Source organism: Janthinobacterium lividum, assembly GCF_011601275.1.
Lineage (GTDB): Bacteria > Pseudomonadota > Gammaproteobacteria > Burkholderiales > Burkholderiaceae_D > Janthinobacterium > Janthinobacterium lividum_E.
The window spans coordinates 57,672-152,599 of the sequence record NZ_JAAOLY010000017.1; the positions used below are offsets into that span (position 1 = coordinate 57,672).

Below are 94,928 nucleotides of genomic sequence, written 5' to 3' on the forward strand. Positions count from 1 at the left end.
CATCGCGCCTGGAACTGTTCAAGAGCGAGAAGTCGCCCAAGGATAACCTGATGCGCGATTTCCATACGCCGCTGAAAGGCCAGAACGGCGGCGTGTCCAAGGGCGACGAGGCATGAAGCGCTGGCGCGCTCTGGCTTGCGCCATGCTGGCCTGCGCCAGCATGGCGGCCGGCGCCCACAACTTCCACATGGGTATCGCCGACATCAGCTACAACGCGACCAGCGGCAGCACGGAAGTGGTGCACACCTACACGGGCCACGACGTCGAAGCGCTGCTGACGAACCTGTACCAGCGCCAGTTCGACCTGGGCCAGGAAGACAGCGAAGCGGCCCTGCGCCGCTATGTGGAAAAACAGTTTTACCTGGTGGGGCCGGATGGCAAGCGCCTGCGTTTGAGCTGGGTCGGCATGAAGGTCAATGCCGACAACGTGGTGGTCTTCCAGGAGATCGAACACACGCGCCTGGCCCCCGCCACGCGCATCCATAACCAGCTGCTGATCGACTTCCTGCCCAGCCAGAGAAATACCCTCAACGTGCAGGACAGCGGCAGCATCCAGACGCTGATTTTCGACCGCCAGAACACGGAACTGCCGATCCGCTAAGGCCCGGCACACCCCATTACATCCATGACGCCACGCTCTCTCCCCCTCCTCCTCGCCGCCCTGTTTTCCACCACCGCCGCCCACGCCGACGACATCTTCCAGCGCGTGCTGGTCGACGGTTCGCGCCTGAACCAGCTGGGCGTGGCCGATTCGGCCAACGCGGGCAGCGTCACGCAACAGCAGCTCGATGCGCGCACCAGCTACCGGCCCGGCGAATTGCTCGAAGCCGTGCCGGGGCTGATCGTCAGCCAGCATAGCGGCGAGGGCAAGGCCAACCAGTTCTACCTGCGGGGCTTCAACCTCGATCACGGCACGGACTTGCGCACCACCGTCGACGAGATGCCCGTCAACCAGCGCAGCCATGGCCACGGCCAAGGCTGGACGGACCTGAACTTTTTGATCCCCGAACTGGCCATGCGCCTCGATTACAAAAAGGGGCCGTATTCGGCGGCGCAAGGCGATTTTTCCTCGGCGGGCGCGGCGTCCGTCGTCTACGCGAACCGCCTGACGCAGGGCGTCGCCAGCGTGGGCATCGGGCAAAACGGCTTTCGCCGCGCCCTGCTGGCCGACTCCAACGATGCGGGCGACGGCAGCCTGCTGTATGCGCTCGAAGCGCAGCACAACGACGGCCCGTTCACGCAGCCGGACCGCTACCGCAAGCTCAATGGCGTGCTGCGCTACAGCGAAGGCTATGCCAACAACGGCTTCAACGTCACGGCCATGGCGTATGACGCCAGCTGGAACGCCACCGACCAGATTCCGCTGCGCGCCGTGCAGGGCGGCACCCTGGGCCGCTTCGACGCCATCGATGCCAGCGACGGCGGCAAGGCGCAGCGCTACAGCCTGTCGGGCGCCTGGCGCCAGACGACGGACGAGGTGTCGTCCAAAGTCAGCGCGTATGTGATCGCCAACCGCCTGGCCCTGTTCTCGAATTTTACGTATGCGATGGACGACCCCGATAACGGCGACCAGTTCGCCCAGCCCGACCGGCGCGTGACGGCCGGCCTCGACGCCAGCCACACCTGGCACCGCCATACGGACAGGGGCAGCAGCGACACCACCATCGGCCTGCAGCTACAGAACGACAATATCCACAATGGCCTGTACAACACGCGACAGCGGCAAATCCTGTCGACCACGCGGCAGGACCATATCGTCGAATCGAGCATCGGCGTGTACGGCGAAAACAGCATGCGCTGGTCGCGCTGGCTGCGCACCGTGGCCGGCCTGCGCGCGGACGCCTACCGCTTCGACGTACGCAGCGACCGGCCGGAAAATTCGGGCAAGGCCAGCGACCATTTGTTCAGTCCCAGCCTGAGCGTGATCGCGGGACCGTGGCGCGATACGGAAGCGTATATCAACATTGGCAATGGTTTTCACAGCAACGACGCGCGCGGCACGACGATCACGGTCGACCCGAAGACGGGCGAGGCGGCCGACAAGGTCACGCCTCTGGTGCGCTCGCGCGGGCTGGAACTGGGCTTGCGCAGCGCCGCCATCGCCGGCCTGCAAACGTCGCTGTCGCTGTACCGCCTGGACTTTGATTCCGAGCTGCTGTTCATCGGCGACGCCGGCGCCACCGAGGCGGGCCGCCCCAGCCGCCGCTACGGCATCGAGTTTTCCAGCTACTACAAGGCGGCCCGCTGGCTGTCGCTGGACCTGGACCTCGCGTATGCGCGGGCGCGCTCGCGCGGCAGCGACCCGGCGGGCGACTTCATCCCCGGCGCCATCGAAGGCGTGGCCCAGCTGGCCATGACGGTGACGCCGACAGGACCGTGGTCGGGCTCCTTGCGCCTGCGCTACTTCGGCCCGCGCCCGCTGGTCGAGGACAACAGCGTGCGCTCGTCGGCCAGCGTGGGCTTGAACGGGCGCATCGCCTACCAGATCGACAAGACCTTGCGCGTGGAACTGGAAGGCTACAACCTGGCCAACCGGCGCGACTCGGCCATCGATTACTACTATGCCTCGCGCCTGCCCGGCGAGGCGCAGCCGGTCGACGATATCCACTTCCATCCGGTGGAATCGCGCTCGCTGCGCCTGACCCTGGTAAAGAATTTTTAAGTAAACAAGAATAATTCTTATCGCACTGCACAGGAAACGCCGCGAAGTCGTAGAATGCCAGGCTGGATAAACTGACACAGGCCGCGCTGCGGCCGGCACCGCCATGAGCACTTCCGCACCGATCTTTACCGACCCGTCCCACGTCAAGGACGCCTTGCGCGATGACGGCTATGCCGTCCTGCGCCCGCAGGACGTGGCCGCGCTGGCCGGCTGCCCGCTGGACGCATTGCGCGTGCTGGAACCGAGCTGGAATACCCTGGCGCTGGACAATTACCTGAAAGATGGCGGCCGCTATCGCCGCCGGCGCCACTCGTGCTTCGTGCAGGATGGCGAGCGCCTGACGCAGACGGCGCACCGTCCGCACTGGCAACCGGTGGAATACAACGCCCTGCACGGCGGCATGCACCGCCTGTTTGAACCGGTCGAAGCGACTATCGTCGCGCAAGCGGCCTGGCAGCAGCTGATTCGCGCGCTGGGCGACGTCTGCTCGCAGGTCAAGGGCAGCCAGCCGTGGTTCATCGAGGCGCACCAGTTCCGCATCGATACGACCGACGGCATCGGCCGCCCCACGCCGGAAGGCGCGCACCGCGACGGCGTCGATTTCGTCGCCGTGCTGCTGGTCGGGCGCGAACAGATCAAGGGCGGCGAGACGCGCATCTTCGAAGCGGACGGACCCAACGGCAAGCGCTTTACCCTGACCGAACCGTGGTCGCTGCTGCTGCTCGACGACGCGTCTGTCATCCACGAATCGACGCCGATCCAGCCCATCGGCGGCCATGGCCACCGCGATACGCTCGTGCTGACCTATCGCGCAGGACAGTTCCAGGGCGAAAACTGACAAGCGGCACGGCATTCCCTGTGGCCAAAATAGTTACTTGGAAGTTACTTTTGCAGACCTAAATCCGATATAGTCATACGATGTCGATATTGCGCGCTCACCGCGCCCAGCATCACCACACTGAAATCCTAGGAGAGGTCTGTGGACTCCAACAACCAAATCAAGCCTGACGAAATCGAGATCCTGATCGTCGAGGATAGCCCGACCCAGGCGGAGCGCTTGCGCCGCCTGATCCAGTCGCTGCACTATAACGCGCGCGTGGCGGCGAATGGCCAGCTGGCCCTGGCTGCCATCCGCGAGCGCAAGCCGCACCTGGTGCTGTCCGATATCGTCATGCCTGAAATGAATGGCTACGACCTGTGCCGCGCCATCAAGTCCGATCCGACCCTGCGCGACATCCCCGTGATCCTCGTCACCTCGCTCAACGATCCGAAGGACATCATCCGCGGCATCGAGTGCGGCGCCGACAATTTCATCCGCAAGCCCTACGCGGAAGACTACCTGCTCAACCGCATCAGCCACATGCTGATGAACCAGAAGCTGCGCAAGAACCAGAACGTGGAAATCGGCATCGCCCTGTACCTGGGCGACCAGAAGCATTTCATCAATGCGGAACGCCAGCAGATCCTCGACCTGCTGATCTCCACGTATGAACAGGCGGTGCAGGTCAACGGCGAACTGCAGGCGCGCGAACGCCAGGTGATCGAACTGAACATGCGCCTGGCGCACCATGCGGCCGAGCTGGAAACCATCAACCGCGAAATCGCCCTGAAAAACCTGGAGCTGGCCGAGGCGAGTCGCATGAAGTCCGCCTTCATCGCCAACATGTCGCATGAACTGCGCACGCCGCTCAACGCCATCATCGGATTTACGGGCGCGCTGCTGATGAAACTGCCCGGCCCCCTGACGTCCGACCAGGACAAGCAACTCAATACCATCCGCGCCAGCGCGCGCCATTTGCTCTCGCTGATCAACGACATCCTCGACGTGGCCAAGATCGAAGCGGGCAAGCTGACCCTGTCGATCGAACCCGTGCACTGCCAAGAACTGATGGCGGACGTGGCCGACACCCTGCGCCCCCTGGCCCAGCAAAAAGGCCTGGCGCTGGAACTCGAACTGGGCGAGCCAGGCCAGCCGCCCGCCATCATTGACACGGACCGCCGCGCGCTGACGCAGATCCTCATCAACCTGCTCAACAACGCCATCAAGTTCACGGAACAGGGCACGGTGCGCATCAGCCTGGCCCAGCGCGACGAAGACGGCGTGCTGGTGACGGAAATGAGCATCGCCGACAGCGGCGCCGGCATCAAGGAAGAAGACCAGGCCAAGCTGTTCCAGGCCTTCTCGCAACTCGATTCCACCTCCACGCGCCACGTGGAAGGCGCGGGACTGGGCCTGTACCTGTGCCAGAACCTGGCCAACGCCATCGGCGGCGCCCTGTTCTTCAACAGCGACTACGGTTCCGGCAGCACCTTTACCTTGGCCCTGCGCAGCAAGGCCTGAGTTTCTGTGCGCCGCAGCATGAAATGCTGACTTTTTATTATCGAGGAGAGACCGATACAGTAGTTCTACGGTATTGCACTGCACCATTTTCAGCGCTATAGTAGACCTGTCTCCTCCAATTCGTTCTCCGAACATTGGATTCAGCCCGCGAATACAACCGCGGGCTTTTTTTTGCCTGCGTTTTACATTATCTTCATCATTCCTTAATTAAATCAAATGATTTAGTTATATCAATCGTTTGAGATATGTGATTAAATCTCCGGCATGATTGAAAAATACATTTCTCCTACATCACCTGCCGACGACGGACGCAAGCCCCGTTCCGATGGCGAGCAATCGCGCGAGCGGCTGCTGCAGAGCGCCATCCGCCTGTTTGCAGAACAGGGCTACGCCAAAACCTCCACGCGCGAACTGGCGCAGGCGGCCGGCACCAACGCGGCTGCCATCAGCTACTATTTTGGCGACAAGGCGGGCCTGTACCGCGCCGCCTTCTCCCATCAATTATCTAATCCACAAGACAATATCGCCCTGTACGAGCAACCGCATTTCACCCTGCGCCAAAGCCTGGAAGGCTTTTATGCGCAGTTGCTCGCCCCCTTGCAGCAGGGAGAAATCGCGCGCGACTGCATGCGCCTGTGGTGCCGCGAGATGCTCGAACCGACGGGCCTGTGGGCACGCGAGGTCGACGAGAACATCCGTGCCGAACACGAGGCGCTTGCGCGCGTGCTGGCACGCCACCTGGGCGCGCCAGCCAACAGCGACGACATGCACCGCCTGGCGTTTTCCATCGCTTCGCTGGCCCTGCAGCACATGGTGGGCGCCGAGGTGCTGCAAACCTTGCGTCCGCAACTGCTGGAATCGCCGCACGCCATCGACACCTGGCTGGCGCGCATGACCGACTACGCGCTGGCCATGGCCGACGTGGAGCGCCGGCGCCTGGCCCTTCCTCCCTCTCCCCCCACCACTCAACGACAAGCAGAAGGACCAGCATGACGACTATTCGATGCACCGTTCAACGCGCCCTGGCCGCCAGCATCGTGCTGGCGCTGGGCGGTTGCGCCCTGCAGGGACCACCTGCGGCGGTGGCCGCCAGAGCGCCCGCGCAGTGGCAGGCGCCGCTGCCGCACAACGGCAAGCTGACGGACCTGGCCAGCTGGTGGCAGGGCCAGGGCGACAGCCTGCTGGTGGAATTGATCACCGACGCGCAACAGGTCAGCCCGACCATCGCCGCCGCCGGCACGCGCATCGTGCAGGCGCGTGCGGACCGTATCGCAAGCGGCGCCGCGCTGGCGCCCACCTTGGATGCGACGGGCAGCGTGGTGCGCACCAGCCAGCAATCGGCGCAACCGAGCGGCACCACCTCGCAGGCCGCCTTGCAGGCGTCGTGGGAAATCGATGTGTTTGGGGCCAACCGCGCCACGCGCGATGCGGCGCAGGAGCGCTACGACAGCGCCCGCGCGGGATGGCATGAAGCCCGCGTCTCGGTGGCCGCCGAAGTGGCGAACCAGTACTACGCCTTGCGCACCTGCCAGCAATTGCAGGCCGTATCCGAACAGGACGCCGTCTCGCGACGCGACTCGGCGCGCCTGACGGAACTGAGCGCCGGCGCCGGCTTCCAGCCGCCCGCCAATGCAGCACTGGCACGCGCCAGCGCGGCCGAAGGCGCCAGCCGCGCCATCGAACAGCGCGCCGCCTGCGACGTGAATATCAAGGCGCTGGTGGCCCTGTCGGCCATGCCGGAAGAAACACTGCGCCAGAAGCTGGTCGCCAGCCCCGCCATCCTGCCCTCGCCCGTGGCGATCGCGGAATTGCCGGCGCAAACCCTGGGCCAGCGTCCCGACATCTACAGCGCCGAACGCGAAGTGGCGGCGGCCAGCTTCGAAGTACGCGGCGCGCAGGCGCAGCGCTATCCGCGACTGAGCCTGGCCGGCTCCATCGGCAAGGGCAATATCCGCGCCGGCGGCACCAGCATCACGGCCAGCACCTGGAGCATCGGCCCGCTGGCCGTCAGCCTGCCCATCTTCGACGGCGGCACGCGCCGCGCGCAGATCGATGCGGCCACGGCGCGCTACGACGAGGCCGTGGTGAAATACCGCGCCGGCGTGCGCCAGGCCGTGCGCGAAGTGGAAGAAGCATTGGTCAACCTGGCCAGCACGGACGAACGCAGCAGCCATGCGAAAACGGCGCTGGAAGGCTACCGCGTGTCGTTCGTCGCCACCGAGGACCGCTACAAGAATGGCCTGGCCAGCCTGATCGAACTGGAAGACGCGCGCCGCACGCGCCTGGCCGCCGAAAACACGGTGGTCAACCTCGAGCGCGAACGCAGCGCCGCCTGGGTAGCGCTGTACCGCGCCGCCGGCGGCGGCTGGACCAGCAGCGCCATCGCCAACAACGCCCCCTGACGGATACGACAACATGAAAAAAATGACCTTGAAACCGATGGCGCTCGCCCTTGCCTCCCTTTGCATGATGCTGGGTGCGGGTGTGGCCCTGTACTCCCCTTCCTCCACGGCGGCGGACGACGCCAAGGATAAAAACGCGGCGCAAAAACCGGCCCTCACCGTCACCACGGCCAAACCGCAAACGGCCAGCCTGCCCATCAAGCTGAAGGCCAACGGCAACGTAGCCGCCTGGCAGGAAGCCGTCATCGGCAGCGAATCGAACGGCTTGCGCCTGACCGACGTGCGCGTGAACGTGGGCGACGTCGTACGCGCCGGCCAGGTGCTGGCCGTGTTCTCGAACGACACGGTGAACGCCGACGTGGCGCAGGCCAAGGCCGCCGTGCTGGAAGCCCAAGCCAATGCCGCGGAAGCGGCCGCCAACGCGCAGCGCGCCCGCTCGCTGCAAAGCACGGGTGCCATCAGCGCGCAACAGATCAGCCAGTACCTGACTGCCGAACAGACCGCCAACGCGCGCATCGCGTCCGCCAAGGCGCAACTGGCGTCGCAGCAGCTGCGCCTGAAATACACGCAGGTGGTGGCGCCCGACAGCGGCATCATTTCGTCGCGCTCGGCCACCGTGGGTTCGGTGGTGGGCGCCGGCACGGAGCTGTTCCGCATGATCCGCCAGGGCCGCCTCGAATGGCGCGCCGAAGTGACGGCAACCGAGCTGCTGAATCTGAAACCAGGCACCCTGGCGCAAGTGAAGGCGGCCAACGGCAGCGTCTTGACGGGCAAGGTGCGCATGATCGCCCCCACCGTCGATCCGCAGACGCGTTCCGCCCTCGTATACGTGGACCTGCCCGCCAGCACGGGCGCGAACGCGCCGTTCAAGGCCGGCATGTACGCCAGCGGCGAATTTGAACTGGGCACGTCGGGCGCGCTGACCGTGCCGCAGCAGGCGATTGCCGTGCGCGACGGTTTCAGTTATGTCTTCCGCCTCAATCCCGACCAGCGGGTCAGCCAGATCAAGGTGCAGGCCGGACGGCGCCTGAGCGACCGCATTGAAATCCTTGGCGGCATCACGGCCGACACGACGATTGTCGTCAGCGGCGCCGGCTTCCTCAATGACGGCGATCTGGTAAGGAATGTGCAAAACCCGGTTGCAACTCCGGCAGCAACAGCAGCCAAGCCGGCTGCGGCGAAAAAGTAAGGAAAGGCCATGAATTTTTCCTCCCTCTCGATCAAGAATCCGATCCCGGCCATCATGCTGTTCGCGCTGCTGACCCTGGCCGGTCTGCTGGCCTACAAGGCCAATCCGGTGCAGGATTTCCCCGACATCGAACTGCCCATCGTCACCGTCAGCGCCGTGCTGCCTGGCGCCGCGCCGGCCCAGCTGGAAACGGAAGTGGCGCGCAAGATCGAAGACTCCGTCGCCACCTTGCAAGGCGTGAAAAACATCTACACCAAGGTGCTCGATGGCGTCGTCACGGTAACCGTCGAATTCATCCTGGAAAAGCAGATCGCCGAAGCCGTCAACGATGTGCGCGACGCCGTCGCCCGCGTCAAGGCGGACATGCCGGCCGAACTGCGCGACCCCACCGTCACCAAGGCCTCCACGGCAGGGCGCGTGGTGCTGACCTTTATCGCCACGGCAAAGCCGGGCGTGGACAACCCGCTCGACGCGCCCGACCTGTCGTGGTTCGTCGACAACACGGTGGCCAAGCGCCTCTTGACGGTGCCCGGCGTGGGCGCCGTCACCAGGGTCGGCGGCGTCTACCGCGAGATACAGGTGGAACTCGACGAGGCGCGCATGGCAGCGCTGAAGGTCTCCGCCCTCGACGTCTCGCGCCAGCTGCGCCTGGTGCAGCGCGAAGCGCCTGGCGGCAGGGGCGACATCAGCGGCGCCGAGCAGTCGGTGCGCACCATCGCCACAGTGAAAACGGCCGATGAACTGTCGCGCGTGGAAGTGCCGCTGCCGGACGGCCGCCATGTGCGCCTGGACCAGGTGGCCACCGTGCGCGACACCATCGCCGAACCGCGCGCGCTGGCCGAGCAGGATGGCAAGACGGTCGTCGCCTTTGAAGTATTCCGCACCAAGGGCGCCAGCGAAGTGGCTGTCGCCAAGGGCGCGCGCGACGCCATCGCCGACCTGCAGAAGGAAAACCCGAACGTGGTGCTGCAGCAGTCGATCGACAATGCCTTCCCCGTCGAGGAAAACTTCGACGGCTCGATGGAACTGCTGTACGAAGGCGCGCTGCTGGCCGTGCTGGTGGTGTGGTGGTTCCTGCGCGACTGGCGCGCCACCCTGGTGGCTGCCGCCGCCCTGCCCCTGTCCGTGATGCCCGCTTTCCTCGGCATCTACTGGTTCGGCTACACGCTCAATACCGTCACCCTGCTGTCGCTGGCCCTGGTCGTCGGCGTGCTGGTCGACGACGCCATCGTGGAAATCGAAAACATCGAGCGCCATCTGCGCATGGGCAAGTCGCCGATGGAAGCGGCCATGGAAGCGGCCGACGAAATCGGCATGGCGGTCATCGCCACCACGTTCGCGCTGGTGGCCGTGTTCCTGCCGACAGCCTTCATGAGCGGCATTCCCGGCCTGTTCTTCAAGCAGTTCGGCTGGACGGCCGTGCTGGCCGTGCTGGCCTCGCTGGTGGTGGCGCGGTTGCTCACGCCGATGATGGCGGCCTACATCCTGAAACCGCTGCCGCACAAGGAAGAGCAGGATGGCTGGCTGATGACGCGCTACCTGACGGTCATGCGCTGGTGCCTGAACCACCGCGGCATCACGGCCATCGCCGCGGCCCTGTTCTTTGTCGGCGCCATCGCGCTCGTGCCGCTGCTGCCGACGGGTTTCGTGCCGGCCGCCGACCGCGCGCAGACGCAGATCAACCTGGAACTGCCGCCCGGCTCCACCCTGGGCGAAACGCAGGCCGTGGCAGCCCTGGCGCGCGATGCGGCCATGCGCACGCCGGGCATACAAGGCGTCTTCAGTTCGATAGGCGGCGGCTCGAGCGGCGACGCCTTCGCCCCCGGCGCGGCAGCCGAGGCGCGCCGCGCCGTGCTGACCCTGACCACCGTGCACCGCACGGAGCGCAAGGAATCGATGGCGGACCTGGAAACGCAGCTGCGCCACAAGCTCGATACCATCCCCGGAGCCCGCTTCACGGTGGGACCGCCCGACACGGGCGTCAAGATGCAGCTGGTGCTGCGCTCGGAAGACCCGGTGGCGCTGATGGCAGCGGCGCAAAAGGTCGAGCGCGAACTGCGCGGTCTGAAAGGCATCGGCAACGTCAATTCCAGCGCCTCGCTGGTGCGTCCGGAAATCATCGTGCGTCCTGATTTCGCCAAGGCGGCGGACCTGGGCGTGACGGCGGCGGCCATCGGCGAAACCGTGCGCGTGGCCACGGCCGGCGACTACGACACCGACTTGACGAAAATGAACCTGCCCGAGCGGCAAGTACCGATCCGCGTCAAGCTGCCCAACAGCGTGCGCGCCGACCTGGCCGCCATCGAGCGCCTGACGGTGCCCGGCAAGAATGGTCCCGTACGCCTGGCGAACGTGGCCAGCGTGACGATGGAAAGCGGCCCGGCGCAGATCGACCGTTTGAACCGCAGCCGCAACGTGACGCTCGACGTGGAACTCGGTTCGCGCACCCTCGGTGAACTGAATGAAGAAGCGCGCGCGCTGCCGTCGATGAAGAACTTGCCGCCATCCGTGAAGATCGCCGAACTGGGCGACGCGCAGGAAATGGCCTCGCTGTTCGCCAGCTTCGGCCTGGCCATGTTGATCGGCGTGCTGTGCATCTATTGCGTGCTGGTGTTGCTGTTCAAGGACTTCATGCAGCCGGTGACCATCCTGGCGGCGCTGCCGCTGTCGATTGGCGGCGCCTTCGTGGCGCTCCTGATCACGGGCAGCGCCCTGTCGATGCCATCGATGATCGGCCTGATCATGCTGATGGGGATCGTCACCAAGAACTCGATCCTGCTGGTCGACTATGCGATCCTGGCGCGCCAGGCCGGCATGAACCGCTTCGACGCGCTGGTCGACGCCTGCCACAAGCGCAGCCGCCCCATCCTGATGACGACGATCGCCATGGGTGCCGGCATGATGCCGCTGGCGCTGGGCTGGGGCGCCGACCCCAGCTTCCGTTCGCCGATGGCCATTACCGTCATCGGCGGCCTGATCACGTCGACTTTACTGAGCCTGCTGGTGGTGCCGGCCGTGTTCACCTACATCGACGACCTCGAGCACCTGCTCAAGCGCGGCATGGCGAAACTGCGCCGCCAGAAGGCGCCGCTGCGGCGCGACGACAAGGTGGTGCTGGAAAAATAAATGCAGCGCTAAATTGCAAAATCGCCCCCTGCGGGCAAGGAAGCGAGGGACCGGCCGCCAGGCCGCGCTCCCTCGCTTTCATCTATCTGGCATACTGCGCCCATTCTCCATGAACGCAATCTGCCCTGCCTATGAATCACCGTACCCCGCTCGTCCTGCTACTGGTATCCGCACTGCTCGGCGCGTGCTCGGACAAGACCGCCCCCGCCAGCGCCGACCTGGCTGCTGACGTGGTCACCGAAGTCCCCGCTGCCGCTGCCGCGGCAGACACCGCGTCGGCCGAACACGTGCCGCCGCCTTCCGCCACCGCCCCAAGGACGGAAGCGATGAACACGCCGCAGGCGCGCGAGCGCGAGGTGGGCATGATGCGCGCCGTCTTCGGCAAGGACTACCGCAGCGACAGCGACGATGCGCTGGCCGACCTGTCCGATCCCGACAACCACGTCGACAAGCTCAGTTACGTGGTCAGCGCCGTCAGCCACAAGCTGCTGCCCGATGGCAGCGCCATTCTGGTGGCGAATGCGGAAACGGCCAACACGGAAGGCACGGCCGAATCGGCGCATGCCTCGCCGGGGTTGCTGAATGTCTTTTTCCTGGCGCCCAAGGGTCAGCCGGAAGACGGCCAGTGGCAAGTCGTGAAACGACTGGAAAACATCGCAGCCTTGGGCTCTTCGGGGCAACTCGGTGAAGTCCACTGGGTCATGCTGGGCGCGAACAAGCCGGGACTGGCGATCCGCCATGGCTATACGGGCCAGGGCTATACCATCACGCAACTGGCCCTGTTTGAAATCGGCGACGGCAAGGTCACCTCGCTCGATGGTGCCGTCGACCTGTATTCGGACAATATGGGCGCCTGCGGGCCTGAGACGGACGAGTGCTGGATGGTCAAGGGGAACTGGCGCTTCGCGCCGGCGCGCAATGGCGGCGCCTACGACGACTTGCTGATCGATTTCAAGGGCGCCTCCGAGAAGATCAAGCCCGGCGTCACGGTCAAGCCGGACGAGGACCCGCCGCGCATCGCCACGCCCCTGAACGGCCACGCGCGCTATGGCTTCGATGGCAAGGGATATAAACTGATTGAAGGGAAGAACACGGTGCCGGGCGTTTAAACACGGCACCGTCATGCCGCTACTTGCGGGCCGCTGCCAAGCGCACCAGCAGCGGTGCATACATGGAACGCGTATGGCTGCTCCAGCGGGCCATGGCGCTGTCGATATCGAGCAGCAGGCGTTCCGACAACACCTTGTCGCCCTGCTGCAGCGCCCAGATCGCGCACTCGGCGCGGCACTCGAAACTGTTGTAGCGCGTCAGCGCATCGTCGAATTCCGCCTTCGCCTCCGCCTGCCGCCCGCTTTGGGCCAGCGCGCGCGCCGTCAGCAGGGACACCATCCCGGGACGGAAATGGATATCCGTGCGGCGGATGAATTCCAGGTGCGTCAACGCTTCGGCGCCCCGTTCGCACTCCAGGTAGGCGCGCGCCGCGCCCACGCGAATTTCCAGGTCCGATGAAAACGCTCCCTGCAGGCAGGCTTCATACGTCGATGCCGCTTCGCGCGCATTGCCAGCTTCCAGCTGCGCGCTGGCCAGGCGCATCTGGTTTTGCGCCGTCGGCGTGTACTCGAAAGCGGCCTTCGCCTCGCGCAATTCGCGGTTCGGATCGAGCACCTGCACGGCTACCGACGCGACCTTGCGCGCGCCTTGCGGCAGGCGCGAATTGGGCAGGTAGATGGCGAAGAAATACACCACGCTGCCCAGCAGCGGGAACATGAATAAAATGAGCAGCCAGTACAGCTGCTGCCCGTTGCGCACCACGTGGATCGCAAAAAATACCGCGATCAGGATGTGGATGCCTATGCCAAAAATCGTCATGCTGCGACCTCGTTAGTTCGTGATGGAAGCGGCTGGCACCATGCCGCCGCTTTTCCAGGCCAGATAGTACACCGGCAGTGTGGCTATTGTCCGCCGCCAGCCGACCAGCCCCCCCCCATGGCGCGGTACAGGTCGACCGAAGCGACGAGGATACGCGTCTTCAGTTGCAGCAGTCCCACGTCGGCGCTGTACAGGGTGCGTTGGGCGTCGAGTTCTTCCAGGTACGAGGCGTAACCATTGCGGTAGCGGTTGTGCGCGATGCGCAAGGTGTCGGCGGCAGCGGCGCGGCGCGCGTCGTTTTCCACGGCCTGCTGCTGGAGACGGTAGATGGCGCCCAGGCTGTTTTCCGTTTCGGCGAAAGCATTGCGCACCACGTTTTCATACGCGTACACGAGCTGGTCTCGCTGCGCGCCTGCCGCATCCGTCTGCGCCTGCACGCGCGCGCCATCGAACAGGGGGCCGGCCGCCAGCGCCGTCAGGCGCCACAAAGCCGTCGGCGCATGCAGGAAATCGGTCAAGGTCGTCGCTTGCCCGCCGCCGACGGCCGTCAGCTTGAACGAGGGCAGCAGCTGGTCGCGCGTGGCTGCCAGGCTGGCGTTGGCGGCCGCCAGGTTGTGTTCCGCGCGCGCGATGTCGGGCCGCCGGCGCAGCAATTCGGAGGGCAAGCCTGCCGGCACGCCAGGCGCCGCCAGCTCGGCCAACGGCAAGCCGCGCGCGATGGGGCCCGGATTGCCGCCGACGAGAACGGCCAGCGCGTTTTCCTGTTCAAAGATCTGCCGCTGCAGCTGCGGCACCTGTTCGGCCGCCGCATGGTATTCCGATTGCGCCTGCAGCCATTCCAGGCGCGAGCTGTAGCCCACCTCGAACTGCTTGCGCGCCAGCTCGCGCGACTGTTCGCGCAGCTGCAAGGTCGATTGCGTCAGCGCCAGCTGCGCGTCGAGTCCCCGCAAATTCAGGTAGCTCGTCGCCACGCTGGCGGCGATCGACAGGGCCGCCGCATCGAGGTTGGCCTGCTCGGCGCGGTAGCTCTCGCCCGCCGCATCGCTCAGGCTGGCCAGCCGGCCCCACACATCGATTTCATAGCTGGCCTGCAGTTCCGCCTGGAAGACATTCGTCACATACGGCTTGCCGCTGGACGCCAGGGTGCGCGTGCGCGTGGGCGAACCATCGATGGCCAGGTTGGGCGCGCGGTTCGCGTCGGCCTGCGCCAGGCGCGCGCGGTATTCCTGCACGCGGGCGCGCGCCACGCGCAAGTCGCCATTGCGCGCCAGCGCCTCGCCCACCAGGTCGCTCAGCACGGGATCACCGAAGGCTTGCCACCACAGCTGCTCGACGTGGGCGTCAGTAGCCGCGGGGGCACCGATGGCTTGCGCGCGCCAGCCGGACGGCAGTTGCAGTGCCGACGCAGGCTGCGGTGGCGCGTTGGCGGCACAGCCTGCCAGCGCCAGCGCGCCGGCCATCAGCAGGAAACGGCGCTTCATGGCTTGGCCTTCTTCGGCGCTGGCGGCGGCGCCGGATTGTCCGCCGAGTCGTTCAGCACGGCCGACGTATCGACGCTGACCACCACCGACATGCCCGGCACGAGCCGGCGCGCATTCGCCTGCCCCGCATCGATGCGGATGCGCACAGGGATGCGCTGGGCGATCTTGAGGTAGTTGCCCGTCGCGTTATCGGCCGGCAGCACGGAAAATTCGGAACCCGTGGCTGGAGAAATGCGTTCCACCTGCCCCGTCAGCACGGCGCCGTCGAGCGCGTCGACGTGGAAGGTGGCGCTCTGCCCTTCCTGCACGCCGTTCATCTGCGTTTCCTTGAAATTGGCGATCACCCACATCTGGCGCGGCACCAGCGCCATCAGCTGCGCGCCCGAATTGACGTATGCGCCCTGGCGCACCGTCACCTGGCCCAGCTGACCATCGGATGGCGCCACGATGCGCGTATTATCGAGGTCGATTTTCGCCGCCTTGACGGCCGCCTGCGCGTTCGCCACGGCCGCTTCCAGTGCCTGCTTGTTGACCACCACGCTATGCACGCTTTGCTGGGCGATGTCGAGATTGGCGCGGGCTTGCGCCAGCGCCGCCGCCATCTGCGCCTGCGTGGCGCGCGACTGGTCGTGCTCGCGCTGCGACAGCGAACCGTCGGCCACCAGCTGTTCCACGCGATTGAGGTCGGCGCTGGCCTTCTTCGACTGCGCCTCCGCATTCGCCAGCGCCGCTTCGCTGACGGAAATGCCCGCCTGCGCGCTGGCCTTTTGCTGCGCCCAGTTCGACAGCGCCGCCTGCTGCGCGGCCAGCTGCGCCTGCGCCTGTTCGTAGCGCTGCTGGTAGATGCGGTCGTCGATGCGCACCAGCAGCTGGCCTTCCTTCACATCCATGAAATCCTGCACCGTCACTTCCACGACATAGCCGGACAGCTGGGTGCCGATGATGGTCACCTGCCCCCGCACGGTGGCGTTTTCGGTCGTCACGATGGGACTGGTGAACGGCGGCAGACGCCACGCGTACAGCACGATCAGCACGCCCACCAGGGCCACGGCGGCAAAGGCCAGCGCGGACAGCCACTGGTGGCGGCGGTCGGGCTGCGCCGTGGAGGCGGCGGGTGCTGGCGTGGGCACGGCGGCAGGCGTTGTCGGTGCTGGTGGCGGCGTATTATTTTCTGTCATTGCTCGGTTCCGAATTGGTAATGGGGACGATGGCCATGGCCGTCTGCGCATCGCGCACGGGGCCGACCAGGCGGCGTGCGCCGGTGGTGATGCGGGTCCAGGACTGGCTGACCAGCATCCAGATCAGGGTGGCGATGGCGACGCCGGCGATCATCAAGAAAACGTCGTTGTAGGCCAGCACATTGGCTTCGCGCGTGGCGACGGCACCCAGGCGCGCCACGCCCTGGGCGCTGCGCAAGGCGGGGTCCATCAGCACGCTGCCATAGCTTGACGCGCCCGACTGCACACGGGCCACCACCTGCGGGTCGAGCATGGTCAGATGCTCGACCAGGTAGCTGGAATGGTATTTCTCGCGCGCCGTCTGGATGGTGCCGACGATGGCCGCGCCGAGCAAACCACCCAGGTTCTGCGTCATGGTAAACATCACGGAAAAACTCACCAGGTTGCGCGGTTCGGCGATCACGGCGCCCATGCCTGCCACCATGGTGGGGCCGAGGAAGTACGTGCCGCCAAAGGCCAGCAGGAACTGGCTCACATACATGTTGACGGGGCGCGTCTGGCTGGTGGCGTGCGCATCGATCAGGGCGCCGGCAGCGATCAGCAGCAGCGCGAACATCAGCGAACGGTTCAGGGTGGCCGGATTGATCGTCAGCGCGCTGACCACCAGGCCCGCCACGCTCCCCAGCAGCACCACGACGAACAGGTTCTGCATCTGGTCCGTGTTCAGGCCCAGCGCCTGCAAAAAGCCCACGGCGCCCGTCGATTCGGACAGCACGATGCGAAACAGCAGCACCGATAAAAACAGCTTGGCGATCTTGCCCGTGGTGAGCCAGCGCGTGTTGAGCAGAGGGCGCGCGCGGTTATGTTCGATGGCCAGCGCGGCGGCTATCAGCACGATGGAGCACGCCAGGCACACGCCCACCCATTCGGACTCCATCCACCACGCCGTGCGCCCCTGCGCCAGCACGGCGCACAGCAGGGCCACGCCGGGCGCAAACAGGATAAAAGTTAGGAAGTCGAGCGGCTCGAACGTCTGCACGCGGTCGCCCGGAGGCAGCTTCAGGGCCAGCACGCAGCCCAGCGCCAGCAGGGCCAGCCCCAGTTCGAACAGGTACAGGCCATGCCATTCGCCGATCTGCAGCAGTTCGGACGTGAAGATGCGCGCCAGCGGCAAGGCCAATTGGGCAAAGCCCAGGCCCAGCACCACGCCCTTCAGGCGGTGCCGCGCGGGGAACGCCTGCAAGGTGTAGTACAGGCCCAGCACCCCCAGCGCGCCGCCCACCATGCCATGCGCGGCGCGCACGGCGATCGCCGACGACAAGGTATTGGCATACAGGTGAGCGAACGTCACCAGCGCATACAGCACCAGGAACGCTTCCGTGAACAGGCGCAGGCCGAACTGCTGGCGGAACTTCACCAGCAGCAGATTCATGGAAACGATGGTCATCACGTAGGCGGCGGGCAGCCACTGCATCTGGTAGGCATAGGCGCCCAGCGAACCTTGCAGGTTCAAGATGTTGGCCGTCACCAGACCGTTGCCCAGTCCCCCCGTCAGTGCGACGATCAGGCCGACGATGAAATACGCGACACGCTTGGGCGTCGAATGTTCGGGCATCGATGGCGACCCGGGCAAGGTCGGGCGTTCGCCCGGCCCCCAGGTGCGAGGTGTGTACTTGTCCATGCGGTAATCGCGATCCGGTTTGCTGAAGCCGTTCCTTGCTGCTGTTACACAGATAGTGGCAAATGAACAGTTCTAGTCAGCAGCATATCACCGCGGGACGTTTTTATTGTTTACATTGTTGCGCGCAATTGCCGGCATTGACGGAGACAGGGCAGGCAAAGCCCACCCTGTCCTTTGCTCAGGCCCGCATCACACCTGCGGCGGATCCGTTTCGCGCGCAAACGCCCGGTGCGCGGCCAGCACCTTTTTAAAAGCCGCCACGCCTTTCACCACGTCGCCCGCCGGCGCGACGATGATGGCGGGATCGGGCTTGCCGTCGGGCAGAGTCACTGGTATGCCCGCCTTGTCCAGCAAGTCCTTGCCGGCGCCGATGGCCAGCATCGGCTTGCAGTGGCGGTATTGCAGGCGCAGGAAGTCGAGCGCGTTGGCGTCGCTGCCCAGCTGCTGCACGGCGCCCTGGCCGTCCGGCACCACGACGGCGTCGAACAGCACGCCCGGTCCCGCTTCGAGCGAGATTTCCACGGCCAGCGGCGCGCCGCCGCTCGTATCGACCGTCCCCAGGTGGCTGCCCACCAGGCGCGGCGCGGCGCCGTCAGCCAGCAGCGCGGCATAGATATTGCGCACCTGCGCGCCATCGCTGCCCGGCCCTGCCAGGATGGCCACGCGCAGGGTATGGATGCCCGTCTTGCCGGGGCGGAAAAAGAGCGACAGGGCCGGCGATGGCGGATACGCCGGCAGCGGCTGCAGCGAGGCGCGCGGCATGGCGGGCGGCAGGAGCAGGCCCAGGCCATCGGCCAGGCGCTGCGCCAGAGTCTCGTCGACATTGCGCAGCATGGCGACGATGCGCTGGCGGATCGCCACCGTCTGCACCTTGCTCAGTTCAAAGCGGAACGCATGCACGATATGGTTTTGCTCGACCGGCGTCTGGCTGATCCAGAACAGGCGCGCCTGGGCATAATGCTCGGCGAATTTCTCGGGCTTGCCGCGCACCTTGTCGCCTTCGGCGGAGGCAGGAAAACTGTTGAAACCTTTCGCGCCCGCCTGGAACGGACAGCCGCCAGCCAGCGAGTTCGGTTCATACGCGACCCGGCCCCGGTTGATGGCCTGGCGGTGCATGCCGTCGCGCTGGTTGTTGTGCACAGGCGCCAGCGGCGCATTGATGGGAATTTCGTGGAAATTCGGGCCGCCCAGGCGCGTCAGCTGGGTATCGACATAGGAATGGATGCGTCCCTGCAGCAGCGGATCGTTGCTGAAATCGATGCCGGGCACGATGTGCGCCGTGCAAAAGGCCACCTGCTCCGTCTCGGCGAAAAAATTGTCGGGATTGCGGTTCAAGACCATTTTTCCGACAGGGATGAGCGGGACGACTTCTTCGGGAATCAGCTTGGTGGGGTCGAGCACGTCGAAGGGAAACGCTTCCGCCTGCGCTTCCGTGAAGACCTGGAAGGACAGCTCGTATTCGGGATACTCGCCGCACTCGATGGCTTCCCACAGGTCGCGCCGGTGGAAGTCGGAATCGGCGCCGCTGATCTTGACGGCTTCGTCCCACACAAGCGAATGCGTGCCGGCCATCGGCGACCAGTGAAATTTGCAGAAGACGGACTGGCCCTTGGCATTGACGAGGCGGAAGGTATGCACGCCGAAGCCCTGCATCATCCGATAGCTGCGCGGGATGGCGCGGTCCGACATGACCCACATCAGCATGTGCGTGATTTCCGGCGACAGCGAGGCGAAATCCCAGAAGGTGTCGTGCGCGCTGGCCGCCTGCGGCATGCCATGGTGCGGCTCGGGCTTGACGGCGTGCACCACGTCGGGGAATTTCATCGCATCCTGGATGAAGAAGACGGGAATGTTATTGCCGACCAAATCCCAGTTGCCCTCGTCCGTATAAAACTTCACGGCAAAGCCGCGCACGTCGCGCGCCGTATCGGTGGAACCACGTTCGCCGGCCACCGTGGAAAAGCGCACGAAGACGGGCGTGCGCTTGCCCGCCCTGGCAAACGGCGCGGCGCGCGTCAGCTTGCTTTGTTCCTTGTAACATTCGAAGTAGCCATGGGCGGCCGAACCGCGCGCATGCACGACCCGTTCGGGGATGCGCTCATGGTCGAAATGCGTGAGCTTTTCACGCAGGATGAAATCTTCCATCAGGGTGGGCCCGCGCAAGCCCGCCTTCAAGGAATTCTGGTTGTCGCCCACGGGCACGCCCTGGTTGGTCGTCAGCACGCAGCCGCTGTCGTCGCTACGGGCGCCGTCGAGCGAGGCGTTACGCGCATTTTCGCCCAGCGCCGGCTGGCCATCGCCCGTCTTCGGCGACGCGGTCGTTTCGCCCGTGGTGCTGGCCGTGGCCAGCGGTTCGCCGGCTGCCACATGCACGCCTTCGACCGGCGTGCACGCGGCATCGCCATACTGGCCTTCTTCCTTGGGATTGACGGCCATGGCGGCGGCCAGTTGCTGGCCGGCGGCTGTCTTTTGCAGCAGCGCGCGGGTCACGTCATTGTCCGCGCCCAGGCTATGCGGCGCATTGCTGTCGGATGGGCCGGACATGCTGCTCAATACGGAACCCGCACCGTCCGTGGACGGCGTTTTCTTGTTGGTAGCCATTACGTCTCCTGTGAGTAGTTTGCCCCGGGAAGTAACGCTACAACTCCCTCATTCAGCGCACGAACAGGGCAATCAAAATAATGATGGGAATAGGTATGCCGATCAACCACAACAAAATGGAGCGCATCATCACTCTCCTTTACTGCTTGCTACTACTTTGTACCTTGTGCGCGTGGGCGCCGGCCCGCCCCGCCCCGCCATGACGGCGAAGGGAACAGCGCCCACGACAAATACTTCCCGGAACGCGTAAGACTTACTTACGCGAACCCAGCAATTTCGACAGGCCATAACCGGCCGCTGCCGCAATCAGCAGGGACACGGCCGGGCGTTCGCGCACATAGTCGCGGCCCGTTTCGCCGGCGCGCTGGCAGGCGGCGCCCAATTGCTTGCCGCGCGCCATCAGGGTTTCGGAAGCCTTGTTGACGGTATCGCTGACCTGGCCGATGCGGTCGCCCACCTGGTCCACGCCGTCATGGGCGCGCGTGGCCACCTTGTCGGCCAGGGGCTGGGCCTGGCTTGCCACCTTGTCGATGGTGCGGTGCAAATCCTGGCGGGTATCCTGGGCGGTGCCGTTCATATCGGAGCTGGTTTTTTCAATCGCGTTCATGATGGTTTCCTTTAACAGTGAATAATTTCAACCATGCTCGATGCCGTGACCGAATCATGATTCTCCTCGCTTCGGGGAAAAAGAAGCGGCTAAACGCTGCCGGGCTGAGCCATATCAAACAAGGATCAGCAGCAAGCTGTTGGCACTACCTTAACTGCGTCCGCCCCGCGCCACCGTGCGCTGCCACACCTTGAGGTGCAGACTTAAATTCCTGCCGGAAATAACAATCTCCGCCGGCCTGGTGGTGGTGTCGGATTAAACGGCGTTCCGCCGCTAATCCGACCTACGCTACTGTCAAATGGCGTAGGTCGGGTTAGCGGAGCGTAATCCGACACATCGTTGACATCACCGCTTATGCCCGCAACCGCGCATCGAGCGAATAGCGTCCCGCGCCGCTGATGGCGATCGTGCCGAAGACGATGATCAGCAGCCAGCCGAACTGGCCGTCGGCGATGCTCCAGTCCGGGTGCACGAGCAGCATCGACACGCCCAGCAGGAACAGCAAGGGCAAACAGGCCAGGCGCGTCAGCAAGCCGGCGGCGACCAGCAGCGGGCAGAGGATTTCCGCGAACAGGGCGCAGTACAGGGTGACGGCGCGGCCCAGGTGCAGCGGGTCGTCGATGTGCGCCAGTTCCTCGGAAAAGTGCAGCAGCTTGGGCAAGCCGTGCACCTGCAGTACCAGCAGCGCGCCCGTCACGCGCGCAAACAGCAAGCCGGCATCGGGTAAAAAAGGGCCGGCCAGCGCCGCCATCCAGTTTTTCTTCATGATCGCTCCAGTGGGAAAGCCAGTCGGCGCGGCGCGCCGCTGCCAGCCATCATAGGCAGGCGGGAGACTCGGCGCGACTGGTCTTTTGGCAGAGGCGCCGGCGCGCGTGAAGGCCTAGACTGGCCGATGCCATCACTGGTCCAGGCCGCAACCGGCCTCCCTCCCCCATCCCCGAAGGAAATGCATCATGTCCAAGAAAATCGAAGCCGAAGAAGTCACTTCCCGCCGCAAGCTGCTCGTCAGCGTCGCCGGTGTCGCCGCCGGTGCGGGCCTGCTGGCCGCCGGTGGCGCCAGCGCCGCCGCCAAGCCTGCCGCTGCTGCCGCCAACGCGCCGGGCAAGCTCACCGTCAACAGCGTTACCGTCAAGGACGGCACCGTCATCCACTTCAAGGACTGGGGCACGGGCACGCCCGTCGTCTTCAGCCACGGCTGGCCATTGCAGGGCGACGCCTGGGAAGACCAGATGATGTTCCTGGCCAGCCACGGCTACCGCGTGATCGCGCACGACCGCCGCGGCCACGGCCTGTCCAGCCAGCCATGGCAGGGAAATGACATGGATACCTATGCCGACGACCTGGCCACCCTGCTCGACGCGCTCGACATCAAGGGCGCGACCTTGGTCGGCCATTCGACGGGCGGCGGCGAAGTAGCGCGCTACATCGGCCGCCATGGCGAAAAGCGCGTGGCCAAGGCCGTGCTGGTGGGCGCCGTGCCGCCGCAGATGGTCAAGTCGGACACCAATCCGGGCGGCTTGCCGATGTCGGTGTTTGACGGCATCCGCGCCGGCGTGCTGGCCGACCGTTCGCAATTTTTCAAGGACCTGACCGTGCCGTTCTTCGGCGCCAACCGTCCCGGCAACAAGGTCTCGCAAGGGCAGCGCGACACGTTCTGGCTGCAGGGCATGCAGTGCGGCATCAAGAACGCCTACGATTGCATCAAGCAGTTTTCCGAGACGGACTTCACGGCCGACCTGAAGAAAATCTCCGTGCCGACTCTGGTCGTGCACGGCGGCGACGACCAGATCGTGCCGATCGACGCGTCCGGCAAGGCTGCGGCCAAGCTCATCAAGAACGCCAAGCTGGTCATCTATGAAGGCGCGCCGCACGGCTTGCCGGCTACCCACAAGGATCGCCTGAACGAAGACTTGCTGGCCTTTATCAAGTCCTGATCCGTTCTTCGCTTCCCGCACCGCCGGCACGCCCGGCGGTGTTTATCGCCCCAGCCGCGTAAAAAAACCGCCCGCCTCCCCCATTCGTATAACTGCCTTGCCTGACGGCGCGTGCATACTTGCTGCAATGCGGCATCCGCCGCGACAGCGACAGGAGCACGGCGATGGCCAGCATGCATTATTTCCCTCAGACGCAGGACGCCGGCCTGGCGCACGCGCAGCGCACGGGCAGCCTGGGCGGCATGGGCGAATTTGCCGCATCGGTCGCGCACGAGGTGCGCCAGCCGCTGGCGGCCATCGCGCTCAATGCCGATGCCGCCTTGCGCTGGCTCGATCACGATCCGCCCCGCCTCGACGAAGTACGCGCGGCACTGGCCCTGGTCGCCAGCGCCGGCAGCCATGCCAGCGCCGTGCTGCGCAGCGTGCATGGCCTGGCCTGCAAGGCGCCGGGCAGCCACGATCATTTTGTGGCCGACGACGCCGTACAGGACTTGCTGCCGCTGCTGCGCGCACCGCTGCAACGTCACGCCATCCACCTGGAAACGCAGCTGGCCCCGTGCCGCCCGCTGCTGCACGCCGATCCGGTGCAGTTCCGGCAAGTCCTCCTGAATCTGCTGATGAACGCCATCGAGGCCCTGCAGGGCACGAGCGACAGGCCGCGCACGGTGCTGCTGTCCTCGCGCCTCGATGGAGGCGTGCAGCATTTCAGCATCGCCGACAATGGCGCCGGCATCGCGCCGCAGGCAGCCGGCCGTCTATACGATGCCCTGTATTCCAGCAAGCCGGACGGCATGGGCATGGGCTTGCCCATCTGCCGCCGCATCCTCGACGCGCATGGCGGCCGTCTGTGGCATGCGCCCGGCGCGCCCCACGGCAGCGTCTTCCACTTCACCCTGCCAGCTCAATGAAGACAACCATGGACATGACCACGCCTCCGGCAGATGCACCGATTACCCTCTTGATCGCCGACGACCATCCGCTGATCCTGGCCGGCCTGGCCTCGCTGATCGCATCACTGCCTGGACTGCGCCTGCTGGGCCAGGCCGGCACGGGCCTCGCCGCCGTGGAGCTGTACCGGCAACTGCGGCCCGACGTGGTGCTGATGGATTTGAACATGCCGGAAATGCATGGCATCGAGGCGATCGAGCGCATCTGCGCGGACGACCCGCAAGCGAAGATCGTCATCCTCACCAGCTACCAGGGCGAGGACAGCGTGCACCGGGCCTTGCGCGCCGGCGCGCGCGGCTACCTGCTGAAGGATTCCGGCTTCCTGCAACTGACGCAGTGCATCCGCCAGGTGTCCGCCGGCAGGCAATACCTGCCGCCGGAACTGGCCGCGCAGCAGGCCGGCCGCATCGAGGCGAACCGCCTGTCGAAACGCGAGCACGACATTCTGCGGCACCTGTCCGCGGGCAAGAGCAACAAGATGATCGCGCGCAGCGCCGGCATCGAGGTGGGCACCGTCAAATTCCACGTGAATAATATTTTGACCAAGCTCAACGTATCAAGCCGCACCGAGGCGGCCACGGTGGCCGCCCGGCGCGGCTTGCTGGGCGCGTTTTAAGGCTACGGATATCAGGCGGCGCTGTCGTCCTTCTGCTGCGGCTCGGCCTTGGCCAGCGTCGGCTTCGCTTCCACGCCGCTGATCTTCGGCACGCATTCGCTGCGCAGCCACGATACCGTCACGGCTTCGCCTGCCATCAGGCGCTTGACGCTGGGGACGATCTGTTCGCCGATCAGCATGCCCAGCAGGCCGATCAGGGCTATCGCGGGCGGCGCCGGCGAGCGCACCTGCAAGACGGCGTAGATGATGCCAACGAGCAAGCCCACGGCCAGCGAAATCACATATAACTTCATGGCGCATTCCTTTCGATAAAAAAACGCCGCGCGCGGTCAGGCGCGCGGCGCATGGCATAGCCGCTTGGCGTTACTTGGCCGCTACCGGCGCCAGGGTAGTATGGTCGCCGTGGATGCGCTGCGGCGCCTTGTGCACCATCGTGTAGGCGTAGTCGACGCCCATGCCGTAGGCACCCGAATGTTCGCGCACGATGGCCATCACCGCGTCGTAGGTTGCCTTGTGCGCCCAGTCGCGCTGCCATTCCAGCAGCACCTGCTGCCAGGTCACGGGGATCACGCCGGCCTGGATCATGCGCTGCATGGCATAGTCGTGCGCTTCCTTCGAGGTGCCGCCCGAGGCGTCGGCCACCATGTAGATCTCGTAGTCGCCTTCGAGCATCGCGCACAGGGCGAAGCTGTTGTTGCACACTTCCGTCCACAGGCCCGACACGACGACTTTCTTCTTGCCGTTGGCGGCCAGCGCATCGCGCACTTTCTGGTCATCCCACGAGTTCATCGAGGTACGCTCGAGGATATCCTTGCCGGGGAAGACGTCCAGCAGTTCGGGGTAGGTATGGCCCGAGAAGCTTTCCGTTTCAACGGTGGTGATGATGGTCGGGATGTTGAACACCTTGGCGGCCTTGGCCAGGCCCACGGTGTTGTTCTTCAGGGCCTGGCGGTCCATCGATTGCACGCCGAAGGCCATCTGCGGCTGCTGGTCGATGAAAATGATCTGGCAGTTTTCCGGGGTGAGGACTTCAAGTTTGGTATTCGTCATGAGGGTATCCATATAGGCAAAGGGTTGAGTGGTACGGCCAGTTGCCATCGTAGGCGCGGCGGCGCGGCCGCACCACTATCAAAGGACTAGCCCGGCCCATTTCCCGCTGGCCCGCTGTCGGCGGGCGCCCTCCACAGGAGCGCCAGCGTTGAGGTAAAATACCTTTTGCTCACTTTGCGCCAACGACTCTTGATCGCTTCCCCCTCCTTGCACGACCTTCCCATGGACAGTGACACGCCGCCGATACGCATCCTGATCGCCGACGACCATCAATTATTGCTCGATGGCATATCCGCCCTGCTGCGCTCGTTTACCGGCGTGGAACTGGTGGGACAGGCCAGCGATGGTCAGCAGGCGCTGCAGCAGTTCATCGCGCTGCAGCCCGACATCACGCTGATGGACCTGCAGATGCCCGTGTTGAATGGCCTCGACGCCATCACGGCCATCCGCGCACTGCAGCCGCAGGCGCGCATCATTGTCCTGACCACCTACAAGGGCGACAGCCTGGCCTTGCGCGCCATCCATGCGGGCGCCTGCGGCTATCTGCTGAAAAGTTCGCTCCGCCATGAATTGCTGGCAGCGATACAGAACGTGCACGCGGGACGCCGCCATATCACGCCGGAAATCGAAGCGGAACTGGCGCTGTACGCGTGCACCGACGTGCTGTCGAAACGCGAACTGGACGTCCTGCGCCTTGTCGCGCAAGGCAATGCCAACCGTGAAACGGGAAGGCTGCTGAACATCAAGGAAGAAACCGTGAAGGCGCACATGAGCACCGTGCTGGCCAAGCTGGGCGCCAGGGACCGCACGCATGCGGTGACGATCGCCTTACAGCGCGGCATCCTCGGCACGCTCTGACCGGCGCCATGGCGGCAGCAGGCGGCGCAGCCAGCCGCCCTTGCGCGGCCAGGCCTGCCGTGCCGGCACGCGCAAGCGCCATTGCGTGCCGCCACCGTCGCGCGCGCGCACGCTCAGGCGCGCTCCCAGTTTGGCCGTGCGCTCGCGCATGCCGGGCATGCCCCAGTGTCCCGGTATGTGGCCACGCGCCATGACGGCTGGCGGCAGGCCCTGGCCGTCGTCGCTGACGTCGACCTGCATGCCGCCGCGCGCATAGTCCACGCGCACTTCCACCAGCTGCGCCCGCGCGTGCTGGAAAGCGTTGCGCATCGCCTCGCTGGCGATGCGGTAAATCTCGTGGGCGGCGGCGCCACGCAGCGCGCGCGCCTGGCCCGTTTCGCCGTAGCGGAAGGCGATGCCGTGCAGGAGCGCCAGGCGTTCGCCCTCGCGCCGCAGGATGGCGCTCCAGCGCGCACCCACATTCTCGCCCGCGCGCAGGTCGTGCACCTGCTCGCGCCCTTCGCCCAGCATGCGGTCGGCATCGTCGAGCGCGCGCAGCATGGCGGCACGCGCAGGATGGTCGGCGGCGACAGCCATGCTGGCATTGTGAAAGTGCAGAATCATGGCCTGCGTGCCCTGCAGCAGGGTGTCGTGCAGTTCACGCGCGATGCGCTCGCGTTCGGCCTGCTGCGCCTCAAGGCGCGCCCGCAGGCGCATGCCTTGCTGGCGCAGGCGCCAGCGGTAGAGGCCATACGCGGCCGCCAGCAGCGCCGCCGCGCACAGGCTGCGGAACCACCAGGTCTGGTAAAAGGCCGGCAGCACGCGAAACGGCAGTTGCGCCAGCGTGCTGTCCACGCCGTCGCCATTTTCCGCCATCACCTCGAAGCGATAGCTGCCCGGCCCCAGGCCCGTGTACTGCGCCAGGCGACGCTCGCCCGCCTGCTGCCACTGCGTATCGTAGCCATCGAGCCGGTAGCGAAAGCGCAGGCGCGCCGGCGTACCCAGGCTCGACGCGTTGTATTGGAATTGCACGTCGCGCGTGCCGGCCGCCAGCTGCAGGCCAGCGCTTGCGGGGATGTCGACGCGGCGGCCGTCGGCCATCAGCGCGCCGATTTCCACGCGTGGCGCCGGCAAGGCCGCCGGTGCCTGGCGCGGATCGATCCAGAATGTCGCGTTCTGGCGCGAAAACCAGATCTTGCCATCGTCCGCTTCGGCCACCGAGCGATTGTGCAGCATGCCGATGCTGCCGTTCAAGCCATCGACGGCATCGTACGAGGTGGCGCGCATGGCGTGGGAGGCGTCGCCCAGCGCCAGTTCCACTTCGGCGGCAGGGATATGCGCGGCGCCGCTGCCATGATTGAGCCACAGGCTGCCGTCGCGCGCGCGCAGCAGGCCCACCACGCCCTCGAAGACGCTGGCTGGCTCGCTGCGCAAGGCAAGGAAGCGCTCGCCGCGCCACAGCGCCACGCCGCGCTGCCCGCCCGCCCAGACTTGTCCACGGTACTCGCTGAGCATGGGAATCTTGCCCAGGTCCAGGCCCTGCGCGGGGCCGAAGGTGTGCAGCCGCCCCTTCGCGAGCATGGCGACGCTGCCATCGGCATACGACAGCCACAGGCGCCCGGCCGTGTCGGCCAGCAGCGCCAGCGGCACTTTTGCGCCGCCATCGGGCAGCAGAGGTTCGCGCCGCCAGGCCCCGTCGCGGTACTGGAATACGCCGGCGCCGCTGAACACGCCCCAGATGCTGCCATCGGGCGCAAGCACGCCGGCGCGCATGCGCTTGACGGCGGCCGCCCCGGACGGGTAGGCGACCGTGCGCAGCACGCGCCCATCCGTGGCGGACAGCTGCTGCAGGCTGGCGCGGGCCGCCACCCACAGGCCGTCCGACGCTTCCAGGATGGCGCTGACGGGGCCCACGCGCGGTGCGCGCAGCACCGTGCCGTCGGCCTGCGCCAGCATTAGCGGCCCCAGCACATCATCGCGCGACAGCCACATCGCGCCTGCCGGACCGGCCAGCATCTCCTGGGTGCGGAACACTTCGGCCACGTCCGGGGCGCCAGGCGTGCGCAGGACCACGGGCGCGGCCTGGCGGAAACGGTCCAGGCCACCGTACGTGGAGACCCACACATTGCCTTCATTGTCGTCGCACATGGAGCCGACGAGGACATTGCTCAAGCCATCGCGCGGCAGGAACGATTCGGTATCGCTGCTGATGCCCAGCTGCTGCGGCGCCAGCGCACCGGCACTGCGCGTGCGGTGCAAACCATACTGGCTGTCGAACCACAGTGTGCCCGCGCGGTCGACCAGCATGCTGCCGCTGGTGCCGCTGGTATCGCGGTAAATCCAGCGATGGTCAAGCTGGTCGTAGCGTTCCAGCGTGTCGATGATGCGAATGCCGCGCATCTCCAGCAGATAAATGCGGCCATCGGGTCCCTGCTGCGGCGGTGCGCGCAGGTCGAGCTGACCGATGGGCGGCGCAAACCGCGACTGCGCCGCCTGCCAGATGAACAGGCCACGTTCGCTGAAGACGGCAATGCGGCCATCGCGGTCGGCAAACACGGCCGACGCCTTTTGCGCCGTGTAGCCCTGCGCCGGCCCCATTGCTTGCCAGCGGCGGCCGTCGAAGCGCGAGATACCGGAGACGCCGGCCGCCCACACGGCGCCCGCGCCGTCGATGGCAAAGCCCCAGATGGCGCCCGCCTGCACCCCTTGTGGCTCGGCATAATTGCGCACCACGCCGTCCTTGACGTGGCTGATGCCGCCCACCTGCCAGCCTATCCACATGCCGCCATCGGCGGCGCGCTTGAGCGCCAGCGCCACGGTATCGGGGAAACTGCCCTGGCGCGCACGCACGGGTTCAAAGCGCAAGCCGTCGAAACGGCTCACGCCCGCATGCGTGCCCAGCCACAGGAAACCGTCATGGCCCTGTGTCATGACGATGATATCGTCCGGCGCACCCTCGTTGGGCGTCCAGCGCGTGTGCTGCAACTGGTGAAGGCCGCGCGCGCCATCGATGGCCAGCCCGCAAGGGCTGGCCATCATCAATATCAGCCAGAGCAGGCAGGCGCGCATCGCCGCGTTCAGGACGCGGGCACGGCGGCCCGTCCGCTACGCTGCTGCACCACGATCAGGCCGCCCAGCAGCACCAGCGGCACGGCCAGCGCCGCAAAGCCGAAGGCCAGGTAGCCAAAGCCGGCAGCGATGGCGCCCAGCGCAAAGGCCAGCAGCGGCCAGAAGAATTTCATGCAGCGCGCGCTGGTGGCGCCGTCGGCCGCACCGCGCAGCACATCGACCGTGTCGAGCACGATCTGCGTCACGTTACCGGTCATCATGGAGGTAGGTGCCAGGTGCGCCAGCAGCAGGCGGCTGGTGGCGCTGTGCACGCCCATGGCAGCCGTGCCCAGCAAGCCGGCCAGCATCGCCAGCGTGCCCGCTTCCTTGCCGACCGGCTCGGCCAGCACGCCAAACAGCATGAAACCTGCCAGCAGCACCCATTGCAGCAAAAAGGCCGGCGTCAGCGCCGCACCGCCGCGGCGCTCGATGGCCAGCACCATCAGGCGCGTAACGACGATGCCGGCAATAAAGGCGGGAAAGGCGAGAATTTTCAGCAGGATGGGGATGCGCGTCGGTTCGGCCAGCGCGGCACCGATCAGCACGAAGTTGCCCGTGACATGCGCGGTAAATAAGCCAAACAAGGCGATAAAGCCCAGCGTATCGACAAAGCCGGCCAGAAAACCCAGGCTGGTGCCGTATAAACGGCTGTGTGGTGGTTGCTCCATGACGACTCCCTGCAATGCGGTAAACCGCGATAAAAAAAATGCATCCGGGCGCAAGCCCGGTCGCTACTGACGGCATAGTAAGCCATGCCGCGCGCCGCCGCACCCGCCCTTAGACCAGTCGGCGCGCCGCCATGCCTGCGATACCCGTGATACCTGATCTTTTGACCCGTGTTTGCGCACTGGCCCTGGGTTAGACTGCACATTAACCTTCGCGCCGCACACGCCGGCCCTCCCCGCATTGCCACCATGGAGCTGCATCATGTCCGAACCGACCCTTTCCTCCGCCGCACCGCTGATACTGATCAACGGCTGCTTCCATACCGTCGACAAGTCGTGCCCACAGGCGAGCGCCGTGGCCATCGCCGACGGCAAATTCCTCGCCGTCGGCGATGCCGATGACGTGATGCGCCATCGCGGCCCGGACACGCAGGTGATCGACCTGAATGGCCGCACCGTCATTCCCGGCCTGAACGACTCGCACCTGCACCTGATCCGCGGCGGCTTGAACTACAACCTCGAGCTGCGCTGGGAAGGCGTGCCCTCGCTGGCCGATGCGCTGCGCATGCTGAAGGAACAGGCGCTGCGCACGCCGAACCCGCAATGGGTACGCGTGGTAGGCGGCTGGAACGAATTCCAGTTCGCCGAAAAGCGCATGCCCACGCTCGACGAGATCAACGCCGCCGCGCCCGACACCCCGGTCTTCATCCTGCACCTGTACGACCGCGCCCTGCTCAACCGCGCGGCCCTGCGCGTGGTCGGCTACGACAAGAACACGCCGAACCCGCCGGGCGGCGAGATCGTGCGCGACGCGTCCGGCAACCCGACCGGCATGCTGATCGCCCGCCCGAACGCCATGATTTTATACGCGACCCTGGCCAAGGGTCCAACCCTGCCGCGCGAACTGCAGGTGAACTCCACGCGCCAGTTCATGCGCGAACTCAATCGCCTGGGCCTGACCAGCGCCATCGACGCGGGCGGCGGCTTCCAGAATTATCCGGAAGATTACGCGGTGGTCGACCAACTGGCAAGCGACGGGCAGTTGACCATCCGCATCGCCTACAACCTGTTCACGCAAAACAAGGGCGCAGAACTGCAGGACTTCCAGAAATGGACCGAGATGGTGACGCCGGGCCAGGGCGATGATTACTACCGCCACAATGGCGCCGGCGAGATGCTGGTGTTTTCCGCCGCCGATTTCGAGGATTTCCTCGAACCGCGCCCTGACCTGGCGCCCGGCATGGATGACGAACTGGAAAAGGTCGTGCGCCACCTGGTATCGAAACGCTGGCCTTTCCGTCTGCACGCCACCTACGATGAATCAATCGACCGCATGCTGACGGTGTTTGAAAAGGTCAACCGCGATATCCCCTTCGATGGCCTGACGTGGATGTTCGACCACTGCGAAACCATCACCCCGCGCAACATCGACAGGGTCAAGGCGCTGGGCGGCGGTATCGCCATCCAGCACCGCATGGCCTTCCAGGGCGAGTACTTTGTCGACCGTTACGGCGCGGAAGCGGCCAAGCTGACGCCGCCGATTCAGCGCATGCTGCAGTCCGGCGTGCCGGTCGGCGCCGGCACCGACGCCACCCGGGTCGCCAGCTACAACCCGTGGACGGCGCTGTATTGGCTGGTGTCGGGCCGCACCGTCGGCGGCCTGCGCCTGTACGACGCGGGCAGCCGCTTGTCGCGCGACACGGCGCTGGAACTGTGGACCACCGGCAGCGCCTGGTTCTCGAGCGAGAAAGATAAAAAGGGGCGCATCCAGGAAGGCATGCTGGCCGACCTGGCCGTGCTGAGCGCGGACTTCTTCAGCATCGACGAAGAAGCGATCAAGTCGATCGAATCGGTGCTCACCATCGTCGGCGGCAAGATCGTCTACGGCCAGGCGGAATTTACCAAGCTGGCGCCGCCGCCCATCCCGGTACTGCCGGACTGGTCGCCCGTGAAAAACGTGGCCGGCCATTACCGCGCCGCGCCACCGCAAAAAACGGCCGTGATGCAGCAGCACCAGTGCCAGGGTGCCTGCGGCGTGCATGCACATGCGCACGATGTGGCGCGCAAGAGCGCCATCCCAGTTGCCAGCCATTCCGGCTTCTGGGGCGCCCTGGGGTGCAGCTGCTTTGCGTTCTGATGCCATGCTGAGGCGCGCGTTGTCATGCGCTGCCGGTGCCCTGGCACTGGCAGCGGGCCTGCCCGCCGCTGCACAGCAGAATGTGCAGCTGTATGGGCGCCTGAACGTCGGCATCGAGGCGCTGCACTCGTCCGGCAGCGGCGACAGCGTGCAGCGCCTGTCCAACAACCGCTCGGTGCTCGGCTTTCGCGGCAGCGAAAACCTGGGCGGCGGCTGGCAAGCGCTGTTCCAAGTCGAAGGCACACTGTCGCCGGACACCGGTGCGGGCAGCCTGGCCGCGCGCGACACGCGCGTCGGCGTCCAGGGTCCGTGGGGTACGCTGTTTGGCGGCAACTGGACCCTGCCCTACAACAGCGCCACCTCCGCGCTCGACCCGTTCTACCCCACCACGGCCGGCTACATGAGCCTGATGGGCAACGGTGCGGGCGCCACCGAAAACAATACCAGCAACGCGTACTCGTTCGACCGGCGCCAGCAGAACAGCGTGCATTACTGGACGCCCGAATGGGCCGGCTGGTCGCTGCGCGTGGCGCGCGGCATGGGGGAAGAACGGCCGCTCAATGGCGCGCGTCCCGCATTGACGTCGGCCGCGCTGATGTACGACAGCGGCGCGCTGTACGCTACCCTGGCGCATGAAGACCACCACGACTATCAGGGGCGGGGACTCAGCGACCGTGGCAGCAAGCTGGCACTGGCCTGGCGTGTCGATGCCGCCACGCAGCTGGCGGCGGCGGTGGAAAGCCTGCGCTATGAAACGGCCAGCGGCGAGCTGCGCCGACGCTCGGTGTATGTCTCGGCCACGCGCCAGTTCGGCCGCCATGGCCTGCGCATCGGCCTGGCCCACGCGCAAAGCGCCACCGGCAGCGCCGTGGAAACCATCGGCACCGTGCGCGCGGGACCAGGCACCGGCGCCACCCACGCCACCGTCGGTTACGACTACCAGCTGTCGAAGCGCAGCAGCCTGTATGCCTATTACACGCGCCTGAACAATGGCCGCAATGGCATTGCCGACTTTGCCATCAACAGCCTGGGACGCGAAGGGGGAACGGCAGGGGCCACGCTGTCCGGCGTGGTGCTGGGAATACGGCACAATTTCTGAGCCGGCAGTTTTCGTGGACAGCCCTGCGCACGGCGAGTACAGTCTGTGCTCAGCCAGCAGGGCATAATCCACGGACAAGCAGCATGACATTGCACCATGAAACGAACCTCATTGCCGGCGCGTAGCGATTGGGTCAGGTGCGCCGAACCGGTACAGGGCGTCGAACGCATCGAAGCCTGGTTCCAGGGCAAAGCCTATGCCATGCACCGGCACGACACCTACGCCATCGGTCGCACGCTGGCGGGCGTGCAGCGTTTCAGCTACCGCCGCGGGCAGCGCAACAGCCTGCCCGGCAATACCATGATCCTGCATCCCGACGAGGCGCACGATGGCCAGGCCGGTACCGACGCGGGCTTCCATTACCGCATGCTGTATATCGAACCGGCGCTGTTCCAGGACGTGCTGGGTGGACGCGCGCTGCCCTTCATTGAAGGCGGCGTGTCGGCCGATCCCCGGCTGGCGGCCGCCACCTCCGCCCTGCTGCCGCACGACGGCCACCCGCTCGAAGCGCTGGAACAGAGCGAGGCGCTGGCCGAACTGGCGCATGCGCTGGCGGCGGTGGCCGGCACACCGGTGCAGCGTCCCAAAGGCGACTTCCTGGCCGCGCGGCGCGCGCGCGAGTACTTGCAGGCGCATTGCACGCACGCCGTCACCCTGGCGGAACTTGAAGCGGCAACGGGACGCGACCGCTGGAGCCTGTCGCACGACTTTCGCGTCTTCTACGGCACCAGCCCATACCGCTATCTGACGATGCGGCGCCTGGAGATGGTGCGGCGCCTGCTGCTGGCAGGCAGCACGCTCGCAGCGGCCGCCATGGCCGCCGGCTTTGCCGACCAGAGCCACATGACGCGGCATTTCCTGAAAACCCATGGGATGACGCCTGGCCGCTGGCTGCGCTACGCTGGCGGCACCGGCAAGGGCTGAAAACACCCACGATCGTTCAATACGGCCGGCAAGCACCTGCGTATTCTGGCGGCATCGCCACTTGAACGGAGCACAGCATGTCCACCACTACCACCACTACCACCATTGCCGCCACCACCACGCGCGGCCAGGGCCAGTCCATCGACCTGGCGGGCAAGATCGCCCTGATCGAAGGGCACTGGCAGCCGCGCGTCATCGCCGAAATGAATGACTACCAATTCAAGGTCGTCAAGGTATTCGGGGAATTCGAGTGGCACCGGCACGCCGATACGGATGAAACCTTCATCGTGCTGGAAGGCGAATTGCGCATCGCCCTGCGCGGCCCTGGCTATGCGCAAGGACACGCCATCGTGCTGACTACCGGCCAGATGGCCGTGGTACCCGAGGGCGTGGAACACAAGCCGTGCGCCCTTGCCGAAACCAGGCTGCTGCTGATCGAGCCGCGCGGCGTGGTCAACACGGGCGACGGCGATGCGGGCGGGCGCACGGTGGAGAACGATCAGTGGATCTGACGCCGGAAGCGTGACAAAAACAAAAAACCCGCCGACTTTTGCAAGTCATGCGGGTTTTCTGATGAAACTTGGTGCCGTTGGCCGGAATCGAACTGGCGACCTTCACATTACGAATGTGCTGCTCTACCAACTGAGCTACAACGGCGAAGACCCACATTCTACAAACAATGCACAAAATTTGCTAGTGTCAACGCGAACTTTTTTGCATTTTTTTAGCGGCCCGGCTGCGGGCCGCTGAAAATCGTGGAAAAGTGCTGCTTTTACTCAGCGTGATACGCGGTGACGCGGGCCACTTCATCTTTCGAGCCGAGGAACACAGGCACGCGCTGGTGCAGCTTGTGCGGGGCGATATCCATGATGCGCTGCTGGCCATCGGTGGCGGCGCCGCCCGCTTGCTCGACGATGAAGGCCATCGGGTTCGCTTCGTACATCAGACGCAGCTTGCCCGGCATCGAGGTGTCGCGCAGGTCGGCCGGGTACATGAAGATGCCGCCGCGGTTCAGGATGCGGTGCACGTCGGCCACCATCGAGGCGATCCAGCGCATGTTGAAATTGGTGCCGCGCGGGCCCGTGTCGCCGGCCAGCAGTTCGTCGACATAGCGCTTCACGGGCGGATGCCAGTGGCGCGCGTTCGACATATTGATGGCGAATTCCTTCGTCGTCGGCGGAATCTGCATATTGCTTTGCGTGAGGACCCACGAACCCATCTCGCGGTCCAGGGTGAAGCAGTTCACGCCATTGCCGAAGGTCAGCACCAGCATGGTTTGCGGACCGTACACGGCATAGCCGGCCGCTACTTGCTTGCTGCCCGCCTGCATGAAATCCTGTTCCGTCGGCTGACCCATGCCGTCCGGTGCCTTCAGCACGGAGAAGATGGTGCCGATGGAGACGTTGACGTCGATGTTCGACGAGCCATCGAGTGGATCGAACAGCAGCATGTATTCGCCCTTCGGATAGCGGTTCGGGATCGGGTGGATCGATTCCATCTCTTCCGACGCCATGGCCGCCAGATGGCCGCCCCATTCGTTCGCTTCCAGCAGGATCTCGTTGGAGATGATGTCGAGTTTTTTCTGTACTTCGCCCTGCACGTTTTCCGTGTCGGCCGTGCCCAGCACTTCACCAAGGGCGCCCTTGCCGACGGCGTGGCTGATGGTCTTGCAGGCGCGCGCGACGACTTCGATCAGCAGGCGCAGTTCGGCCGGAATGCTGTTGTTCGAGCGCTGCTCTTCAACCAGGTATTGCGTAAGACTGATGCGTTTCATGAAACCCCTTAGTTAGTTTTAAATATGTCTCGTTCGGTGCCTGTCGGCTTACGCGCCTATGGCGCTAAGCCGACCTACAAATAATGAATCCCGTTGCATACGTAGGTCGGATTAGCCCGCAGGGCGTAATCCGACATGCAATCAATTGGCCAGCGCCTTGCTGACCACTTCCATCACGTCATTCGACAAGCTGGCCTGGCCGGCGACTTTTTCCAGCGCGTCGCGCATGGGGCTTTGCAGCGCGGGCACGTAACGGCGCCAGCGGTCCATCGAGCGCGCCAGGCGCGCCGCCACTTGCGGATTCAGGGCGTCGAGGGCGATGACCTGCTCGGCCCAAAAGGCGTAGCCGCTGCCGTCTTGCGCGTGGAATTGCGATGGATTGCCGTTGGTGAAATTGAAGATCAGGCTGCGCGCGCGGTTCGGATTTTTCAAGGTGAAGGCCGGATGCGTCATCAGCTGGCGCACGGCTTGCATGTCGGTCGTCGGCGCGGCCGCCTGCATGGCGAACCACTTGTCGATCACCAGCGCTTCGTTCTCGAAGTCGGTATAGAAACTGGTCAGGGCCGCCTGCGCATGCGGCTGCGAACCGGAATGAATCAGCGCCGCCAGCGCCGCGGCGCGGTCCGTCATGTTGCCGGCATTGTCGAACTGCAGCCGCGCCAGGTCCAGCTCTTGCGCGCCCGGGGCGATCAGCAGATAGGCCAGGGCCAGGTTTTTCAGCGCGCGCTTGCCGGCAGACAGGGCGTCCGGGCTGTATTCGCCCGGTGTCTGGTTGGCGTGGTATTGCGCCAGCAGTTCCGGCTTCAGGGCTGCGGCAATCGTGCGACGCATGAACTGGCGTGCCGCATGGATCGCTTGCGGGTCGACTTGCGCCATGCGCTCGGCGATGATGGTTTCCGACGGCAGGATCAGGGCCAGCTCGCGGAAGGCAGGATCGAGCGTTTCATCGGCCAGCAAGGCGCGCTGCGCTGCGATGAAGGTGTCGTCCAGCGCCAGGGTCTCGCCGGCGGCGACGGCGGCAGTCAGTTTCAGCAAACGTTCCATGGCCAGGCGCTGGCCCGCTTCCCAGCGGTTGACGGGATCGCTGTCGTGACGGAACAGGTGCAGCAACTCGGCGTCGGTATAGCCGTATTCCAGCACCACGGGCGCGGAAAAGTCGCGCAGCAGCGACGGCACGGGCAGTTCGGCCACCTCGGTGAAGCGGAAGGTTTGCGACGCCTGCGTCAATTCCAGCACGACGCTGGTGGCGCCATCAGCTGCCACGCCATCGACGTACAGCGGCAGGTCGCGGCCATCGCCCCCCAGCAAGCCGACGGTGACGGGAATGTGGAACGGCAGTTTTTTCGCCTGCCCTGGCGTGGCGGGGCAGCTTTGCGCCAGGGTCAGCTCGAACGTCCGGCTGGCCGCATCGTAGCGCGTGGAGGCTTTTACTATCGGCGTGCCGGCCTGGCTGTACCAGCGCTCGAATTGCGTGAAATCGCGGCCATTCGCGTCCGCCATGGCGGCGCGGAAGTCGTCGCACTGCACGGCCTGGCCATCGTGGCGTTCAAAATACAGGTCCATGCCCTTGCGGAAGCCGTCGCGGCCAACGAGGGTCTGGTACATGCGCACCACTTCGGCGCCCTTCTCGTAGATCGTGACCGTATAAAAGTTGTTGATCTCGACAAAGGAGTCGGGACGCACGGGATGCGCCATCGGGCCCGCATCTTCGGGGAATTGCGCCTGGCGCAGGGTGCGCACCTGGTCGATGCGCGTGACGGCGCGGCCCGTGTCCGTGCCGATCATGTCGGCCGAGAATTCCTGGTCGCGGAAGACCGTCAAGCCTTCTTTCAGCGACAGCTGGAACCAGTCGCGGCACGTCACGCGGTTGCCGGTCCAGTTATGGAAGTACTCATGGCCCACCACCGCTTCGATGCCCGCGTAATCGACGTCGGTCGCCACGCGCGAATTGGCCAGCACGTACTTGGTATTGAAGATGTTCAAGCCCTTGTTTTCCATGGCGCCCATGTTGAAGTCGCCCACGGCGACGATCATGAAGCGGTCCAGGTCCAGTTCCAGGCCGAAGCGCTCCTCGTCCCAGCGGATCGAGTTTTTCAGCGACTGCATGGCGTAGTCGGTTTTATCGAGGTTGCCGTCTTCCACCCACACCTGCAGCAGCACTTCGCGGCCAGACTTCAATGTGTAGCGCTCTTCCTGGCACACCAGGCGCGCGGCCACCAGCGCGAACAGGTAGGATGGCTTCTTGAACGGATCCTCCCACTTGGCGTAATGGCGGCCGTCACCCAAGTCGCCCTCTTCGATCAGGTTGCCGTTCGATAGCAGCACCGGATATTGTTCCTTGTCGGCGCGCAGCATGACCGTGTACTTGGCCATCACGTCCGGGCGGTCCGGGAAGAAGGTGATGCGGCGGAAGCCTTCCGCTTCGCACTGCGTGAAGAAATTATGGTTCGACACGTACAGACCCGACAGCGACGTATTGTCCTGCGGCGCCAGCACGGTCTCGATATCGAGCAGCACTTCGTCCGGCGCCTTGGGGATGGTCAGCATGCCAGCCGTCAGTTTGTACTGCGACGGCTTCAACACTTTGCCATTCAGGCGCACCATCACCAGTTCGATGTGTTCGCCGTGCAATTCGATGCTGCGGCTGGTGCTGGCCGGGTTGTGGCGCATCTGGATCCGGCTCGCCACCACTGTGCGGGCGGGATCAAGATCGAAACCAAGTTCGACGCTGTCGACCAGGAAGCTGGGCGGCGTGTAATCTTTGCGGTAAATCGTCTGAGGGCTGTCTGTGCGCATAGGGATTTGGGTGGGAGCGGAGGCAAAAGCCTATTTTACCAACACCAGCCCCCGATAGTCGCGATTCGGCTCAGGAATGTTGGATTCCCTTACACGCCGACATGCTCCGTAACATTCTGTAATAATGAATAGAAACAAATAGAACTATTCTTATAATACTAAGCGATGAATTGTGTCTACTATCAGGAGGTCATGCAATGAAACGTTATCTCACCATCATGATGGCCGCATTGACCGTGTTGCTGACCGGATGCGCCACCACCATACGCAGCGATGTGACCGTCTTCCACGAATGGCCTGCGCAATTGCAGGACAAATCGTATGCGTTTGAAACACCAGATGCCGAAAACGACACGCTGGAATACCGCAGCTACCAGAACCTGGTGCGCGCGGAACTGGCCAAGCACGGCTTCGGCGAAGCTTCCGGCCCTGCGGCAGCCAATTTGCGCGTGGCAATGAATTTTTCCACCGTCGACTATCCTGAGCGCGTGCTGCAGACCACGGACCCATTCTGGTATGGCCCAGGCTACTGGCCTGGCCGCTATGGCTACCGCTACGGCGCCTGGCCAGGCTATGGCCGCTTCGGCTACAACCCCTACTGGTATGGCCCGCTGGACGTGGAAGAAAGCGTGCGCCATAAATACGAACGCGAATTGCGTATCACGATCAATGACCGCAACGGCAAGAAACTGTACGACGTGACAGTGCAATCGACCAGCAACAAGCGCGCCACGTCGCAAGTGATGCCGGCCATGGTGGCCAGCGCCTTTGCCGACTTCCCCGGCCAGAGCGGCGTCCCGCGCAAGGTCGAAGTCAAGGTAGACTGAAAGCGCCAGCCAAAACCTACTGCGCGTCGCGATCTACGGTTTTGTCAGGCGTGGAAAGTCTGAAGTATGTTTTAAAAAAACCCGGCTTGTGCATTGCTGCATCAGCCGGGTTTTTCATGTCTGCATTTCATTCCTAAGAATAATACGCCTCGGCGGCAAAGGTCAGGGCGCCGATCAGGGCCACGGCCAACAACAGCACGATCAGCAGGCGACCGAATTTCGGTGTGCCGTCACTGCCGCCGCTCATGGCACGATAATGGTCGAGCCCGTCGTCTTGCGCGCTTCCAGGTCCGTGTGCGCCTGCGCGATATTGGCCAGGCTGTAGCGCTGGTTGATCTCGATCTGCACTTCGCCGCTGCTGACGACGCCGAACAGCGAGGTCGCCATCTCTTCCAGGTTGGCGCGGTTCGACGCATAGCTGAACAGAGCCGGACGCGTGAGGAACAGCGAGCCGCGCGAGGCCAGTTCGCTCAGCGTAAACGCGGGCACGGGACCGGAGGCGTTGCCAAAGCTGACCATCATGCCCAGCGGCGCCAGGCAGTCGAGCGAGCCCGTAAACGTATCCTTGCCGATGGAATCGTAGACAACGGAGACGCCCTTGCCGCCCGTGATCTCGCGCACGCGCTCGACGAAGTTTTCCGTGTTGTAGTTGATGACATGGGCCGCGCCATGCGCCTTGGCCAGCGCCACCTTTTCATCGGAACCGGCCGTGCCGATCAGGTTCACGCCCAGTACCTTCGCCCACTGGCAGGCGATCAGGCCCACGCCGCCCGCGGCCGCATGGAACAGGATGGTGTCGCCCGCCTTCAGGGCCACCGTGCGGTGGAACAGGTATTGCACCGTCAAGCCTTGCAGCATCATGGCGGCCGCCGTATCGAAACCGATACGTTCGGGCAGTACCAGCAGCAGGGCCGCCGGCAGGTTGCGCTGCTGCGCATACGCGCCATTGATGCGCGCCGCATACGCCACCCGGTCGCCGACCTTGACTTCCGTGACGCCCTCGCCCACCGCCTCGACGATGCCCGCGCCCTCGACGCCGAGGCCGTTTGGCAACGGCTGGGGGTACAAGCCCGTGCGGAAATACACGTCGATGAAATTGAGGCCGATGGCCTCATGCCTGACGCGCGCCTCGCCGGGACCGGGCGGCGGCAGTTCCATGTCCACGTATTCCATCACTTCCGGGCCGCCCGTGCGCTGCACGCGGATGGCTTTGGTGGTAATCGTTGCGCTCATGCTATCTCCTCGTGTAGGTGGATCAGGCGGCCGCGCTGGCACGCGCCTGCAGTTGCGACAGCACCAGGTGGGCCGACGACAGATTCGTTGCGCACGCCACGTTGTGTACGTCGCAGGCGCGCACCAGGGCGTTGATGTCCGGCTCGTGCGGCTGCGGCGTCATCGGGTCGCGCAGAAAGATCACGCAATCGATCAAGCCTTCCACCAGCAGCGAGCCGATCTGCAAGTCGCCGCCGAACGGGCCTGAATGCTTGCGCTCGACTGCCAGGCCCAGTTCATTGATCAGGCGCCCGCCCGTGGTGCCCGTGGCCGACAGTTCGCAGCCCTTCAAAAAATCCAGGTATTCGCCCGCCAGGGTAATCATGTCATCTTTTTTCTTGTCGTGGGCAATCAGGGCGATGCGTGTTTTCATGGTGAGGACTTTTCAGTGGGTGGAGGAATTATTTCTTTTTCGAGAGCAAGTAAATACCGGCCAATACAAGGCTGGTGCCAGCCAGTTGCCAGTTGGTGATCGGTTCATCGAGGATCATGGCGCCCAGGAACAGGGTCGACACGGGGCCAATCATGCCCGCCTGCGAAGCGACGGGCGCGCCGATGCGTTCGACGGCGATCATCGTCATGAAGACGGGCATCACCGTGCAAAAGATGCCATTGAGCAAGGATAAGCCATACACGGGCATGGGCTGGATCAGCAGTTCGACGGGGCGCAAAATGAAAAATTGAAAGATGCAGGCAAAGCTGGCCACGCACATCGCGTAGCTGACCAGACGCATCGAGCCGATGCGTTTCACCAATTCACCGGAGCCCAGCAGATACACGGCATACGAGCAGGCCGAACCCAGCACCAAGGTGGAACCGAGCGCCACATTGCTGGCGCCGCCCTGCAAGTCGTGCACGAACACGAGCACGATGCCGCAGTACGAGGTCAGCAAGGCCAGCCACTGCAAGCGGCTGATGCTCTGCTTGAAGTACACGGTGGTAATCAGGAGCACGAAGGTGGGCGTGAGGAACAGGATCAATCGCTCGAGCCCCACGGAAATGTATTGCAGGCCCAGGAAATCCAGATAGCTGGACAGGTAATAACCGACGAGGCCCAGCCCGACGAGGCGCAGGCGGTCGCTGTTTGATAGCGGCGGCTCCGTGCGCATCTGCCAGTACGCGATGACGGCGAACACGGGCAGCGAAAAGATCATCCGGAAGGCGATCAGGGTGACGGCGTCGATCTGGTAGCGGTACAGCAGCTTGGCAACGATGGCCTTGGTGGAAAACAGCACCGCCCCGCCCACGGCGATGGCCAGGCCACCGAGGTAGACGGAACGGGGAAGCGAAGATGGGGTTGCTTGCGGGGAACTGGAGCTCATGCCCAGATTGTAAGGCAAAAGCCAAAGACGGCTGCAACGCCCATACCGTTGGTAAAGGCTGGGCGCAGGTCGGACGTAGGTCGGGTTAGCCCAAAGGGCGTAACCCGACAACACCCCAGTGCGGCATTTAGGAGACGACCACCGCCGCCGCACCCGCCGTCACGGTCGCCGTCGTCACCCGCGCAATCACGTTCGCCGGCGCCGCCGTGCCGATCAGCTTGTTCACCTGCTTGAACTGCGCCACCAGCTTGCCCGGCGTCAAAGTGACCACCGTGTAGCCCTGCGCATCCGTGTTCAGATGCTTGATCCACGGGTTGTTGCCCAGGCCGGATAATTGCTGCGCCAGGCCCAGCAGAGTCGCACTGAAGTCAGTGCTCGCTTTCAATCCAGCCTGCACGGCAGCGACCGTAGCGTCCAGTTGCGCTTCCGGCACGCCCTTGGCGGCCAGGGCGCCGCGCAGCTGCACGCGCAATTGCTCCAGCAGGCTGTCGACGGTGGGCGCCGCCTTGCCCATGGTGTAGTCGAGCAGGTTGACGTCGAGATTGACCGTGCCCAGGCCCGTAACGGGGATGGCCAGCGGATAGCTGACGAGGGTGCCGATATCGCCCATGCTGCCGGCGGCCGACTTCAGGTAGCTGAAGAAGGAGTCCGAGCTGACGCCAGCCGACACCAGGTCCACCATCACGGGCGTGCCGCCGCCCGCTGCGTCAAAATCGTCGCTGACGGTGCCGGCAAAGAACGAGTGGATATCGCCGGTAAGCGCCACCACGTTGCCGATGGCATTGGTTTTCAGGTGCGCCATCAGGTTCTTGCGCTCGCTGTTGTAGCCATCCCACTGGTCGCAATTGAGCAGGAAACGTGTAAAGAACGGCGCCAGCGCAGCCTGCTGGCCCGAAGCGGCGACAAAGCTCGATGCCGCGCCCTTGGCCTGCACGTCGGGCTTGATCCAGCCGAAGGCGATCACTTGCGCGGCGGCGGCCGGCGAAGCGCTGTTGTAGGCGGCCACAGTGATGCCGGCCTGGGCCGCGCTCAAACCAGCGCCCACGGCGGCGGCGCCCTGGGCGCTGGCGTTCGCCGCCGCGCCGGCAATGGCCATGGCCGCCGCCTGCGCCACGTTTTGCGCGGCGCCCGCCGTGGAAGCTGCCACGATGGCGGACGCCAGCGGCACGCTGCCGCCCACCAAAGGCAGGGTGCTGGCGATGGCCTGGCCCACCTTGCTCATGGCGCTCAGCGCCAGCAGGGTGGCGATCGCATCCGTGCCATTCAAGCCCATGCGCAGCAGGGACACTTCATTGCCCCACAGCTTCCAGGTGGAGGTCGCCGCCTTCATCTTGCTTTTCCACCAGTCGCGCTGCGTGCTGCCCAGCATGCCGACGGCGGCCAGCGGGTCGGCGCCAGCCTTGGTGGCGGCCGCCATTTTCTGCCCTTCGACGTTGTCGAACAGCGCCTGCGGCACCAGATAGCGGCTGCCGATGCTGCCCAGCGGCTTGCCCGTGGCCGGGTTGATGGTCGATTCGGCGATCGCATGGTCGGCGCGGTACAGGCGCTCGTCCGTCATCACCAGCTGCATCAGTTTGCCGAACTGGAAATCGCGGTAGATCTGGATGTTCTGGAACGTGGTCGCGGCGGCGTCAAACGTGACGTCGGCCGGCATGTACTCGAACCAGGCCTGATTGGCGCTGCGGCGGCGGGCCGGCTGGTGCAAATCGCTGCCATCCGTCGCCACGATGCCTTCATAGGTGGAGGCGTCCTGCCAGGCATCGTCCGTGAACTCGTGGTCATCCCAGACGGCAATGAAGGCGAAGCGCTCGTGCACGGCTTGCAGGCGCGCATCGGTGCGGTATTTCTTGTACAGGTAGCGGTAATCGGCCACGGTGGTGGCGTACTTGGCGCCCGCGCTGCCGCTCTTGAACGTGCCATCGGGCAATTTCAGCTGGTCGTGGCGGCTTTCCACGGCGCCGCTCTGGAAGGCCTCGCCCACCGTTTCATAGATGTAGTCGCCCAGGTGGACGATGAAATCGAGCGATTCGTTGGCGGCGATATGCGACAGCGCGCCCCAGTGGTTGATGCTCCAGTCCTGACACGTCAGGTAGGCGAACTGCAGCTGCGACACGTCGGCCGTGGCGGCAGGCGCCGTCTTGAAGCGACCCACGTTCGAGCGCACGTCGCCGGCGATGAACTGGTAAAAATACACCTGCCCCGGCTGCAAGCCCGTCACCTTGTGGCGCAGGGTATTGTCGAAATCGGCTTTCAATGGCAGCTTGGCGTCGACGATGGGTGTGCCCGCCAGGGCCGTGTTGCCGCCCAGGGCGGCCGTATTGTCGCTGGCGCTGACGATCAGGCGCACGGCAACGTCGGACTTGCCGGCAACGGCGGGCGCGACGGCGTCAAAACTGGCGGGCACGACGCGCGTCCACAGCATGGCGCTGTCGGCGCGCGGGTCGCCCGAGGCCACGCTTTGCGGGAATTTCCAGTCGCTGCCCGAGGCCAGCGGCACGCCGGGATCGCTGTAGTCGGTGCTGCCGCAGGCGGCCAGGCCGACGGTGGCCACGGAGACCGTGATAAAGCCGCCCAATTTCAGAAATTGCCGCCTGTCCATTTGACTTGCCATGATGTCGCGCCCTCGATATGGTGAAAGCGCGTCACTTTAGCAACAGATTGTGTCATCCTGATGACGGGGCCATGCCGCTTGCCAAGGGGCCGATATGCTAAAATGTCGGCCACAATTGAACACCCGTCTAAGGAAGATTCGACATGGCAGGACATAGCAAATGGGCCAATATCAAGCATAAAAAGGCTGCCACCGATGCCAAGCGCGGCAAAATCTGGACGCGCCTGATCAAGGAAATCACGGTCGCGGCCCGCATGGGCGGCGCCGACGCCATTACCAATCCGCGCCTGCGCCTGGCCGTCGACAAGGCGGCTGATGCCAATATGCCAAAAGACAACGTCCAGCGCGCGATCAACCGCGGCAGCGGCGGCGTCGATGGCGCCAACTACGAAGAAGTACGCTACGAAGGCTACGGCGTGGGCGGCGCGGCCGTCATCGTCGAATGCATGACCGACAACAAGGTACGCACGGTAGCCGAGGTGCGCAACGCCTTCAACAAGAACGGCGGCAACATGGGCAACGAAGGCTCCGTCGCCTTCATGTTCCAGCACTGCGGCCAGCTGCTGTTCGCGCCGGGCACCGACGAAGACAAGCTGATGGAAGCTGCCCTGGAAGCGGGCGCCGACGACGTCATCGCCGATGAAGAAGGCGGCTTCGAAGTGGTCACTCCCGTGCACGATTTCGCCACCGTCAAGGAAGCGCTGGAAGCGGCCGGCTTCAAGGCCGAAGTGGCCGAAGTCATCATGAAACCGGCGACGGAAACCGTCTACACCGGCGACGACGCCATCAAGATGCAAAAGCTGATCGATGCGCTGGAACTGCTGGACGATGTCCAGGAAGTCTTCACCAACGCATTAATAGAGAATTAATCACTCTGTACACAAGGGCGGCACCGCCGCCCTGCAACCCACATTGAACGAACGGTCCCTATGAAAATTCTGGTAGTCGGCTCTGGCGGCCGCGAACACGCCCTGGCCTGGAAACTGGCCCAGTCCGAACGCATACAGATGGTGTATGTCGCGCCGGGCAACGGCGGCACCGCGCGCGATGCGCGCCTGGTCAATCTCGACATCAGCGATCCGCAATTGCTGGCCGACTTCGTTCAGCAGGAACACATCGGCCTGACCGTCGTCGGTCCGGAAGTGCCGCTGGCGGCCGGCATCGTCAACCTGTTCCGCTCGCGCGGCCTGAAAATCTTCGGCCCGACGAAAGAAGCGGCGCAGCTGGAATCGTCGAAAGACTTCGCCAAGGCCTTCATGCAGCGCCACGGCATCCCGACGGCCGCCTACCAGACATTCTCCGACGTCGCTCCCGCGCATGCCTACATCGACGCCATGGGCGCGCCGATCGTCATCAAGGCCGACGGCCTGGCCGCCGGCAAGGGCGTCGTCGTTGCCATGACCCTGGAAGAAGCGCACCAGGCGGTCGACATGATGCTGTCCGATAACCAGTTCGGCGACGCCGGCGCGCGCATCGTCATCGAGGAATTCCTCGCCGGCGAAGAAGCGAGCTTCATCGTCATGTGCGACGGCAAGAACATCCTGCCGCTGGCCACCAGCCAGGATCATAAACGCCTGAAGGACCACGACCAGGGCCCGAACACGGGCGGCATGGGCGCGTATTCGCCGGCGCCGATCGTCACGCCGGCCATGCATGCGCGCGTCATGCGCGAGATCATCGTGCCGACCATCCAGGGCATGGCCAAGGATGGCATCACGTTCACGGGCTTCCTGTACGCGGGCCTGATGATCGACGACAAGGGCACGCCGAAGACGCTGGAATTCAACTGCCGCATGGGCGACCCGGAAACGCAGCCGATCATGGCGCGCCTGAAGACCGACCTGGTCACCGTCATGGAGCACGCCGTCAACGGCACCTTGGACGCCGTGGAACTGGAATGGGACCGCCGCACGGCCGTTGGCGTCGTGATGGCCGCCGCCGGCTACCCGGACGATCCCGTCAAGGGCACGGCGATCGGCGACATCCCTGCCGAAACGCCGGACTCCGTCACCTTCCATGCGGGTACCCGCATCGACGGCGAACGCCTGGTCACCAACGGTGGCCGCGTGCTGTGCGTGGTGGGCCTGGGCGACAGCATCAAGATGGCGCAGAAGCAGGCGTATGAAACCGTGGAAAAAATCCATTTCGACGGCGCGCAATACCGCCGCGACATCGGCTGGCGCGGATTGAAGCATTGATCTCCCCATAACGATCCCATGACGGGGCCGGCGCGGACAGCATCCGCTCCGGCCCCGTTTTTAATTACCCATGAAAAAACACGTAGGTCAGGTTAGCGCGAAGCGCGTAACCCGACATTGCAGCGCCATGCGACACTCTGCACCGGAGAAATAATCTTTATCGTACGATTCCCTTTCTTATCCAATTTCCCGCCATGACACGTCCAACAGCCATTGCCAACCCGAAGCATCTTTCCACGGCCGACCGCGTGACTAGGCTGGCAGTCGCACCGCTGCTGATCGCCGGCCTGGCCTGGTACTGGTTCAGCAGCTATGCCGTACCACGCTGTGACACCAGACAAACCGTGGCTGCGGTCACGGATGGCAAATTCAGCCTGCACGATATCAAACAGGCCGGTTATGCCTGGTCGCAAAAAACCCGTGGCTGCCTGGCTACTGTCAGCTCGAATGGCAAATCGATGCAATACGCGTATACCGTGTCTCGCATCGAGGGTCGCCGCAAGAGCCGTATCGTCTACGACTATGCGCAGCCGGCGCTGATACAGGCGCGCTTCGGCAAGATCGCGTGGAACGGTGACTTCGTGCAGCAGGCAGAGCCGATCGGACGCGAGGCACTGTTGCAGGCGATGCTGGCAGGCATGGATGGTTTGCGCGGCAAACCGTTGCTGTTCCCGAACCTGGGCATGCTGCTGTCGCCGCAGCATTACCGCGAAATTGCCGATGTCGAAGCGGTCACGCCATGCCGCGAGGTGACACCCGGCATCCAGTCCTGCCGGCTGCTGGTCGAGCGTAACGATATCGCGCGCATGGCGCCAACCACCGTGTGGAGCCTCTCCGTGCTGCAGCAAGGCGACTTTACTTTCCAGCGCAGCAAGGATGGCAAGCACTGGTCCGTCACACCGCAGTTCAGGACAGAACTGGATCAGGCGCAACTTCAATAGTGCGCTGAGGAAACGAGAGTGCATTGTAAAATTAATCATCTTGATTCTTGTTAAACCCGTTCCCGATGACAAGCGATCTCCCCGTGTCCACGCATACTTCCGTCGAGGCGCTGCATGTGCTGAAGCTGCTCACGCGCCGCCAGCGCGAGCAGGCGCTTGCGCATCCCGACTTGCCACAGCTCGCCATCGGCACGCCGCTACCCGACACCTTGATGTGGTTGTACCTGCGCCAGATCGTGACGCCCGAGGATGTGACAAGCCTGTTGTCGAGCGTGGCGCGCAACTTCAGCGGCGACGAGCTGGCACTGCGTTTGTCGATATTGCAGCAGCTGGTGGAAGCACTCAATCGCGTATCGCTCGATCATCTGCGTGACGAAACGCTGCCCACGCCGGGCGAGGCGCTGAACTGGATGCAGCATGTGGGACTGCTGCCGCGCGCAGAATTCAAGTCCATGGCCCAGCGCATCGCGTCCGGCGGCAGCGATGAGGCAAAGCGCATGGTCCAGCATGCGCAAAGGCGCCAGAATGAACATAAAAAGGCGGTACGCGGCGTGATCCTCGATGGCCTGTTTCCCGGTTCGCGCCTGATCTGGGTCATCGTCGCGCCGCTGGCGCTGGCCGGCATGGTCTGGTACGTGGTCAGTGGCAATTCTGTGCCCGAGTGCGACTTCACCGACACGATCGCCACCGTGACACGCATGCTCAACAAGGCGGTGCCGGAAGGCACGGGCAAAGCAAGCCTGCACGACGTGAAAGAAGCGGGTTACGTCTCGCCACACAATATCCGCGGCTGCCTGGCCACGATCGAGCTCGATGGCGAAAAGATGGACTATGCCTATACCGTCGCGCGCGACGACAGCGGCAGCAAGAGCCGCATCAGCTATGTTGGTGCGCAGCCAATGCTGGTCCAGGCGCGCTTTGGCACCATCGAGGATGGCGACTTTGCCTTCCGGCGCAGCAGCGGAGAAAGCGCCGTCAATGGCTGGTCGGTGACGCCGAAATTTGCCGGCGAACTGCGCCAGGCCAAAGTAAAAGTGTAAGTCCATGCATATCGAACCGCCCCACGCATCGTTGAACCAGCTGCACCAGCTTGGCCTGATCACCGCGCAGGAACTGGACGAGGCCAACTCGGAACGCGATGTCGCCGCCCATGAGCGCCTGCACCCGCCCGAGGATCCGGTCGACATGCCGGAGCTGACGCAGGACGCGGACCTGGTCAGCACCCTGGGCTGGCTGCTGCTGACCGATCTGCTGCCCAAGAATGATGTCGACAAGCGCGTGGCCAAACTGCCGCCCCGGCAACAGGCGCTGGCAGCCGAGGGCGTGCGGCACTACAACCGCCGCGAGGTCGACGCCTTGTACGAGCTCGATTTGCTGAACCAGTTCCAGCGCGATGCGGCCCACGCTGCGGCACCGGCCGACCGCATGTTTTATGCGCCCTGGATCGCCATGCGCTGGCTGGTGGTCAACGACATCCTGCCGACGGCGCAGTTCGAGGCGCTGGAAGTGCGCGTGCGTGAGCATGGCAGCGAACTGACGCGCGACATCATGGAAGCGTCCAGGCTGCGCCATGGTCACGACCGCATCCCGTACAAGCGCCCACCGGCCTGGAAAGGCGCACTGATCGTGCTGGGGCTGATCCTGGTGATGTCCGTAGTGTACGGCTGGCTTAGCGGAGGCCTGCACCCATGAGCACCGATCCGCGCCTGCTGCCGCTGGCGGAACTGCTGCGCCTCGGCCTGATCACCAGCGACGAATACGACGATACGCTGGCCGAGCTGGAGATCATCGAGCTGCAGCGCGCGCACAATGCCGCCGAAGACATCGATGTGCCGGAGCTGGCGATGAATGCCGACCAGGTCAGGACGCTGGCCTGGCTGCTGAGCGCCGAACTGGTGCCCGGGGAGCATTTTTTCAGGATGCTGCGCCAGCTGCCCGCCGATGACCCACGCCGGCAACTGGCCAGCGCCGCGCTGCGGCAGGTGAACCGGCAGGCGGTCGACGCGCTGTACGACCAGGACCTGATCACCGCGTGGCAGCGCGACGCCGCCTACGACAGCCTGCCAGCCGATCACCTGGCCGCCACGCCCGTCGCGGCCTTGCGCCATATGCTGAAACAGGGCACGCTATCGCCGCTGCAATACCAGGAGCTGCAAGCGCGCACGCGCGCGAACGGCTCGCCACTGGCGCGCGTAATTGTCGATGCTGCCGGCAAACCGCCGCCCCAGTACGGCCGGCGCGCCGCGCGCCCGTTCAACGTCCTGATGATCGTGCTGATGCTGGTGATGCTGATGCTCGTGGCGATTGTGGGACCGTCGTGGTTCAAACGCGAACAGCCAGCGCCTGTGGCACCGCTGGCGCAGCCTGTCGACGCGGTGGAACGCGACGACCTGCGGCAGCGCGCGGCGCAAGCACTCGACGCCGCCCGCCAACCGGGCCATGGCAGCGTGCAATATGATGTCCATGTGGTGCAGGACAAGCCGCCTCGGTAAAGCAGGGCCGGCAACAGCATCGCCGGTTTTGCTATCACAAAAATCCGTAACAGGGTACAATCCGTCCTTACTTTTTTATTTCGGCCTCGTCGGCCCACGCGATGTCGTCAACTCCCTCTCCTTCGGCCGTCAAGGCTTATTTGCTCGATTTGCAAAGCCGTATCGTGCAGGCGCTCGAAGCGCAGGACGGCAAGCCCTTCCTGACCGATGCCTGGCAGCGCCCCGAGGGCGGCGGCGGTATTTCGCGGCTGATCGAGGAAGGCAATGTATTCGAGCGGGGCGGCGTGAATTTTTCGCACGTCACCGGCGCAGCATTGCCCCCATCGGCAGCGGCCGCGCGCCCTGAACTCGGTGGCAAGGCGTGGGAAGCGATGGGCGTGTCGCTGGTGCTGCATCCGCGCAATCCCTACGCGCCCACGGTGCACATGAACGTGCGCTTTTTCAGCACCGTCAATGCCGATGGCGAGCCCGTATGGTGGTTCGGCGGCGGCATGGATTTGACGCCGTATTACGGCGACGCGGGCGACGTGAAGCACTTCCACCAGGTGTGCCATGATGCACTGGCGCCGTTTGGCGACGAGCTGCATCCGAAGTTCAAGCAGTGGTGCGACGATTATTTCTACCTGAAACACCGGCGCGAAGCGCGCGGCGCCGGCGGCATCTTCTTCGACGACTTCAACGCCCTGGGCTTTGACGACAGTTTCGCCATGATGCGCAGTGCCGGCGATGCTTTCGTCAAAGCCTATGTACCGATCCTGGCGCGCCGCAAGGACACGCCCTACGGCGAACGCGAACGCGATTTCCAGTGCTACCGGCGCGGACGCTATGTCGAGTTCAACCTGGTCTTCGACCGCGGCACCCTGTTCGGGCTGCAGTCGGGCGGACGCACCGAGGCGATCCTGATGTCGATGCCGCCCGTGGTCAAGTGGCGCTACGACTGGCATCCGGAAGCGGGCAGTCCCGAAGCGGCGTTGTATACTGACTTCCTCGTGCATCGCGACTGGCTGCAGGCGTGACGGAAGTTGGTATGGCATGCGTGGCGCTGCTCGGTGGCAGCTACGATCCGGTGCACATGGGCCATGTCGCGCTGGGCACGCATTTTTCCAGCCTGCTGCACGCCGATGAACTGCGCGTGATTCCGGCAGGCGCGCCCTGGCAAAAAGATAAACTGGGCGCCACCGGCCAGCAGCGCGCCGAGATGGCCGGCCTGGCCTTTGCCGGCCTGCCCCTGCCCGTGGTGATCGACCGCCAGGAAATCGAGCGCAGCGAACATGGCCAGGCCAGCTACACCATCGATACCTTGCGCCAGGTACGCGCCGAACTGGGACCGCGCGCTTCCATCGTTTTCCTGATGGGCGCCGACCAGCTGCAGCGGCTCGCGACATGGCGCGAATGGCAGCAATTATTTGAATACGCGCATATCTGCGTCGCGGCCCGCCCCGGCTTCGCGCTGAATGACACAGCAGTACCGCAAGTGGTCGCCGATGAATTTTCGCGCCGCCTGGGGTCTCTGGAAAGCATCCGCAACACGCCGCACGGTCTGACTTATCTGGCACAGGACTTCGCGGTGGATATCTCCGCCACCGAAATACGTGCGGCATTACAACGGGGGAATCGGGCAAACTCGCTTGTTTCCCCGCTAGTGCTAGACTATATTGAACAACATAATTTATACAAAAGCTAAATGGACATCAAAAAACTGCAAACCCTCGTCGTTGACGCCCTTGAAGACGTCAAAGGCCAAGACATCGCCGTCTTCGAAACGAGTCACCTGACCAGCCTGTTCGACCGCATCGCGATCGTCTCCGGTACCTCGAACCGTCAAACCAAGGCGCTGGCCGCCTCGGTACGCGACAAGGTCAAGGACGCCGGCGGCCAGATCATCGGCATGGAAGGCGAGGAAACCGGTGAATGGGTGCTGGTCGATCTGGGCGACATGATCGTCCACATCATGCAAGCGCCTATCCGCGCCTACTACCGCCTGGAAGAAATCTGGGGCGACACCCCGGTCAAGCTGGGTGCCGCCAAGCGCGCGCCGAAAAAAGCGGCTGGCGACGAGCCGAAAAAGGTCAGCGGCCACCTGGCGGCCAGCAAGGCCAATGTGGAAGCTTCGCCCGTGATCGAGAAAAAGACGCCGGCCAAGAAAGCCACGGCAGCCACCGCCGCCAAGAAAGCCCCGGCGAAAAAAGCCACCGCTTCCAAAGCCGTCGGCAAGACCGTGAAAGTTGCGCCAACCAAGACCGAAGCGGCTGCCGTGAAAGCGCTGAAAGCGCTGCCAGAGAAAAAAGTACGCGCCCCACGCGCGGCCAAGCCGGCAGCCGATGCTGCACCGGCAAAAACCGTGATCAAGCGTATCAAAAAAGTCGAAGCGTAAGCCTCGATGCAGCTCATCATCGCTGCGGTCGGCCATAAAATGCCGGCCTGGATAGAGACGGGCTTCGCGGAATACGCGAAGCGCATGCCGCCGGAATTGCGCATCGTGCTGAAAGAAATCAAGCCGGTGGAGCGTTCCGGCAGCAAGACCGCCGCCACGGCGATGGCGCTGGAACGCGAACGCATCGAAGCCGTCCTGCCCAAGGGCGTGCGCATTATCGCCCTCGACGAACGCGGCAAGGATCTGACCAGCGTCGGCCTGTCGCAGCAATTGATGGCGTGGCAGCAAGATGGCCGCGACACCGCCTTTCTGATCGGCGGCGCCGACGGTCTCGATCCGCAACTCAAGGCACGTGCCGAAGGCATGCTGCGCATTTCCAGCATGACCCTGCCGCACGGCGTGGTGCGCGTGATCCTCGCCGAGCAGCTCTACCGGGCCTGGTCGATCACGCAAAACCACCCCTATCACCGCGTCTGAACTCCCCCATGAAAACGGCTGATCACAAGATCTACCTCGCTTCCAAAAGTCCTCGCCGGCGCGAACTGCTGCGCCAGATCGGCGTCGATTTCGAATTGCTGCTGCTGCGCAGCGACGGCCCGCGCGGCGCCGACGTCACCGAGGAAGTCCTTCCCGGCGAATCGGCGCTCGACTATGTCGCCCGCGTGTCGAATGAAAAAGCCGCCTTTGCGTGGGACCTGGTGCGCCGCCGCCACCTGACGCCACGTCCGGTGCTGGCGGCCGACACCACCGTCACCATCGACGGCGTCATCCTCGGCAAGCCGGCCGACCGCGCGGAAGCGGTGGCGATGCTGGAGCAGTTGTCGGGCCGCACGCACGAGGTGCTCACCTCGATCGCCGTGCACTACAAGGATTTCGCCGAGCAACGCACGCAGGTGTCGCAAGTGCGCTTCGGCGTGCTCTCACCCGCCTCGATCGCCGCCTACTGCGCCACGCCGGAACCGTACGACAAGGCCGGCGGCTACGGCATCCAGGGCAGCGCCGCCCTGTTCGTCGAGCACATCGAAGGCAGCCATTCCGGCATCATGGGCCTGCCCCTGTACGAGACGGCGCAATTGCTGCGTGAAGCAGGTTTGCCCCTGCCCTGAAGACGGGTATGATGTCATTCGTTGCCTCCACTCCCGCGCCTCCATGAACGAAGACATCCTGATCAATATCACGCCGCAAGAAACGCGCGTCGCCCTCATCCTGCAGGGCGCCGTGCAGGAATTGCACATCGAGCGCACGCTCACGCGCGGCCTGGCCGGCAATGTGTATTCCGGCAAGGTGGTGCGGGTATTGCCGGGCATGCAGTCTGCCTTCATCGACATCGGCCTGGAGCGCGCCGCCTTTCTGCACGTGGCCGACATCTGGGAAGCGCGCGGCCACGACGGCCAGAACGCCACGCCGGCGCCGATTGAAAAAATCCTCTTCGACGGCCAGGTGCTGACGGTGCAGGTGATCAAGGACCCGATCGGCACCAAGGGCGCGCGCCTGTCGACGCAGATTTCCATCGCCGGGCGCATGCTGGTGTACCTGCCGCAGGATAAACATATCGGCATCTCGCAGAAGATCGAGAAGGAAGCGGAGCGCGAACAGTTGCGCGTGCGCCTGCAAAGCCTGCTGCCGCCCGATGAAAAGGGCGGCTACATCGTGCGCACCATGGCCGAGGACGCTTCCGACGCGGACCTGAAGGCGGACGTCGACTACCTGCGCAAGACCTGGAGCACGATCACCCACGGCGCGCGCACGCGTCCCGCCACCAGCCTGCTGCACCAGGACTTGAGCCTGGCGCAGCGCGTACTGCGCGACTTCGTCGGCGATGAAACGGCCACCATCCAGGTCGACTCGCGCGAAAACTATGTGAAATTGCGGGAATTTGCTGAAATCTACACCCCCAGCGAACTGACGCGCCTGCAGCACTACACGGGCGAGCGCCCGCTGTTCGACCTGTACGGCGTGGAAGAGGAAATCCTGCGCGCGCTGGGCCGCCGGGTCGACCTGAAATCGGGCGGCTACCTGATCGTCGACCAGACGGAAGCGATGACCACCATCGACGTCAACACGGGCGGCTTTGTCGGCGGGCGCAATTTTGCCGACACGATCTTCAAGACCAACCTGGAAGCGGCGCACGCCATCGCGCGCCAGCTGCGCCTGCGCAACCTGGGCGGCATCATCATCCTCGACTTCATCGACATGGACAATGCCGAGCACCGCAACGCCGTGCTGGCCGAACTCAAACGCACGCTGTCGCGCGACCGCACCAAGGTTTCGGTGAGCAATTTCTCGCCGCTGGGCCTGGTGGAAATGACGCGCAAGCGCACGCGCGAATCGCTGGCGCACATCCTGTGCGAACCATGCCCCGCCTGCGCCGGCAAGGGCCAGGTGAAAACTTCGCGCACCATCTGCTATGAAATCCTGCGCGAACTACTGCGCGAGGCAAAACAGTTCAACCCGCGCGAATTCCGCATCCTCGCCTCGCAGGAAGTCGTGGATCTGTTTTTAGAGGAAGAATCGCAGCACCTGGCCATGCTGGGTGACTTCATCGGCAAGAAAATCTCGCTGCAGGTGGAGAATGCCTACCATCAGGAGCAGTACGACGTGATCCTGATGTAGCCATGCCAGGCACCACCGCCTTCTGGCGCGACCAGGCCCTGCCCCACGTGGAAAGCCGGCGCGCCTGCCACAGCCGGGCGTGCTACAAGCCGCACAGCCATCCCTCGTTTTCCATCGGCGCCGTCGATGCGGGTGGCAGCATCTTTACGGGCAGCCAGGATGGCCAGGCCGTGCTCGGCAATGGCAGCCTGGTGCTGGTGCCGGCTGGCTGCGTGCACGCCTGCAATCCCCTGCCTGGCGCCCTGTGGAGCTACCAGATGCTGCATCTCGATGCACAGTGGCTGCAGGCACACGCGCCGGCGCTCGATGGCGACACGGCGACGGCGTTGTACTGCCAGCTGCTGTACGCGCAGTTTTGCGCCATGAATGCGCTGCTGTTTTCAACGGCCGGCACAGGCGAAAAAAATGCGGCGCTGCTGGCCTTCCTGGGCGCTTGCGCCAGTGCCTGCGCAGACCTGCTGCCTTCGGAGCGCAGGCCCGTGCCGCAGCGGCTGGCGCCCGTGCTCGCAACGCTGCAGGCGCAGCCCTCGGCCAGCCTGCGGCAACTGGCGCAAGCGGCGGGCCTGAGCCGGTATCAATTGATCCGCGCCTTTCGCGCCGCCACCGGCATGACGCCGCATGCCTACCAGCTGAACGCGCACGTGAACCGCGCGCGCAGCCGCTTGCAGGCGGGGACGGCTTTGGCGCAACTGGCGCATGAACTGGGCTTTGCCGACCAGAGCCATTTCCAGCGCGTGTTCAAAGCCCATACAGGCATCACACCGGGACGCTACCGCTAGCCTGCAATTTTCTTCAATACAGGCTGCCGCCAGCCCCTGCATACTCGCGCATCGCCATTGCCCGAGCCTAACTCCATGCAGGATTTTCTTTTCATCGCCGCCGCCCACTTTCTTTCCCTGCTGTCGCCCGGTCCCGATTTTTTCCTGATTGCGCGCACCTCGGTGGCCCACGGCTGGCGTGGCGCCGCCGGCATGTGCGTGGGCATTACCGTGGCCAATGCCGTGTTTATCGCGGCGGCGTTTGGCGGATTATCGGTGCTGCGGGCGGGCAGTACGGCATTCATGGTGGTGCGGCTGGCGGGATGCGCCTATCTGCTGTACCTGGGCTGGCTGTTTTTGCGCCATGCGGGCAAGAGCAACCTGGAGGCGGGGCCCGCCACCGGCAAGGCGCGCTGGCGCGGCGGTGTCGTGATGGGGTTTGTTTCCGCCATCCTGAACCCGAAGAACGCGCTGTTCTACGTCAGTCTGGCCACCGTGCTGGCCGGCAGGCAAACGAGCCCCGCTGCGATGGCGGCGTATGGCGCGTGGATGGTCTTTGCCGTGCTGGCCTGGGATATGGCGGTGGCGCTGGCCATCGGCAGCAGCGCACTGCGGCAGCGCTTTGCGCGCGCGCTGCCGTCGCTGGAACGGCTGTCGGGCGTGATGCTGATTGCGTTAGCGATAGGGCTACTGGTTCAGGCCGGCAGCGGATCCAGGTAAAACACGGCATACACTTTCAGGGGCGTCGTTTCCGTCGCCTTTTCCGAGCGCACGACGGAGCAGTCGTCGGCGGCCAGGCTGCGCCAGTTCTGGATGCCGGCCTTGGCGAACATGGCGTGCGCGGGGGCATTCGCGGCCAGGTCCAGCACCAGGCAGGCGTTGCGCGGGCCGGCGCCATAGTTGACGGCGCGGATTTCGATGCCGAAGGTGGTCATCCACGGTTCCCACAAGCCTTTTTCCTTGCCGGCCGCGATGCGGTCGAGCATCTCGCCAAACGTCAAACCTTTTTTGACGGTATCGCGCAGTGCCTGCAACGACGGCGCCAGGCGCGGGTCGGGATGCTTGTTGCCGGCGCGAATCTCGGCGATCGCTTTCAATTCCTTGATGATGGCCGCGTCGCGCTCCGTGTAGTCACGCATGCGCGCGTAAAACTCGGCGTCCAGGAAGGGATTGACGGTCAGCTTGGCGACGCCCTCTTCGCGGCGTTTCGGGGAAGGCGTGTTGGTTTTGGTCATGGCGATGGAGGGCAAAATACGTTGAGGGGCGCCAGTTTAACATCATGGCGCGTCGGCGGCGGCGTTAGCGCCGCTTTAATGTCGCGCCCGGCGGGTGCGGGGCGGCCGTTGCGGCGCGCGTGCCAGGCTGCATGAAGCCGCGCCGTGGTCCGAACAGGAAGACGGCGCCCGCATACAGTCCCGCCAGGGGGAAGCGCACCTCCCTGAGCAACTGGTGGAAAATGGCGATCGACTGCGCGCGGCTGACGGGAATGTCGGCCCGCCACTGGCACAGCACATCATGCACGAGGCTGGCATGATAGGTGGCCGGCAAGCCCAGATGCTGTGCGCCATCAGGCGTGCCCACATAAAACAGGCCGAGCACGCTGATGCAGGGCGAACAGCCATCCCAGGCATAGCCGGCGCGGATGCGGATCGCCGAGTCGCGTATCATCACCCACTCGTTTTCAAACTCTATGCCGTCAAGCAAGGGTGAGCAATAGCCATAGTCGCTGTCCAGCGCATAGCGCCAGGCGTTGCCGGGCATGCCGAAATTCTTCGGCATCAGCAGCCTCCCTGCTGTGCTTGCGGCCGTTGTCGCCTATCTCTCGTCTGCATGGCGTTGCCTTGACAATGATCAATATCAAGATTTAAACATACTCGGCAGAAAGAAGGGCAAGAAGGTGTCAGGCGCGCGGCGCGGCCGTCGATTCGCGCACCACCAGTTCGGGTTTCAGGCGCACGTCGAGCACCGGCGAATCGGGCGAGGCGATGGTTTGCAGGATCAGCCGGGCCGCTTCCGTGCCGATGCCGTGGTGGCGGATGCGGATGGTGGTCAGCGGTGGACGGATCATGTCCATGTACGGCATGTCGTTGTGGCCCACGACGGAAATATCTTCGGGGCAGCTCAAGCCCAGTTCGCGGATGGCGTCGTAGCAGCCGAGGGCCACCAGGTCGCTGCCCGTCACCACGGCCGTCGTTTGCGGCGAATGACGCAGCAGTTCCAACAACGCCTCCTTGCCGCATTCGCGCGAATAGCCGCTGCTTTCAAAGACGAACGCTTGCGAAGGATCGAGTTCGCTGGCCTGGATGGCGGCCAGGAAACCGAGGCGGCGCACGTGGCCGGTAGACAAATTTTCCGGACCCGCGATGTGCGCGATATGGCGGTGGCCCAGCGCCAGCAAGTGCTCGACGGCCAGGCGCATGCCGACCACGTCGTCGCTGACGACGCAGGAAGCGACGCCGTTTTCATCGCTGCGGTTGACGGTAACGACGGGCACGTTCTGGTCGATGCACATCTTGATGACGGGATCGTCGCGCCGTGCGGTAGCCAAAATCAGGCCATCGACCTGCTGCCCCAGCAGGCGGTTGATGACGAACAGCTGCTCTTCCTCGTCGGCGCCCACGTTGGTGACGATGGCCAGGTAGCCATGCTTGCGCAAGCCTTCTTCGATGCCCAGCAGAATCGGCGGGAAAACGGCATTGGTAATGTCGGGCAAGACCACGCCGATGATGCGCGACTTGCGCGTGACGAGGGTGGAGGCGGCGCGGTTCGGCCGATAGCCGAGCCGGCCCGCTTCGGCCAGCACGCGCGCGGCGACCTCGGCACTGACCATTTGCCGCGTTGCCGGGTTCATCACGCGCGACACGGTGGAAAAGTGCACGCCGCTGGCCCGCGCAACGTCGCTTAAGGTGGGGTTCTTGTTTGTCATGGGCTTCCCGGATCGCAATAGCGTGATTTTATCGCAAAAAATGCTCATTTCGTCAAAAACCGAGCAAACGCTTGCATTGAATTAATGCCGTTGCCCAAAGCGGTTTTGTTGTGCTTAAGTACAATCCAGCCTTGACAGCGTGCAAACGCTTGCATACCATGGCTCGGACTTACCACTCGGGCCCGGTTGCCCTTCCCAGAATTCCTATGTCTACTTCGCACAGCAAGCACGCCGAACAGAACGGCGAGACCTTCAACCTGAAAGAAGCCGCCCTCGCCTATCACGCGGAACCCCGCGCAGGCAAGATTTCCGTCACGCCAACCAAACCGCTGGGCGACGCCCGCGCCCTGACCCTGGCGTACTCGCCGGGCGTGGCCTTCGCCTGCGAAGCCATCGTGGAAGATCCGCGCACGGCCGGCACCTACACGTCGCGCAGCAACCTGGTGGCCGTGATCACGAATGGCACGGCAGTGCTGGGCCTGGGCGATATCGGCCCGCTGGCCAGCAAACCGGTGATGGAAGGCAAGGCATGCCTGTTCAAGCAGTTCGCCGACGTCGACGTGTTCGACATCGAACTGGCCGAGAACGATCCCGACCTGTTCATCGACACCGTGGTGCGCATGGAGCCGACTTTCGGCGGCATCAACCTGGAAGACATCAAGGCGCCCGACTGCTTCTACATCGAACAGCAATTGCGCAAGCGTATGAATATTCCCGTCTTCCACGACGACCAGCACGGTACGGCCATCATCGTCGCGGCCGGTATCCTGAACGGCCTGGAACTGGTGGGCAAGGACATCGGCAACGTCAAGGTAGCCGTCTCGGGCGCGGGCGCCGCCTCGATCGCCTGCCTGGACCTGCTCGTCTCGCTGGGTCTGAACAAGTCGCTGCTGAAAGTATGCGACAGCCAGGGCGTGATCTACCCGGGCCGCGATGCCAACATGGAAGAGAACAAGGCGCGCTACGCGAATGACACGAGCGACCGCGACCTGGCCGACGCCATGGTCGGTGCAGACATCTTCATCGGTGTCTCGAAGGGCGGCGTGGTCAGCGCGCAGATGGTCGAATCGATGGCCGCCAAGCCGCTGATCTTCGCCCTGGCCAATCCGCATCCGGAAATCGCCCCGGAAAAAGTGCACGCCGTGCGCGACGACGCCATCGTCGCCACCGGACGCTCGGATTACCCGAACCAGATCAACAACGTGCTGTGCTTCCCGTACATCTTCCGCGGCGCGCTCGACGTGGGCGCCACCACGATCAACGAAGAAATGAAGCTGGCCTGCGTGCGCGCCATCGCCGCGCTGGCCAAGGAGCCGCTGCCGGGTCACGAGAGCAGCGCCCTGACGCCGCTGCAACTGATCCCGTCGCCATTCGACGAGCGCCTGCGCAGCTGGGTCGCGCCTGCCGTATCGCAAGCGGCCATCGCCACCGGCGTAGCCACGCGCGTGCCAGCGACTGCCTGAAGCACTAGCAAGGGCTTGCTTGCCTTGGCAAAATAACAGCGAGTTACCATTGCTTACAAAAAAACCATGGCTAAAAACCATGGTTTTTTTCATTCTCCCCCTTGAGACTGCTTAAATAGTTATCGAAGAGCAAATTCCCCCGTGGGCGTTTTTGCAGTCACCTTCGATTACAATGACGCCTACTTTATGTTGCTACAGTTGCCATAATGGCGACACGTGCGTTACCAAGGATATTCATGCTCGGCCTGACCTCTGTTTGCGTTTTTCTCTTTTCGGCATTGGCGCTGGCTGTCAACAGTGGTTACTCTGTTGGCGCACTGGTCCTGCTACTGGCCAGCGGCTCTTTGTTGTGGAAGCGTTCCGGTCTGGCGCTGCAACGTCAGGACTATCTGTTGATCGGTGTCCTGCTGGCGTATTTCCTGGTCTTTACCGCCAACATGCTGTACCACGGTGATCCTCCGCGCGAATTTGACATGCCCCTACGCGCCCTTCTGGCGATCCCGGTGCTGCTGCTGCTGCTGGCGTACCCACCACGACCCACGTTCTGGTGGGCAGGCTTGTCCGTCGGCGCTATTGCCGGCGCAGCGTATGCCTTGATGGAATTTATTCCTGACAGCCTGATTCGGCCGCAAGCAGCTACTAGCAACCCCATTCATTATGGCAATGTCAGCATGTTACTGGGCATACTGGCACTCTGCGGACTCGACTGGGCACGCCTGCAGGCGCACCGTTATGCCTGGAGTGGCCTGTTGCTGGCAGGATGCCTGGCCGGCATCGTCGGTTCGGTCATCAGTGGTAGCCGCGGAGGCTGGCTGGCCTTGCCCGTCTGTCTGATCATCATGGCGATACATCACGCCAAAAACCATGGCCGCCGCCATTTGACCGTCACCCTGTCGCTACTTTTCGTCCTTGTGAGTCTGGCCTATTCCATGCCGCATTCGCCGGTACAGCAACGTGTCGCCACTGTCATCTCCGAATTGCAAAAATACAAGAATGATGGAGATGTCAGCACCTCAGTTGGCCAGCGCCTGGTGATGTGGGATACCGCAACAGAACTCGTAAAAGAGCATCTATGGCTGGGCATGGGCCGTACCGGCTATCTGCAACAAAAAAAGGTAATGCTGGCGGAAGGGAAAATTAGCAAACTCGTCAGTGACTATACGAATGCCCATAGCGACTACCTCGATGTGCTGGTCAAGAGGGGCATCACTGGCGTGCTGGCACTGCTGGCGCTGCTCCTGCTGCCCTTGGTCCTGTTTGCACGTACATCGCATCGCGGTCCTGTCGGCGCCCGGCCGTTTGCTCTGGCAGGCATGCTACTGTGCGTTTGTTATATGATTTTCGGCCTGACGACGAGCTCGCTAACCCTGAATATAGGCATCATCATGCTGGTCTTCCCGATGGTGATACTGTGGGCCCTGTTGCGCCAGCAAGAGCGCACTGCTTGAGCTCGTTTTCCGCCTGACCGTTTTTGCTGTCCCTGCAAGGAACCCTACCGATGCTCACGCCCGACCTGAAGCGCCTCACCGCGCTGCACGCGCCCTATAAGAAACACTTGGCTCTGGCCCTGCTGGCGATGGTCGTCACGGCGGGCACGGAGCCGCTGCTGCCGTATGCGCTCAAGTTGCTGCTCGACAATGGTTTTGGTGGCAAGGTGAGTTTTTCTTTCTGGCTGGTGCCGCTGATCGTCATCGGCATCTTTGCCATCCGCGGCGCATCGACGTTTGCCAGCAGCTATCTGATGAGCTATGTCTCCACGCGCATCCTCAACGAATTGCGCCGCAGGATGTTTGCCAGCATGCTGAACCTGCCCATCGACTTCTACAACACGCACACCGTGGGGAAGGTCATCAACTCCATCATGTTTGAGGTGCAGCAGATCATCGAAATGGTGACCAAGGTGTTTACTTCGATCGTGCGCTCCTCGCTGACCGTGCTGGGCCTGTTGGCGTGGCTGCTGTACCTGAACTGGGTGCTGACCCTGGTCACCCTGGTACTGCTGCCCCTGCTGACCATCGTCGTGCGCACCACGGGCAAGCGCCTGAAAAAACTCAACCGCGACTCGCTGGCCGTCAATGCCGAGCTGACCCAAGTCATCGAGGAAACCACGCGCGCCCAGCAAGTGATCAAGATCTTCGGCGGCCAGGATTACGAGAAAGCCCGCTTCGAAGAGCGCGCCGAACAATTGCGCCGCTACAGCATGCGCATGACGACGACCTTTTCCGCCACGGTGCCCATTACGCAGGTGATCACGGCAGCAGCCGTGGCCTTGGTCATCGTCATGGCCCTGTTCCAGTCGGAGCAGGGACAAATCACGGTCGGCGGCTTTGTTTCCTTCATCACGGCCATGCTGATGCTGCTGACGCCCCTGAAGCAGCTGGCCGAAGTCAACGGTCCCCTGCAGCGCGGCATGGCCGCCGCCGAGGAAGTCTTCCTGCTGATCGACAAGACACCGGAACGCACGGGCGGCAAGCCGCTCGCTGGCCGCAGCAAAGGCCGCATCGAGTTCAAGGACGTGAGTTTCGCCTATCCCGGACATCCGGAGCCAGCCCTGCAACACATCGACCTGAGCATCGCGCCAGGACAAACGGTCGCCTTTGTCGGCATGTCCGGTGGCGGCAAATCGACCCTGGTCAGCCTGCTGCCCGGCTTTTACTCGGCCAGCAGCGGTGAAATCTTGCTCGATGGACAAAATATCGATGCCATCGCCCTGACCAGCCTGCGCAGCCAGATTGCCATGGTCAGCCAGCAAGTGGTGCTGTTCGACGATACCCTGGCCGCCAACATCGCGTATGGCGATGCGGCACCAGACCGCCAGCGCGTCGAAGCGGCCGCAGCCGCCGCCTTCCTGTCGGACGTCATCGACGGTTTGCCCGATGGCCTGGAAACGCGCCTGGGCGACAACGGCTCGCGCCTGTCCGGCGGGCAGCGCCAGCGCGTGGCCATCGCCCGCGCGATCTACAAGGATGCGCCCATCCTGATCCTCGATGAAGCCACCTCGGCACTGGATACGGAGGCGGAACGGGCCGTGCAGGTGGCACTGGAGCACCTGATGCAAGGAAAAACCACCTTAGTTATTGCTCATCGGCTATCAACAATTGAACGTGCGGACCGTATCGTGGTATTGTCACATGGGAAAATAATGGAAACCGGCAGTCACCAGCAATTATTGGATGCCAACGGCGCGTATGCCAATCTGCATCGCCTGCAATTTTCCCAGCAAGTGGTATGACACCATCGAATGAATACCTGAAATCGTACTGATACATGACGCCTTTGATTCCCGCCGAACTTCTACAAAAGTCGGAAAAAATTCTGTTCATCGCCCATCTGGCGCTGGGAGACTTTACCTACCTGCAAAACGGTTTCCGCGCCTTTGCCGCGGCCTACCCCCACATCCAGATCCACCTGTGGGTCGACGAAGTACGGCGCACGTCCGACGCCAAACAATGGGAAAGCTTGCGCACCTATTCGCTGTACGACTGGGTCGAACAGTCGGGCCTGTTTTCCAAGGTGTACCGCAAGACCTACAGCCCCGCGCTATACGAAGAGTCACTGCGCGAAGCCCAGGCGGAGCATTATCCTGTCGTCGTGTCGCTGGCCCATGTACGGCCACAGCAATATGCGGACCTTGCCCGCGCCATCAGTCCGAACGGACTGGTGATCGGCACGCGCAAGCCGTTCAGCCCGCTTCGCCCCTGGCATTACCTGGCCTACCGCAAGATCGACGCCGTGCTGGCCTCGTATGCGGGACAAGATGCCGGCGAGCACCATATCAGCAGCGTGTATGCGGACTGGTTCCATCAATTGACGGGACTCGACATTCCCGTGGCCGAACGCTATCCCTTCGTGCACATTCCCGAGCACGCATTGCAGCAGGCGCAGGAGCAACTGGCCACCTGGGGCTTTTCCCCGCGCCAGGGTCCGCTCGTGCTCTTGAATCCGTTTGCCAAGTCGCACAAGCGCGGCTGGCCGCTGGAGCGCATTGCCGAGCTGATCACGCGCATGCAGGCGATGCCGAAATGGCAGCATGCCTGCTTCCTGATCAATGCCATGCCGCAGGAACTGGCCAAGGTGAATGCCGTCGTGCAAACGCACAACTTGCCACGCACGCAAGCCTTCAGCGCTGTCGACAACTTTTTCCAGCTGCCGGCCATGCTGGCGCAATGCGACCTGATTATTTCGGTGGAAACATCGATCATGCATCTGGCGAACGCCGTGCATGTGCCAGTGGTGGCATTGATGCGCAAGAAGAATCCGGAATGGGCGCCCTTCGACAGCGCCAACAGCACCGTCATCACGGTGGCGCGGCGCAGCGACTGGGTCAAGGCGATTTCAAGCGATCAGGTATTGCAGACCATCGCCTAGAAAACGCTTCAGTGGCTAGCCGGTGCCCAGCATGCTGATGCGCACCAGGTCGGCCACATTATCGACGCCCAGCTTGTCCATCAGGCGCGCCTTGTGCACTTCCACGGTGCGCACGGAAATGCCCAGCGCCGGGGCGATATCGCGGTTGTGCTGGCCCGTCACCACCAGCTGCATCACTTCGCGCTCGCGCGGCGTCAAGGCGCGCAGCAAAGCGAGCCCTTCCACCTGACGCTGCAACTGGCCACGCGCATGCGCTTCGCGCGAAAACGCTTCCTCGATGGCGGCCAGCAGCTTGTCATGATCAAATGGCTTTTCCAGGAAATCGCTGGCTTGCGCCTTGAATGCCTGGCGTGCCAGCGCCACGTCGCCATGCCCCGTGATGATGATGATGGGCAGCAGGCATTTGAGCTCCAGCAGGCAGCGCTGCAGGCTCAGGCCATCCATGCCCGACATGCGGATATCGATCAGCAGACAACCGGCCCACTCGGGCCGCCAGCTGTGCAGGAAATCCTCGCCGCAGGAAAACAGGGCCGTGCGGTAACCGCGTATGCCCAACAGCAAACCCAGCGCATCGCGCACGGCGGGATCGTCATCCACGATAAACACCGTCAAATTACTTGTCACCATACTCTCCCGTAGCGGCTGCGCTGGCGTGCGCCAGGGGCAGGATAAAACGAAAAATGCCATGCTTGCCCACTTCGGCCCACAACTGGCCGCCATGCGCCTCGACAATGCTGCGGCTGAGCACCAGCCCCAGCCCCAGGCCGCTGGCCTTGGTCGAGACGAACGGTTCGAACAGGCGTGCGGCCAGGCTGTTGGAAATGCCGGGGCCGCTGTCTTCCACGGACAGGCGCAACCGCCCGCCCTCGAGCCGCTCGGCCGATACCGTGATGCGGCGCTGGCCGCGCGGCTGGCCCATCACCGCATCCTGTGCATTGGCCAACAAGTTACGCAGCACCAGCTCGATTTGCAGGCGGTCCGCGTTGACGGCCAGCGACGACGGCGGCGCCAGCACCAGCTCGATGCCATGCTCATGGAACAACGGCGTGAACTGGCGCGCCAGACCTTCGATCAGTGCGCTCGCCTCGACCGCTTCGAGCTGCATAGCACCCGTGCGGAAAAAATCGCGCAGGCGGCGCACCACGTCCGCGGCGCGTCCCGATTCCACGATCATGTGTCCGACGGCGCCTTGCAGCAAGGCGCCGTTCTCGCCCCGCTCCAGCAGGTATTCGCAGGCCTTGCCATAGGTCGACAAGGCCGTCAGCGGCTGGTTCAGCTCGTGCGCCAGGGCGGCCGCCATTTCGCCGGCGGCCGCCAGGCGCAGCGTGTGCTTCAGCTCATCGGCCACTTGTCGCATTTCATCGACGACGATGCCGATAAAAAAGCCCACCAGCGCCAGTACAGCGTCGAGCAGTTGCAATTCATAAAACTGGATATCGACGGCATGCGTCCATTTCACCAGGGTGATGATGCATAGCTGCAATACAAACACGGCCAGCATGGCGCCATGCAAGCCCTGGCGCGAGGCGGCCCAGATCACGGGAAGAAACAGGAAGTAGAAATGCTTGTATTCGGAACGCACGATGGAACCGAAGAGGCTCCACAGCACGAAGCTGGCCAGGGCCAGATACGCCAGGGTTTCCCAGCGCCAGACGGCGGCGTGCAGGCGCGCACGCCCGCGCTCGCTGAACAGCACCCAGATCAGCGGCATCGACACCAGCATGCCGACCGTGTCACCGATGCCGAAACGCCAGACGGCCGTGCCCCACTCGCCGGCCGGTATGCGTCCCGTGAGCGACAGCAATGAAATATAGCCGAGCGCATTGAGCGCGGTGCCCAGCAGCACGATGAGGACCCAGGCGCTCAGGCGGCGCCGGTTGTCGAAGATGTCGCTGCTGCTGAAGCTGCGGCGCAGGACTACGCCGATACCGCCATAGCCGAGCACCAGCCAAGCCGAACAGAGCAAGGTCAGGGGTAGGCCAGCCGGCATGCCGCGCACCAGCACCTCGCCGGCCACCAGGGCGATGAACCATGGCAGCGCCGCCTTGCGGCCGTGGATCAGCCAAAATACCAGACCCAGCGCGGGATCGGGATTCCACGGGGTGATGTTCAGCCCGTACATCGGGTCGATATACGTGGCCCAGTCAAACAGCAGATACAGGCCGACAAAGGCGGGATACGACAGGTAGCGGGACAGGAGTGGGCGCATAACGGTGTTTTTTAACTGTCCCGCATTATGCATCGCAAGCGTGCGCCACGCCATGCCATCTTGCGTTATGTGCACATGAAATAATTTTCAGGCAATATCGCAAGGCGCGCCAGCGCGGTCAGGCTATGGCCAAGGGCAAACGCACCTCCACCAGCAAGCCCAGGCCACCATTACCGCTGTGCAACTGAATCGTGCCGCCATGCTGGCGCACGACGGAAGCGACGATGGACAGGCCCAGGCCGCTGCCTGGCTGCACCTGCTGCGGCGCGCGGAAAAAGCGGTCGAACACGCGGTCATACAGCGCCGGCGCGATGCCCGGTCCCTGGTCGGCCACATGCAACACGGCCTGGCCCCGTTCCGCATGCAGCGACACCGTCACGCTGCCGCCGCGCGGACTGTACTTGATGGCGTTTTCCACCAGGTTGTCGATCAGCGAAACGAGGCTCTCGCGCTGTCCCGGCACGCTGAGCGAGACACTGGCTTGCAATTCAAGCTCGATATCACCCGCCTGGGCCAGTCCGGACAGGGCCGCCAGGCGGTCTTGCAGCAAGGTATCGAGCGCCTGCCGCCGCGGCAACTCGCCCGCGCCCGCCTGCACTTCGCTGCGCGTCAACTGCAGCAACTGGCCCACCAGGCGCGCGGCCCGGTTGCCACTGTTTAAGATACCGTCCAGCAGTTCTTGCTGGCGCGCATCATGTACCTGGCTCTGCAAGGCCTCGACATTCACGCGCATGGCCGCCAGTGGCGTGCGCAGCTCATGCGTGGCATCGGCGATGAAGCTGCGTTCGCGCGCGGCGCTGGCATCGACCCGCTGCAGCAGCGCATTGATATTGTCGACCAGCGCCGCCAGTTCGCCATGCGGCGGCTTGAAGGCCAGCGGACGCAAATCCTGTGGCCCGCGCGCCGCCACCTCCTGCGCCAGCTTGCGCCACGGGCGCATGGCAAGGCGGATCGACAGCCAGGCCGGCACCAGCAGGAATGGCAGGCTGATCAGCAGCGGCAGCAGATAGTAGCCGCGTGAATTGATCGTGATGAACAATTGCCAGGCGCCTCCCGCTTCCAGCACCGTCACGCGCGTGTTGCCCTCGTCCAGGCTGCGGCTGCGCCAGGCCTGGCCCTTGACGTACACCACTTCCATCTGCTCCGGGCCGGCGCTGCGGATACCGCTGGGCGCATCGGGCGACTTGTAGACCAGCTTGCCTTCGCGCCAGACCAGGATGCGCGGCGCCAATTCCGGCACCCGCCCCGTTTCAAACTCCTCGCGCAAGGCTTCGTCGATGGCGCGCAAGCTTTGTTCCTGGCGCTGCGGCTGCTCGGCCAGGTTGTCGGCCACGCTGATAATGGCGTGCAGGACGCCGCGGCTCACATTGCTTGCTTCGTCCGCCCCCTCGACCAGCACATACGCCACGGCCAGGCTCCACACCATGGTCAGCATCAGCATTTGCGCGATCATCAGCCGGCGCACCAGGGTAGGCCGGCGCAACATGGCCCAGAAACGCCCCATCATGCGCCAGTACTCGGCGCAGTGGACGCTTCGCCCTGCTGGTCGATGACATAGCCGACGCCGCGCACGGTACGAATATAGCCTTCGCCTATCTTGCGGCGCAGGTTGCCCATGTGCACATCAAGGGTATTGCTGGCATTGGCCAGCCCGCCGGGCAGGATGTGTTCTTCCAGCACGCGGCGCGTGATGACCCGGTTGGCGCGCATCAGCAAGGTCTTCAGCAGCGCATATTCACTGGCGGTAAGCTCCACCGGCCGACCATGCACGCTGACACGGCGCGTGGGCACCTGCAGCAGCAGGCCGCGCAACTCGATGGTGTCGCCGTCGAAGCCATAGCTGCGGCGCGCCAGCGCACGCACGCGCGACAGCAGCTCGGCCAGCACGAAGGGCTTGACCAAGTAATCGTCGGCGCCCCCATCGAGGCCCCGCAAGCGCTGTTCCAGCGTGTCGCGGGCGCTGAGGATCAGCACGGGCAAACGGGCCGCACGCAGCCGGGCCAGCAAATCGAGGCCATCGCCATCGGGCAAGCCCAAGTCCAGCAGCACCAGTTCGCAACTATCGTGTTCGATGCTGCGCGCCGCATCCTCGAGGCTGCGCACCCAGACCACTTGCATGCCCTGGTCGCGCAAGGCGATTCGCACGCCGTTGCCCAGGTCCATATCGTCTTCAATCAGCAGTATTTTCATGGTGAGTATTAAACCACCACAAGCTGAAGAAAGGGTAAAGAAGCGCTCTTCATGCAATCTTAATAAAAGGCTCATTTTTCCTTCATGGCAAGGACAGATACTGTCGGCAGTCAATCGAGCCACCTCCGGACTCGGTTCTCCACCTGACGGAAAACTCCATGCACGCATCTACAACCTTGTTGACCTCGCTGGCACTGGCCTGCGGCCTGAGCTTGAATCCCCTGGCTGCCGCGGCGGCCGAACCGGCTGCGGAAAATGTCTTCACCATCGGCGGCGGTGTCGCCGCCGTGTCCAGCTATTCCGGCGCCGACAAGCTGTCGGCTTCGCCGCTGATCATCCTCGATTACGCCATGGCCAATGGCCTGTTCTTCAGCACGTCGCGCGGCGTCGGCTATGGCGGCCAGGCAGGCCCCCTCAGCTACAGCGCGGCGCTGGGCTACCGCGGCAACCGCGAAGACCACAAGCGCAATGGCGCCAACGGCTGGGGCGGCAGCGATTACCTGAAAGGCATGGGCGAAGTCAAGGGCAACGCCAGCGCCCTGCTCAGCGTGGGCTACTCGCCATTGCCGGGCCTGTCACTGAGCGTGTCGAGCGACATTCCCCTGTCGAACCGCGAAAATGGCGCAAATGTGCATTTCGGCGCCACAGGCCAGGTCTACGGCCGGGCCGATGCCAAGGGCATGCAAAAAGACAGCGTGAGCATCGGCGGCCAGCTGGGCTGGGGCGAGCGCAAGTACGTGCAAACCATGTATGGCGTCACGGCCACCCAGGCCGCGAATACCTCGTTCAAGCAATACACGCCCAAGGGCGGTTTCTATGAAGCGCAGGCCACCGTCAACTGGGAACACCGCTTCGATGCGCGCTGGGGCATCAACACGCTGGTCGGCGTCGAGAGCCGCCTGGGCGACGCGGCCAAGAGCCCCATCGTGCAGCGCAAGACCTCGCCGATCGGCGCCGTGTACGTCACCTACCGCTATTAAAACAGGGCTGGCATAAGGGGAACCCGTACGCTGTTTCGCCAATTTACAGGGGGTGATGGCATGCATAAGATGACATGGTTTTCCGACTATGGCCATCCATTCCATGCATGCATCGCGCCCCGCAACGCAACACCACCGCGCCCCGGACAGCGCCGCGGGTGCCTGCGGCAAGCCGGGCCAGGATACCTTGCTGCTGCTCTTGCCCGTCAAGCGCGCCAGCGACATCGTCTACGGCGCGCGCTACGCCAGGCGCTTGCAGGAGTGGGGCATCAAAGTCTGCGTCAGCCTGTTGCACGTGACCGCGGCGCCACGGCGCTGCGCCGATGATCTGCCCCTGCATGGCGCCAGCGAGTGTGCTGCGCTGGACCTGGCCACGCAGCACATGATGCACGAGGCGGGACTCTACCTGAGCCGCTCTCATATCGCGTACAGCACCCACATTTTCGCCGGCGAGCTGCTGTTTACGATACTCGATACAGCTGAGCTGCTGGGTTGCCACGAAGTGGTCTTGCCAGCGCACAGGCACGGCGGCTGGCCGCGCCATTTTTCGGGCGGCCTGGCCGGCAAGCTGGCGCGTGGCAGCCGCGGCACCACCATCCTGCTGGCAAACCACGAGGGCGTCAGCAGCCCGGTACCCGTCTGAGCCGAAACGGCTTCGACGTTCCCCCTTTATCATGGACATGCGCACGATGATGCCAACTATTACCCTGTCTGACGGCTTGATGGCGATGCCGAGCGGCATGCGCCGCTGGCGCGAAATGCTCAAGCTGCATCTGCGCGCCCGCGTGCAACAGCGCCAAACCCGCCACTGGCTACAACTGCTGAACTCGCATCCGGTGTTTCATGATCTGGTGCAAGCCTATCCGCACATGATCCACAAGGTCTACCGCCCTTACCTGAGCCTGACCTTGAATTGCCAGCAGCGCGTGGAATTGCTGACCGAGCACTACCACTTCATCTTGCAGCAAGGCTGGGGCAGGCTGATGAGCCAAGCGGCGCACGGACCCGTGCGCCTGTGCACGGTAGCGGGCAAATCGGGCGCCCCCTACCATTTGCAACTGTGTTCGCTGCACCCGATGGACCGTGAAGGCGAGATGGTGCTGCAACTGATGCATGACGACGACGTGCTGTATTCGATCGCCTTCTCCTTCTTCGGCAGCCAGCTGCGCGCCACCCTGGGCATGCGCATCGGCTGCCTGCAAGGCCCGAAGGGCGAGGACAGCGCGCACCGCGTGCGCGAAGCAACGCGCGACTTGCACGGCATGCGCCCCAAGAGCCTGATGGTGCGCCTGGTGCGCCAGCTGGGATACGAACACGGCTGCCGCAAGATGCTGCTTGTCGGCAATATCAACCGCGCCGTGCACCACTCCGCCAAGAAAGGCCGTTTGTTCGCCAACTACAATGCAATATGGCAAGAACTGGGCGCGCAAGTTCGCCAGGATGGCGATTTTGAGTTAGCGTGCGAAAACCTGCCCTTGCTGGCGCTGGAAGAAATTCCTTCAAAGAAACGCTCGGAAGCACGCAAGCGCCACGAACTGACACTGGCCATGATCGCCAGCCTGCGTAGCGGCCTCGAGGCCCATCGCAGCCTGGTGCAAGCCGTCACGGCAGGCGCCACGGCCGCCAGCGATGTGCGGCAATCGGCCATGCTCGATGAAGACGACGACTACGCTTCCGCTATCGCCTGAGCGCCCCCGCTCTTGCGGCACACGCTACAACCCGTGCACGGCACAATCCTGTTACGCTAGCGCTATCGGCATGCACTGCGGTGCACCGGTTCCCCCAACGTTTACTAGGAGGCATTCATGCGTGTAGACATCTACCGCCGGGCCGAACACGACGGCATTTTTTCCTACCTCGCCGTGCCGGAAGGAAAGCTCATTCCGGAAGAAGTGACCAATACGGACTGGCAGCTCGAAATACGCGCCAGCGAAGTGGCTGACGATGCCGAGATCTTGCCGGACTACCATATCGAACAGCCGCACCAGCAGATCGCCGCCAAAGGCTATGCGATCACGGGCCTGAAAGACATGTAAACAAAAAAAGCCAAACCAGCATGTCTGCGGTTTGGCTTTGTTGTCTGCGCCGGGCGGTGCCGGTCAGTATTCGACCGCCACCTCTTGCGCGCCCAGCATCTGCTCCAGCGCCATCTGCAATTCATCCGATGGCGCCACTTTCCATTCATCCCCGAACTGCAGCACGCAACTGACGCCTTGCGGGCTGACCTTCGCGGCGATCGGCAGTCCGTCCGCAGCCCGGTGCGGCATGATCACGTCGCGGATGCGCTTGGCATCCAGGGTGGCCGGCAAGGTCAGGCCCAGCTGGCGGCCATATTGCACGCGCGCGGCGATGATGTCGAAGGCGCTCTCGGCCGTGATGCGCAAGCCGCCCGAAAACCGGTCTTCCGACACCTTGCCCACGACGGCCAGAAATTCATCTTCCTTGAAGATTTTCCGGTTGGCGTCGAACAATTCGCCATACACCGTCACCTCCACCGTGCCGCTCTTGTCGTCCAGGGTGACGATGAGGATCTTGCCGCGCTGCGTCATCTGCGTGCGCAAGCCCGTGATGACGCCGGCCATCATGCGCGGCTCGCGCGATGGCGACAATTCCGACAATTTCGTGCGCGCAAAACGGCGCGCCTCGGGCGCATACGAATCGAACAGGTGGCCGGACAAATAGAAACCCAGCGCGATCTTTTCTTCCGTCAGACGCTGTTTATCGGTCCACACGGGCACCTTGACGTACTCGGGCGGCGCCACCATGTCGCTGTCGTCGCCGCCAAACAGGCTCACCTGATTGGCCGCCTTGGCGGCCTGGTCAGCACATTCCATGGCGAACGCCACGGACGCGAGCAGGATGGCGCGGTCGACCTTCAGACAATCGAAGGCGCCGCTGCGTATCAGCGACTCGATAGTGCGGCGGTTGATCTGCTTCTTGTCCACGCGCTTGCAGAAATCGAACAGGCTCGTGAAGGGACCGCCCGCCTCGCGCGCGGCGATGATGGCTTCGATGGCGTTCTGGCCCGAGCCTTTCACGGCGCCCAGGCCATAGCGGATCTGCGTGACTTTCTTGCCGCTCACGGACGGCGGCGCGCCGCTCGGCATGAAGCGGTAATCGGACTCGTTGATATCCGGGGGCAACAAGGTCAGCTTGCAGATTTCCAGCGAGTCTTCCACCAGGATCTTGATCTTGTCCGTGTCGTCCATGGCCAGCGACAAGTTGGCGGCCATGAAGGCGGCCGTGTGGTGCGCTTTCAGGTAAGCCGTGTGGTACGACAGCAAAGCATAGGCGGCGGCGTGCGATTTGTTGAAACCGTAGCCGGCGAACTTTTCCATCAAGTCGAAGATCTCGTCGGCCTTTTCCGCCGTCAAGCCATCTTTCGCCGCACCGGCGCGGAAGATCTCGCGGTGCTCGGCCATCTCTTCGGCCTTCTTCTTACCCATGGCGCGGCGCAGCATGTCGGCGCCGCCCAGCGAGTAGCCGCCGACGATCTGCGCCATCTGCATCACCTGCTCCTGATACACCATGATGCCGTAGGTTTCGGACAGAATCGATTCCGTGCGCGGATCGGGATAATCGAAGCGTTCGCCGTGCTTGCGCTTGCAGAAATCGGGAATCAGGTCCATCGGGCCCGGACGGTACAATGCCACGAGCGCGATAATGTCTTCGAAACGGTCGGGACGCGCGTCTTTCAGCATGCCCTGCATGCCGCGCGACTCGAGCTGGAACACGGCCACGGTCTTGGCCTTGGTCAGCAAGTCGTACGACGGCTTGTCGTTCAGCGGCAAGGTCGCCAGGTCGAAATTGGCCTGCGCCGGATCGAGCTGCTTGATGTAGCGCACGGCGCGGTCAAGGATGGTCAGCGTGGTCAAACCCAAAAAGTCGAACTTCACGAGGCCGACGGCCTCCACGTCATCCTTGTCGTACTGCGACACGACGCCGGAATCGCCGCCCTGCGTGTACAGCGGGCAGAAATCCGTCAGCTTGCCGGGAGCGATCAGCACGCCCCCCGCGTGCATGCCGATATTGCGCGTGATGCCTTCGACCTGCTGCGCCAGGTCCAGCAGCTGCTTGACCTCTTCCTCGTTTTCCAGTCGCTCCTTGAGCAGCGGCTCTTCCTCGATGGCGTCGGCGATCGACACGGGTTTGCCCGGCTTGAACGGGATCAGCTTGGAGATGCCGTCGCAGAAGTTGTAGCCGAAATCCATCACGCGGCCCACGTCGCGAATCGCGCCCTTGGCCGCCATGGTACCGAAGGTGGCGATCTGCGAGACGGCCTCCTTGCCATACAAATCCTTGACGTGCTGAATGACGCGGTCGCGCCCTTCCTGGCAAAAGTCGATATCGAAGTCGGGCATCGAGACGCGTTCTGGGTTCAAAAAGCGCTCGAACAGCAGGTTGTACTGCAATGGGTCCAGGTCGGTAATGAGCAGCGAGTACGCCACCAGCGAACCGGCACCCGAGCCGCGGCCCGGGCCGACGGGCACGCCGTTTTCCTTGGCCCACTGGATAAACTCGGCCACGATGAGGAAGTAGCCGGGGAATTTCATGTTGCAAATCGTGTCCGTCTCGAATTTCAGGCGCGATTCGTAGCGCGGACGCTCCTTTTCACGACGCTCGGGATCGGGATACAGCTGCAACAAACGCTTTTCCAGGCCTGCCTGCGATTCGGCGACGAGGAACTGGTCGATCGTCATGCCGGGCGGCGTGGGGAAGTTCGGCAGTTGCGGCTTGCCCAAGGTCAAGGTCAAATTGCAGCGCTTGGCGATTTCCACGGAATTGGCCAGCGCGGCCGGCAAGTCGGCAAACAGTTCCGCCATGTCCGCCTGCGACAGGAAGCGCTGGCTGTCATTGAAGCGCTTGACGCGCTTGGCGTTGGCCAGCATTTCGCCTTCGGCGATACAGGTGCGGGCTTCGTGGGCAATAAATTCTTCAGGGGAAATGAATTGCACGGGATGCGTGGCGACGACAGGCAGGCCCAGCTTGGCCGCCAGGGCCACCGCATGGCGCACCTGCGCTTCCTGGTTGGCCTGGCCACCACGCTGGATTTCGATATAGAAATGCCCGGGGAAAATCTCGGCCCAGCGCTGCGCGTTGCGCTCGGCCAGGGCCAGGTTGCCATTCTCGATGGCGGTACCGACATCGCCGAAATGCGCGCCGGACAGCACGATCAAGCCATTCGCCGCGCTTTCGCCCGGGTACAAGTCGTAGGTATTCGTCGCCAGCGCCTGCAGCCACTCGATGCGCAGCTCGGCGCGCCCCTTGTACTGGTTGGTCAGCCAGGCCGTCGACAGCAGTTCGCACAGTTGCAGATAGCCCATGCGGTTTTTCGCCAGCAACAGCAGGCGCGACGGTTTTTCGCGATTGTCGTCATTCGTGATCCACACGTCGACGCCGACGATGGGCTTGATGCCCTTGCCGCGCGCTTCCTTGTAGAACTTGACCATGCCAAACAGGTTCGACAGGTCGGTGACGGCCAGCGCCACCTGCTTGTCCTTTGCCGCCGCCTTGACCACGTCGTCGATGCGCACGAGGCCATCGACGATCGAGTACTCCGAGTGCACGCGCAAATGGACGAAAGCAGGACCGGGCTGCATCGCTTGCTGTGAACCTGCCGGAGCGCCGGCCTCTTGCATTACCATTTCCATCTGTGTGTACCGTTTCGTGCAAAATTCAATGGGGTCTATTCTACCGCGTCGCGCGTGCGGACCGGGTATCCTGCCTGGCCTGTCGGGCTTATAATATCGGCTGTTCAGTCTAAGCCGATCGCCATCATGCAAGCCATCACCCCAGCAACACCCGCCGTTTCCGCCGCCGTCAGCCCGCCCGCCGCCACGTTTGTCAATATCGCCGCGTATAAATTCATCACGCTCGACGATACGGAAGCCATGCGTCCCTTGTATCAGGAGCAATGTCTGGCGCTGGAGCTGAAGGGCACGATCCTGCTGACGCCGGAAGGCATCAATATGTTCCTGTCGGGCACGCGCGAGCATATCGACAGCTTCCTCGCCTGGGTGCGCAGCGATGAGCGCCTGGCCGATCTGGAATGGAAGGAAAGCTTGTCGAACGAGCAATCGCACAAGCGCATGCTGGTCAAGCTGAAAAAAGAAATCATCACCATGCGCATGCCGCTGATCAAGCCGGAACTGGGCCGCGCCCCGTCCGTCGATGCGCATACGCTCAAGCGCTGGCTCGATGCCGGCGTCGACGACGCGGGCAAACCCGTGGTCATGATGGAAACGCGCAACGCCTTTGAAGTGGACGTGGGCACGTTCAACAATACGCTTGATTATCGTATCGACAAGTTCACGGAATTCCCGGCTGTTGCCGCCGCCCACAAGGAGGAACTGGAAGGCAAGACCGTCGTCACCTTCTGCACGGGCGGCATCCGCTGCGAAAAGGCCGCCATCCACATGAAGGAAATCGGCTACGACAGCGTGTACCAGCTCGACGGCGGCATCCTGAAGTATTTCGAAGAAGTCGGCGGCGAGCACTACACGGGCGACTGCTTCGTCTTCGACTACCGCACGGCCCTGAACCCGAAACTGGAACCGACGGAAACCGTGCAGTGTTTCGTCTGCCGCGCCGTCGTCACCCCGCGCCAGCAACTGGCGCCGGAATATGTGTATGAGGTGTCTTGCCCGCATTGCTACGGCAAGCACGCAACCTAGGCTACATTCCCTGCGGTGCGGTCCAAGCTGACACCGGCCGTTCCACTCGCCATATGCAGCGGGCAAGCCGCTGCCCGGTGGACGCACCGTCCATGACGGATGGCATGCGCACAGCAAGCAATAATAAATTCCGACAAGAAAGCTATTTAAAAAAACAAGATAATAAAAAATGCCTTACAAATGATTACAATTTACGGGGCAAAATAGGCTCCGCCTTGGGATAAGAATTTGCCCAATTGCCGTAATAAATATATCATCACCTGTTTCGATCGACACTCGACCTCTGGCTGGTGGCCTCGCGTTTTATTCTTTCCTCCGATTTAGTCGCTCAGCCCTATTCGCGGCCTCTATTTTTTTGACGTGAATTATTGCTTTTATGAAATAATTTACCCGCACTGAAATCTGCGCTACCCACATCGGATTAATTGCCATATTTGCATGATTATCAAAAACACCGCTTATAATTTATTAGGATTGGGCTTGCCGCTATTGGTTGCGGTTGCTTCAATGCCGGTGCTGATACACAGCTTGGGGGATGCGCGTTTTGGTGTGTTGACACTAATCTGGGCGGTAGTCAGCTATTTCGGCTTGTTCGATCTGGGCTTGGGACGGGCGCTCACGCAACAGCTATCGGTATTAATCGCGGAAGAACGCCATGCGGATATTGCGCCCATGGTCTTTACCAGTCTGCTGATGATGACCGGTCTTGGCTTGCTTGCATCGGCCTTGCTATGGTTCGGTGCAGAGTTTGGCGCGCACAGCATTTCGCATGCTGGAGACAACGGGGAAATCGTTGGTTCAATTCGGGTGATGGCCATCGCCATGCCCTTCATCATACTGACCACAGGCCTGCGTGGTATACTCGAAGCCAAATCGGCCTTTGGCGTGATCAATCTGATTCGCCTGCCCATGGGCATATTCACCTTCCTGGGTCCACTGGCCATCGTACTTTGGTACAAGAATGATCTGGTTGCCGTGACTGCCATGCTCACCGCTGGCAGGATCATCGCCTGTCTCGTGCATGCTTATTTCGCTGCACGCAGCCTGCCTGGTATGCTCAGCAGCAAGCATTTCAATGCCGGATTCATGAAACCCCTGCTGATATCCGGCGGCTGGATGACCGTTACCAATATCATCAGCCCCCTGATGTCTTATTTGGACCGTTTCCTGATCAGCACAACGATTTCTGCGGCGGCGGTGGCTTATTACGTAACGCCCAATGAAATGATCACCAAGATCTGGATCATTCCCGGTGCCTTGACGGCGGTGCTGTTCCCTGCATTTTCCAGCCATATCGGCGGTGGCCGCGGCCATGAACTGGTGGAACTGTATCGGCGCAGCGTGCTGTATTTGTTGCTGGCTATCACGCCAATGACGCTGATCATCGCCTTTGCCAGCCAGAACATTCTTACGCTGTGGGTGGGCGCTGCCTTTTCGGAGCAAAGTACGACCCTGCTGCGCATCTTTTCTTATGGCGTCCTGATCAGTAGCATCACGCAAATTCCATTTTCCTTGCTCCAAGGCGCAGGCAAGGCAGCCTTGACGGCCAAGGTGCACGTCGTCGAGTTTCCCGTGTACTGCTTGTTGCTCTGGCTGGGGTGTAGCTATTACGGCCTGGAAGGTGCGGCGCTGGTGTGGCTTCTGAGAATCTGCGTCGACGCCTGGCTCATGTTCTATTTCTCCTTTGATATCCTGGAAATAAAATTCAAGGAAGTATTGGGCGGCAAATTTATCGTGTTAATGGCATTAATCACACTTTCCTTCCTGCTCTCGCTTAATCCACTGGCGACATTCAAGGCATGGGAATTTGCGGCATGCTTCGGGATCATTGCTGCCTATACGTGGTTCAATTTCTTAAACGGAATTGAACGCCTGTTTTTTAAAAGAAAAGTCTATGCAATTTTCGGTAAATAATAGCAGCCGGGTGTGGATGGACAGGGTAACCAGAATGCTGGTGCCGCTGTATTATGGCGTGCTCTTTTTCGTCTTTGTTGGCGAATTCAAGATCTACATTGGCGCCAGTTCTGTCAGCCTGCCGATCAGTTTTGCGCTGATCGGCCTGATCTTCATGGTCAGGCTGCTGCGGGAAGACCTGATCCTCACGCGCAATGCCCTCATACTGTGCGCTATCGCCGCGCTGGGCATCCTGACGACCTTGCTTCGAGATCCGGGACAACTCCAGCGGGCCGTGGCTGCGGTAATACCGCTGGTCGTCTCGGCCATGGCGCTGGTTAGCCTGCGCGCATGGCCAGTCGACTTGGACAAGGCACGGCAGGCCATTCTGTATGGTGGCATTGTCCTGGCATTATGGACCTACCTGGGATTCATTCAATCCTTTGGCGTCAATGGCGATTACTACGACAAGAAATTGATGGTCGAAACGCTGCTTGGACGCTCCAACTATTTGGCAGCCTTTCTCTTTTTCCTGGCCGCCACGTTTTTTTATCAAAACAAGTACTTGTTCCTGTTCTTCGTCGGCGCTATTCTGGCGACCATGTCCAGAGGTGGCATCCTGATTATCAGCCTGTTCATTCTGTACATTTTCTGGACAGACAAGAAGTACGCGCACATCAAATATTTCACGGTTTTTTTATCCATCCTGTTCGTCCTGTACCTGTTTTTTGAATATGGCTACAGCCTGTTTATGCTGTTACACGATAATGAATACAAGATCCCGGATTCGTTCAATAACCGCATCATTCTGTGGGAATTTTCAGCCGATTTGATTGCCAAGTCGCCGTGGCTAGGCGTTGGACCGAATGGCTTCCGCTCCGCGATTGAGGCGGCCGGCAACATGGAGGATGTATGGGGGGCACATAATTCCATATTACTGCTCTGGTTGAATTACGGCATAATTGGCTTGCTGCTGTATTTGAAATACCTGCACAATATTTACCGCGAAATAAGCAAGGCGGCACGAAATACGCCGATTTTCCAATCGATCAAGGTTGCATTTTTATTCCTGCTGTTATTTTCATTGTTTGAACCGTTGATTGGGTCCGTATCATTCGAATTGTTATTAGTTATGTTGTACATTACGGCCAAGAATATTAACCGCCAGGACCATACTGGCGCCAGCCTGCCGCGGACTACCGCGCCTGTCTAACTTTTGTGAGTTTGCTTATGCCAATTTTATCCGTAGTAATTGCGACCCACAATCGCAGTGCGTATGCCGTGCATGCCGCAAAAAGTGTCTTGAGCATCAACTCGCCCTTAATCGAACTTGTCATGCATGACACCAGCACCGATGGCAAGTTGCAAAATGAGATCGTGCCGCTGTTGGCCGATGCGCGCCTGCACTACCAGCATTGCGCCACGCGCCTGTCGATGACAGAGAACCACAATCAGGCGCTGGCCATGGCCAGCGGCGACTATGTCTGCCTGGTCGGCGACGACGATACCGTTGCCGCGGAGATTCTAGACGCCGTGCAATGGGCGATCGAGCACAAGGTGGATGCCATCTCACCCAAGGTGGTAGCGAACTACGCCTGGCCGGACTTCCTGTCGAAAACTTTTGGCCGGGGCCACTCCAGCCGCCTGTACATCAACGATTTCTCGTCGCGCATCTCCCGCGCCGATTGCGCCAAGGGCTTGCAGGCCTCCCTGCAAATGGCATGCCAAGGGGCCGATGGTTTGCCCAAGATTTATCACGGCATCGTCAAGCGCACCGTCATGGAACAAGTCAAGGAAAAGACGGGCGCCTATTTCCACGGTGTCAGCCCGGACGTATCAGGCGCGCTCGGCATCGCCGCGACCACACCATCTTTTGCGGAAATCGATTATCCACTGACCATCCCTGGTGCCGCCGGCAACAGCAACACCGGACGCAGCGCCATGAATGCCCATCGCGGCAATCTGGAAGACGATCCCCACATCAAGCCCTACAAGAATCTGGTGTGGCCACCGCTGATTCCACGCTTTTTCAGCGTAGAAACCGTCTGGGGTCAGGCCGCTTATGAAACCCTAAGCAAACTGGATGCTACTCAACTGGATCGTTTCAACTTCATCCATTTGTACGCGATCTGCCTGGTCAGCCATCCGGATTACTACAAGGAAATTTTCAAGGCAGCGATGGCGTACAAGCAGCAATATGACAAGAGTGCCGCTATCACCGTGACGAGCGTGCTGCTGGGCGCTGCGCGCATCGCAGTGGCCAAAATCATCCGCCTGGGCAAGCGCGCCACCCGGCCAAGCGCAGCTGGCGGACGGTTCTTCATCCCGGACATTCCCAACATTCATGCGGCAAGTGACGCCTTGAAGGCTTTCTTGGGTAAAAAATCGGCATCATTTAAAGGTAAAAATGAAAATATCTAAAAACGAAATCGTCGAATTGATTGTGGCGCGCCTGCAAACGGAAAAAGCACGCGCCGCCGACATGTTTGCAGCCAGCGCTGGCAAAGTCGGTGTGCGTCATTGCTATATCGAGAATATGCTTCCCGAGGCACTGGCCATGGAAATCTACCACGCCTTCCCCAAGCTGGAGCAGATGCGCCTGATGTCGAGTTTTCGTGAGAAAAAATTCACTTCCAAGCATTTTGATCAGTTTAATCCGATTCTCAAGGATATTACCTTCGCGATGCAGGATGTCGCCGTGGTCAGCATTATCGAGGAGATTACCGGCATCACGCAGCAGATTCCCGATCCTACCTTGTATGCGGGCGGCTTGAGCATGATGGGCGAGGGGCATTTTCTTAACCCCCACATCGATAACTCGCACGAGGCGACACGCCAGTTTTATCGCACGCTGAACCTGCTGTTCTATGTCACGCCGGATTGGGAACTGGGCAATGGCGGCAACTTGGAATTGTGGGAACCATCCGTGCGCAAGAACGAGACCATCCATAGCAAATTCAACCGTCTGGTGCTGATGGAAACAACACCAAGCTCGTGGCATTCGGTCAGCCCGGTCCAGGTCGATCGCCTGCGCTGCTGCGTTTCGAACTATTACTTTTCGCCCGTGTCTCCAACTGGCGAGCAGTACTTCAACGTCACGTCATTCAGCGCCCGCCCCGAGCAAACGGCACGCAGGGCACTGGCATGGGCGGACAACAAGCTGCGCCAAGGCGTGCGGGCGCTCGTGCCTGGTGGTGTGGGCCCGAAAGACGTCTACAAGGCGGGAGGCAAATAAGTGGGTCGTCTATTGCTACATGCGCCGAACGTTCACGTGGGTGGCGGACTGGTGCTGCTCAAGGAATTGCTTGCGGCCCAGGATGGCGCCACGTTATGGGCCAATCTCGACCACAGGGCCAGGGAAATCCTGGACTTGCCGTCAGGAACGGAAAGTTACTTTGTCAAGGCCTCGCCAGTAGACCGCCTCAAGGCCGAACTGCGCCTGCAACGCGCGGCACGCGCCGATGACGTCATTCTGTGCTTCCATGGCATGCCGCCGCTGCTGCCGCTGGCTGGCCACGTCGTGGTATTCCAGCAAAATCGGAACCACTTTGGCCTCACGCCCCTTTCCGAATTTTCCGGCAAGACAAAAATACGGGTAGCGTTCGAACGCATCATTTGCCGCGCCTTCAAGGGCAATGTCGATGAGTATGTCGTCCAGACCCCTTCCATGCGCTCAGCGCTGATAACCTGGCACGGCGCCAAGCCCCCGGTGCGCGTCATCCCATTCATTGGGGCCATGGCAAGCGCATCGCATGATCAGGCCAGCGTGCGCGACGGCTTTGATTTTGTCTACGTGGCCGATGGCGAGGCGCACAAGAATCACCGCCGCCTGCTGGCCGCCTGGATTCTGCTGGCCGAGCAAAACATCTTTCCGTCTCTGGCACTTACCCTGCCTCCGCATTGCACTGCGCTCCGCGCGGAGTTCGACAGTGCAACTGTCCAGTATGGCTTGCGCATTCAGCAACTAGGTATGTTGCCACATGCCAATATACTGGCTCTATATCGCCATGCCAAGGCGCTGGTTTTCCCCTCAATGACGGAATCGTTTGGATTACCCCTGCTTGAAGCCAGCTGGGCCAACCTGCCCATCGTTGCATCAGAACTAGATTATGTGCGCGATGTGTGCGTACCGGCCGACACCTTTGATCCAACTTCGCCAGTGTCAATCGCCCGGGCCATCCGCCGCTTCCTCGGCGTGGCGGAACCCGTTGCCCGTATCGGTTCGGCATCGGATTTTCTTGCGGAGCTGCGCTCTTGAACTTGCTCGTGGTGAGCCAGTACTTCTGGCCTGAAAATTTCCGCATCAATGACCTGGTACGTTCGCTCGTCAAGCAAGACGTCCATGTTGACGTCTTGACGGGCCAGCCAAATTATCCTGATGGCAAGGTTTTCTCCGGTTATACCGCCACCGGCCTTGGCGCGCAGGACTGGCATGGCGCTACCGTGCATCGCGTGCCGCTAATGCCGCGTGGACGGGGTTCCGCCCTCGGACTGATCGGTAATTATCTGTCCTTTGTCCTGAGCGGAATCCTGTTGGCGCCATTCGCCCTGCGACGCAAGCGCGTCGACGTGATTTTTGTGTATGCGATTTCGCCGATCCTGCAAGTCATTCCGGCTATTTTCCTGAAGTGGATCAAGGGCGCAAAACTGGTCATCTGGGTACAAGATCTATGGCCCGAAAGCCTGGAAGCGACCGGTTTTGTTCGCAACCGCAAACTGCTCAAGCTGGTAGAAATACTGGTGCGCTGGATCTATCGCCACGCCGATCTGATCCTCGTGCAATCGGAAGCGTTCGTCGCGCCCGTCGCGGCGCTGGCCGAGCACGGCAAAATATCCTATTATCCAAACTCAGCCGATAATGTCTTCTTTCAGGATACCCAGCACCAGCAGCCCAGCGCTGTGGCGGGTTTGCGCGACGGCTTTTCCATCGTCTTCGCCGGCAACCTGGGGACCGCCCAGTCCGTCGAAACCATCATTGCCGCCGCAGCACTATTGCAAAACCAGCCACATATCCGTCTGGTATTAGTAGGCGATGGCAGCCGCGCCGATTGGCTGAGGGCAGAAATCGCCCGTTTAAAACTGCAGAATGTCATCATGGCGGGACAGCATCCTCTCGATGCCATGCCGGCCATCCTGCGGCAGGCTGGCGCCCTGCTGGTGTCCCTGCGCGATGAACCTATCTTTCGCCAGACAGTACCCAGCAAGCTACAGGCTTATCTGGCCATGGGCCGTCCCATCATCGCGTGTCTGAACGGCGAAGGGGCACGCATCGTCACGCAGGCACAGGCCGGTATCGCCTGTACAGCAGACAATGCCGCAGCGCTGGCAGCGGCCATACTGGAAATGTCACGCCTCGGTGAAGCAGAACGCGAACAGCTTGGCCAGAATGGCTTGACGTACTTCAAACAGCACTATGACAGCGCCATGCTGACCCAAAACCTGATCACGCATTTTGACAATCTGTTGACGGGCAATAAGGACAACAAATAATAAATCGACGAGAAAAGGATAGTTTATGAAAATTTTAGTTTTGGGTGTGTCCGGCATGCTGGGCAATGCCGTCTTTAGATATTGCTCCGAAGATAGCCAACACGATGTTGTTGGCTCGGCCCGCAGTGATGGCGTACGCCGCAACTTTTCCACGGAGTTGGCACAACGCATCGTCGTCGGTACGGATGTCGACAATCAAGATTCCCTGGCGTTGCTGTTCGCCCGGGTCAAGCCGGATGTCGTCATTAACTGTGTCGGCCTGATCAAGCAACTGGCCGATGCCAACGATCCCCTGCAGGCCATTCCCATCAATTCTCTGCTGCCGCACCGCCTGGCCCGCCTGTGCGACATCGCCGGCGCGCGCCTGATCCATGTCAGTACCGACTGCGTCTTCTCTGGCAGCAAGGGCAATTACTTGGAATCGGATGCTTCGGACGCCAAGGACCTGTACGGACGCTCGAAATTTCTGGGGGAGGTCGACTATCCGCACTGCATCACCCTGCGCACCTCGATCATCGGCCACGAGCTGAACAGCGCAAAAAGCCTGGTCGGCTGGTTCCTCGCGCAGCAAGGCACTGTCAAGGGCTATACGAAAGCGGTTTTCTCGGGCTTGCCGACGATCGAACTGGCACACGTGATACGCGATATCGTCTTGCCGCAACCCACATTGCACGGCCTGTACCATGTGGCCGCCGAGCCGATCAACAAATTTGACCTGCTCACCCTGGTTGCGCAAGCCTATAAGAAACAGATTGATATTGTTGCTGATGAGCAATTAACAATCGATAGATCGCTGAATGCGGAACGCTTCCGCGCCGCCACTGGCTACGTGGCACCGGCATGGCCGGAACTCATCCAGAAAATGGCTAATTTTAAGTAATAAGGAGTAATGAATGTTTAAAGATAAAGTACTGATGATTACGGGTGGTACGGGCTCCTTCGGCAATGCCGTATTGAAGCGTTTCCTCTCCACCGACGTAGCGGAAATCCGGATTTTCAGCCGGGATGAAAAAAAACAGGAAGACATGCGCATTGCGCTGAACAATCCGAAACTGAAGTTTTATATCGGCGATATCCGTAATTACGACAGTATCAATGAAGCAATGAAAGGCGTGAACTATGTTTTCCACGCTGCTGCGCTGAAACAAGTACCGTCATGCGAGTTTTATCCCATGGAAGCGGTACGCACGAATGTGCTGGGTACCGAAAACGTCCTGAACGCCGCAGTCGCCAACAATGTCCAGCGTCTGGTTGTGTTGAGCACGGACAAGGCCGTCTATCCCATCAATGCCATGGGCATTTCCAAGGCCATGATGGAAAAACTCATGGTCGCCAAGTCACGCATGCGCACGGCAGGCGAAACGGTCATCTGCGCAACCCGCTATGGCAATGTTATGGCTTCGCGCGGTTCCGTGATTCCGCTGTTTATTCAACAATTGAAAGATGGCAAGTCAATTACCATTACCGATCCCAACATGACACGCTTCCTGATGTCGCTGGATGATTCGGTCGACCTCGTTCTGCATGCCTTTGAACACGGCAAGCAAGGCGATATCTTCATTCAAAAAGCGCCTGCATCGACTGTCGGCGATCTTGCCGCCGCCTTGAAAGAACTGTTCGTCAAGGACAATGAAGTACGCGTGATCGGTACCCGCCACGGCGAAAAACTGTACGAATCGCTGGTCTCGCGCGAGGAAATGGCCAAAGCAGAAGATATGGGCCGGTACTACCGCGTTCCTGCCGACAATCGCGACCTGAACTATGACAAGTACTTTGTCGAGGGCGAGACCAAGATTTCTGAAATCGATGACTACACCTCGCACAATACGGAACGCCTGACGGTCGAACAAGTCAAGGATATCCTGTTGAAACTGGAATTCGTAAAAGAGCAACTCGATGCGTAAAATCATGACCATCATCGGTACCCGCCCGGAACTCATCAAGATGAGCCGGGTGATTGCCGAACTGGAAAAACACAGCCAGCATATCCTGGTGCATACCGGCCAGAATTACGACTATGAATTGAATCAGGTCTTCTTCGACGATCTGGAAATTCGTAAGCCGGACTATTTCCTTGATGCCGCAGGCACCAACGCGATCGACACGATCGCCCAGGTACTGGTCAAGGCAGATGCCGTATTCGAAAAAGAAAAACCGGATGCGCTGCTACTGTATGGCGACACCAATTCCTGTCTCGCCATCATTGCGGCCAAACGCCGCAAGATTCCAGTTTTCCATATGGAAGCGGGCAACCGCTGCTTTGACCAGCGTGTGCCGGAAGAGCTGAACCGCAAGGTAGTCGACCATTTGGCCGACATTAATATGGTACTGACGGAACATGCGCGGCGCTATCTGCTGGCCGAAGGCGTGCGGCCTGAAACCATCATCAAGACGGGTTCCCATATGCGCGAAGTACTCGATTTTTACATGCCGAAAATCGAACGCTCGGACGTCCTGGCGCGCCAACAGCTGACCAAGAACAAGTTTTTCCTGGTCAGTGCGCATCGCGAGGAAAATGTCGACTCGCCGAACGCGCTGCGCGACTTGCTGCGCACACTGGAAGCCTTGGCAGCAAAATATGACTTCCCTGTGCTCGTTTCGACGCATCCGCGCACCATGAAGCGCCTGCAGGAGATCGGCATTGATCATCTCGACAAGCGCATCGTCTTTTCCAAGCCGTTTGGCTTTGTCGACTACATCAAATTGCAAATGGCAGCGTTCTGCGTGCTGTCGGACAGTGGCACGATTACCGAAGAAACCTCGCTATTGAATTTATCGGCCATCACCATTCGCAATACACACGAACGGCCAGAAGGAATGGATGCCGGTACGTTGATCATGTGCGGCTTGAAAACGGAACGCGTACTCGAAGCAGTCGATATTATTACATCGCAACATAACGAAAAAACCGCGCCTGTACTGGCTGTGGCGGATTATGAAAATCCGTTTGTTTCAAAACAGGTTAGCCGGATAGTCAGCAGCTATATTGATTACATTAATACCACTGTCTGGTCAAAATAGTTCCACAAAGCACATTTTGGCTTACGCAATAGGAAAAGCATTTCAGAAAAGATGACGAAGATTCTAGTAACAGGAGCCAACGGTTTTGTCGGCAGTGGATTGTGCGCCGCCTTGGCCGAACGCGGTATAAACTATGTTGCGGCAGTGCGTAAAAGCAATGGGGCCGGCCAGGTTACCGTTGGTTCGCTGTCGGCAAACACGGACTGGACACAGGCCCTCGCCGGCTGCGACACCGTGATCCATACGGCGGCGCGCGTGCATGTCATGCAAGACACGTCCGACGATCCGCTAACAGAGTTTCGTTTGGTGAATGTGGAGGCGACGCTCAATTTGGCCAGGCAAGCGGCGAATGCAGGTGTTCGGCGTTTCGTTTTTGTCAGTAGCATCAAAGTCAACGGCGAAGAAACCACCGATACCCCGTTCCGCGCATCGGATACCCCAGCGCCACGCGATCCTTACGGACAGTCCAAGCTGGAGGCAGAGAATGTCCTTTTCGCACTGTCTCGGGAAACCGGCTTGGAGGTAACGGTGGTACGTCCGCCATTGGTGTATGGCCTTGGGGTACGTGCCAACTTCCACAGTCTGATGAAACTGGTGGCCAAAGGCGTACCGATGCCGCTGGGATCCATTCACAACCGCCGCAGCATGGTGGCGCTGGATAATCTGGTGGACTTGCTCATTGCCTGCACCACGCATCCGGCCGCAGCAGGACGAGTATTCCTGGTATCCGATAACCGCGACGTAGGCATCACTGAACTGCTGCGCATGCTCGCGACCGCCATGGGCCGGCGCAACGTGTTGCTGCCCGTGCCCGCCAGATGGATTGCCATCGCAGCCCGGCTGCTCGGCAAGTCTGCCGCGGCAGACAGACTACTGGGTTCCTTGCAAGTGGATATCACATCCACGTGTCAAACGCTGTCCTGGCAACCTGTAATCAGCATGGAAAAGGCACTTGCCAAGACCGCCGCTCCATTTCGTCACACATGAATCGGATCTGAATGAAAAAAATATTTGACTTCCTACTGGCCTGCCTCGCGCTATGCATATTGTTATTGCCAATCACGATCGTGGCCATTCTGGTGAAACTTACTTCCACGGGTCCCGTGGTGTACTGGTCCGATCGGGTAGGCCGTAACAACCGCATCTTCCGTATGCCGAAATTCCGTACCATGCGCGTCGGTACGCCGGCCGTCGCGACGCATTTATTGCCAGATCCAAAAAGTGTCCTGACGCCGATCGGTTCATTCCTACGCAAATCAAGTCTGGATGAATTGCCCCAGTTATGGAGCATTCTTTGCGGCGACATGAGTTTTGTCGGTCCGCGCCCCGCCCTGTTCAATCAGCAGGACCTGATTGCCTTGCGCACTCAGTATGGCGTCGAAAAAATTTCGCCAGGATTGACAGGCTGGGCCCAGATAAATGGCCGTGATGAATTACCTATTCCAGATAAAGTAAGGCTTGACGTGGAATATTTGCAGAAGCGATCATTTATACTTGACATTAAAATTATATTTTTGACGTTCATCAAAGTAATACGCAAGGATAATGTAACACATTGATTCAGGAAGTCTTGCCTCGGCCATGCCAGAGTAATATAGCGTGGCCTTATTGCGTGTAGCGTTCGCAAGATTACCCATAATAAGAAAACAAAAATGAAATCTTTCCTTGATCTTTCGCGTTTCCATAAACAAATCATCGCCGCGACGACGGATTTGTTCATGTTGCCCCTCCTTTTTGCTGTTGCCATATTGCTGCGTTACGACGTCGTCGATATTGTGATCCTGAAACAATACTCTTGGCTCATCTTGCTAGTACCGGTGATTTCGCTGCCCGTGTTTGTGCGCCTGGGCCTGTATCGGGCGGTCATCCGGTTCATCGACCAAAAAATTGTCTATGTAGTAATACTTGGCGTGACCATTTCGGTAGCCATTCTGGTGGCCATCGCCGCGTTTGCCATTCACATGAGCGGCCTGTCACGCGGCGTGTTCGGCATCTATTGGGTCAGCGCCATCATGTACATGGTCGCAAGCCGCTTTGTCGCGCGAGGCTTCCTGCTGCACGCCAATGGGGAGCGGGCGCCGGTACGGGTTGCCATCTATGGCGCCGGCAAGGCAGGCACCCAGCTGGCCAGCGCCCTGCGCGCAGGCCACGACTATCTGCCGGTAGCATTCATAGACGATAAAAAAGAGCTGAAGGGCGCCACCATTGCAGGCATTAAGGTCTACCCTTCAGCAGAACTGGGAGAACTGATAGCCAAGAGCAGTATCATGGAAGTGCTGCTGGCCATGCCATCGCTATCCAAAAGCCAGCAGAAACACATCCTGGACAAGCTGGAAGTCCACAAGGTCAAGATCAAGGTAACGCCTCCAGTTGGCAGCCTGGTGACGGGCGAGTTGCGGGTTCAGGATGTGCGCGACATTGAAATTGAAGACTTGCTGGGACGCGACCAGGTCGCCCCCAACCGCGAACTACTGGCGAAATGCATCACCGGGAAGGCAGTGATGGTGACTGGTGCAGGTGGTTCCATCGGCTCCGAGCTATGCCGCCAGATCATCGGCCAACGCCCTAGCCGGCTGATCCTGCTCGACATGTCAGAATTCGCCCTGTACACCATCAAGCAGGAATTGAAGAGCATGATAAGCGCGCAAAACCTGCAAATCGAATTGCTGCCATTCCTCGGTTCCGTGCTCGATACAGAGAAGTGCACCAGGATCATGCACACCTTTGCCATCGATACGCTGTACCATGCGGCGGCCTACAAGCACGTTCCCCTCGTAGAGCACAACCCGGTCGAAGGTGTCAGCAACAACGTCTTCGGCACGCTCAGTATCGCAAAGGCAGCCATGGCCGCTGGCGTAGGCTGTTTTGTGCTCATTTCCACCGACAAGGCGGTTCGACCTACGAATGTCATGGGAGCAACCAAGCGCCTGGCCGAGCTGATCCTGCAAGGTTTTGCACGCGAACAAGACCACACGCGGTTCTGCATGGTGCGGTTCGGCAATGTCCTGGGATCTTCCGGCTCGGTCGTGCCCCTGTTCCGCAAGCAGATCATGCTGGGCGGCCCGATCACCCTGACCCATCCGGAAATCACCCGCTACTTCATGACAATCCCCGAAGCGGCACAGCTGGTCTTGCAGACAGGCGCAATGGGAGAAGGCGGCGACGTCTTTGTCTTGGATATGGGCGAGCCGGTGAAAATTCTGGATCTGGCCAAGCGCATGGTCCACCTGAGCGGCCTGGCGGTGCGCAGTCCAGCCTCGCCTGAAGGTATTGAGATCGAACACGTGGGCTTGCGGCCTGGGGAAAAATTGTATGAGGAGTTGCTGATCGGCGAAAAAGTCGAAGGCACGGAGCATCCTCTCATCATGCGCGCCCAGGAGTCGCTGATCCCATGGCAGGAACTGGAACCACTGTTATCCGAGCTGCAAAAAGCATGTGTGGGATTCAAATATGAGGAAGTCCGTAGCTTGCTGTTGCGTACGGTGAACGAATATACCCCCCAGTGCGGCATTGAAGACCTCATCTGGCTGGAACATGAAAAACATGCTTCGCAAGCGCACAACAAGGCGATACGTGCTGGTTCCCCCGCCGGAGAATATCTGCAGTAGTATCCAGCCGGCGTACGGCAGGAAAACATGTTTTAAACCAGCTACAACGATTCATACTCACACTTATGGAAGAACAGGCCAAATTCAATATGCAACAAATCAAAGATAATGAAGATGTCGCTTCCTTGACGGAACTGCTTGGAACGGCATGGCAGGCGCGCTGGCGCATCATTCTGGCGACCTCATTGATCGTCATTGCCAGCGTCTCGTGCGCTCTGTATATGGCCCAGTACAAGAGCGAAGGTTTTTTCCAGTTTGGCGGCGCAATTCCCCTGCCAGCCGAGAAAAAACTGGATGCCAGGGAAAAAGATCCCGCCAGCGGTATCGCACTGGCAGACTACAAGCGTTACGCGGCAGCCTTTGGCACCGCCGAGCGCTATGCTGACTTCATCAAATATAACCAGCTGAATGACGCACCGGGCGCGGACCAGCTGCGCAAAATCTTTATCGTGCGCGATGGCATCGACAAGGTTGTCGAGCCGGTTTACCCGTTTTCCAAGCTTGACGCCAAGGAACTTGAACAACCGCGCGATGGCAGCAATACCAATGTGATTGGCCTACGTCTCAGTTTTGAGTCCGACAGCCCGCAAAAGGCACAGCGCACGGTTGGCTTGCTAGGCCGCTTCGTCATGGACAGCATCATATACCTGAGCTATGAAGATTCACTGCGTGTCAAGACTGCCGAGATGAATGCCAAGATCACCAAACTCGACAATTACATCATCGATAGCAATCAATCGCTGGAAGAATATCAACGCAAGGGAGAAAGCCTGAAACAGATCGTCTCCCGCTATCCCGACTCGTCACAGAATGCGCGCCAGCTGGTTACCGTGACGGAAGACAATGCCCGCTACTTGTCGCCCATCACGCAGTTGACGACCAGCGAAGTGCGGATCATCGAGCTCAAGGAAATCATTATCAAGGCTAAGCGCGAACGCCAGCAGGCAGTATTGCTGCGAGACTACTACGACAAGGCCAGGGCTTTCATGAATCAGACACGCTCCGGTGAAGTCATCGTGCGCGGCCTGGAAGCGGTCAAGGACGCAGCGTTCAAGAACAAAGATTTGAATGATGACACGATCAAGGAAGTCTACAACACCATCTCGATAGAAAACCAGAGCGCGCTAAGCCTGTACCTGGAAAAGAGCCGCTTCATTGCCGGCCCAAGCTTGCCTGAGCGGCGTTCGTCGCGCCTGTCGTCCGTCATCCTGACGAGTGCCCTGCTTGGATTGCTGTTTTCCGTCATTCTGGTATTCGGCAGCAAATGGTGGCGCGAGAACCGCCAGAAACTGAATTCCTGACCACATCGTTGCCTGACCACTCCATCCCTTCAGGAAACGACGCCCGATGCACCGCATCGGGCGTTTTGCATACAGGCCGCTCACTCTTGTATTGCCGACTTCGCCATACCATAGCCGCTCGCTTGCGATGCTACCCGTCCAAAAACGCGATCAGCGCTGTACTGCGCACCCATTTGCGCCTGCGTATACCTCCTCTCGCCCTTTTTCTACCTGCTCGATCACGCCCAATTTAAAAGCCTGGCTGTAATCGCGCTGACTGCCTCGAAACCCTTATTCCATCGAACATTCCTTCACTGTAGCGAAAAAGTGTCAACTTATTCCAGGATGGGTCAATCGCAAAAAAAAGCCTGAAACAGAATTTCAGGCTTTTTTACATCAAGCAACGAGAAAAGAAATATTGGTATCGGCCTTTTACGGCTTCAGCAATCCACCCAACAACGCCGCCACCTTCTGCTTCGGCTTGGCCGCCGCAGGCGCCATGCTGGCGGCAGCGGGGGCAGCCGCCTTGGCAGGCTCATAGGGCTTCAGGAACCAGGGATCGGCCTTTTCGCGGCGGGCGCCGGGACCGAAGGCGGGACGCGCACCGCGCTCGGCGGAGCGGCTGTCGCGGCTCTCGCCAGCATGACGGCTCTCGGGCGCGCGCGCGGGACGCGCCTCGCCGCCTTCGCTGCGGCGCGGCGGACGGCGCTCGCTGTCGCTGCTGCGGGCGGGAGCCGGGTTAAAGCCCGTCAATTCGCCGCGCTTGATGCTTTGCTTGATGAGTTTCTCGATATCGGCCAGCAAGCGCTCGTCCTTGTCCGAGTAGATCGAAATGGCGTCGCCCGAGGCGCCCGCGCGGCCCGTGCGGCCGATGCGGTGCACATAGTCTTCCGCGTTGTAAGGCAAGTCGAAGTTGATGACGCAAGGCAAGTCAGAAATATCCAGGCCGCGCGCCGCTACGTCGGTAGCGACCAGCACATCGATTTCGCCCTTCTTGAACGCTTCCAGCGCCGCCATGCGTTCCTGCTGGCTCTTGTCGCCGTGAATCGCGGTGGCGCTCATGCCTTCCTGCTCCAGCACGCGGGCCAGGCGCGAGGCACCGATCTTGGTATTTGAGAATACGATGACCTGCTTCAGGTCGCGCTGGCGCAGCAGATGGGCTACCAGGGCATGCTTCTGGTCTTCCGTCACCTTGTAGACCACTTGCGTGACCTTGTCGGCCGTCTGGTTGCTGCGCGCCACTTCGATCGTCAGCGGATCGTTGAGGAAGGTCGCGGCCAGTTTCTTGATTTCTGGCGAGAACGTCGCCGAGAACATCAGGTTCTGGCGCTGCTTCGGCAGCAAATTGATGATGCGTTGCAAGTCCGGCAGGAAGCCCATGTCCAGCATGCGGTCCGCTTCGTCCATGACCAGCATCTGCACCTGGCTCAGGCTGATGTTCTTTTGCTCGATATGGTCGAGCAAGCGGCCCGGCGTGGCGATGACGATTTCCACGCCGCCGCGCAGGATGACGGTTTGCGGCTTCATGTCCATGCCGCCGAAGACGACGGTCGAACGCAGCGGAGTGTGCTTGGCATAGGCCTTGACGTTTTCCGCCACCTGCACCGCCAGCTCACGCGTCGGCGTCAGGATCAGCGCGCGCACCGGGTGGCGTGCCGGCGACATGCTGCTGCTGGCATGCGCCATCAGCAACTGGATGATCGGCAAGGAAAAACCGGCCGTCTTGCCGGTACCCGTTTGCGCGGCACCCATCACATCGCGGCCTTGCAGCACCACGGGGATCGCTTGTTCCTGGATCGGTGTCGGATGGGTGTAACCCTGGTCGGTCAGTGCGCGCTGGATTTCAGGCGCGAGGCCGAAGTCGGCAAAAGTCAAGCTGGGAGCAGCGGATGCGGCAGGTGCAGGTGCAGGTGCAGGTGCAGCGGCGACGGGCGCCGCTTCAGGGGCAATCGCCGGGCTGGGCGTAGGAGTCGATTCGGTTTCAGACATAAATTTTCTGGTGTGCCTCCGCACTGCGGAAGCCATGCTTTCTCAATAAACAACATTTCGGGGCACAGACAGCTCCGTCTTGCAAGCCATGGATCATTGTTCTTGCGGCACCTCTGTGCTCCGGGACATGCTGGATGGCGTATGCGGGAGCGTCGAAGAGATGTGCGGCAATGGCGGCGGAGATCGCGCCGGCGGAACATCGCGCGCAGAAGATACAATATCAGTGCTGTAAACGATACCCTAATTCACCGCAACTGTACACGGAAACCGTGATTTTTGAGCAAAAAGCGTTCCAGCAATGACGCGCCGGGATGCCGTATCATGCCAGCTCCTATGCCAGCTCCTATGCCAGCTCCTATGCCTGCTCCGATGCCAGCTTTACCGTCCCCTGCCCTCATCATGCC

At 62.2% G+C, this 94,928-nt stretch carries 80 protein-coding genes, 1 tRNA gene and 1 pseudogene (1 of these 82 only partly in view); 55 read left to right on the forward strand and 27 right to left on the reverse strand.

Annotation, left to right across the window (positions count from 1 at the left end):
• The 10 genes from GYK42_RS22845 to GYK42_RS22890 all read left to right on the forward strand — a co-directional run.
• Positions 1-116, forward strand: the final stretch of a protein-coding gene (locus GYK42_RS22845) for a M1 family metallopeptidase (protein WP_166449340.1). The gene continues 2,260 nt to the left of window position 1, outside the view; only the last 116 of its 2,376 coding nucleotides appear in the window; the start codon falls outside the window, past its left edge; the stop codon is at positions 114-116.
• Positions 113-601 (forward strand): DUF6702 family protein, encoded by a 489-nt coding sequence (locus tag GYK42_RS22850; protein ID WP_166449341.1) that lies wholly within the window; start codon positions 113-115, stop codon positions 599-601. Before GYK42_RS22845 ends, GYK42_RS22850 begins: the two co-directional genes overlap by 4 nt.
• 24 nt (positions 602-625) lie before the next feature.
• Positions 626-2,662: a TonB-dependent receptor gene (locus GYK42_RS22855; RefSeq protein ID WP_166449342.1), complete on the forward strand. Its 2,037-nt coding sequence runs from the start codon at positions 626-628 to the stop codon at positions 2,660-2,662.
• Between the two features lie 103 nt (positions 2,663-2,765).
• Positions 2,766-3,500: a 2OG-Fe dioxygenase family protein gene (locus GYK42_RS22860; protein ID WP_166449343.1), complete on the forward strand. Its 735-nt coding sequence runs from the start codon at positions 2,766-2,768 to the stop codon at positions 3,498-3,500.
• A 141-nt stretch (positions 3,501-3,641) separates the two neighbouring features.
• Positions 3,642-5,003 carry a response regulator gene (locus GYK42_RS22865; RefSeq protein WP_166449344.1) on the forward strand — a complete coding sequence of 454 codons (1,362 nt, stop codon included), beginning with the start codon at positions 3,642-3,644 and terminating at the stop codon, positions 5,001-5,003.
• Positions 5,004-5,267: 264 nt separating this feature from the next.
• Complete coding sequence (locus GYK42_RS22870; protein ID WP_166449345.1) at positions 5,268-5,996, forward strand: CerR family C-terminal domain-containing protein; 729 nt, start codon at positions 5,268-5,270, stop codon at positions 5,994-5,996.
• Entirely contained in the window at positions 5,993-7,405 is a 1,413-nt protein-coding gene (locus GYK42_RS22875; RefSeq protein WP_240943728.1) for an efflux transporter outer membrane subunit, read from the forward strand. Before GYK42_RS22870 ends, GYK42_RS22875 begins: the two co-directional genes overlap by 4 nt.
• A 13-nt stretch (positions 7,406-7,418) precedes the next feature.
• A complete protein-coding gene (locus GYK42_RS22880) occupies positions 7,419-8,594 on the forward strand; it encodes an efflux RND transporter periplasmic adaptor subunit (protein WP_166449346.1) in 1,176 nt (391 codons plus the stop codon).
• 9 nt (positions 8,595-8,603) lie between these two features.
• Positions 8,604-11,720, forward strand: coding sequence for an efflux RND transporter permease subunit (locus tag GYK42_RS22885; RefSeq protein ID WP_166449347.1), 3,117 nt, complete (start codon positions 8,604-8,606; stop codon positions 11,718-11,720).
• Between the two features lie 131 nt (positions 11,721-11,851).
• Entirely contained in the window at positions 11,852-12,829 is a 978-nt protein-coding gene (locus GYK42_RS22890) for a hypothetical protein (protein ID WP_166449348.1), read from the forward strand.
• A 19-nt stretch (positions 12,830-12,848) separates the two neighbouring features.
• Here GYK42_RS22890 and GYK42_RS22895 read toward each other — a convergent pair whose 3' ends face one another.
• The 7 genes from GYK42_RS22895 to GYK42_RS22925 all read right to left on the reverse strand — a co-directional run bounded on the left by GYK42_RS22895 (position 12,849) and on the right by GYK42_RS22925 (position 21,903).
• Complete coding sequence (locus GYK42_RS22895) at positions 12,849-13,589, reverse strand: hypothetical protein (RefSeq protein WP_166449349.1); 741 nt, start codon at positions 13,587-13,589, stop codon at positions 12,849-12,851.
• An 83-nt stretch (positions 13,590-13,672) separates the two neighbouring features.
• Positions 13,673-15,070: an efflux transporter outer membrane subunit gene (locus GYK42_RS22900; RefSeq protein WP_166449350.1), complete on the reverse strand. Its 1,398-nt coding sequence runs from the start codon at positions 15,068-15,070 to the stop codon at positions 13,673-13,675.
• On the reverse strand, positions 15,067-16,248 hold the full coding sequence (locus GYK42_RS22905) for an HlyD family secretion protein (RefSeq protein ID WP_240943731.1): 1,182 nt from the start codon (positions 16,246-16,248) through the stop codon (positions 15,067-15,069). The genes GYK42_RS22900 and GYK42_RS22905 overlap by 4 nt, the downstream gene beginning before the upstream one ends.
• Positions 16,235-17,929, reverse strand: a complete 1,695-nt coding sequence (locus tag GYK42_RS22910; RefSeq protein WP_205711515.1) for an MFS transporter — start codon at positions 17,927-17,929, stop codon at positions 16,235-16,237. Before GYK42_RS22910 ends, GYK42_RS22905 begins: the two co-directional genes overlap by 14 nt.
• Before the next feature lie 189 nt (positions 17,930-18,118).
• The gene (locus GYK42_RS22915; protein WP_277346665.1) at positions 18,119-20,530 is read right to left on the reverse strand and encodes a catalase; all 2,412 of its coding nucleotides are present in this window, start codon (positions 20,528-20,530) and stop codon (positions 18,119-18,121) included.
• Positions 20,531-20,783: 253 nt separating this feature from the next.
• Positions 20,784-21,137, reverse strand: a complete 354-nt coding sequence (locus tag GYK42_RS22920) for a DUF883 family protein (RefSeq protein ID WP_046686082.1) — start codon at positions 21,135-21,137, stop codon at positions 20,784-20,786.
• A 352-nt stretch (positions 21,138-21,489) separates the two neighbouring features.
• Positions 21,490-21,903 (reverse strand): DoxX family protein, encoded by a 414-nt coding sequence (locus GYK42_RS22925; protein ID WP_205711516.1) that lies wholly within the window; start codon positions 21,901-21,903, stop codon positions 21,490-21,492.
• Positions 21,904-22,090: 187 nt separating this feature from the next.
• On the opposite strand from GYK42_RS22925, the gene GYK42_RS22930 reads away from it, so the two are divergent.
• The 3 genes from GYK42_RS22930 to GYK42_RS22940 all read left to right on the forward strand — a co-directional run bounded on the left by GYK42_RS22930 (position 22,091) and on the right by GYK42_RS22940 (position 24,635).
• Positions 22,091-23,071, forward strand: coding sequence for an alpha/beta fold hydrolase (locus tag GYK42_RS22930; RefSeq protein ID WP_166449351.1), 981 nt, complete (start codon positions 22,091-22,093; stop codon positions 23,069-23,071).
• Positions 23,072-23,244: 173 nt separating this feature from the next.
• Positions 23,245-23,979: a sensor histidine kinase gene (locus GYK42_RS22935; protein WP_166449352.1), complete on the forward strand. Its 735-nt coding sequence runs from the start codon at positions 23,245-23,247 to the stop codon at positions 23,977-23,979.
• Positions 23,980-23,987: 8 nt separating this feature from the next.
• A complete protein-coding gene (locus tag GYK42_RS22940; protein WP_240943733.1) occupies positions 23,988-24,635 on the forward strand; it encodes a response regulator in 648 nt (215 codons plus the stop codon).
• Positions 24,636-24,646: 11 nt separating this feature from the next.
• On the opposite strand, the gene GYK42_RS22945 is transcribed toward GYK42_RS22940, so the two are convergent.
• Both GYK42_RS22945 and GYK42_RS22950 read right to left on the reverse strand, forming a co-directional pair.
• A complete protein-coding gene (locus tag GYK42_RS22945) occupies positions 24,647-24,928 on the reverse strand; it encodes a XapX domain-containing protein (protein WP_058050515.1) in 282 nt (93 codons plus the stop codon).
• A 70-nt stretch (positions 24,929-24,998) separates the two neighbouring features.
• Entirely contained in the window at positions 24,999-25,685 is a 687-nt protein-coding gene (locus GYK42_RS22950; protein ID WP_166449353.1) for a hydrolase, read from the reverse strand.
• A 222-nt stretch (positions 25,686-25,907) separates the two neighbouring features.
• On the opposite strand from GYK42_RS22950, the gene GYK42_RS22955 reads away from it, so the two are divergent.
• Positions 25,908-26,543 (forward strand): response regulator transcription factor, encoded by a 636-nt coding sequence (locus tag GYK42_RS22955; protein ID WP_166449354.1) that lies wholly within the window; start codon positions 25,908-25,910, stop codon positions 26,541-26,543.
• Here the strand turns inward: GYK42_RS22955 and GYK42_RS22960 are convergent.
• Entirely contained in the window at positions 26,514-29,561 is a 3,048-nt protein-coding gene (locus GYK42_RS22960) for a sensor histidine kinase (protein WP_166449355.1), read from the reverse strand. The two genes, GYK42_RS22955 and GYK42_RS22960, sit on opposite strands and share 30 nt — an antisense overlap.
• A 38-nt stretch (positions 29,562-29,599) precedes the next feature.
• Positions 29,600-30,298, reverse strand: coding sequence for a YoaK family protein (locus GYK42_RS22965; protein WP_166449356.1), 699 nt, complete (start codon positions 30,296-30,298; stop codon positions 29,600-29,602).
• Positions 30,299-30,557: 259 nt separating this feature from the next.
• On the opposite strand from GYK42_RS22965, the gene GYK42_RS22970 reads away from it, so the two are divergent.
• The 4 genes from GYK42_RS22970 to GYK42_RS22985 all read left to right on the forward strand — a co-directional run bounded on the left by GYK42_RS22970 (position 30,558) and on the right by GYK42_RS22985 (position 34,967).
• On the forward strand, positions 30,558-32,432 hold the full coding sequence (locus GYK42_RS22970; protein WP_166449357.1) for an amidohydrolase: 1,875 nt from the start codon (positions 30,558-30,560) through the stop codon (positions 32,430-32,432).
• 19 nt (positions 32,433-32,451) lie between these two features.
• Positions 32,452-33,531, forward strand: a complete 1,080-nt coding sequence (locus GYK42_RS22975) for a porin (protein ID WP_240943735.1) — start codon at positions 32,452-32,454, stop codon at positions 33,529-33,531.
• A gap of 96 nt (positions 33,532-33,627) precedes the next feature.
• Positions 33,628-34,455, forward strand: a complete 828-nt coding sequence (locus tag GYK42_RS22980) for an AraC family transcriptional regulator (RefSeq protein ID WP_166449359.1) — start codon at positions 33,628-33,630, stop codon at positions 34,453-34,455.
• Between the two features lie 77 nt (positions 34,456-34,532).
• Positions 34,533-34,967, forward strand: coding sequence for a cupin domain-containing protein (locus GYK42_RS22985; RefSeq protein WP_166449360.1), 435 nt, complete (start codon positions 34,533-34,535; stop codon positions 34,965-34,967).
• A gap of 69 nt (positions 34,968-35,036) precedes the next feature.
• On the opposite strand, the gene GYK42_RS22990 is transcribed toward GYK42_RS22985, so the two are convergent.
• The 3 genes from GYK42_RS22990 to pepN form a co-directional block, all read right to left on the reverse strand.
• Positions 35,037-35,112, reverse strand: a tRNA-Thr gene (locus tag GYK42_RS22990).
• Positions 35,113-35,227: 115 nt separating this feature from the next.
• Positions 35,228-36,229: a class 1 fructose-bisphosphatase gene (locus tag GYK42_RS22995; RefSeq protein WP_034747152.1), complete on the reverse strand. Its 1,002-nt coding sequence runs from the start codon at positions 36,227-36,229 to the stop codon at positions 35,228-35,230.
• 141 nt (positions 36,230-36,370) lie between these two features.
• Positions 36,371-39,025 carry an aminopeptidase N gene (gene pepN / locus GYK42_RS23000; protein ID WP_166449361.1) on the reverse strand — a complete coding sequence of 885 codons (2,655 nt, stop codon included), beginning with the start codon at positions 39,023-39,025 and terminating at the stop codon, positions 36,371-36,373.
• 197 nt (positions 39,026-39,222) lie between these two features.
• On the opposite strand from pepN, the gene GYK42_RS23005 reads away from it, so the two are divergent.
• Entirely contained in the window at positions 39,223-39,852 is a 630-nt protein-coding gene (locus GYK42_RS23005; protein ID WP_166449362.1) for a DUF4136 domain-containing protein, read from the forward strand.
• A gap of 243 nt (positions 39,853-40,095) precedes the next feature.
• Here GYK42_RS23005 and GYK42_RS23010 read toward each other — a convergent pair whose 3' ends face one another.
• The 4 genes from GYK42_RS23010 to GYK42_RS23025 form a co-directional block, all read right to left on the reverse strand.
• A complete protein-coding gene (locus GYK42_RS23010) occupies positions 40,096-41,085 on the reverse strand; it encodes a quinone oxidoreductase family protein (protein ID WP_166449363.1) in 990 nt (329 codons plus the stop codon).
• Between the two features lie 22 nt (positions 41,086-41,107).
• Positions 41,108-41,497, reverse strand: a complete 390-nt coding sequence (locus tag GYK42_RS23015) for a methylglyoxal synthase (protein WP_034786684.1) — start codon at positions 41,495-41,497, stop codon at positions 41,108-41,110.
• A gap of 28 nt (positions 41,498-41,525) precedes the next feature.
• Positions 41,526-42,446 (reverse strand): DMT family transporter, encoded by a 921-nt coding sequence (locus tag GYK42_RS23020; protein ID WP_166449364.1) that lies wholly within the window; start codon positions 42,444-42,446, stop codon positions 41,526-41,528.
• A 127-nt stretch (positions 42,447-42,573) separates the two neighbouring features.
• Positions 42,574-45,057, reverse strand: a complete 2,484-nt coding sequence (locus tag GYK42_RS23025) for an alkaline phosphatase D family protein (RefSeq protein ID WP_240943737.1) — start codon at positions 45,055-45,057, stop codon at positions 42,574-42,576.
• 143 nt (positions 45,058-45,200) lie between these two features.
• On the opposite strand from GYK42_RS23025, the gene GYK42_RS23030 reads away from it, so the two are divergent.
• The 14 genes from GYK42_RS23030 (at position 45,201) to GYK42_RS23095 (ending at position 57,153) form a co-directional block, all read left to right on the forward strand.
• Positions 45,201-45,926: a YebC/PmpR family DNA-binding transcriptional regulator gene (locus GYK42_RS23030; protein ID WP_046686095.1), complete on the forward strand. Its 726-nt coding sequence runs from the start codon at positions 45,201-45,203 to the stop codon at positions 45,924-45,926.
• Positions 45,927-45,986: 60 nt separating this feature from the next.
• Positions 45,987-47,255, forward strand: a complete 1,269-nt coding sequence (gene purD, locus GYK42_RS23035; protein ID WP_046686096.1) for a phosphoribosylamine--glycine ligase — start codon at positions 45,987-45,989, stop codon at positions 47,253-47,255.
• Between the two features lie 194 nt (positions 47,256-47,449).
• The gene (locus tag GYK42_RS23040) at positions 47,450-48,196 is read left to right on the forward strand and encodes a hypothetical protein (RefSeq protein ID WP_166449365.1); all 747 of its coding nucleotides are present in this window, start codon (positions 47,450-47,452) and stop codon (positions 48,194-48,196) included.
• Positions 48,197-48,279: 83 nt separating this feature from the next.
• On the forward strand, positions 48,280-49,236 hold the full coding sequence (locus GYK42_RS23045; RefSeq protein WP_166449366.1) for a hypothetical protein: 957 nt from the start codon (positions 48,280-48,282) through the stop codon (positions 49,234-49,236).
• 4 nt (positions 49,237-49,240) lie between these two features.
• Positions 49,241-49,888, forward strand: a complete 648-nt coding sequence (locus GYK42_RS23050) for a hypothetical protein (RefSeq protein WP_166449367.1) — start codon at positions 49,241-49,243, stop codon at positions 49,886-49,888.
• Entirely contained in the window at positions 49,885-50,688 is an 804-nt protein-coding gene (locus GYK42_RS23055) for a hypothetical protein (RefSeq protein ID WP_166449368.1), read from the forward strand. The genes GYK42_RS23050 and GYK42_RS23055 overlap by 4 nt, the downstream gene beginning before the upstream one ends.
• A 101-nt stretch (positions 50,689-50,789) precedes the next feature.
• Entirely contained in the window at positions 50,790-51,704 is a 915-nt protein-coding gene (hemF, locus tag GYK42_RS23060; RefSeq protein ID WP_034786480.1) for an oxygen-dependent coproporphyrinogen oxidase, read from the forward strand.
• 11 nt (positions 51,705-51,715) lie between these two features.
• Positions 51,716-52,372, forward strand: coding sequence for a nicotinate-nucleotide adenylyltransferase (locus GYK42_RS23065; protein WP_166449410.1), 657 nt, complete (start codon positions 51,716-51,718; stop codon positions 52,370-52,372).
• On the forward strand, positions 52,373-53,062 hold the full coding sequence (rsfS, locus tag GYK42_RS23070; RefSeq protein ID WP_058050453.1) for a ribosome silencing factor: 690 nt from the start codon (positions 52,373-52,375) through the stop codon (positions 53,060-53,062).
• A gap of 6 nt (positions 53,063-53,068) precedes the next feature.
• On the forward strand, positions 53,069-53,539 hold the full coding sequence (rlmH, locus tag GYK42_RS23075; protein ID WP_034747108.1) for a 23S rRNA (pseudouridine(1915)-N(3))-methyltransferase RlmH: 471 nt from the start codon (positions 53,069-53,071) through the stop codon (positions 53,537-53,539).
• Between the two features lie 8 nt (positions 53,540-53,547).
• Positions 53,548-54,168 carry a Maf family protein gene (locus tag GYK42_RS23080; RefSeq protein ID WP_166449369.1) on the forward strand — a complete coding sequence of 207 codons (621 nt, stop codon included), beginning with the start codon at positions 53,548-53,550 and terminating at the stop codon, positions 54,166-54,168.
• A gap of 43 nt (positions 54,169-54,211) precedes the next feature.
• Positions 54,212-55,675 (forward strand): ribonuclease G, encoded by a 1,464-nt coding sequence (rng, locus tag GYK42_RS23085; protein ID WP_034747098.1) that lies wholly within the window; start codon positions 54,212-54,214, stop codon positions 55,673-55,675.
• 2 nt (positions 55,676-55,677) lie between these two features.
• The gene (locus tag GYK42_RS23090; protein WP_166449370.1) at positions 55,678-56,454 is read left to right on the forward strand and encodes an AraC family transcriptional regulator; all 777 of its coding nucleotides are present in this window, start codon (positions 55,678-55,680) and stop codon (positions 56,452-56,454) included.
• Between the two features lie 75 nt (positions 56,455-56,529).
• Positions 56,530-57,153, forward strand: coding sequence for a LysE family translocator (locus tag GYK42_RS23095; protein WP_166449371.1), 624 nt, complete (start codon positions 56,530-56,532; stop codon positions 57,151-57,153).
• Here GYK42_RS23095 and GYK42_RS23100 read toward each other — a convergent pair.
• The 3 genes from GYK42_RS23100 to GYK42_RS23110 form a co-directional block, all read right to left on the reverse strand.
• Positions 57,129-57,668 carry a hypothetical protein gene (locus GYK42_RS23100; protein WP_240943740.1) on the reverse strand — a complete coding sequence of 180 codons (540 nt, stop codon included), beginning with the start codon at positions 57,666-57,668 and terminating at the stop codon, positions 57,129-57,131. The two genes, GYK42_RS23095 and GYK42_RS23100, sit on opposite strands and share 25 nt — an antisense overlap.
• Positions 57,669-57,732: 64 nt before the next feature.
• Positions 57,733-58,212 (reverse strand): hypothetical protein, encoded by a 480-nt coding sequence (locus tag GYK42_RS23105; RefSeq protein ID WP_166449373.1) that lies wholly within the window; start codon positions 58,210-58,212, stop codon positions 57,733-57,735.
• Positions 58,213-58,333: 121 nt separating this feature from the next.
• A complete protein-coding gene (locus GYK42_RS23110) occupies positions 58,334-59,359 on the reverse strand; it encodes a LacI family DNA-binding transcriptional regulator (RefSeq protein WP_166449374.1) in 1,026 nt (341 codons plus the stop codon).
• Between the two features lie 206 nt (positions 59,360-59,565).
• On the opposite strand from GYK42_RS23110, the pseudogene GYK42_RS23115 reads away from it, so the two are divergent.
• The 4 genes and pseudogenes from GYK42_RS23115 to GYK42_RS23130 form a co-directional block, all read left to right on the forward strand.
• A pseudogene (locus tag GYK42_RS23115) lies at positions 59,566-60,804 on the forward strand (malic enzyme-like NAD(P)-binding protein); the annotation flags it as partial.
• Between the two features lie 254 nt (positions 60,805-61,058).
• A complete protein-coding gene (locus GYK42_RS23120; protein WP_166449375.1) occupies positions 61,059-62,270 on the forward strand; it encodes an O-antigen ligase family protein in 1,212 nt (403 codons plus the stop codon).
• A gap of 50 nt (positions 62,271-62,320) precedes the next feature.
• The gene (gene msbA / locus GYK42_RS23125; RefSeq protein WP_166449376.1) at positions 62,321-64,054 is read left to right on the forward strand and encodes a lipid A export permease/ATP-binding protein MsbA; all 1,734 of its coding nucleotides are present in this window, start codon (positions 62,321-62,323) and stop codon (positions 64,052-64,054) included.
• Positions 64,055-64,089: 35 nt separating this feature from the next.
• Entirely contained in the window at positions 64,090-65,190 is a 1,101-nt protein-coding gene (locus GYK42_RS23130) for a glycosyltransferase family 9 protein (RefSeq protein ID WP_166449377.1), read from the forward strand.
• Between the two features lie 15 nt (positions 65,191-65,205).
• On the opposite strand, the gene GYK42_RS23135 is transcribed toward GYK42_RS23130, so the two are convergent.
• From GYK42_RS23135 to GYK42_RS23150, 4 genes are all read right to left on the reverse strand, one after another.
• On the reverse strand, positions 65,206-65,817 hold the full coding sequence (locus GYK42_RS23135; RefSeq protein WP_166449378.1) for a response regulator transcription factor: 612 nt from the start codon (positions 65,815-65,817) through the stop codon (positions 65,206-65,208).
• A complete protein-coding gene (locus GYK42_RS23140) occupies positions 65,804-67,399 on the reverse strand; it encodes an ATP-binding protein (RefSeq protein ID WP_166449379.1) in 1,596 nt (531 codons plus the stop codon). Before GYK42_RS23140 ends, GYK42_RS23135 begins: the two co-directional genes overlap by 14 nt.
• A gap of 118 nt (positions 67,400-67,517) precedes the next feature.
• Positions 67,518-68,906, reverse strand: coding sequence for a sensor histidine kinase (locus GYK42_RS23145; protein WP_166449380.1), 1,389 nt, complete (start codon positions 68,904-68,906; stop codon positions 67,518-67,520).
• A complete protein-coding gene (locus GYK42_RS23150; protein ID WP_166449381.1) occupies positions 68,903-69,589 on the reverse strand; it encodes a response regulator in 687 nt (228 codons plus the stop codon). The genes GYK42_RS23145 and GYK42_RS23150 overlap by 4 nt, the downstream gene beginning before the upstream one ends.
• Before the next feature lie 158 nt (positions 69,590-69,747).
• On the opposite strand from GYK42_RS23150, the gene GYK42_RS23155 reads away from it, so the two are divergent.
• The 4 genes from GYK42_RS23155 to GYK42_RS23170 all read left to right on the forward strand — a co-directional run bounded on the left by GYK42_RS23155 (position 69,748) and on the right by GYK42_RS23170 (position 72,605).
• The gene (locus GYK42_RS23155; RefSeq protein ID WP_166449382.1) at positions 69,748-70,569 is read left to right on the forward strand and encodes a MipA/OmpV family protein; all 822 of its coding nucleotides are present in this window, start codon (positions 69,748-69,750) and stop codon (positions 70,567-70,569) included.
• Between the two features lie 88 nt (positions 70,570-70,657).
• Positions 70,658-71,212, forward strand: coding sequence for a universal stress protein (locus tag GYK42_RS23160; protein WP_166449383.1), 555 nt, complete (start codon positions 70,658-70,660; stop codon positions 71,210-71,212).
• A gap of 46 nt (positions 71,213-71,258) precedes the next feature.
• Entirely contained in the window at positions 71,259-72,257 is a 999-nt protein-coding gene (locus GYK42_RS23165; protein WP_166449384.1) for a VirK/YbjX family protein, read from the forward strand.
• A 117-nt stretch (positions 72,258-72,374) separates the two neighbouring features.
• A complete protein-coding gene (locus tag GYK42_RS23170; RefSeq protein ID WP_046686119.1) occupies positions 72,375-72,605 on the forward strand; it encodes a DUF6139 family protein in 231 nt (76 codons plus the stop codon).
• A 63-nt stretch (positions 72,606-72,668) separates the two neighbouring features.
• Here GYK42_RS23170 and dnaE read toward each other — a convergent pair whose 3' ends face one another.
• Entirely contained in the window at positions 72,669-76,208 is a 3,540-nt protein-coding gene (gene dnaE, locus GYK42_RS23175; RefSeq protein ID WP_240943741.1) for a DNA polymerase III subunit alpha, read from the reverse strand.
• Between the two features lie 138 nt (positions 76,209-76,346).
• On the opposite strand from dnaE, the gene GYK42_RS23180 reads away from it, so the two are divergent.
• From GYK42_RS23180 to GYK42_RS23245, 14 genes are all read left to right on the forward strand, one after another.
• A complete protein-coding gene (locus GYK42_RS23180; protein ID WP_166449385.1) occupies positions 76,347-77,243 on the forward strand; it encodes a sulfurtransferase in 897 nt (298 codons plus the stop codon).
• Positions 77,244-77,681: 438 nt separating this feature from the next.
• Positions 77,682-79,157, forward strand: a complete 1,476-nt coding sequence (locus tag GYK42_RS23185; RefSeq protein WP_166449386.1) for a flippase — start codon at positions 77,682-77,684, stop codon at positions 79,155-79,157.
• Positions 79,138-80,349, forward strand: coding sequence for an O-antigen ligase family protein (locus tag GYK42_RS23190; RefSeq protein ID WP_166449387.1), 1,212 nt, complete (start codon positions 79,138-79,140; stop codon positions 80,347-80,349). Before GYK42_RS23185 ends, GYK42_RS23190 begins: the two co-directional genes overlap by 20 nt.
• Before the next feature lie 17 nt (positions 80,350-80,366).
• A complete protein-coding gene (locus GYK42_RS23195; protein ID WP_166449388.1) occupies positions 80,367-81,557 on the forward strand; it encodes a glycosyltransferase family 2 protein in 1,191 nt (396 codons plus the stop codon).
• The gene (locus tag GYK42_RS23200) at positions 81,544-82,371 is read left to right on the forward strand and encodes a 2OG-Fe(II) oxygenase (RefSeq protein WP_205711517.1); all 828 of its coding nucleotides are present in this window, start codon (positions 81,544-81,546) and stop codon (positions 82,369-82,371) included. The genes GYK42_RS23195 and GYK42_RS23200 overlap by 14 nt, the downstream gene beginning before the upstream one ends.
• Before the next feature lie 51 nt (positions 82,372-82,422).
• Positions 82,423-83,394 carry a glycosyltransferase gene (locus GYK42_RS23205; protein WP_166449389.1) on the forward strand — a complete coding sequence of 324 codons (972 nt, stop codon included), beginning with the start codon at positions 82,423-82,425 and terminating at the stop codon, positions 83,392-83,394.
• Positions 83,391-84,626 (forward strand): glycosyltransferase family 4 protein, encoded by a 1,236-nt coding sequence (locus GYK42_RS23210; protein WP_166449390.1) that lies wholly within the window; start codon positions 83,391-83,393, stop codon positions 84,624-84,626. The genes GYK42_RS23205 and GYK42_RS23210 overlap by 4 nt, the downstream gene beginning before the upstream one ends.
• A gap of 25 nt (positions 84,627-84,651) precedes the next feature.
• Positions 84,652-85,506: a dTDP-4-dehydrorhamnose reductase family protein gene (locus tag GYK42_RS23215; protein WP_166449391.1), complete on the forward strand. Its 855-nt coding sequence runs from the start codon at positions 84,652-84,654 to the stop codon at positions 85,504-85,506.
• Between the two features lie 13 nt (positions 85,507-85,519).
• Positions 85,520-86,530, forward strand: a complete 1,011-nt coding sequence (locus GYK42_RS23220) for a polysaccharide biosynthesis protein (RefSeq protein ID WP_166449392.1) — start codon at positions 85,520-85,522, stop codon at positions 86,528-86,530.
• Positions 86,523-87,647: a non-hydrolyzing UDP-N-acetylglucosamine 2-epimerase gene (gene wecB, locus GYK42_RS23225; RefSeq protein WP_166449393.1), complete on the forward strand. Its 1,125-nt coding sequence runs from the start codon at positions 86,523-86,525 to the stop codon at positions 87,645-87,647. The genes GYK42_RS23220 and wecB overlap by 8 nt, the downstream gene beginning before the upstream one ends.
• Before the next feature lie 51 nt (positions 87,648-87,698).
• The gene (locus GYK42_RS23230) at positions 87,699-88,634 is read left to right on the forward strand and encodes a UDP-glucose 4-epimerase family protein (RefSeq protein WP_166449394.1); all 936 of its coding nucleotides are present in this window, start codon (positions 87,699-87,701) and stop codon (positions 88,632-88,634) included.
• 11 nt (positions 88,635-88,645) lie between these two features.
• Positions 88,646-89,206, forward strand: a complete 561-nt coding sequence (locus GYK42_RS23235) for a sugar transferase (RefSeq protein WP_166449395.1) — start codon at positions 88,646-88,648, stop codon at positions 89,204-89,206.
• Positions 89,207-89,299: 93 nt separating this feature from the next.
• A complete protein-coding gene (locus tag GYK42_RS23240; protein ID WP_166449396.1) occupies positions 89,300-91,255 on the forward strand; it encodes a polysaccharide biosynthesis protein in 1,956 nt (651 codons plus the stop codon).
• 89 nt (positions 91,256-91,344) lie between these two features.
• Positions 91,345-92,556, forward strand: coding sequence for a lipopolysaccharide biosynthesis protein (locus GYK42_RS23245; protein ID WP_240943743.1), 1,212 nt, complete (start codon positions 91,345-91,347; stop codon positions 92,554-92,556).
• A 411-nt stretch (positions 92,557-92,967) separates the two neighbouring features.
• Here GYK42_RS23245 and GYK42_RS23250 read toward each other — a convergent pair whose 3' ends face one another.
• Positions 92,968-94,524 (reverse strand): DEAD/DEAH box helicase, encoded by a 1,557-nt coding sequence (locus GYK42_RS23250; RefSeq protein ID WP_166449398.1) that lies wholly within the window; start codon positions 94,522-94,524, stop codon positions 92,968-92,970.
• Positions 94,525-94,928 lie beyond the last annotated feature (404 nt).

Excerpts from the sequence above, each read along its gene's own strand:
- GYK42_RS22850 (WP_166449341.1), top strand. The coding sequence starts at position 113 with ATGAAGCGCTGGCGCGCTCTGGCTTGCGCCATGCTGGCCTGCGCCAGC.
- GYK42_RS22855 (WP_166449342.1), top strand. The coding sequence starts at position 626 with ATGACGCCACGCTCTCTCCCCCTCCTCCTCGCCGCCCTGTTTTCCACC.
- GYK42_RS22860 (WP_166449343.1), top strand. The coding sequence starts at position 2,766 with ATGAGCACTTCCGCACCGATCTTTACCGACCCGTCCCACGTCAAGGAC.
- GYK42_RS22870 (WP_166449345.1), top strand. The coding sequence starts at position 5,268 with ATGATTGAAAAATACATTTCTCCTACATCACCTGCCGACGACGGACGC.
- GYK42_RS22875 (WP_240943728.1), top strand. The coding sequence starts at position 5,993 with ATGACGACTATTCGATGCACCGTTCAACGCGCCCTGGCCGCCAGCATC.
- GYK42_RS22880 (WP_166449346.1), top strand. The coding sequence starts at position 7,419 with ATGAAAAAAATGACCTTGAAACCGATGGCGCTCGCCCTTGCCTCCCTT.
- GYK42_RS22885 (WP_166449347.1), top strand. The coding sequence starts at position 8,604 with ATGAATTTTTCCTCCCTCTCGATCAAGAATCCGATCCCGGCCATCATG.
- GYK42_RS22890 (WP_166449348.1), top strand. The coding sequence starts at position 11,852 with ATGAATCACCGTACCCCGCTCGTCCTGCTACTGGTATCCGCACTGCTC.
- GYK42_RS22895 (WP_166449349.1), bottom strand. The coding sequence starts at position 13,589 with ATGACGATTTTTGGCATAGGCATCCACATCCTGATCGCGGTATTTTTT.
- GYK42_RS22900 (WP_166449350.1), bottom strand. The coding sequence starts at position 15,070 with ATGAAGCGCCGTTTCCTGCTGATGGCCGGCGCGCTGGCGCTGGCAGGC.
- GYK42_RS22905 (WP_240943731.1), bottom strand. The coding sequence starts at position 16,248 with ATGACAGAAAATAATACGCCGCCACCAGCACCGACAACGCCTGCCGCC.
- GYK42_RS22910 (WP_205711515.1), bottom strand. The coding sequence starts at position 17,929 with ATGGACAAGTACACACCTCGCACCTGGGGGCCGGGCGAACGCCCGACC.
- GYK42_RS22915 (WP_277346665.1), bottom strand. The coding sequence starts at position 20,530 with ATGGCTACCAACAAGAAAACGCCGTCCACGGACGGTGCGGGTTCCGTA.
- GYK42_RS22920 (WP_046686082.1), bottom strand. The coding sequence starts at position 21,137 with ATGAACGCGATTGAAAAAACCAGCTCCGATATGAACGGCACCGCCCAG.
- GYK42_RS22925 (WP_205711516.1), bottom strand. The coding sequence starts at position 21,903 with ATGAAGAAAAACTGGATGGCGGCGCTGGCCGGCCCTTTTTTACCCGAT.
- GYK42_RS22930 (WP_166449351.1), top strand. The coding sequence starts at position 22,091 with ATGTCCAAGAAAATCGAAGCCGAAGAAGTCACTTCCCGCCGCAAGCTG.
- GYK42_RS22935 (WP_166449352.1), top strand. The coding sequence starts at position 23,245 with ATGCATTATTTCCCTCAGACGCAGGACGCCGGCCTGGCGCACGCGCAG.
- GYK42_RS22940 (WP_240943733.1), top strand. The coding sequence starts at position 23,988 with ATGGACATGACCACGCCTCCGGCAGATGCACCGATTACCCTCTTGATC.
- GYK42_RS22945 (WP_058050515.1), bottom strand. The coding sequence starts at position 24,928 with ATGAAGTTATATGTGATTTCGCTGGCCGTGGGCTTGCTCGTTGGCATC.
- GYK42_RS22950 (WP_166449353.1), bottom strand. The coding sequence starts at position 25,685 with ATGACGAATACCAAACTTGAAGTCCTCACCCCGGAAAACTGCCAGATC.
- GYK42_RS22955 (WP_166449354.1), top strand. The coding sequence starts at position 25,908 with ATGGACAGTGACACGCCGCCGATACGCATCCTGATCGCCGACGACCAT.
- GYK42_RS22960 (WP_166449355.1), bottom strand. The coding sequence starts at position 29,561 with ATGATGGCCAGCCCTTGCGGGCTGGCCATCGATGGCGCGCGCGGCCTT.
- GYK42_RS22965 (WP_166449356.1), bottom strand. The coding sequence starts at position 30,298 with ATGGAGCAACCACCACACAGCCGTTTATACGGCACCAGCCTGGGTTTT.
- GYK42_RS22970 (WP_166449357.1), top strand. The coding sequence starts at position 30,558 with ATGTCCGAACCGACCCTTTCCTCCGCCGCACCGCTGATACTGATCAAC.
- GYK42_RS22980 (WP_166449359.1), top strand. The coding sequence starts at position 33,628 with ATGAAACGAACCTCATTGCCGGCGCGTAGCGATTGGGTCAGGTGCGCC.
- GYK42_RS22985 (WP_166449360.1), top strand. The coding sequence starts at position 34,533 with ATGTCCACCACTACCACCACTACCACCATTGCCGCCACCACCACGCGC.
- GYK42_RS22995 (WP_034747152.1), bottom strand. The coding sequence starts at position 36,229 with ATGAAACGCATCAGTCTTACGCAATACCTGGTTGAAGAGCAGCGCTCG.
- pepN (WP_166449361.1), bottom strand. The coding sequence starts at position 39,025 with ATGCGCACAGACAGCCCTCAGACGATTTACCGCAAAGATTACACGCCG.
- GYK42_RS23005 (WP_166449362.1), top strand. The coding sequence starts at position 39,223 with ATGAAACGTTATCTCACCATCATGATGGCCGCATTGACCGTGTTGCTG.
- GYK42_RS23010 (WP_166449363.1), bottom strand. The coding sequence starts at position 41,085 with ATGAGCGCAACGATTACCACCAAAGCCATCCGCGTGCAGCGCACGGGC.
- GYK42_RS23015 (WP_034786684.1), bottom strand. The coding sequence starts at position 41,497 with ATGAAAACACGCATCGCCCTGATTGCCCACGACAAGAAAAAAGATGAC.
- GYK42_RS23020 (WP_166449364.1), bottom strand. The coding sequence starts at position 42,446 with ATGAGCTCCAGTTCCCCGCAAGCAACCCCATCTTCGCTTCCCCGTTCC.
- GYK42_RS23025 (WP_240943737.1), bottom strand. The coding sequence starts at position 45,057 with ATGGCAAGTCAAATGGACAGGCGGCAATTTCTGAAATTGGGCGGCTTT.
- GYK42_RS23030 (WP_046686095.1), top strand. The coding sequence starts at position 45,201 with ATGGCAGGACATAGCAAATGGGCCAATATCAAGCATAAAAAGGCTGCC.
- purD (WP_046686096.1), top strand. The coding sequence starts at position 45,987 with ATGAAAATTCTGGTAGTCGGCTCTGGCGGCCGCGAACACGCCCTGGCC.
- GYK42_RS23040 (WP_166449365.1), top strand. The coding sequence starts at position 47,450 with ATGACACGTCCAACAGCCATTGCCAACCCGAAGCATCTTTCCACGGCC.
- GYK42_RS23050 (WP_166449367.1), top strand. The coding sequence starts at position 49,241 with ATGCATATCGAACCGCCCCACGCATCGTTGAACCAGCTGCACCAGCTT.
- GYK42_RS23055 (WP_166449368.1), top strand. The coding sequence starts at position 49,885 with ATGAGCACCGATCCGCGCCTGCTGCCGCTGGCGGAACTGCTGCGCCTC.
- hemF (WP_034786480.1), top strand. The coding sequence starts at position 50,790 with ATGTCGTCAACTCCCTCTCCTTCGGCCGTCAAGGCTTATTTGCTCGAT.
- GYK42_RS23065 (WP_166449410.1), top strand. The coding sequence starts at position 51,716 with ATGGCATGCGTGGCGCTGCTCGGTGGCAGCTACGATCCGGTGCACATG.
- rsfS (WP_058050453.1), top strand. The coding sequence starts at position 52,373 with ATGGACATCAAAAAACTGCAAACCCTCGTCGTTGACGCCCTTGAAGAC.
- rlmH (WP_034747108.1), top strand. The coding sequence starts at position 53,069 with ATGCAGCTCATCATCGCTGCGGTCGGCCATAAAATGCCGGCCTGGATA.
- GYK42_RS23080 (WP_166449369.1), top strand. The coding sequence starts at position 53,548 with ATGAAAACGGCTGATCACAAGATCTACCTCGCTTCCAAAAGTCCTCGC.
- rng (WP_034747098.1), top strand. The coding sequence starts at position 54,212 with ATGAACGAAGACATCCTGATCAATATCACGCCGCAAGAAACGCGCGTC.
- GYK42_RS23090 (WP_166449370.1), top strand. The coding sequence starts at position 55,678 with ATGCCAGGCACCACCGCCTTCTGGCGCGACCAGGCCCTGCCCCACGTG.
- GYK42_RS23095 (WP_166449371.1), top strand. The coding sequence starts at position 56,530 with ATGCAGGATTTTCTTTTCATCGCCGCCGCCCACTTTCTTTCCCTGCTG.
- GYK42_RS23100 (WP_240943740.1), bottom strand. The coding sequence starts at position 57,668 with ATGACCAAAACCAACACGCCTTCCCCGAAACGCCGCGAAGAGGGCGTC.
- GYK42_RS23105 (WP_166449373.1), bottom strand. The coding sequence starts at position 58,212 with ATGCCGAAGAATTTCGGCATGCCCGGCAACGCCTGGCGCTATGCGCTG.
- GYK42_RS23110 (WP_166449374.1), bottom strand. The coding sequence starts at position 59,359 with ATGACAAACAAGAACCCCACCTTAAGCGACGTTGCGCGGGCCAGCGGC.
- GYK42_RS23120 (WP_166449375.1), top strand. The coding sequence starts at position 61,059 with ATGCTCGGCCTGACCTCTGTTTGCGTTTTTCTCTTTTCGGCATTGGCG.
- msbA (WP_166449376.1), top strand. The coding sequence starts at position 62,321 with ATGCTCACGCCCGACCTGAAGCGCCTCACCGCGCTGCACGCGCCCTAT.
- GYK42_RS23130 (WP_166449377.1), top strand. The coding sequence starts at position 64,090 with ATGACGCCTTTGATTCCCGCCGAACTTCTACAAAAGTCGGAAAAAATT.
- GYK42_RS23135 (WP_166449378.1), bottom strand. The coding sequence starts at position 65,817 with ATGGTGACAAGTAATTTGACGGTGTTTATCGTGGATGACGATCCCGCC.
- GYK42_RS23140 (WP_166449379.1), bottom strand. The coding sequence starts at position 67,399 with ATGCGCCCACTCCTGTCCCGCTACCTGTCGTATCCCGCCTTTGTCGGC.
- GYK42_RS23145 (WP_166449380.1), bottom strand. The coding sequence starts at position 68,906 with ATGATGGGGCGTTTCTGGGCCATGTTGCGCCGGCCTACCCTGGTGCGC.
- GYK42_RS23150 (WP_166449381.1), bottom strand. The coding sequence starts at position 69,589 with ATGAAAATACTGCTGATTGAAGACGATATGGACCTGGGCAACGGCGTG.
- GYK42_RS23155 (WP_166449382.1), top strand. The coding sequence starts at position 69,748 with ATGCACGCATCTACAACCTTGTTGACCTCGCTGGCACTGGCCTGCGGC.
- GYK42_RS23160 (WP_166449383.1), top strand. The coding sequence starts at position 70,658 with ATGGCCATCCATTCCATGCATGCATCGCGCCCCGCAACGCAACACCAC.
- GYK42_RS23165 (WP_166449384.1), top strand. The coding sequence starts at position 71,259 with ATGATGCCAACTATTACCCTGTCTGACGGCTTGATGGCGATGCCGAGC.
- GYK42_RS23170 (WP_046686119.1), top strand. The coding sequence starts at position 72,375 with ATGCGTGTAGACATCTACCGCCGGGCCGAACACGACGGCATTTTTTCC.
- dnaE (WP_240943741.1), bottom strand. The coding sequence starts at position 76,208 with ATGCAAGAGGCCGGCGCTCCGGCAGGTTCACAGCAAGCGATGCAGCCC.
- GYK42_RS23180 (WP_166449385.1), top strand. The coding sequence starts at position 76,347 with ATGCAAGCCATCACCCCAGCAACACCCGCCGTTTCCGCCGCCGTCAGC.
- GYK42_RS23185 (WP_166449386.1), top strand. The coding sequence starts at position 77,682 with ATGATTATCAAAAACACCGCTTATAATTTATTAGGATTGGGCTTGCCG.
- GYK42_RS23190 (WP_166449387.1), top strand. The coding sequence starts at position 79,138 with ATGCAATTTTCGGTAAATAATAGCAGCCGGGTGTGGATGGACAGGGTA.
- GYK42_RS23195 (WP_166449388.1), top strand. The coding sequence starts at position 80,367 with ATGCCAATTTTATCCGTAGTAATTGCGACCCACAATCGCAGTGCGTAT.
- GYK42_RS23200 (WP_205711517.1), top strand. The coding sequence starts at position 81,544 with ATGAAAATATCTAAAAACGAAATCGTCGAATTGATTGTGGCGCGCCTG.
- GYK42_RS23215 (WP_166449391.1), top strand. The coding sequence starts at position 84,652 with ATGAAAATTTTAGTTTTGGGTGTGTCCGGCATGCTGGGCAATGCCGTC.
- GYK42_RS23220 (WP_166449392.1), top strand. The coding sequence starts at position 85,520 with ATGTTTAAAGATAAAGTACTGATGATTACGGGTGGTACGGGCTCCTTC.
- wecB (WP_166449393.1), top strand. The coding sequence starts at position 86,523 with ATGCGTAAAATCATGACCATCATCGGTACCCGCCCGGAACTCATCAAG.
- GYK42_RS23230 (WP_166449394.1), top strand. The coding sequence starts at position 87,699 with ATGACGAAGATTCTAGTAACAGGAGCCAACGGTTTTGTCGGCAGTGGA.
- GYK42_RS23235 (WP_166449395.1), top strand. The coding sequence starts at position 88,646 with ATGAAAAAAATATTTGACTTCCTACTGGCCTGCCTCGCGCTATGCATA.
- GYK42_RS23240 (WP_166449396.1), top strand. The coding sequence starts at position 89,300 with ATGAAATCTTTCCTTGATCTTTCGCGTTTCCATAAACAAATCATCGCC.
- GYK42_RS23245 (WP_240943743.1), top strand. The coding sequence starts at position 91,345 with ATGCAACAAATCAAAGATAATGAAGATGTCGCTTCCTTGACGGAACTG.
- GYK42_RS23250 (WP_166449398.1), bottom strand. The coding sequence starts at position 94,524 with ATGTCTGAAACCGAATCGACTCCTACGCCCAGCCCGGCGATTGCCCCT.